Origin of the sequence: Anabaena sp. FACHB-83 (assembly GCF_014697485.1) — a bacterium.
Taxonomy (GTDB): domain Bacteria; phylum Cyanobacteriota; class Cyanobacteriia; order Cyanobacteriales; family Nostocaceae; genus Nostoc_B.
The window spans coordinates 1-114462 of record NZ_JACJRY010000005.1; the positions used below are offsets into that span (position 1 = coordinate 1).

The following is a 114462-nucleotide window of genomic DNA, read 5'->3' on the forward strand; positions in this document are numbered from 1 at the left end:
TTACTTGTATAACTCTTTTACAGCTTGGACTTTTGCCACCAATTACTGCTAATTCTATATAAATTATACTGGATTTATTTCTGCTATTCTAGCATAGCTACTCTGGGAGAGCCGATATTATTATCTTCTAGAACCAAGAGTTATTATTCTGAATCTGGATGATTGATAATTTCAATATTTATGATTTTTAGTTATAAGTAACAAAACAAAATCATTAATAAACTGAAGATTTGTGTAGGTTGCTTGGAGGAACATAACCAAACATTCACGCATACTTTGTTGGGTTACGCTATCGCTACACCCAACCTACTATTCTGAAATATTTATTCATCTTGCACATAACTTATATAATATAAGAATTTTAAAGATAAGCAGAGATGTTGTACACAACATCTCTCCAACGCACATATTGAATGTGATCAAAAAGATAAATTATCAAATTTTACTACTCAGTTATACCTCTATCTCCCTTGTCCTTCTTTTCTCTACTTATTCATCCCATCAAAGATGTATCAAACCCATATTTAGCTAATATTTCTTGTCCATCTGGAGAGAGTATATACATAGCTAAAATGACCGCAGCACTATATGAATTGTTGATAATAGTCATGCCATAATTGACGCGAACGGCTAAATTTGTAGGTAATTCTACTATTTGTAAACTCGGCGCAGCTAAATGTGCTAAACGAGCATCGGTGTAATAGCTTAAAAAAATGTCTACTTGTTGTGTTTCTTGGATGAAATAGGCAAATTTATTTTTTTTGTCGCTGATGATAGGATAATTGCTGCCTCCGACTAAATGTAAAGCTTTACTATTTAATTTTTCAAAGCTACCGACACGAAGTTTTTCCGCTTGGTGAAAGACTGCTTGGGCATAATCTTCAAAAAGGTCTGGTTTGGGTGCTGATATGCCTAAGTGAGTTTGAGGTGACAACATCAAATCTAGTAAACTATCTGAAGTGACTGTGAGATCAGATTTGACGATCGCACAAATTCTATTTCTAACAAAGTTCACCACAGGGCTGCTTTTACTAGCTTGCATTAATACACGCGGATTGTAAACATCATCTGCAATAAAGATATCCGCCGTTTCACCTTCTAAGATGCGTTCGCGCAGCACATCTGCATAGTCAAACTCCAGCTTTATCGGAATCTTGTATTTTCGGGTAAAGGCTTGAGCAACTTCCGAAAGAACGCCTTTTAAGCTATTGGCAGCGTATAATCTGACTAGGAGGCGATCGTTATCGTCAAACAAAACTATGTTGTTAGTTAATTGCATAGATGATTCCATAGGTTAGTACCGCATAAAGTAATCAGGCTTGATTTTTGAGATTATCTGTACAGGCGGGGAGTGGGGAGTAGATTTGCTTGTAATTCATTTAGGACTGCTATTTAGGTAAATAAGCTAAGAGAGATTAACTAGTGAGAACTATTAAGAGATTTGATTTTTTGCGTGGTAATTACTAAGGCAATAATTCCTAGTAATTCTAAAGGTATAATGGAAAACTTCAGGCTGATGCAAAAGCATAATAGTCCTAACAATATGATTGGTAGTTGCCAGATTGGGTTAAGGATTATTAACCCAATCATCCAAAAAAGTATAGCCAGCCCTAGAATAATGAAAGATAGTAAAAGCATAGCGATCGCCAATTATCTCCAGTTGCCAAAACCAGCCCAGTCGCAATTAAACTTGCCACAAGACTTAATGATTTAGATGTAGCTAAAAAACACAACGAATAAGTTGTGAGGATCGCAAATTCCCAAATATTAGAGAAAATAAAGGGCAGATGGAGTGTAAAATATAAACTCCATCTGCGTCATTTTACTTACCAACAAGCAGCGTAGTAGCCACAAATCAAATTTATTAGCCAGATTCTCTCAAACACTTGGTTTGATTGTGATCAAACCTCACGCAATCAAGGCGGAATATTACATTTGAGAGGTGACACAAATTAATTTCTAGTTATTATGTAGCAAAAACTTCCAGCTTTGTATTCGCCGCACTTCACACATCACAGGTTGCAGAAGTAATTGTATAAAAGTGCGGTTGATTCCAATTGAATTGATGAACTGCAAGCAGACCAAAGTTTTCCCCATACTTCAGATTATTACCGATCTAGTAACTCTACAATACCTCCAGAAACTTGCAGAGTTAGACCATCAGTTCATCAAAGAATTAGTTAACTTACAGGATTGAACTCTACTACATCAACCAGATACTACAATGCCGTACCTGTTATAGACTTGAGTTGTTTGCTTTACGCTTTTGATTCCTTATATGTCAAGAATAACATACATCTTGCAATTTTACTTGCGCTAGAAAAATTTTTTTAGCAGTTCAGTAATTTGAAATTTTAATAAGTATATTTATTTATTAAGACTTACGCACAAAGATTGTCTGTGAGGCGTGGGTGTAAGGGTTGTGAACACCTACAGTCTTATAACCCTTCAGCCTCACCTTAATAGAAGGTAGCTGAAACAACCCCATATTTACTAATAGGAATAGACAGACTATTCTATCTAAAATCAACAACATAAATTATTTGATTTCTGGCTTGAGTAGAAATGCCTTATATGAGGAATTGATGATATTTCAAAACTCAAAAAATCAAAGCATAGTGTAATTGTGAGCTTTGATTTTTTCTGAGTGTGAACTAGTTGTAATCACAAATACTGTTTGTCAAAAATTTGATTAGCGCAAGTAAATTGGCAAGATGTATGATATTCTTGATTTAGGGGAATCTCAACCGTCAAATTACAACTCCTCATGTGCTTGCCAATTGAATATCAGCCCAGCCTAGTCATTAATTAGTGACGGCTTAACGTTAATCGAAAAGGAGCAAAGCCGTCCAAGAATTCGGTTTTTCGTTTGGCGAAGCTGTTTCTAAATGTCAAGCTGGACTGATTTTTCTATACATAGCTTTTTTAGAATAAATTAGTCTTCATCTGACTGTGATGAAGCAAAAATTTTGCATCTACTTGCTGTAGTTGTGGAAGTTTTGGCATTTTTATTCACAAGATTACAGTTAATTTTTAATTCCACAATGCAAAATTTAACTTGGTACAACGGAGAGATAAAACCTCATGAAAATGGATGTGAATCTATGCAACAATCTCAAATCAATTAGAACTCGCTTGGGTATGAGTCAGCAAGATTTAGCTGATATGGCTGGCGTAAGTCGTCAGAGTATTAGTGGTGTGGAATCAGGCGAACACGCTCCTTCTGTGGGGATGTCTCTGCGTTTAGCCAAGGCGCTGGGTTGTAAAGTGGAGGATTTATTTTGGTTTGAGGAAGAGTTAGCAGATAATTTTGAGCAAACAATGACAGATTCATCGCTTGGCATGGAAGTTGGGAGCTTATCAGTCAACATTACAGTAAACGGAGTTGGCGATCGCACCGATAATGCTGCTTTATCTGAAATTCTGATGACATTGAAGCACATTTACGATATCCGAACGGGGATTGTACAAAATGCTTGTGGGAAATGTCTTAGTTATTTGCTCAAGCTGTCAACTGGTCAGTTACCCTGAGAAAAGTGAGGATATCTTTACTGGTTTGTTTTGCTAAGAGCGATCGCAATTGTTTTACCCCTACATCCCTACATGTTATGTTGTATACACACAAAATTTTTGATTTGCTAGACTTTTAGCATGTAATTGCTTACTCTTTTGGAAAAAAGAACACTGGCAAAATGGTTCTACCACTTGGGTGAGTATTGGTGCTTGTGAACAGTCAGGACAAAATTGCTTTAATTGTTAGTGGCTCTGTGTTTCCTTGACAAATCCAAGCTCCCCAGTAAAAAGGATGCTGTAAAGGTGTGTCTTTTTCTTGACAATCAATCTGAGTGTTTGGTGATAATTCATTGACTTGTAAAATTTCTTTGAGTGCCTCAACACCCAAGGCAGATTGCTGTAATTCTTTGACAGTAATTGTACGTATATAGTTCTGAGTTTGATGTAACGCTTCGGCACGACCAACACCAGACTGTAGATGATCAAAAAAACTTTCCATCAAGAAAGCCGTCACTCTATCAGGAACTGGCCATAGGCTCATAACTAGGGTTTGTGAACCTGCTACAGCAAAAGCCCGACGCAAACCAAACACCCCTTCACCGATTTTAATATCGCCTCTGGCAGTATCACAAGCACAAAGAACCGTCAGTTGATTATCCCACAAATCTAAACCGGCGATATCTTGGGCAAACACAAAACCTTTACCTGCGTCTGAAGGAAGAGTGCCACCGCATAGCCATGTGTTAGCACCTGCTAAAGCCAGTCCAGAACGCATCATCGGGTTTTCTGTTTTGGTGGTTCGCAGACGTTCTATACTCAAAAAAGTACGCTGGCGATCGCTTGGTTTTGTTTCAGAGCTACTCAAAAATAGGCCGTGAGTGGCAATCAGCATGATATTAGGACACTCACTATTGATGAGGCGGCTTTCTAGTGCTTCTGCACCTAAGTATAATTTTGCATCTAGAAGCTTTTTCGCCACACTTTCACCCAAAAATCTTGTCCCCACAGCGCGACGGAAGGTTGTTTCTGGGATGGGTGGTTTGATTTGCGTTTCGGACTTGGAAGCTATATGGGTAGCGGACTCTGCTGTTAAATCAAAATCAGGATCAGCAATAATTAGCGGTGCAGAGATGGAATGTTTTGGCTTTGGAACTTTGCTGTGAAGAATTTCTCTGCCGACACTGAGATAACTGATGGTGTATTCATCCATTAACAGTCTTGTACCAGTGCTATTGATAGGCAAAATTTGAAACGGTACTAAGTTTAAGTTGCCATCGGGTGCGATAATCAGATGTCGGCTATTTTTAATAAACTCACGGATAGGTGCAAAAAGCAGTTGACTTAGTTGAATAGCGGCTGTGGAATCGTAAGATTGAATATGCAGCTTTGGTTTTTTGAAGGTTTTTCTCAAAGCTAATGTTGGCTGGTGATAGTCAGAGGCTTGTAAGCGGAATGCCTGAATTACTTCATCAATGGTTGCGGCTATTCCTAAGTCAAGCATCTGCACTGCGTTTGGTTGTCCGGCTGGCAAAATAAATGCTAAATAGCGCGGCGGATACCATTGAGTTTCTTGGTTTGCGGCAACTGCCTGAAAATCAAATACATCAAAGCGGACAAATTCGATCAGAATAGAATCAGGCGGTAAAGCTGCGGCTATGGCTTGACGGTCAAAAGTTTGCTCAGATAAGCCAATTTCTGGAACTTGCAATGCTAGTTGTTTTTGCAAGTAATTATACTGGGCTTGCAGTTGAGTAATATTTTCTCGATAGGTTCTAAACTGGTGTGTGGTTTTTTCTGTGGTTGCGCTGATGTCGGGTTGGGGAATAGAGAAGGTTAAATGTACCAGTCGCGTATTTAAATCACTCAACTGGCGGAATTGTTCTTGGAGTTGGGGGTAGCGTCCACTGTAGAGGGCTTGGTTTTGAGCAGCCAGCGCCGATGCTGTTAGTCCTTTGCGTTTTAAAATAAAATCTAAGGCTGCGAGTTTGGCGTTATCTGAGTGTGATAGGTGTTTGTAGACTAAGGAAAGAAATAAATCAACATTATTTCTGATTTTGTCGAGGAAGGAGAGGCGATCGCTTTCGGAACTAAACGAAAATATGTTACTAATAATCTTGTCTTCTATTTTGCTGGCTGCTATGCGATAATCTAAAGCCTCATCTGGACGATTGATAGCAGCTAACACAGTCGCCAGATTATTCATACTAAATGCAACATCGGGATGTTCTTCTCCTAACCAGCGTTTTCGTATCGCCAAAGTTTCGATATATTTCTGTTCTGCTTCCGCAAAGCGCCCCAGAGAGAAATAGAGTTCAGCTAAATTATTAATGCTGATAGAAACTTTTGGGTGTTCTTTTCCTAATAATGACTGTCTCAGTTTTAATGCTGCTAAATGCAGTTGTTCTGCTTCTTGATAACGCCCTTGAAAATCATAAATCACAGCTAAGTTATTCATTGTGGTGGCTACTTGCGGGTGTTGATTCCCAAAAGCAGTTTTCACAATGTTTAAAGCTTGTAAAAATAATAATTCTGCTTTTCGATATTGAGTTAAGTCATCATATAATACTGCTAAGTTATTTAAAATCACAGCCACAAATGGATGTTGTTCTCCTAACAAGCTTTTTGCCATTGCCAAGGCTGTTAAATGTAGTTTTTCGGCTTCTGTATACCTGCCTTGGAGACGATAAATTACAGCTAGTTGGTTGAGCGTGTTAGTAATTTCTGGATGTGAGTTACCTAGAGTGTTTTTTTGGATTTCTAACGCGGCTAAATATTTCTGTTCCGCTTCTGCATAGCGTCCTTGTTCTTCATAAAGTGCTGCTATATTCAAGAAATATTGGGCAATAATTGGATGTTCTTTACCAAGAGATTTTTCTAGCATTGGTAAGACTTGCAAATATTTCTTTTCTGCTGCTAAATAGCGGCCTTGATATGTGTAAACAACAGCAATACTACTTAAAGTCTCAGCAATATCAGGATGTTCAGAAGCAAACAATTTTTCTCTGATGGTATGAGCTTCTAAATACAGTTTTTCAGCTTCTAAATAACGCCCTTGGCTAAGATAAACTTCTGCTAAGTTACTCAAACTCACAGCCACATCAGGATGCTGATTTCCTAGCAGGCATTTCCGCATTGCTAAAGCTGCGAGATATTTCTGTTCTGCTTCTAGATAGCGTCCTTGTTCTTGATAATTGCTGGCCAGATTATTTAAAGTAGAGGCGATGTATGGATGTTCATTTCCGAGAATTTTTGTCCATTTTTCTAAAATTTCGATAAATTTAATTTCAGCTTCTGAATAACGCCCTTGCGCGTCATACAATGCAGCTAAATTATTCAAAGTAACCGCAATTTCTAAATGTTCATCGCCAAATAAGCTTTTTTTCATGGTCAACGCTTCTAAGTGCATTTTTTCTGCATCAGCATAGCGTCCTTGTGTGGTGTAAATGGCTGCTAAATTATTTAAGGTTTGAGCAATATCAGGATGTTCCTCACCAAACAAGCGTTTCCGCATTGCTAAAACTTCTAAATGTACTTGTTCAGATTGAAAATATTTGCCTTGCTCTCGATATATCTCTGCTAGATTATTCAAATTAGTCGCAATTTGAAAATGTTCTTGACCAAATATGTTTTGCCATAATTCTAGGGCTGATAAAAATAGCTTTTCTGCTTCTACATAATTACCTTGGGAATAGTAAAAGGCGGCGAGATTATTTAAAGATTGGGCAACATCAGGATGTTCTGAACCTAGAAGATTTTTTCTGAGGGTTAAGGCTTGCAAGTATAACGGTTGGGCTAATAAGTAATGTCCTTGCATCCGATATAATTCGGCGAGGTTATTTAAGCTATCACAATATTCAGGATTTTCTGTTAGCTGTTGATGTTTGCCTAGATTTACAGCTTGCTGGGCAACTATTAGAGCTTGTTCTAGGTTTCCTTTTCCTGCTAATTCGACAACTTGTAAGTTAAGTTGATTGAGTTGTTTTATAAGTTTTTTCATCTGCTAGTTCCAGATGTTTATATGTTTTTTTCGCTTTTATTAATTACTTATTTTATCTAAAATTTCTCATCCCCGTGAGGGGTAATTAATTGAAAACACTAATAATATTTCAAAGAACAGGTGTAATTCTACGCAAGTTTCCATCCCCGTGAGGGGTAATTAATTGAAAACTGCTCGCACAGGTTTTGGAGGCGAAAGCGGAAGCATTGTTTCCATCCCCGTGAGGGGTAATTAATTGAAAACCAGCGCCAGCGCCAATCCCAACCCAGCCGCAATTGCGGTTTCCATCCCCGTGAGGGGTAATTAATTGAAAACTGTTGACTGGGATAAAGGAATTGACCAGTGGCTGCTTCCTGTTTCCATCCCCGTGAGGGGTAATTAATTGAAAACGAAAAAAAAAGCCGAAGAAAGGGCAGTTTATTGGGAATGTTTCCATCCCCGTGAGGGGTAATTAATTGAAAACAGCTGTCTGATATTGTGGTGCCAATCCACAGGAAATAGTTTCCATCCCCGTGAGGGGTAATTAATTGAAAACTTGCGGTATAGTCGGAAATTTTATGCAGGTTCCGTACTGTTTCCATCCCCGTGAGGGGTAATTAATTGAAAACTGGTACGATGTACATTTTCTCGTTTTTTGGAGATTAAGTTTCCATCCCCGTGAGGGGTAATTAATTGAAAACCCTACCCTTTTAGAAGCCTTAGCCAGAGAGGGTTAGAGATAGGCATTTCTGAGGGGGGTCTAATTTACCTGTCAATAAACACATATTATTGAGAATAGCAGACTATTAGACTATCCTCAAAAGCTTATACAGTAAGCTATCTGAGGGGGTCAACGAAAGAATCAGGGTTTCAGCCATTGCCTGACCCCCGCAGGTAAACTTATGTAAAGAAAGTCAAAATCAATACTTCAAGATTCAGTTGGAAACTTGATATTAAATTTTCAAGGTTCTGTGCTTTTAAAGGGCAGTATAACAAAATACTTTAAATTTTGAAAGCTTCAAACATTAACTTTTCTATCATGCAGTAATCAGATAATCTGTATGCCAAAGTTGATATTCTCCGTGTTTGGTCAGATATTCTAGTAACTCTGTCAAATGACGAGCCTCTAATTCTAAAACCTCATCATTATCTTGGGTTAACCAGTCTAATTGAGGTACTTCTTTGGTAATGATGGCGATAATTTCTTCCTTACCGGGAGTGCCTTCGACGGGAAAAGCATTTATTGGTGAACCTAGTTGCGGTAAGCTGGTTTTGCCTGTATCTAAATGTGGCTGTTGAGCAAAACATGAGGGACAAAAACACCACATTTGATTAGATGTATCTTTTTGGAGTAGTAACAAATAACCGGGAGTTGAGAAGTTTAGCTCTACTTGAATGTAACTACCAAGTTTTACCGATTTCTCATATCGGCTTGGGGTTTTCTTCCCCCAGCCTAGTGTTTCTTCTTTGACTAAAACTAACCCCATTTGCTCTGTTGGCGAACCTAATGATTGAAGTTGTTGCCATAATTTATCGAGGGGTGAGAGTTCTTCAGTTTCTACATCACCAAACACGGCGATGTCTTTCCAATCTAAACCCAGAAACACGCATATTTCTTGAAAGTTTGTACGATATATCGGTTTAGCGTTGAAGAAATTACTAACAGTTGAATAACCTAATCTTACTTCTTCAGCAAAATCTGTTTGAGTTAAGTTTTTAGCTTTTAGGGCTTTTCTTGCCAGTTTCACGCCTTCGGGTGATGCTACCAGAGTTCGAGACATAACAAGTAAAAAGTAAAAAGTGAAAAGGTAAAAGTTGACTGCTATTTCACGATAATTTGTGTTTGTAAAAATTGAGAAATTAGTCATAAAAATTTTGGAACTAGTGATTGACAGGTATAAATTTATACTTTAATATAAAAGACATGATAAAGGCGATCGCTTCTTTCCCTCAAGAACAAAGCAACCGCCCTTATCTAAACCCCACAAAAGGTAAAAGCGATCGTCTGATTCCGGCAAAGAAGAGAGCGATCGCTTTTATACCCCTCACAAAAGGAGCATACAGATAATGATGGCACAATTACTCAAATTCGCCCAATTCCAATTAGTCCAGTTTTTAAGACAAAATTTCCACTTCTCCACTCCCAAGCAAATTTCCCAACCAGTATTTCCCCACCGAGAACCAATTAAACATTTGCTCATCGGTTCTCCCAAAGCCGTCACCAGTACAATTCACTATTTGCAAGTTATTGGTTACGCCAGCGTAGGAGATTGGAGTCCATTGCAACCAACGGGGAATCCAGATGAGGTGATGAGTATTTTAAGCCGTCAAATTTCCATCCAGTAATCTCAATTGAGAGACGTTGCTATGCAACGTCTTTTGAACAAACTTAGTCATAATTTTTGAATTGGCATCAGTCATATACGAACTCATATAAAAGACTCAATAACCCAGACACGAACTCATATATAGCACTGCAACAATTAAATTCAAGGTACTAAAAGAAGTTTTACACCTTTTAAATACCTAGTTAGATCCCCGACTTCTTCAAGAAGTCGGGGATCTAACTCCGGCTTGAAAACATCTTGCTTTTGCCTTTTAACTTTTAACTTTTAACTTATTCATCATGTTCACCTTAGAACATCTGCGTTTCGCATGGTTGCAAGTTCGTGCGGGAAGTAAGACTGCGGGTGTTGATGGGATTTCTGTTGAATTATTCGAGTCAATGGCTACCGAACAATTGCAGAATATTGCCTATCAACTCAATCATGAAGCTTACAAAGCCAGTCCCGCCAAGGGATTTTATGTCCCTAAGAAAAATGGTGATAAACGATTGATTGGTATCTCGACTGTGCGGGATAGAATTGTCCAGCGATTACTACTTGATGAGTTGTATTTTCCTTTAGAAGATACCTTTTTAGATTGCAGCTATGCTTATCGTCCAGGACATAATATCCAACAAGCAGTACAGCATTTATATGGGTACTATCAATATCAACCGAAATGGATAATTAAGGCTGATATTGCGAATTTTTTTGACAATCTGTCTTGGGCATTGTTGTTAACTTTTTTGGAGCAGTTATCACTAGAACCAATTATCTTACAGTTACTAGAACAACAGTTGCAATCAGGAATTATCATTGCTGGGCAATATCGTAACTTTGGTAAGGGAGTGTTACAAGGAGGGATACTTTCTGGTGCTTTGGCTAATTTATATTTGACTGATTTTGATAGAAAATGTCTCAGTCAAGGTATTAATTTGGTACGGTATGGTGATGATTTTGTGATTGCTTGTAATAGTTGGCAAGAAGCAAACCGCATCCTCGACAAAATTACTGTTTGGTTGGGAGAGGTTTATTTAACTCTCCAACCAGAGAAGACACAGATTTTCACTCCTGATGATGAGTTTACCTTTTTGGGTTATCGCTTTGCTGGTGGTGAAGTTTATGCACCGCCACCACCAGAACCTATACTCAAAGGTGAATGGGTAATTAATGATTCGGGTACGCCTTATTTTCGCACTAAACCAAGACCAATAAAACCAGTTTCTCATCCGCCTAAAGCTTGCAGTATCGACAAGCCAATTAACTTTCCTAGAGCATCTTTATCTCATTATTGGCAGGATACTATGACTACTTTATATATAACCGACCAAGGCGCATATTTAAGTGTCAAAAATCAGCAGTTTCAGGTATTTTATCAAGGTCAATTACGCATTAAAGTCCCGGTAATGCGGGTGAGTAATGTAGTTTTGTTTGGTTGTTGTAATGTATCTCATGGTGCGGTGAGTATGGCCTTGCGGCGAAGGATTCCGATTATGTATTTATCGCAGAAGGGTAGATATTTTGGCAGGTTGCAAGTTTCTGGTGATGCTAAAGTTGAATATTTGATGTTGCAAGTAGAACGTTGTCAAAATCTTGAATTTACCAGAAAGCAAGCTGAGGCAATTGTCACAGCTAAGATTCATAATTCTCGAATATTATTAATGAGGTTAAATCGTCGTCAAAAATCTAAAAATGTTGATGAAACAATTATCAAAAAAGCATCTAGTGACTTGGATATTTTGATGAGCAAATTACCTTTTGCAGAAAATATGGATATGCTGCGAGGATACGAAGGAAAAGCAGCGACAATTTATTTTCAAGCATTAGGAAGTTTATTTTCTGGTGCATTTAAATTTGAAAAGCGCACTAAGCGTCCACCCACTGACCCTATTAATAGTATGCTCAGTTTGGGATACACTTTATTAAGCCAAAATGTCTATTCTTTTATTCAATCTGTAGGCTTACATACTCATTTTGGCAATTTACACGTTCCTCGTGATAATCATCCAGCTTTGGTTTCTGATTTGATGGAAGAATGGCGGGCTGGCTTGGTTGATTCTTTAGTGGTTTATTTAGTCAATTCAGAAGTTTTTACAATTGATGATTTCACTTTACCTGATGAACGAGAAGGAGTGTACTTTCACCCTCACGCACTCAAGAAGTTTTTAAAGCATTGGGAAGAAAAGTTGCAATCAGAAGTGACTCATCCTCACACTGGACAAAAAGTAGCATATCGTCGCGCTCTTGAGTTGCAAGTGCGAGAGTATATTTCATGCTTGAAAGGGGAGGTAGAAGTTTATCGCCCAATGATTTGGCAGAAATAAGCTGTTCCACATTTAACTTTAATAATCGGGGTGGTAGTAGAGAAAACTTATGTTAAGTTTGCGTTTGATGCTGTAAAAAGTGCGAGTACTTTGTGATACTATCCAAAATAACAAACAGAACCTTGAAAACTTAATCTAACGTTTCCAAGTGAATCTCAAAGTACTTGTTTTTACTTTGTGTACGTAAGTTTTTCGCGGGGGTCAGGTGATCCGTACAACCCTTATTCTTGCGTTGACCCCCGCGAAAAGCTGTCTGAATAAGCTTTTGAGACGGGTCTACTAGGACTAAATTCTCAATAAATGTAGCTTATTGACAAGTAAATTAGACCCCCCGCGAAAATGGGTATCTGTAACCCTTTCTGCATAAGGTTTCTAAATAGGTAGGGTTTTAATTCCTTTACCCCTCACGGGGATGGAAACGTTCTCCGCCCTTCTTAAGTAACAATGTGGCAGACAAAGAGTTTTAATTCCTTTACCCCTCACGGGGATGGAAACGACTTGAGTTGCATCTTTCCAGCCCGCTGAAAAGTTGTTTTAATTCCTTTACCCCTCACGGGGATGGAAACCCATTCCATGTTCGATGCGTAGACCAGATATATTCATGTTTTAATTCCTTTACCCCTCACGGGGATGGAAACCTCAACCCAACTCTTCTCTCCGTTCTCGCTGATGCTGATGTTTTAATTCCTTTACCCCTCACGGGGATGGAAACCTTGCTGGCAGCTTTGCCAACATTTCTTCTTTTATTTTGTTTTAATTCCTTTACCCCTCACGGGGATGGAAACCTTGGGTTTCAGGGGAGTTGAACCATTCCAGACAAAGTGTTTTAATTCCTTTACCCCTCACGGGGATGGAAACCTGGTAGGTAACGAGCGTTTGTTGTCCAAAAAAACGTTTTAATTCCTTTACCCCTCACGGGGATGGAAACCAGTACTGCACGGAACAAAAACCCGCTTACTGTCTTGTTTTAATTCCTTTACCCCTCACGGGGATGGAAACTTTTCTACTAATTTGCTCCAATTTTTGTCTTCAAAAGTTTTAATTCCTTTACCCCTCACGGGGATGGAAACATTTTTCGCTTCCTCGTACTTCCCATTGCTAATATATACGGTTTTAATTCCTTTACCCCTCACGGGGATGGAAACCAGTTGGATAGTCACGGTCAAAGTTCACACCAGAAAACTGTTTTAATTCCTTTACCCCTCACGGGGATGGAAACATCTCCATGAGAATTGATTGTATTTGTTCTTCTATGCTTTGTTTTAATTCCTTTACCCCTCACGGGGATGGAAACTATCCCAATCAACGCCAATTTTTGAGCTTTCATCTTTTTGTTTTAATTCCTTTACCCCTCACGGGGATGGAAACTATTTCCAGCCCAGGCATTGCTGTGGCTACAATCAGAGGTTTTAATTCCTTTACCCCTCACGGGGATGGAAACTTTACGCCGATGGTTCCTAAAATTTGCAAAAACTCATTGAGTTTTAATTCCTTTTTTCAAACACCCTCTAAGGGCAATAATCCTTCGTCCACGTCGGCAAAGTCTTCGTCCAATGGTTCAAGGGTAGAAAGTGTTTGCAGGAGTGATTTTTTCTGAATGGGGGATATGATGGCGAAGGGGACACCATTTTGGATGATAGTGAGGGGTTCGCCTGTTTTTTGAGCTTGGTTAATTAGGTTTTGGACAGTTTCGGGAAGTTCTGCAAGGGTAATTTGTTTCATGGTGGTTTGTGGGGTTTGGGGATGGAGGCTTGGCGTACATCTATTTTACCTGTGACTGTGCTTTTACCCCTGGATGGGGAGAAGAGTTGTTAAATTTCTCAGAAGTGGCTGAACTCGAAGCTTGGCTAAATCAACAAAAAGTATAAATAATCACTTTATTATTTTAGATATGCTTAAGTCTGGGATACTAAGTAGTTAAACATAATTAATTACACAAAGTCATTGCGAATGGAGCGAAGCGAAATGAAGCAATCGCAAGGGCTGGGATTGCTTCGCTTCGCTCGCAATGACTGTAATTAATTTTGCGTGGTTACTTATTTCCAGCTTTTTTTAATGCCTTGTTAGCAACTCATATAACTCATATACCAAGTCATATAAAAATTGCTTAAACGCAAATATGAACCCATATATCAACATGAAAAAATTGAAACATAGGTAAAGAAAGAAAAGTTTTTTACCTACAACTAAACCTAGTTGACTTCAATTTATGTCTACCATTTACATCACAGAACAAGACGTAACATTCCAAATTCAACACCAATATTTAAAGGTGTTGCATCAACAAAATCAACGCATCTGTATTCCAATTCGGAATATCAATCAGTTCATCATTTTTGGGAATATCAGTTTACCAAAAGAAGTAATTAAACTTGTTACTTCATATCAGATTCCCGTCTTATATCTAACCCAAACTGGTGAATATTTAGGCAGACTAGAAAACCCATCCCAAACACGAGCTAAATATTTCAGCTACCAGCGTAGACACGCAAGCAAGACTGAATTTAACCGCGCTATAGCAGAAAGTATTATCTGGGCAAAACTGCACAATCAGCATACTCTTTTGCAAAACTGGAATCGTCACTATGCTAATTACACAACCCAAAGAGCATTAAATTATCTAATGCTCTTGATGGATAATTTATCAGTAGCACCAGGAATCGAAGAACTACAGGAATACAGCGAAGAAGCTGATAATATTTATTACTGTGCTTTGACTTCTTTACTCAGCTTCTACAATAGTTCTCCATATATCAATAGAAAGCGTATTAGTGGACTCATCGATTTAGGCAACCAACTGCTACACCAATATATTTACACACTGCTAAATACAGTAGGACTCGACCCCAATTATGCAATTTTACACCACAAAGAGCATGATGAACTACCTTTAGCATGGGACTTTACCGCAGAATTTCGCGCACTGATGGTTGATGACTTGATGCTCAATTTTGTCCGAAATTTAGCTAATACTAATGGTAATGGTAATGGTAACGGGAAAAACCACTCTCACAAACTTCTGCAAAAGTTTCTCCAACATTGGGAAGGAAAACTACGCACTTTTGTGCTACATCCTTATGGTGGAGAAATAAGTTATCGCCAATGTCTTGATTTACAGGTGCGAGAATATCTTGCATCTCTACTGGGAGATGTAGAATTTTATCGTCCCTTGGCGTTGAAGTTTCATCCTGCAAATTCTGATTTCATCAACACTACTAAACCGCCAACTGTTCCTCTAAAGCTGGTGAAACAATAATGTTTTATTTAGTTTGTTACGACATTGTTAGTGATACACGTCGCAACAAAGTCGCAAAACTTTTAGAGTCTTATGGTTTGCGGGTGCAGAAGTCGGTTTTTGAGTGTGTGTTGGATGAAAATCAATATGAAACTTTATCCAAATACCTGTTTCGACTTGTGAATAAACGCGAAGACCAAGTGAGATTTTACCCTATGTCTGCACACAACCGTTGCAAAGTTGCAGTGTTGGGAACACAACCTGAGTTTGTAGTAGATGACGCGGCGTTTATAGTTTAGCTCACGCAACCGCAAACAAAGTATTAAGTAACCACGCAAAATTAATTACAGTCATTGCGAGCGAAGCGAAGCAATCCCAGCCCTTGCGATTGCTTCATTTCGCTTCGCTCCATTCGCAATGACTTTGTGTAATTAATTATGTTTAACTACTTACCCACATAAATTATCGCAAAATGAACGCTGAGAAAAAAGCACGCGCTCCACCTGTGCAAAAGTCTCTACGCTTCGGTCGAGTTTGCACATTTGGAAACTTTTGAATGCACATTCAAGCTGTTAAATTCCGTTTGATTTTCGCTGCAAAAGCCCAAAAACAACTTGATTCGTTATCTCTAAAAGACCGCAAACAATACGATAAAGCTTTTGAATGTTTCGCTAATAATGGCCCTGCATATCGCAGTTTAAGAACCCATCGCTATTACTGCAAAGATAGTGAAATTTGGAGTTCTTCTGCATCAATGGCGAAAAGATTTTACTGGCATTATACGGAGGAACAAAGCATCATTATCACACATTTAGATTCTCACTAATCATGTAATAAATTTGGAAGAACCCCTCTCCAAACCTCTCCCCGACGCGGGGAGAGGCTTAAGACCCTCATTTTTTGGTACTCAGTTATAGATTTTGAGCAGCTTTAGCTACAAGCAGGGTTGGGGTTAGGTTCTGTCCAAATCACGTTAAACAATCAGGACTTATGCAGGTGTCGTAATTGGTGGTTGGTGCGTGACGCTATAAGTCTCATGACTACGTTCAAATCTTCTTGCTGCGTCACACACCCTACAGGAAAAATTGCCAGTTGCATAAGTCTTAATAATGTTGGGGTTCACTTCGTTACACCCAACCTACCACTTTTTACGACTTCTAATCTTGGCTCTTTCTTTTGCCTTTTTACTTTTTACTTTTTACTTATTCACTATGTCTAATCTTCGTCGAATCACCGCACGCGAACAACGTCTGATTTTACTCTATAGCAATTGGGAATTGAGTATGACACCAGCACAATTTTATGCCAAATGGTCTGTAAGTTATGAACTAATTGCCTTAATATGTTCCCGTTCTGATTCAACAGTAAGAGGTTGGTTCAGAAGTAGCTCTAATCGACGCTATCCCACACATAATGATTTACTTCATTTGGCTTTGATGGATTTTTTTCTAGAACATTTTGAGGAGATTCCTGAACAGGTTTTGCATTGGTTATGCTTTAATCAGCATGACTCATAGTTTAAGTAATTTGTCAATAGCATCTTGCTCTGTCTTAACAAATACTCATTAGCTACTTTGATAATAGTCAATTTTAAAGCTGAATTTCTGGGTATTTTATAACATTTGCAAGGTGGTTATAATGACCTATCAAGAGCAACTGCATCCTTGGTGCATTATTCGGGTTTTATCTAATCAACAACTGTCAGATAATGCTGGCGATATTTCTAATGTTATTGCAAGATTTCGTCGCCGTGATGATGCAGTTGCTTATTTACAAGTGTTGCAACATTCAAGCAAAAATATCAAGTTTTTGATTATTTTTGATGTGCAAGGAGTGAGAAATTTACCCAAGAATAAAGCTTTAAGTTGATTGACTACCGAAACACCTGCGTTTTTATAGCGTGGCATAACAATATTATTATCCCTAGCGATCGCCTAAACCGTTTGCTAGGGATTTTTTATTATCCCCTTGTGGGGATGAAACAAGATAAAATACAAGGACTGTGATTCAAATAACACCGTGCCTCGACGTTCTCAAAAAAAGGCAGATACCTCTCCATATAAGCTGACATGGCCGCCAGACACAGAGTTAATCGGCTTAGAATTTGAGTTAGTCCCAGCAAAAGATTGTGACCTCTTCCCACAGTACACTATTGGACTCCACGCCTGGTTTTTGGAACAAGTACGTTCCCAAGACCCAGAACTTTCTGCTTACCTCCATGATGGTGAGTCAGAAAAACCTTTTACTATCTCAGCTTTAAATGGAGAGATGATTAGTAGTGGCAGACAAATACAATTATCTGCAAACACTTGCTATCGTTGGTATGTCACAGCTTTATCTCGTCGAGTGCAACAATGGATGGTGCAGTGGGTAAAAAATTTGCCAGAAGTACTTGAGTTAAGAAATGCACCTTTGCAAATTCATTCTGTTAGTATTGCTCATTCTCCCACAACTTATGCCCAACTTCTAGAATCTGAGCATAGTGACACTATTGCTTTAAAATTTCTCAGTCCGACAAGTTTTCGCCGCAAAGGTCATCATTTCCCCTTACCAGTACCAGTAAATGTATTTCATAGCTACCTGCGACGCTGGAATGATTTTTCGGGGATGTCTTTTGACCAGGATGCTTTTTTGGCTTGGGTAGAGGATTATGTATTGATTACCCGTTGTCAACTTACAACTGCAAAGGTACTTGCTGGAAAGAAAGGCGCAGTCACAGGATTTACTGGTGCGATAGAGTTAACTTTGGCAAAGGAAGCAGCCAAGCAGCCACAATTTGAGCAATTATTTTATGCTTTAGGCAAACTTGCACCTTACTGCGGTACTGGACACAAAACTACTTTTGGCTTGGGACAAACACGTTTTGGTTGGTCATCTCAAGTGGTTCAAGATATACCTGATGTGCAAACTGTCTTGGCGAAACGCATTGAAGATTTAACACAGATATTTAAAGCACGACGCAAACGAACAGGTGGAGAACGAGCAGATGAAATAGCCTCAAAATGGGCGACAATTTTAGCAAGGCGGGAAATGGGAGAGTCGTTGCAGGTAGTGGCAGAAGATTTAGAGATGCCTTATGAAACGGTGAAGACTTATGTCAAGTTGGCAAGACGCGCTTTAAAAACTGAGGAGTAGTTTGGTATACTCTTTGCCAAGAAAGCAGAACCTTGAAAACTTAATATTGCGTTTCCTGGTGAAAGTTAAAGTCTTGATTTTTACTTTTCACACGCAAATTTTTCGCGGGGGTAAGGCAATGCTTGAAACCCTGATTCTTTCGTTGACCCCCGCGAATCACTTACTCAGTAAGGCTTTGAGGTGTCTGTGATGGTGTCTAATTGTCAATAAAGTATGCTTATTGACAGTAAAATCAGACCCCCCGCGAAAATGGCACTTTCAAACCCAGTTGTAGCAAGTGTTCCAAAAGGGTAGTGTTTTCAATTAATTACCCCTCACGGGGATGGAAACCCATTACATTGAACAAATTAATTTGATCTGCAGAAAGTGTTTTCAATTAATTACCCCTCACGGGGATGGAAACTCTAAAGAATAGCAAGGATCTAAAGGCCTTTGGTATTGTTTTCAATTAATTACCCCTCACGGGGATGGAAACCATATTGTGCCGTATTTTCAAAGAATGCCCCAAGATGTTTTCAATTAATTACCCCTCACGGGGATGGAAACAGGGATATTCCCCCACCTATAAGTCTTCCGCTCTGAAAGTTTTCAATTAATTACCCCTCACGGGGATGGAAACTTTGTAAAACTTCCCTGCGAATATCTTCCAAAGGTGTTTTCAATTAATTACCCCTCACGGGGATGGAAACTTTGATCGGAAAGACAGTAACCAATTGATCGTCTACAATGGTTTTCAATTAATTACCCCTCACGGGGATGGAAACTCCGCCTTGGGTGACGTACAATTGTCTGATTATTAATTCAGTTTTCAATTAATTACCCCTCACGGGGATGGAAACTGATCGCGTGGTCACTCGCGTTTGCTGATAACAAAGGTTTTCAATTAATTACCCCTCACGGGGATGGAAACAGTGAATTAGGTGGGCGGTGGGTTTTAATATACCCTTTTGTTTTCAATTAATTACCCCTCACGGGGATGGAAACCCTATCAATCTTCCGCTTTGGAATGCTGAAAAGGCTTGGTGTTTTCAATTAATTACCCCTCACGGGGATGGAAACATCCACGATAATGCCGTAAGCACTGATCATAGCAACTGGTTTTCAATTAATTACCCCTGACGGGGATGAAAATATCATCAATTACTGGATTGGGTAATAATGCGAATCAAATTGCACTGGAAGAAAACGAACCAGAACGTCAGTTATATTTAGCAGTTCCAGTTGATGCTTATGAAACCTTTTTTCAGACTAAACTTGCTAAAATTGCCGTGCGGCGACATCAACTAAAACTAATAATATACGATCCAATTATGGAAGTGATTGTGAGATGGACAAACTAGAGCAATACCGCCAATCTATCCAAGAAATATTAGCAAAACACAGTAAGTATAAACCTCAACGTGAAGAGATTGAAAACGAATTAATATTTGATACAATGCACGACCACTATCAATTGATGCGTATAGGTTGGAATGGTTTAAGTCGTGTGTATCACACTGTTATTCATTTTGATATTAAAAATGATAAAATCTGGATTCAGCAGAATATGACAGATGTGGATTTAGCACAAGAACTATTAGAGATGGGAGTACAAAAAGAAGATATTGTTTTAGGTTTGCAGCCACCATATAAACGTCCGTACACAGGATACGGAGTAGTTGTTTAATGTAGTTCCAATGTTGTTAAGGGAGTGCGATCGCTTAAGTTAAAGTTGGAATACAATAATGTGTGCGATCGCGCATGATTAAATGAAGAAATAATCGCTATACACAAACTACCTATGGATTGGCTACCTACAATTGATTTATCCCACCTTTGGGATTTGGTTATTGCCCAAACTCCAACACCAACAGCCACACCTTCACCAGTATTAACCCCTGCGAAAAACCTCAATGATATTGAACTACTTAAAAGCCAGTTAGAATTTCTCAAGGCTACCAATGGTCAACTAGGTGAAAGCTTTAACAGATTTGTTGCAGCAATGCAATTTACCTTAGTCGTATTTGGCTTTTTAGGTACTTTTTTAGCCTTTGCTATAGGTAAAAATTTAGATGATGCGAAAAAATTAGCCAGTCAATTAATTAACAGAGAAGTAGAAAATAAAATTACAGATTTAGTCCAGGCTGAGGTTGAGAGTGTCAAGCGTTCTTTACAGCGCGAAAGAGTAATCGGTTCAACAGTTGTTGATTATTATTTACCCAGCGATGATACAACAGAACCCGATGATTGTAAGCTATTGCGAACTAGAGGTTTTGCTAAAGTTAGGTTTTGGAATCAAAAGCGGAAGCCCAAAAAACCACTAGGAGATATTTTAGTTTTAGATTTGATTAATTCTAAACTACTTGAAGGACAAGATTTTGTTGGATTATCAAAAGACGATGCGAAAAACAAACGAGAAGAAAAAGTAAGAAATCAGATTGACTTAGCATTAAACTGGTTAGACAAAACAACCGTTTTAGTAATTTATATCGATGGATTTTCTGAAGAGGTGAAAAATTTAGCAACACGAGTTGATTACTATTACGTTGCGGCAAATACTTCTGTAACTTTAATCGGAATCGTTGCTGATTCCGCTTATGTAGCAGATGGACAACATAATCTATAGGGTTTCACTATTTACTTAGGTTTAATATATTTAATTTTTTTGGGAACTCCATCTTCTATCTCAGTTATTTCAACTATGACTGTTTGCCCAATTTTTAATGATGTATAGTGTTTTGGTTCTTTGACAGTTTTAGAAAAAATATTTAATAACTGATAGGTCACTTTATTGCCGCTAATTTTTGTTATATTGGCTTCTATCTCGTCACCTATTTGCAGGTTTTGAGATTTAGCAACTGTTTGAATTTCCATTTGTCGATTTGATACTGATAGCTTCTCAAAATCTTCTAGAGGAGTAACTTTGTAGTAATTAAATAAGCGAAAAGTCCAGCCCAAAATTTCCAATATATCTTTAGGATTTACTTCTGTATTTTTAAGATAATCAGTGCAAGTCTTATGAATACTGCGACAATAATCAGGAGTTCTATCAGTTTGTTTAACACTTTTACTACTATCAGCCAGTGTTTTTAAATACTTAAAAAAATTTTCACTATTAGCTGATGGGTTCTGGCTAATATTTGCACGTAGGTAGGCAATTACTTTACCTAATTGCGAACGAATACCATCTTTACTTGCCTCAATGCGTTGTTGTTCTTGAACAAGCATTTTAGCAATATTATGGGCAGTACTCCACATCTGATCTTCTGATAAAGATTGTTTACTTTCCACTGTTATTTGTCCTTAAATTACTACTATGAGTTTTTTGTTAACCCTAGTAAGGCTTTAATTTCTTGTAACTGCTTTAGTTGTACTAATGGTTGATTAGCAGATTTAATTACAGGTTTATTAAGTTGATTTTTGGCTGGAGTTGTTTGAGGTTGAGGTTTAGCAGATTTAATAGCATCTAAAATGAATGCTTGTAATTTATTGCATTCTAAATCTGAGGAGTTTGAATCATAAGATAAGTAACGATTAATGTTTAATTGCTCGATTTTAACTACATCTATCTTCATAGTTCCCATTCCCACAGCTTTACCGCTACCAATTTTTAATCCTAGTCGGTTTTCTGGGTCTTGTCCTAAAGCAATTAATAATGTTCCTAGTTGTGATTTTGTTAAGTTGGCATAATTTACATAAGTTGTAAACTTTTTACCTGTTTCTGCTTGTTGAATGCGAATTGTTGGTTTTACTTCTTCTTGGTAAGAATGTGGATAAAATTTGCGCCCACGAATTTTATTATTTTTATCATAATAAATTTTTTCACCAGTTTCTAAATCAACAGCTTCAGGTTTCGGTGAAAACAAAGGAGTAATCAGTCCTGTTTGGAAGCCTGGTTTATCGTTATCAGGGTCATATTTCGCATCATGAAAATGTACTAGCCCTAGCCAACTCATTGCACCAAATGTTACGCAAGCTGGACAAAGTTGTGAGATGTCTTTACACTCGCTGTAGCCATCAGGAACTTTTGCATTAGTTTTACATAAACAACTTCTGGTGATGGCTTCATATATTGAGCGTACAACTCCTTTAAGAGAACTACCAGGAATTATAAGTCGGTGATTGTTTTGCACAGAAGATTGAATTAAACTAATTGTGGCAACATATTTAGCTGAGGTAGTATCTAGAGTTTGTTGTGCTAAATCGCTACCCATCACAGTGATACCTGAATTTACAGTTAAAGGTGAAACCACTGTTAAATCTAAAAATAACTTCCCACTAAAACGCTGAGTGTTGAGTTGATATTTATCATGTCCAAATTTATCCTTTCCATCTTTTGCTTGAATATTGACTCTATCAGGTTTTTGTTGTGGTAAAGATACAAAGTCATAGTTTCTTGGCATATATTTAAAAATTATAATTTTAGGTTTTGATAGTTAAAGCAACAAAATGTATGCTTGAGGTTTGAGCGTCTTGAAAGTATCGCTGACCTAAAGAAAATTTGTCAGGATAGATGAATTCTTGGGGGAATTTAGTCTCATCTCTATCATGGAAATAAGCATTGCGATCGCTAGTTATCCAATCTTTACCAATAGGATTAAATTTTGATTCTGTTTGAGGCTGATTTCGACTGAGCAATAACACTTGATAACCGTTATTACTCTGCTTCCAGCGTAGCTCTAATTCTGTGTTAAACATTTGTCCTTCTGGACTAGAAAAATCTGCTGGTAAATCAGCTAAAATACCACTAACTTTATATGCCCAACGCAGAAAATAATAACTAGGCTGCTGATAATAATCTTGCAGTAATTTTTGTAATCCTGCTGGAGATGAGACTTGTTTATATCCCACAAAACTCATGCACCAACTCCTTTTGGTAATATCTCACGCCATTGACGAACAGCACGCTCAAATAAATCTGGAACACCTCTGTCATCTTCTCCTGTCCAAGTTAATTGCACCCCAAAACCATAAGACATTTCTTCGGCAGTGATTATAGTATCTTGTTTATCATTAATAGGAAATTTATAAGGGTTTTCGTCTTTCCCTTGTAAAAATTCTCCTGCTCCTAATAAAAACTTTCAAGACGCGATCGCAATGCGCCTTTAAAGCTAGAACCGGGAATGAACGGTCGTTCTAACGCGTCTTTAATTACGGGTAAATCAGCCCCAATTGGCTCAGTAGAGCGACCAGCACTAATCCGTAATGCAGTAACACTAGAGAGTTTTCCTGTTATTTCTAAACGATTCTTAAAAGTATCAAACATAATAGCTAATTACCATTTTTATTACTTGCGTCTGCTGTGTCTCGATTTCCTTCTGCATTTCGAGGGTCAACAACAGATGAATTTGGATTTTTTTTCACTTCATTGAGATATTTTAAATAACGCGAACCGTAACCAATATAACGACGGATAAGTTGTATCCAGATATATTTCAAATCTGCACCTGGATTATCTGCAACAATTTGTTTAGCTCTTATTTGTAAAGAGATATCGATATCTTGAATTATTCTAGCTGCAAGCGAATTTCTACCTCTTCCCCATTTTTCATCCCTACCAACTTGATAACAAATAAAATTTTTAATTACCTCTGGACTATCAGTTGTATCCGCAACCCTCAGTAAATTATTAAATTGTGATTCTTCTAGTTTTTTATCGCCCGTTTTAATATATTCACAATTATCCAAAGCTGTTTCAATTGCAATCACTAAATCATCTTCAGCTTGATAAATTGCTTTTTGCACCTTCAACGCCACCTGTGGATCTGATATCTGAGTCATTTTGCATTCTCCCGAAAAACTTGATGAAACTCGTTGCAAACTTCTACTTGTCCAAAACCTTCACAGGTGCGATCGCCTATTCCTTGACTTTCCAAATCCTCTAACGCTGCATACCATTTTTCTGGTTCTGTTGTACTAAACAAATACACAGAACCTTTTGTAGTGACAAGTTCCACATCTTTCATCAACCCCCAAGCAGAGTTCCAGCCAGAACGATATTCATAGCTGCTGTAAGCAACGTGCATTTCTAGAGATGAATCAACTTTGGTAAAGTTCTTCAACATCTCGGTAGAAACTACCGTTGTGCGTTGCCAGTTTTCGGTAAGAATGGCATCAGATTGTAAATCAAGAGTAAAATAAACTCGACCTGTTAATAAATCGTCTTGAGGTTGACCAAAAATAGCCCAAAGATTCCATCTATTTTTTAAGGCTTCGTTAAACTCATCAATTCGAGATTTAATGCTTTTCGCTGGTGATTGTCCTTTGCTAACTTCAATTTTGACTTTGCCTAAACCTCTAGAAGCCGAACCACCAATGCGAAAGTTCAAGGGATTTCTTTCGATAAATCTTTGCAATTCTTCAGCTAAAGATTCATTGGAAACTACAACAAAACTCCGAAAAACAAATTTATCCCATTCATCTGTCTTAGTATTTTTCAAGAAAGACTCATTCAAAACTTGTACGCTGTAAAGGATTTCTTCTTCCGCAGTGGCGCGACGGCGATTAATTCCCACTCGTGTTAAAAAGCGGCTACTTGCATCGTGGCTGTAATATTTATTGTCTATTTTGCTATAAAAACTATTGTAAGTTTCAACCTGGGGGTTTGTGCCTTCTGCGATCGCTTTTGGGTCGCTGGGGTCGTAAGGTTGATTATAGGCTGTGGCACAAAAAGCATCGATGAGAGTATCAAAAACTCCATGTCCGCCACGACTGGAAGTAAAGCCAGGATTAGTTTTGGAACTAACAGCAGTTGCAGGTAAAACCTTGATAGACTGATTTACAACTATCGATTTATCGTCTATTTTCGCAACTGCGGGGTAAGCATTGCCAAAAATTGCGGGATTTTCCCCTAAAAATAGACTTTGAAAATTGCCGCCATCCTCTGCTAAATTTGCCGACTGCTGACCAGATAGTTGTAAAATTTGGTAGGCGATCGCACCCCGCAACACCGAACCAGAAATATAGTTTTCCACTTCGCTCACAGAACCACCGGGTTTTTGTCGTCCTGGTGCGAGGGGAGATAAAGCTGTGATAGTTAGTTCCAGTCGTGTCATGATTCCGCCTTTGGTAATAAACTTAACCAAACTGCATCATCGTTAGAAATCTGCGGTAACTCTTCCCAATGCAACCATCCTAACCCCGCAGATTTGCTACCACCCAAGGCATGAATATGATGTAAGGCTGCAAGTATCAAGGGTTTGGCATAATTTGGGTGATTTGGTAACAGATGAATTTCTCCTGCAAAACTTAATTGAGTATTGACTGGAGAAGTTTCTAACAAATACAATTTTTTCTCCTCTGCGGTGCGTCTTCTGCGGTTAATTGTCACGCCAGGACGCAAAACTTCTGGTAAATCTTTCGCCGCAAAAGAGCAAATTAAGTCATCAAAAATCACCCGTGAGGGTAAAATTGGATCGCCAAATATCTGAGAAATAAAACAGTGATATCCTCGATAGCCTTCAATTGTATAATCGTTTTTAAACCGAGTTTCTACCTCTTTTTCAGTCGGACAAAGTGATGTAGCTGAAGGTGCAGAAAATATTTGCCATCCTAAACTACGTGCCAGCTTTTCGCATTCATGACGCAATCTTCCTTTAAGCTGCGAACCGGGTATGATAAGTTGTCCTTGTGCATTACGAACTATAGGTTTATCAGCCAATGAACCAGAGGAACCACCTGCACCCACACATAATGCAGTATCAATTACAGCTTTAAGTTGGATAGTATCAGTTTCAACAGCAGAAAGGCAATCTAAATAAATCATTAACTTACCTCTAGTGTAGTTGCTTGTTCGGTAAGAGGTTCTGTTTCTTCAGCAATAAAGGGATACAAATCTACTAATTCCCGCCAAATAGTTTCGTATGTCATTTTCGCTTCTTTTGCATCTTGTGAATTACTTTCTTGTAAAGACATCCAAGGTGATAAATTTCCATGATTAGATGAATCTTTTGGTTGACACCAAGCTAATTCAAAGTTGTCTTTCAATTCTTGTTTAGCTACTTCATTAGTTAGTCGAATCCGAAAATAACGATAGTTAAGGATAGCTGTACGCTTACCTCGTTCCAGTAAACTGCGGATTTGGTATAGTTGAGAACGAGGAAATTCAGCTTTTTTAAATGCTTTAACCGTTTCTAATAACCCTCCCAATTCATATAAAGTATAGGGAGAGGCATATAGCTTTAATTTGGATTCTCCATCTTTATTTTTAATTAATCCTTCTTCTCGAAACTCCTTAATATTTGAGGAAATCATCGTTACAGCTTTCATAACTAAAAAATCTACTGTCCCACCATAATATTTATGTTTTTTCTTCAAATCTTTCGCATATTTTTTAGCCGATTTGAGTAATTGACTTACTAATTTGTCTGCATAATAAATTGGCGTATCCTGTGCTGTAATCAATACACCAGTTGACATACTCAACAAACATTTAGAAGGTGGTATACTACCTGTGTTATAGCGATGAGCTAATAAATTAGGTGCTGTTTGCTCTAATGAATATCGTCCAGTTCTCCCTAAATATTCTTCAAATTCATCACCGATAGTTTTAGCGATTTCTAAAGCTTTATCAGCAGGAACAACTAGTAATACATCATCACCACCAATAGTAATAATTTCAAAAGGATGAATCCAAACAGGTTCTTTATTAGTTCTACTAGATTTAGCATCAGGTGTATATTGATAAGGATGCAAATATTCCGCTAATGCTTTGTAAACAGATTTTTCTGTAGCCTTAAAAATATCTTCGCTAAAAAGCCGATAATCTTGTGGAGTTTTAATTTTCTGCCGGATATAACCACCCATATTATTACCATCAGCATATATATAAGCCACAAATCCTGATGGTTTACTGGCTGATGCAATTTCTCGAAGAGAACGTGCTTGTTCTACTTCTTCATGGACATTACCATAATATCGACTGGCTAATTGTTGGTTCTCATCTTTATCAAGAAAGTCCTCAAACTTCTTCACCCATTTTGAGATCCAAATATCAAAAGGTTGCCATTCCAAGTTGGCGTTATTATACCAACCGTGAGAACTGTCCACTTTAGCAATCTCTCCTACCAAGCGTTTTCGCGCTAGAGGTTCCGACAAAAAGCTACTATTTGGTAACTCTACTTTCATAATTGCAGAACGGCGATCGCTTTCATCTCTCTGCACATAAGGATGAGTTTCAAATATCGGTGGATAGCAGCGACTTGGACGTTCTTTGTCTGTTGGTTCTTTTTTGGGTAGTTTATTACCGTTGCGTCTTTGTGTGAACTGGTTTGCTAATTTTCCCACCAGTTCATTAAAATTCTTACGATTTTGGAACCTTTCAAAAGGATCGTTAACTTCTGCTTGATCAAAATAAGCCCGAATTATCAGATTGTCTTGATTCTTCTCGTACTTATCAAACCAGAAAGTATCTTCAATTTTTTCTTGCAACAAACCAAACCGAAATTCTAATAGCTTAAAAGTATCACCAACTGCACAGGAATTAGCTGTTAAAGTTTCATAAGTATAGCGTTTTTCAATAGCATTCGCTAAATCATTAACAAATTCTGCTGGACAAAATACCAGAATGCTACCACCTGTAGAATAAATAATTAGCTCAGGAATTAAAGCTTTTCTTAAATTAGGAAAATTAGTATCTAACCACTGTTCAATAGATAGCGATCGTTGTCCCTCACTAAAAAATGCAGGTAAATCAACCAAATTTATTCTGTCCAGAAGTGCTGAAGCACCACGAATATCAGGTAATTTCGCAGCTTCAAAAACATACTGTTTAATCTTAGTCGCACCACCATAAACCAAGCCGATGCGTCTCTTGTCTTCCCAAAGTTTTAAGTAATCCTCTTTTTCTTTTAACTCATTAAGTGTTTGAGGAGTAGAGTCTTCAAAAGTATTGTAAAGGCGCTGTGCCTGTTGAATAAAAGTTTTTGTACTTTCTGGCACATCTTGCCCCTTTTGCAATGCCTGTCGCATTTGATGCAGGCTACTGAGTTCATCCTGACTAAGATTGTTCTTTTTGTCCCAAGCGAGACACCAGGCTAGTGCAGTAATTATCCTTATGCGAGAATCGTCATTCATGTCGTTAAATCAGCCGTTCAGAGATTATTAACTATCTGTCGGGACTTTTTTGTGAGCCGACACATTTTTTTAGTGAGTAATATTTTTATCTTTTAAGTATCTACACTAACTTATACTGAGTTTCCAGTCAAAATAAAAATATTTTATGTTTTACCTCTAATAAGCGACTAATATTTTTATCTGATGAAATTCAATTAACTTACAGGCACAAATGTTAATTTATATATTTTATTGATATTTTTTATTGCTAGATAAAGCAGATATTATTAAATTTATACTGATAAAATCTTTATGCTTTAATTTACTAATTAGCTTGATGAGACTCAAGTACCAAATATACTTTTTAGTAGAATAAAGAGTATGAATGGGCAAACAATTTATCAAAACCTAAGTAATCTTGATTTGTTAATTGGTATTTTAACAATCTTTTCTTCAATAGCTGTTGGTGCATTTACCACTTACAAATTTCTCGATACTATTTTTAAACGAAAAAGAATATTATTTAAAATTTTGGAGAGAAAAATTAAAATATTCGATCCACCCAATAAATGTAATAGGGATATGAATGCTGAATTTGCATAAATTCAAAAGAATCCTTTATTCAAAAAAGTAGAATCTATATTAATTCCTAATACTAATGTTATGCAAATCAGTAATATAAATCATGGAAGTCTTATAATTTTAGGAGTTGGAAATGATTTTAATTACTTTGAAGCCGTATTTAATGAAGCGAAAAGACAGAGAAGTCCCATTATTATCTATACTTATGGTGATAGTCAGGTATTACAAAAAAATCACTGGGACTTACTAAACACATATCGGTGGTATTCTGTATCCACTAGTCCTCTTCGCATAATTTCTGACATTTTTGCTATTCTTTCTACTTTTATTTATGAAGATAAGTAACAATGATGCTCTGGCGAGGTATTGGCCGAATTAGTTCTCTGGAAAAGCAATGCTTGCTGAGTTTTGGTAAGGGCGATCGCAATTCTTTTACCCTTACACGTTATTTTGCATACACCCCAAAATTTTGATTTGCTAAACTTCTAGCATGTAATTGCTTACTCTTTTGGAAAAAAGAACACTGGCAAAATGGTTCTAGCACTTGGGTGAGTATTGGCGCTTGTGAACAAGCTGGGGAAAGTTGTTATACCAATTTGAAAAATGATTGCGACAAATGGGTTACTGAAAAGCTCACCAGTAAGCAATTTCCCAATCCAAAATCCAAAATCTAAAATCCAAAATGGTATTAATACTCAATTGCTGAAGCTTGTGTTTTGTGATTATACGAATAATAAAAAACCTCGGCGAAACTAACCGAGGTTCAAGGAGAAGGTCTGAATGTCGATGGGAGATACCGATACCGAAGTCTAAAACTCTTAGCTAACTGCAAAAGCAAATAATACTAAACCTGTTACAAACAAACTTGCAACGGCAGCTTGGATAACGTAACGACGCTGTTCCCAAATTGCTGGGTATTCAGCGTAGTAAATCTGGGGTTCGGTTGCATAGTTATTTAAAACGCCATCTTCATTAACGGTGGTATACATAATTTTTTTCCTTGCTTGTTAACTTATGTAAACAAATTTAACAAGTTTGTTACAAAACGTCAACTAGACTTGACAAAAAAAAATTTATTATTTTCATTACGCTAACTTATCAGCTGCTGGCGGAAGGGTAATACCATTTTGGATTTTTGATTGAGAAAGGGTTTACAGGTAAACTTTTGGACTGGACTTCCTCCATACACCCTCAATACGGTTCGGATAAGAAACTTACTTGTGTAGGCAAGCAAGGGTGCAGGGGTGAAAGGGGTGAAAGGGGGAAGGAAGGTACGCTCTCCCCTGCACCCGAAGCCCCTCCGCCCCCCTGCTCACCTCAACAGGTGAACTATGAACATTTAATTTTCATCACGTCCATGAACTTGGGCGGGTGGACTGGTGGCTTCTACGGCGGTGAATGATTCGAGGATTTTGTAAGTGTGGTGTGAACCTTTGGGAATAACCCAAGAACTACCAGGTTCTAGCAAAATCATTTGTCCTTCGATGTGCAGTTCTGCACGACCATGAATTACATAACCAACAGTTTCATATTCCCGTGCTGTTGGTGGTTTATCTTCTCCTGGTTGTTCATTTTCCCAAAGGCGCATCGAAACTGTTTTACCAGAAGCTAGATATTTTTGACCGAGTTTACCTTTGGGTGAATGGCTAGAATCTATTTTGTTAACGCTGGTGTCAGTCATATTTAATTAATCACTTTATGGTTTGAGAACAACTTTGATACAGTTATCTTTTTTCTCTTTAAAAATTTGGTAGCCGTGGGGTGCTTGGTCTAAAGGTAGAGTGTGAGTGATTACGAATGAAGGGTCGAGGTCGCCGTTTTCAATGTGATTGAGTAAGGGTTTTAAGTATCTGTGGACATGGGTTTGTCCCATTTTGAAAGTCAAACCTTTGTTCATTGCTGAACCCATTGGAATTTTGTCGAGGAAGCCACCGTAAACTCCGGCAATTGAGACATGACCGCCTTTTCCCGCAGATAGAATTACTTGACGTAATGCTGTTGGACGGTCTGTTTCTAGACGAACTGCTTGTTTTACTTTGTCGTAGAAAGCCATCGCATCTGTACCATGTGCTTCCATACCCACAGCATCAATACAAGCATCAGGGCCACGACCGCCTGTCAATTCTTTGAGTGCTTCCCCAATGTCTACCTCTTCATAGTTGAGGACTTCAGCTTTGCCTTGTTCTTTGGCCATTTGCAGGCGTTCGGGAATGCGGTCTATGGCAATAACGCGCTCTGCACCAAGGAGAAAAGCACTTTTAATGGCAAATTGTCCGACTGGGCCACAACCCCAAATAGCCACGACATCGCCGGGTTTAATGTTGCAGTTTTCTGCTGCCATGTAACCAGTCGGGAAAATGTCAGTTAAAAATAGAACTTGCTCATCTGTGAGGTGGTCGGGAATTTTGAATAAGCCAACATCTGCAAAGGGTACTCGGACATATTCTGCTTGTCCGCCAGCGTAACCGCCAAATAAGTGCGAATAACCAAATAAGCCTGCTGGTGAGTGACCCATTTGCAGTTCTACCAGCCAAGCATTTGGGTTGGAGTTATCACATAAAGACCATAAATCGCGCTGGCAAAAAAAACAGTTACCGCAGGAAATGGTAAAGGGAACAACGACGCGATCTCCAAGGAGAAGCCGCTTCGCGTCTACGCCTATTTTGACATTCTTTACTTCACTACCTAATTCTACAACTTCCCCCATGAACTCATGCCCCAGGATATCGCCTTTTTGCATGGTGGGAATATAGCCATCATAAATATGCAAATCTGAACCACAAATTGCTGTGGATGTAATTTTAATAATGGCATCACGCGGGTTAAGAATTTTGGGATCAGGAACCGTTTCTACCCGCACATCGTTTGCTCCGTGCCAGCAAACTGCTTTCATAATTTTTAGTCCTTTGTCATTTGGAATTAGTCATTCATATAAAATGGTGTGTTAGGCGCTTTGATTATCTTTTTCGTGACAGCTAATTCCGAAAAAATGCGCCGACCTAACACACCCTACATGGCTATCTTTTTACTGTTTGCTTTAGGTTCTATCTCTGAGTTGTTTGCTAGGAGGATTTTGGTAATAGCCTTCTCGGCTTGCTCTAGATTGATGACTATCTGCTCCACTTACTTTGTCTTTCGCATCTTTGAGAAACTCTTTTGTAGCTCTGGGAGTGTCCTCATCTAAGTTTAGTTTCTCGCGGATATTCTCAGCAGCATCTTTCAGTTTAGACTGAGCATTTCTAACTTGGTTGTCGTTTTGACCTTCGGGTACGCCTTTGTAATAAGTTCCTTCGGGAGTTGTCACATCAGCTTGTGCTACGTTGACAAAGCTAAAGGCTTGTCCCAGTAAGAACATAAATCCTACTAAGAAAACAACCATAATTTTGCGTAAGCTAGAAATCACTTGCTTCATAAATAACCTCATTTGCTTTATTTATTTGTGTGTACAACTGAACGGCTATCAGCCAATTCATGGTTTGAGGACAACTTTGACACAGTTATCTTTTTTCTGTTGAAAAATGTGATAACCGTGAGCCGCTTCTGCTAGTGGGAGTTGATGAGTTACCACAAAAGAAGGGTCGAGTTTACCGTCCAAGATTTGCTGGAGTAACAAGTGCATATATTTCTGTCCGTGCATTTGTCCCATTCTGAAGGTTAGACCTTTGTTAAAAGCTGCACCCAAGGGTATTTTGTCAACGAAACCACCATAAACACCCATAATTGCCAGAGTGCCGCCTTTACGACAGGCTACCATCATTTCTCGTAATACGTGGGGGCGATCGCTTTCTAATCTGAGTTTTTGTTTTGTCTGGTCGTAGAAGTCTTCTAAACCAACACCATGCGCTTCCAAACCGACTGCATCAATGCAAGCATCAGGGCCGCGTCCGCCAGTCATTTCTTTTAATGCTTCACCTGCATTAACTTCTTCGTAGTTAATTACTTCGGCTTTGGCATATTTTTTCGCCATTTCTAAGCGTTCGGGGAAGCGGTCTATAGCAATTACTTTTTCTGCACCCATCATATAGGCGCTAATCATGGCGAATAGTCCAACTGCACCACTTCCCCAAACGGCTACCGTATCCCCTGGCTGAATATCACAGAGTTCTGCACCCATGTAGCCAGTCGGGATAGCGTCGGAGATGAACAATAGTTTTTCATCAGGTATATCTGACGGAACTTTGACAACACCCACATCAGCAAAAGGTACGCGGATATATTCGGCTTGTGCGCCTGCATAGCCACCTAAGAGGTGAGAGTAACCATAAATTGCTGAAGTGACATTGCCAAATAATTTTTCTTCTAACCAACTGTTAGGGTTGGAATTATCGCACAGCGACCACATATCACGCTGGCAATAAGCACAGTTACCACAGCCAATGGTTGAGGGAACAACAACGCGATCGCCTATTTTTAAGTTATCAACTCCCGTACCAACTTCGACGACTTCCCCCATAAATTCGTGACCGATAATGTCACCTTTTTGGACTGTTGGGATATAGCCGCCATATATATGTAAATCCGAACCACAGATAGCTGTGGAAGTAATTTTAATAATCGCATCGCGGGGATTAAGAATCGTCGGGTCTGGTACCGATTCCACCCGAACTTCATTAGCACCTTGCCAACAGACTGCTTTCATAAAAGTATGAAGTGTGAAGTATGAAATGTGAATTAGAAAGTGTGAGTTTTATCCTTCATCTTTTGCCTGTTGGCTGTCCTTCGGTGGTGGCGATTTCTCCGGCTTCCATGAGCATTTTAAAGCGGCGTAGGTCATCACCGATTTGTTGTTCTGGTTCTTCACCGAAAAGTTTGGCAAGAGCCGCACTTATTCCACCGCCGGGGATGTTGTATTCTAAAACAATTTTGACTTCTGTACCGCGATCGCCTGGAGCTTTTTTAAATCTGACAAAGCCGGAGTTATCAATATCTGCGCCTTCGACAGAAGCCCAAGAGATAAACTCGTTTTCTCTATCTTCGAGAATCTCTGCATCCCATTCGACATTGTTAGCTAAAGGCGCTTTTGCAATCCAATGCGAACGTTTTGCGTCGTATACCTTCACCGATTGCAGATGCTTCATAAAGGTGGGTAACTGCTCAAAGTTGTGCCAATAACGGTAAAGTTCATCGGCTGGTTTATTAATAGTTACCGTCTTTTCAACTTTGATGGGTTTATTAATTCCCAGGGCTTCTTGTGCTTGCTGTATTGTGCTTTGCTTAGTTAACCCTTGGTAAACTAAACCACCACCAGCCAGTGCAGTTAATACACCTTTTAAAGAGCGTTGACTTAAACCTGTGAGTACCATAGCCCCACCGCCAATGAGAGAAGCCCAGCGTTCCATCTCATTAGCTTCTGGGGTAGTTTTAGTTGTGCGATCGCCTGTTGAAGTCACTTTAATATCTCCTTAAAATCATTGCAGAGGCGTAAATATCTTTCTCTGCGATATCTGCGCCTGGAGCGGTTCGTTTTACATAGAAACAGCTGCACCAGTTGTCGGCTTAGGAGATTGCACTCCCGCACTTAGTCGCGCCCGATATAGCTCTACCAAACATTGTTCGTCTTTTAACAAATCGCCGTAAATCTTTTTGAAAATATCAGTTGCTATGGGGTCAGTAAACATTGCAGATAAATTACCAATGTCCCCAATACCTGTTTGTAAATCACCCAAAGCACAACGGATTTGATAGATATCATCACTACCAGATAAAGCCGCTTTTACCTTGGCATATTGATTAGCGATATTGGCAGCTATCGAAGGCTTTTCACCTAATTTATTCAGGTAGGTTTCTAATATTTCAATGTGACGCTGTTTATGCGCCATTAACTCTTGAAACAGTGCCTTAGCTTGAGTATCAGACTCTTTTTCGTAATACTTTTCTAGAGCTTCTAGAGAATAACGTTCACCACTTAAAGCCGTATTTAAACCTTTAGCAATTTCGCCTTTAGTTGAACCACCCCAAGCATCAGCAATTTTCCACCATTCGGCGTTAATATCTGTTTCATCGGGAAGAGCCACATCTTTACCACCGTAACCAAGACGGCTGAGAATAGCTGTGGTAAAAATTGCCAAGTCTCCAGGTTCGCGGGAAGTAATTAAATTACCATCCACTACCAGGGATTCATCTTGATAGTTTGCACCCGCATTGAGCATATCGCGGCGGATAGCCACAAAACCAGTAGCGCGTTTTTCTCTGAGCAAATCGCCTTCAATTAATAATTGTGGCCCGTGACAAACTGCGGCGACGAGCTTTCCTTGTTGTATGGCTTCTTGGACAAAGCGCACTGTATTGGGGTTGCGGCGCATTTTATCAGGAGCCATCCCACCAGGAATTATTACTGCATCGAATTCTGAGGCGATCGCTTCTGTAGTTGTACCATCTGCTTGAACAGAAACTCTACCGCGTTTACCTTTATATTTTTCGTTCATCCGCGCACCGAGGACAACTACATCTATTCCTGCTTGTTTCAGCCCGTGACAAGGAACTATAAATTCTGCATCTTCGACATCATTTTCAATTAGAATTGCAACTTTTTTCTTCCCAGAATGATTGTTTTGATATGACATGGAATTACCTATTTTGCTTAATTGTTAATTGGGTGAAAGTTGATCAATTACCAGCCAATAGAGGCTAGAGTCTAGAGATTAGAGGAAAGTAATTTATTGAGATGAAAAATGTTATAAAAATCACGAATCATATAATCTCAGGAAAACTTTCATACTTCACTAGTAGATGGTGCAGGAAATAGTTCTTCGTAATCGTGACTAAAATGGGCGTGAAACCGAGAAAAAATTTCAGGCTTGATGGCATTTTGCAACACAGCGAAAACTGCTCGGACATGAATTGCAGTAGTAGTAGGTTCTATATGTTCTTTTTGGCTAACACGTTGAATAAACTCTTGGAGATGAAAACTTTGAATACTGGCTTGTGTTTGTGCTTGTAAATAATCACTTAGTTCCTGTGGAAGTTGTGCAGCTAAATCTTGAATGTCACTTTCTGCAATACGTTCTTTAATAGTTTCTAGAGTTGCACGAGTAGCAAGTTCCGCCTCCTCACGAGAATTAGATTGAGAGAGACTTTGGACATGGGTAATAAACTCGTGATATTCCACTTTTAACCTCCACTAAAATTACCTCAATACTTATTTGAGTATGAGAAATTTTTACCAAAAAAAAGTTATGAGTTTAGAAGAAATTAAGGGGCTTGTTGTGTGGGTTGAGTACTTCTAACTCATAACTAACAGATTCAACTACAAGTAGCTTAACCTTGAATTTACTCTTATAAGATTAGGCTGTAAAAATTACATTAACTTCGTTCTAAGGGGATAGATTTTTTTACTACTAAAGTCATACATCGAAAGTCAGACCAATTTTATTAATAAAAACGTTATGGTAAGGATGCAGAAAAGGCAGATATATATGACAGAAAAAAATCAGCATCCTGAAGTTAATTCAGAAGATTTACCACAAGAAATTACTGAATCTTACGGCACTGGAGTCAAAGAATTACCAGGTTACAATATTGGTGAGCGATCGCTTGATCAAACTACCCCAGAGTATCCCGATAGCCCCGAAGTCACCACTCAAGACGGTTATACTTACTGGCAAGATACCGTAGGCGATGAAGCTGTTGGTGGTACTGTCGCCGTTCCTGAACAAGATGTTACCGAAGAAATCGCAGCAGCCGTCGGTTTAGAAATGGATGATCGCGCCTTCCTCCGTACCAACGAAATTCTCGAACAACGCGATGATCGTCGCTGGGAACTAGACCCAAAATCCTCCGAAGATTATCAAGAACGATGAGTGTTAACCCGCATTTCTCACAAGCTTCAGGCGTTTGATGGGGCAGAGGGGCAGAGGTGCGGAGGGGCAGGGGAGAGAGTACCTTCATTCTCCCCTGCTCCCCTGCACAGGCTTTGAAAGGTGTGGTGAGAAATCCGGGTTAAGTGTTGTACACTGAGCGCAGCCGAAGTAGTCGAAGTGTAAGTTCTAAGTTCTCCCCCTTGTCCCCCTTGTCCCCCTTGTCCCCCTTGTCCCCCCTAACCTCTAGCCTCTAGCCTCTAACCTCCAGCCCCTAATCCCTAAAAATCCCTACCACAAATGTCCAGCATTTCGATAAACTCAGAAATGCTGCGATGTTGTTGATCATGTCAGATTCTCAAAGTGTAAGTGCTGCTGTTGCCAAACTCTACAATACCTATCCCTTTCCCCCAGAACCCCTGCTAGATGAACCACCTCCGGGTTATAACTGGCGTTGGAATTGGTTAGCAGCTTATAGCTTCTGTACAGGTCAAAAGCCGCAAAAGCAAGACATCCGCATTTTAGATGCTGGCTGCGGTACAGGTGTAGGTACAGAATACTTGGTTCATCTCAACCCCCAAGCTTCTGTAGTTGGGATTGACTTGAGTGCGGGTGCTTTGGCTGTGGCGCAAGAACGTTGTCAGCGTTCCGGTGCGAACCGTGTAGAATTTCATCACCTCAGCATCTATGATGTGGAACAGTTACCCGGTGAATTTGACTTAATTAATTGCGTCGGGGTTTTGCATCACCTACCAGACCCAATTCGCGGTATTCAAGCTTTAGCTAAGAAATTAGCCCCAGGCGGAATTATGCACATTTTTGTGTATGGCGAGTTGGGACGTTGGGAAATTCAACTTATGCAAAAAGCGATCGCTCTTCTCCAAGGCGACAAACGCGGCGACTACCGTGATGGTGTGCAAGTCGGACGCAAAATATTTTCCTCTCTACCAGAAAACAATCGAATTGTCAAATACGAAAAACAACGCTGGGCAATGGAAAACCAGCGCGATGAATGTTTTGCAGATATGTACGTTCATCCCCAAGAAGTTGATTACAATGTTGAGACGTTATTTGAATTAATTGATGCTTCTGAGTTAGAATTTATCGGCTTTTCCAATCCTGGTTTTTGGCAGTTAGATAGACTTTTAGGGAAAGCACCAGAGTTAATTGAACGGGCAGAAAATCTCAGCGAACGTCAGTTATATCGTTTAATAGAATTACTCGACCCAGAAGTTACCCATTACGAATTTTTCCTTGGTCGTCCTCCCCTAGCTAAAGCCGACTGGTCAAGTGATGACAAGTTGTTATCAGCTATCCCAGAATTAAACCCTTGTATTGATGGCTTTCCTAGTCAATGTATCTTTAATTACGACTACCAAATTGTCAACTTGTCCACAGCAGAGTTTGAGTTTATGCAAGCCTGTAATGGACAAGCAACGGTAGGGGAAATTTTAGCAAATGTGCAATTAACTTTGGATGGAGTGAGAACCTTGATTAAGCAGCAGTTGGTCATGTTGACATAACCACTGAATATCATAAAAAATAAGAAAAGTAGGTTGGGTGGAGCGATAGCGAAACCCAACAAAGTATCTAACAACGGATGTTGGGTTTCATTCCTCAACCCAACCTACGCCAGAATAGGTTTTTAGTCTTAACTGAACGGTATTGATTAATGACTAGAATGTCCATCTTTGGTAACTACAGATGATTCTGCTGTGACTACACCTTTGGCTTGGGTTTCCATTTCCAGCAATTCCGGGATGGTGACAAACTTATAGCCTTTCGCCTTTAAATCTGCAATAATTTGCGGTAGTGCCTTCACAGTGCGAGAACGATTACCGCCACCGTCGTGCATCAACACAATTCCACCGGGTTTGGCACTTTTGACAACATTTTTAATTAATGTTGGAGTTTGACCATGACGTTGAGAGTCTCCCGACTCATCAGACCACATAATGATTGCATACTTTTGACTTTTGGCATAATCCACTAAGCCATTGTGCAGAAAACCACCAGGAGGACGAAATAATGTGGTTTTCACTCCGGTAAGTTGATAAATCAAATCTGCTGTGCGATTAATTTCACTCGCGGCGGTGGCTACATCCATCCGACGATACCAATGATGCCATGTATGGTTGCCCAAGACATGACCTTCGGCGGCAATTTGTTTAACAATTTGGGGATGGTAACTAACCATTTGCCCGATTAAAAAAAATGTTGCTTTAATATGATTTTGTTTAAGAATTTCTAATATTTGTGTCGTATTTTTTGGCCCTGGGCCATCATCAAAAGTTAAGGCAATAACTTTATCTGTTGTGGGTAATTTAGCTTGATAAATAGTTTGTCCTTGAAATTCCTTTGATACAGTTTGTTTGGTCGTATTTAAACTGGCATTTTGTGTAGTGACTGCTGATTTCTTATCTACTGATTGAGTCAATAGTAAAGGAATGTTAAGGGGATTTTTGAGTAATAACCCTGTGAGACTCAAGCCACCACCAGCACCAACCAGTGTAATAGTTCCTGCGGTTAAAAATTGCCATAATTTTGGGCTAAACACATCGATACTCCTCAATTAATAATGTATTAAGCACATATTTATCCGTAATTATTTTAGTTGTAGCTTACGAATTTTGCGTAGTGATGACAGCAGTATAACTATAATGTGGAGAAATGCCAGTGTTTTTAAATTTCTACTGGATGTTGTCCATAATAAGGTAAAGCTTCTGACCACTGAGGGCGTTTTCCTTGTCGCCATTCTAGATAAGAAAGTTCCAAAATATTTGTGACAGTTGCAGCTAAACCAGAGGTCGCATGAATTAACTGATACTCAGTATTGCTATTAGTTAAAGTTTCTTGCCAAGCTTCTGGGGTTAGTACTGTATCAGGAAATAAAGCTGTAATTTCTGAAGTGTGAGAATTAACTTGATAAATCGCACCAAATACTTTACCTCGTTGTGCTGGCATTTCCACAGCGATCGCTTTTTGAGTATGATTTTTATATGACCAAGCTACCGCCGCTAATGTTGAAATGGCAAACACGGGAATATTTAATTGTTGCCCTAAAGTACGGGCGAGAACTACACCAATACGAGTTCCCGTAAAGCCACCTGGCCCTTTAGCAACAGCAATAAATTCTAAATCTGCCCAAGTTTGTGGTTGGATAAAATCAACTAAATATTGATGTATATAACTAGATAAATCACGCCCTAAATTCCAAACATTTGTGCGAGTTTCGCCAGCAAAATTACTAATGGCAAAACCTAATTCTGGTGTGGTTGTATGCAGGGATAAAGCGTATTGCTGGGGTGGTAGAGTGGTTAATTCTGTGGTCAAAGCGAGTAATTATATTAATTTTCCTAGAGTTGGCGTGATATTTATTCAACCATAAAAATAGACGACTACTACAAGAAATCGCAGTAGTCGTTGATAATTTACCTATCATCTTCATCACGTCGGTACTAGTTCACCGGGACGCAATTTCGCCCATTTACCCATTTCTTGCTTAAAGCTAAGACAACCAACAACATCCCATTCCATTTCAATCACATCTTCTTTAGTACGGATGTTAACGTTAATAGAGGGTTCATTAGGGTCAAAAGTCGGGTTCTCAGTTAAATGAGGCTGTTGGTGTTGGGTTTCTACAGCATGATAGGTTACACAACGGTCTACGTATTGGCAGTTCACGCAAATACACATAATATAACCAACTCCAGGAGCTTTATTGCTAATCTAGCGTAAGCAAAGCTATTCTTCACTAGTTGCCGGGTTGATTTTTATTACAATGCACAGTTCTGTTTCTGCAATTCTCGCGCCACAAAATTGGCCTTTTAGTTTGGAATGCTTGCCACAACCAGCTTACATGGTAGGTGGTGCGGTGCGTGATGCGATTTTAGGCAGAACCCGTGAATATTGGGATCTTGACTTTGTGATACCATCGGATGCGGTGCAGGTAGCTAGAGCGATCGCTAAACGTTATCAAGCTGGCTTTGTTTTACTCGACGCAGAACGCAAAATTGCCCGTGTAGTATTTCCCCAAGCCACGGCTGACTTTGCCCAACAAGAAGGCAATAGCTTAGAAACTGACTTGCATAGACGTGATTTTACAATTAATGCGATCGCCTATAATCCCCACACCCAAGAAATCATCGACCCATTGCAAGGTTGTGCTGATTTACAGCAAAGTCTGTTACGCATGGTATCACCAGCCAACCTCGCAGATGACCCTTTACGGTTAATGCGTGCATATCGCCAAGCCGCTCAACTGAATTTTACTATTGAACCAACTACACAAAACACAATTCGCGCCTTAGCATCACACCTCCACACAGTCGCCGCCGAACGAGTCCGCACCGAAATTGGCTATCTTTTAGCCAGTCCCCAAGGTACACCTTGGTTAACCAACGCCGGGAAAGATGGTTTACTGGTGCATTTCTTCAAAAATGCTACAGCCGAAAGCTTTGATAAACTCACCGCCGTTGACACAGCCGCAGCCATCCTTGCACCGCAATTTGGTGCAGAATTACAACAATATGTGCGTGATACTGTGAAAACCACTTGGTTAGGTATTGCCAAACTTGCTTGTCTTGTAGATAGTAACCCCGGAGTTGCCGAATTAGAACTCCAAGAACTCACCTATAGCCGTGCTGAAATTCGCGCTATTACAACGGCTTTGAAATTATTCCCACAGTTAAAATCTACCAACAAGTCTATCCGAGAACAATATTTTTTGTTCCAAGAAGCAGGTCATGTCTTTCCTGTTGTCGTATTATTGGCGGTAGCACAAGATACTTTGGTAGAGGCGATTTCAGGCGACAAATCACTGTTGGTTTACTCACCTTTGATCAGCCGCTACCTTAACCCTGATGATCTGGTCGCTCATCCCACTCAACTAGTGAGTGGTAAACAACTAATGTTAGCACTAAATATTCCAGCCTCGCCAGTCGTCGGGGAACTGCTAACCGAGATTGCGATCGCTCAAGCAGAAGGTAAAATTGCTACAGCTACAGATGCGATTGAGTTTGCACGGCAGATGTTAGAGAGTTAAGAGTATGTCAAAGTCTGTTGAGGCTGGGTGTAACGATGTAGGAAGGGTTTAGGGGTGTAAGGGTGTAGGGGTGTAAGAATTTAAGAGTTTCTGTTCACCTACACACAAACTTCCATCCCCCTTGTCCCCCTCATCTCCCTTGTCTCCCTTGTCCCCCCTGTCTCCCTCATCCCCCTTCTACACCATCTGAAAACTAGTAGTTTCTTCCAAAACCTCATAACCAGATGCTAATTTTTCCATAGCGCGGTCAATTAAATCTAAACCTTGCTGGACTGTTTCAATCACACTTAATTGTCCGCGTAGTTCAGCCGCGCCGACGAATCCTTTAGCGTACCAAGTCATGTGTTTACGAGCTTGACGAACACCGCGATCGCCTTTATATTCCCATAAAGCTTGTAAATGATCTCTGGCGCATTCTAAACGTTGAATTGGGGTTGGCGGTGGTAAAAGTTCGCCAGTTTTCAAGAAGTGGTCAACTTCGCCTACCAAAAAGGGATAACCCAAAGTTCCGCGCGAACACATCACACCATCAGCGCCAGTTTCCTCTAAGCATTTTACTGCGGCTTCCACCGAAAATATATCACCATTGCCAATTACAGGTATCGATAGCACTTCTTTCACACGGGCTATCCATTCCCAACGGGCGTTACCATTGTAACCTTGAGCGCGGGTGCGTCCATGCACAGTAATCATTTTCGCCCCTGCATCTTCCATCCGCTTGGCAAAATCGAGAATAGTGATTTCCTTGTCATTCCAACCAATTCGGGTTTTAACTGTTACTGGTACATCCACAGCTTTCACAACTTCCCGCACAATGGCTTCAGCAACTTCCGGCTGACGCAACAGCGAAGAACCACCGCCATTTTTGGTAATTTTATTTACCGGACATCCCATATTAATATCAACAGTATCAGCCCCTTCCGCCACAGCTTTCACGGCTGCTTCAGCTAAAAAATCAGGGCGACAGTCAAACAACTGGATACTAATTGGGCGTTCGTTAGGGTCAACTTCCATAATTTTAGGTAACTGCTTCACATAGTGCAGTCCCGTGGCATTGACCATTTCCGTATACATCATCGAATCTGGTGCATAGCGACGCACTAGCCGACGAAACACCAAATCTGTCACCCCAGATAAAGGCGATTGTAAAACCCGGCTTTTCACCTCAAACGAGCCGATTTTTAAAGGTTGAGAGAGTCTAGCTTGTAGACTGGGAGACAGAGTAAGCATATCAACAATTCACAATGCACACTTAATCATATCTCTTATCCAAGACGGTTGTTGATGATGGTTTGTGTGATTCAGGTCAACTTACAATAGTTATGAGACAGTTGGCGATCGCAGTTGTTGAGTCATAGCATTCCTCACAGTTTACACTTCTATGTGATATCACTCTTTTACTGGGTGTGATAGGTTTGAATTGCACCTATATATCGAATCTTCTTTTGTGGCTAAGGATCGTTTTCATCAAGTTGTTAAGATGGCTCTTACTAAAGATGGGTGGAATGTGACTCACGATCCATTTCAGATTAAAGTAGGTGGTGTAGATATGGAAATTGACTTGGGGGCAGAAAGATTACTAGCTGCGGAGCGAGGAGATGAGAAAATTGCAGTGGAAGTAAAAAGTTTTTTAGCCAGTGCATCGGCAATTTCTGAGTTTCATACAGCACTAGGTCAGTTTATTAACTATCGGGCTGCATTACGCCGTGGAGACCCTGATCGCATTCTCTATCTAGCTGTACCTAATCTAATCTATAACAGCTTCTTTCAACTGGATTTTCCCACCTCAATGCTGCAAGAAAATTCCGTAAAAATAATTGTTTACGATATTGAATTGGAGCAAATTTTACTATGGAAGGATTAACGGATAAATTAACGCACTACCAGCAAATTGTACAGCAATTGTTGATTGGTTACGCAGAAGTTAAGCCAGCTTACGGTGAGATTGAGGTTGAAACTATTTTTGATACGCAGCGCCATCACTATCAAATTGTGCATCTAGGTTGGTTACATAAACGCTGGGTGCATCATTGTTTAATACATCTTGATATTCGCAATGAGAAAATCTGGATTTTTTACAATTCAACAGAACATGATATTGCAGCAGATTTAGTTGATTTGGGCGTACCAAAACAAGATATTGTTCTAGGTTTTTATCCGCCTTTTATGAGGGAAATGAGTGATTATGCTGTGGGTTAAAAGCATAAACCCAGCACTGGGACAATATTTACCGGAGATGGTAGCAGCATAACGAGAGAGATGATTTTCAATGGACGATTGTTAAAGGCGATCGCACCCTGATTTTGGCAGTAGAGGCGTTATCTTAGTAATTGCTATACCCATACTTAAAGCACACTCTCTAATGACTAACTTTTACCATTAGAAAAGCCCAAAAATCGGCGATATTCTTCTAGTTGCTTTTGAAGTTGATCTAGTCGTTCTAAGAATTTTCCCAAATTACCATTATTGCCATTATTTGGGCTATCGCTTGGAGTCTCTTCATCGGTACTGTTGTAACTCTTAATACCGATATTGTCGTTATAGTAGTGGAACTGTAAGCTAGTTGCTGAGTTAATCGTGTTGTTTTGATGTGTAATTTTAGCAGGAGAGGTAATTTCAGAAACCGAGTTATGATCAACGCTGAAATTAGTAGTAGAGATTTGATAACTAGATAATGCTATTGCAGATTTTACTATTGAGCTAGTGTTAATTGAATCAGTCTGATAACTAGCAGTGGCAGCTTGGGTATTATTTCCGGCGGTTTCTGTAATAATTTGCCGCACTTGTGTAGGAGTTAAGCTACGGTTAGCACTCAACATTAATGCAACTACACCAGCGACGTGAGGAGTCGCCATAGATGTGCCACTGTAAGAAGCATACTGATTATTCGGCACTGTTGAATAAACATCCACACCAGGGGCTGTCACATAAGCCAATTCATTTGTCCCAGAACGATTAGAAAAATTAGCCAAGTTATTATTTCTATCTACTGCGCCCACCGCAATTCCTGTATTGTTGGCGTAACGGGCTGGGTAGTTTGGTTGAGAACCGCCATCATTACCAGCCGCCATCACCACAACTACGCCTTTACTATTGGCATACTCAACCGCATTTTGTAGAGTCCGGTTAGAAAAATTGCCCCCCAAACTCAGATTAATGACATTAGCACCATTATTCACTGCATAGTAAATGCCATTGGCTATAGCATTATACGAACCAGAACCAGATTCATTTAACACTTTCACCGGCATAATTTTGGCATTATAAGCAATGCCAGTTACACCATAGCTATTTTTCTCTCCCGCAATAGTGCCAGAAACATGAGTACCGTGACCGTTTTGGTCTAGGGTGTTGTTGTTGTTATTGACAAAATTCCAACCCCGGACATCATCAACATAACCATTACCATCATCATCTATGCCATTACCAGCAATTTCTTTTGTATTCGTCCAAATATTATTTTTTAGATCCTCGTGGTTGTAATCAACCCCAGTATCTATCACAGCAACAACAACACCTTTACCTGTGTACCCATTGTTCCAAGCTTCTGGAGCATTTACAAGGTCAGCACCCCAATTATTACCCCCCGAATTTGGAACATTTGCAAAGGTATTTCTACCCACAGCTTTAGCTACAGCCGCCGCCGCATTTACTAACCCATATCCTGTAGTGGAACTATAGTTTTTGCTAGTTGCTGTAGTTATTTTTGCATTACTAGTTTGGTAATAACTACTGCTACTAAGGTACGAATTATATTGATTTTTATTATCAAAACTATCTGCTGAGGAGAGCAGTTGAGAGTTTAGCCCGTTATGAGAAAGTAATGCTTTACTAGTATCATTAATGGGCATAAGTATTTTCTCCTCAAATAAAGTTAAGATTCCATATTTTTGGCAGCATTAACTGTTAAAACCTTGGCTCAATGGTTTTAAGCAATAAATTGACTATCCTTACCAATAATTACTATGGAATTAAATGGCAAAATGCTACTTTTCTTACAAAAACATATTCATCATAATTTAATGATTTAGGCTCATTTTTAGCAAAAACCAGCTTGAGTAAGGATTCGCTAAAATTAGCTTTGTAAAAATCCACAGATCAGCGCCGATAAAAAATGATAGTTTGCTGATATTAACCAATATTTAATTCAACTGTGGAATATTAGGATAAAAATACGCCAAGGGTAATGCTAATGCTGTAAAGTACAAATCGATACAATCCTACTAATAAATAAGCATTACGAAGAGTATACTTACTCTTACCTGTAGAATCATGAACATACCAAAATATCAGCGATGATGTCATTGCCAGCACGGAACCAAAAATAGCCGATACAATCAACCATTCTGATTTAATTTGGGCTTCTCGGAAAAGCCACATCCAAAATCTGCTAGTAATTCCTAGACAGAGGGCTTCCCAAACAGGATTAATTATTGGGTTAGCAGGATGAAATTTTTGTATGGTTTCTACAACAATCAAACCTACTATAAAAAATAATCCGATGGTGATGAGTATAAGCATGAAAATTAACCGCAGATAATTGCAGGCTTTGTAATTGAGACTATCACAGAATAGATAAGGGAGACAAGGTAGACAAGGGAGACAAGGAAGAGAAATGTTTGTCAATTATTTGGGGTTGAGATAGGAAATTTTAGAGTAATCCTAAAGCTTTGAAACTACGCCGAGTTAATTCAATTCTTTTAGGTGCATCAGCAGCATCTTTCATATCGATATTAGTGGCGAAGAAATAAACGTTCTTATTTTGTTCTAAATATCCGACAAACCAGCCAATGTTAGGTTTTATGCTCATTGCCCAACCTGTTTTGGCTCGTAGGATATAATTAGGTGTTTTCTCAAATATCATAATGTCTTGCACTAAATCAAATGTGCGTTGAGAAAAAGGTAATTCTCTACGATAAAGTCTTTGGAGAAATTCAATTTGTTGTTTGGGAGTAATTTGTAAAGGGCCGGATAGCCAAAATTTATCTATTTGTTCTGGTGTACCAATTTGACGGTTTCCGTAACCAAATTGATTGATAAATTGCTGCATTCTTTCATGTCCAACTCGCCGCGCCAAGACTTGATAAAACCACACGGTGGAATCTTTATAGGCTTGGCGCATATTAGTATCTCGGTTCCAAGTTGGAAATTCTCTTACAATTCCATCCCAAGTCAAAATAGCAATTTCATCTTTAATAACTCCGGTTTCTAATGAAATCAGAGAATTTACAATTTTGAAAGTCGAAGCCGGAAGAAAGGCTGTAGAATTACGCGAGGCGTTATGTTGGTAAAATTTCTTATTATTTTGGTCGTAAATTAAAATTGAGCCTTCAATTCCTAATTCTTTGAAATAACTGCCAAGATTCACATTTTGAGCCATCACTGATGAGGGTTGATTTGCTTGTGGTGTTGCAGAGATACCAGGAAAGCTTGTAAAGGTTAGCAGTGTGATGGTACTGATAATTGTAATCGAGATGATGAGTAGCGATCGCCCACTTCGTGCCATAACTTTTATCCTCACACAACTGGCTGACAAACCAGACATAATACAGCAACAAAGTAGGCAATTACCGAAATTTGTTTACTAAACTTAATTATGCTGATTCAAGCTCAAGCTGACAAATCAGCTTGTAACCAAGAATCGTAATATCTAGCAAGTTCTTTGATAAAATTGAGTTCTTCACCTGCCAAATTATTAAACAGTTGACGATACTGCCAACCCCTTTCATAGCGACTTAGCATTTGCTCAGGCGTAAACTGATAAACATCTGCTGTCTGCCAACAAATGGACTCTAAAAAAGGTAACTTTTGAGGTCTAGTCGATGGATTCATTTGTTGTCATACTTTTTGATTTTTTAGGTAACAAATCGCTAATTAGGTCAGGCAACCCACTACAGCAAGGATTTGAATGTTCATCTAATTCATTCGCTGCTATCTGTTTAGCGATTTTATTTGCACGCTCAATTGCTTGTTCAGTCAACGATTTTAACGGCTCTGGATAAAGACACATTGATTTATCGTAATTACTGATGTGCTTGCCCAATAACTTAACTAGTTTATCACGAGTAACTTGAGATAAGTTGTCTTGAAAATGAAGTAAATACCACAGTTCAAAACATGGGTTTGTAATTGCTAAATTAATCTTTTGGCTTTTAGCTCTAGAAATTGCACTTTGCCACTTATCTCGACTTTTTTCAATATGTTCATCGCCGTCAAAAACTGCCCAAGCATGATCATCTTTAGTCCACTCTTGATTATCTTTCATCTGCTGACGCTCTTCAATCAGCCTTTCAATAATGCTACGCGGGTCAGTTTTACCTTGATGGCGCAATACAATAATTTTTAAGGTCGGTAATCTTAAATCATTACGAATGCTCTCAAAATATATTGGTTCTGTTTTACTTCCTTCACAAGCAATCAGTATTTTTTGTGCAACTTTTTTGGTAGGTGGACGACGATTTAACTGTCTTGGCACTGCTCATCACCCTGCAAAATCATTTCTTCATTAGATGGTAGAAAGGGAACTGCCCCAAAACGTCCATCTAAATAAGCTTTATCAATTGCCAAATCATTTCTAACATGAAAATCAGTCAAAGGATATAACTCAGTGCTTTGATCTGGGCGTTTTTGTGTAAACCAAATTTGGTCACGCCGTAATAAGTTATTTCTTTGTAAAGTATTATCATGACTTGTGAAAATAAGTTGAGCATTTTTAGGATTAGTTTTTGGATTTTGAAATATTTTAATAATATTATGTATAATGTTGGGATGAAGATTAGTTCCTAATTCGTCTATAATCATTAATCCACCTATTTCTAGGTAAAATACTATTCGAGATGCAAAACTAAACAATCTTTGTGTTCCTAAAGATTCTTCTGTAAATGACCAAACAACTGTTTTGCCATCAGCATTATCATGTATAGCATATATATTAATACTAAAATCTTCATCAGATTTTTTTTCAATTTTAATATCAGATAATCCTGTATCAAATTTTTTAATAATTTCTAATGTGTCTTTAATAACTTTTTTATATGGTTTATCATTAGCATTGTGTAACGCTGCAAGAAATCTCAAATCAATTTGTTCATCTCCTAAATGAATACCACCAGGCCATTGCTTCTCTAGCCATTGTATTAAAGATGCAATTTTATCTACTTTCAAGTTAATTAAGGTACTTATAAATAACTCATTTTCTCGAATATTTTTCTGAAGTTGATTGTGAGATCCAGAAAAATTATCACCAGTTTTCCAGATAAATTCTTTACTTGCTTCATCCCAATGGCGAGAGAATAAACGACGAGTTCGTTTAGTTCTTGATATAGCATATTCCAGTTTTTCTAAAACTACGTGTTTTTGATTTAAAACTAGAGAATAAGTATAAATATTATTGTTAAATATAGTTTTTAACTCAAATTTTGTTGGTTTATTTTCTGAAATATTATCTAATTTAAAAGGATCTAATTTTGCATATTTGAGGATTTTCTGCATTATTGCTGTTTTCTGTATACCCCCCTTCATCATGAGCAATAAATAATCCAGAGCTTGAATAACATTACTCTTTCCTGATGCGTTAGCGCCAAAAATTGCTAAGACAGGTAATATATCAATATCCCAGCCTTCAAGATGATAACCAGGTGTGATTTCATGGTCTAACTTCACTCGCGTGCGTTTGCTGTTTTGACTTTTCTGACGGGTGCTTTGTTTTTGAGCAACTGCACTTAGCGTTACAGGCTCTTTAATTGAACGATAATTTTCCACAGTAAAGTCTACGAGCATAGTTGAATGCGTCTCAGGCGTTTTTTTGTGACTTATTCACGTAAATCCTATCCTAAAGGTGGATAAATCTCCACTGTGGTGATAACTGTTCATAATTAACAGCAACCATAGTGCGTTATCCTTAGTTGAATTTCACACTTTGAGATACTCAATAATATAGAGCTTGTAAAAACAGTCTTAGAGCGAAAATAGCATTATAGGAACTGTAATCAAGGCAGGTACAGGGGAAATGGTGCGCTTAAAACCGTGGCAGTGGGTCATCTTAGCAACACCGATCGCAGCTATTATTATTTTCTTACTAGTCGCCGCAGGTTTAAAAATCAATGCCTGGGGAATTAACTGGATTTGGGCGGTGTTTACGGTTGTGTTTGTTGGTTGGCGGTGGTTGTTGGTGAGGTGGACTCAACCGCAAATTGCCCAAGTTGAGGCGGCTTTGGCGGGATTCCAAGAAGAACTAGAGGCGGCTGTTGATACCACCACCACAACGGCGGGAAGTGAAGCAACACAGCAAGCGGAAGCCGCATTACAAAAAATTCTGGAAGCATCCATTAACGATCGCCCAATTTGGGAAGATTGGCAAACTTTTTGGCAACGCTGTCAAGATGTAGTAGTGGCTGTGGCGAATATCTACCATCCCCAAGTACAGTATCCCCTTCTCAATATCTATGTCCCCCAAGCTTATGGACTGATTCGGGGAACAGTAGATGATTTAGACCAATGGATGCAGAGATTATCACCTGCTTTAAATCAAGCTACTGTCGGGCAAGCTTATCAAGCTTATGAAGTATATCGCAAGCTAGAACCCTCAGCCCGTAAACTTTTGCGAGCTTGGGGCTGGGCGCAATGGTTATTAAATCCGGTAGCGGCGGTGGCGAATCGGGCGACGAAGGGTTATACAAACCGCGCCAATCAGCAATTATTGGTGAATTTAGGTCAACTGTTGCGCGAAGCAGCTTTGAGAAATTTATGCAGACAAGCGATCGCACTTTACGGAGGTATGACGCTACCAACAACAGCCGTGAGTTCTTCACCAACTCTCCCCCAAACCAAAACCCAAACTCTGCGCGAAATTCTCACCCAAGCTGAACCAGTCACGGAAGTTGAGCAAAAACCCATCAGTATTTTACTCATAGGACGGACAGGTGCAGGTAAAAGCAGTCTAATTAACACTTTATTCCAAGCTGACTTGGCGGCGGTGGATGTGTTGCCCAGTACTGACGAAATTAAAAATTATCATTGGGAAACTTCTAGTGGCGAAACTCTCACCCTTTGGGATACTCCTGGTTACGAACAAGTCAAACGCGGTGAACTCCGCCAATTAGTAATAGACTATGCAACTAACGCAGATTTGTTACTGTTGGTGACACCCGCCCTTGACCCGGCTTTGCAAATGGACGTGGATTTTTTAGCAGATATGAAAGCCGCAGTTGATGATTTACCTGCGATCGCAGTTGTCACCCAAGTAGATAAATTGCGTCCTATCCGGGAGTGGCAACCGCCATACAATTGGGAATGGGGAGACAGGCCAAAGGAAATTTCTATCCGCGAAGCAACTCAATATCGGGCTGAAAAACTAGAGGCATTTTCTAACTTAATTGTCCCCGTAGTTACAAGCGATCGCAAAACTAACCGTCCAGCTTGGAATATAGATACTTTATCATTGGGCTTGATTGAAGCGATCGCACCAGCCAAACAACTGCGACTCGCCCGGTTTTTACGTGACTTAGATTCTCGTACCGTCGCCGCAGCCAAAATTATTGATCACTATACCTTCCAGATGGCGACTACCCAAGGACTCACCACCTTATTAAAAAGTCCTGTACTGCAATTTATTGCCACCATGTCTACAGGTTCTCCCACCTTGGCTTATTTATTAGCAGAGCAAATCCCTGTAGAACAGTTACCGATTGTCATTGGTAAACTTCAAATTGCTTATGAGTTATTTTCACTATTCAAAACAGACAATTCCAACAAAATTAACTTTGATTTAATCTCACTGTGGCCATTATTGTTAGAAAATTCAGCTACACCTGATCGGAATGCTTGGGCATTTGGTCACGCCCTTGTCGAATACTGGACTCAGAATTTAGCTGTGGAACAACTACGAGAGCGGTTTGAGTATTATTTGCAACAAGTTTGACATCTGTAATGTTTGGGCGATCGCACCTTGGTATTTAAATTTGAGCGATGAATAATGAAATTCAAATTCAACCGAAGACACAAAATATTTATTGAAGAGAAACTCAGTAGCGGTAGGTATCACACTATTGAGGAAATAATTATCGAAGCTTTAGAGCTTTTGGAAGAACATGATAAAAAGTATGAACAATGGTTAGAAGCTGTCCGTAAAAGTGCAGATGTTTCTATTGCTGAATTAGAAAGAGTTGACAACAAATTTTTAATAGCCCAGTTAGAAAGGAAATTACGTCAAGCACTAGAGTCTTAGGGAGTCGGTGCAGAGTGGAAGGGAAGAATTTTTGGCGTTGCTGATTGAGAATATGAATTTGTCTCACGCAAAGGCAAGGCAGCGCGTTGGGCGGGTTTCCCGACTTGTAGCGACTGCCGCGCAAAGGCGCAAAGGTATAAAGAAAAACAAAGGTAGTTTTTGCATTTCATACTCTGATTCACCAACGCCAAATTTTTACTCAGCACTCAGCACTCAGCACTTATCTTTGCGTTGACACAGTTAATACCTGCGGTGGGGTAGCATCTGGTGGATAGAGAAAGTCTACTTCGACTAATCGGCGATCGCTCGGTTTCATATTTAATACTACTAGTGGTTGTCCTGGTTGACCCCGTTTTTGGACTAAATGCACAAATTTGGTTTGTGGCATACCTTTATCATCTTTGTAACGTATCCGCACACTGCCGCGAAAGAAGGTTTGGCGGGCTGGGGTAGCAAAAAAGCGCAGTCCTGGTTTAACTAACTGGTCTTCTTTAATGGGAGTTTGCATCGCCACCGCAACAGTTTTTGGCGTAGCAGTGTTGTTATATAACGGTAACTTCAAGTTGTATTGAATTGCATAGTTACCATGTGCGCGATATGCAGTGTCGGGATAACGGACTAACATTGGCGCACTTTGAATTTGATTCGTCCCCAAAGTTCCGCCGTGTAAGGTACTCAGCGCGTAAGAAACAGCTTGTCCCGGCTGGGGAATTGTCAAAAATCGCGCTTTGGGACTATCTACGATAAATGCACGCCAAAAGGAACCGCCAGCTACCCCGGCGACTCTTCCGTAAATTCTGGGTTTCCCAGTTTCTTCTAAAGGAGTTGGTGTTTTATCTCGTGGTGTGGATAATTCACCGTTATCTAACAAATTTTCCCACTCTGCCAACGTCGGCGCACGTTCACTACCATCAGGATTATCTTTGGCAAACATCGCTAAACTAGCGGCGTAGACTGTACCGTTACTCCGCAAGCGCATTAAAGTCGAACGACCATTTAAAGGCGGTGTTAACCCCTGCACCGGAATTGGAAGATTGAGCAACATTTGACTTTGCTTGGGTGCCAGGACTATTTGTGCCGGGAAAATTGCTTGTCGTCTGCCTCTGATAATATCAGACATGACGCGAGAACCAGGCCCCGCAAATACTTTACCCGCCGCATCTTCGACATAAGGCGGTAGTTCAATAAATGGTGCATCTGGCTGACTTAAATAACTCGCCGCCTGCAAGATATTGACGGTGACTGGTTGGTCAGTCGGGTTATGCAAAATTATACCGAGATAAAGCGATCGCAAATTTTCTGGCGGATCAGCTTTAGCAACATGATGAGCGAAAATATCAAATCTTCCCCGGAAGGGAAAATTTAAATGTGCTGTTGGAACTTTTTTCCCATCCCCAGGAAAAGTAGATAATAAAATCCCTTCCTTCAACACCAATTCTGGACTATTGCTATTAAAAGTTGGCACTGAATCTAACTTTCCTGGTAAGGGTAGAACCTGTTGCGGTTGGACAACTTCTTCTGGTGGCGGTGTGGGAGGTGTGGTTTGTGAAATCAGTAAACTGAGTAAAAATGACAACATATACTTAGGTAATGATTTTTCCTTAAAGACGCACACCATTTTATATGAGTGCCAAATTGTGAATAATTAATAAGAAGTCAGCTAGAACAACCAGCAAATTTTCTTGATTTAACACCGGAACGTGAACAAATATACAACGAGTTGAGAGTTTAGATTGCTGGAGATAGTCAAGAACTGCATAATAAAGACCTTCGCAAACAAATTTACCGCAGTCACTACTAATATCAGTTGCTACTGTTCCCAAAACTAATTTTTCCAAATTAACTGCCGTCGGCAAAAAAATCGCACCTTGATTAGCACCCTCCTCTACACTTAATCTTTGCCGACTAGCAGCCATCCCACAACAGATAATATAATCCGGTTGCAACTCCTCAACTTTTTGAATTACCCAGGAACTAGCCAGCATCACATCTACAGGTAACAGCCGCAGAAATTTTAAATCATGGGGGAGCGATGCAACTTGACTCACTTCTTGTAATAAATCATCCGATGAATTTGAATCTTGATCTCTTAACCAAGTGTCAAAAGAAGTTAATAAAAATCTTTTCTTCATTAGAATTATTATTTAGAATAGAAAAACCCTCCATAATAAATTTACAAGGAGCAGGTCAATGCCAGTTATTGCAGTCGTAGATTACGACATGGGAAATTTGCACTCAGTCTGTAAAGGCATAGAAAAAGCTGGGGCAACTCCCAAGATTACAGATTCTGCTAAAGAGATATCATTGGCGGATGCTGTAGTATTGCCAGGAGTTGGTGCATTTGATCCCGCAGTGCAACATTTAAGAGAACGGAATTTAGAACAACCCATAAAAGATGCGATATCATCTGGCAAACCCTTCTTAGGAATTTGTTTAGGATTGCAAATTTTATTTGAATCAAGTGCGGAAGGAACTCAACCAGGGCTAGGAATTATCAAAGGAAAAGTCCGCCGCTTTCAGCATGAACCAGGAATTACTATTCCTCACATGGGTTGGAACCAACTTGAATTAACCCAAGCAAAAAGCATTTTATGGGAACATTTGCCCGCTAACCCTTGGGTTTATTTTGTGCATTCTTATTATGTTGACCCAACAGATCCGCAAGTCCGGGCTGCAACTGTTACTCACGGTACTCAAACTATCACAGCCGCCATTGCCAAAGAAAATCTCATGGCAGTGCAGTTTCACCCCGAAAAATCCTCTAATATAGGATTGCAAATCCTATCTAATTTTGTTTCTCAAGTGCGTGAACAAATTGCAGCATAGGGTTTGTGATTTGTCATTTGTGATTTGTCATTTGTCCTTGGCAAATGTTGAATGACCAGTGACCAATGACCAATGACCAATAATCATGAGTTTGAGAATTTACGGCAAACGTCCAATTAAAACTTTACCAGGGAAAGAAACCAGACCCACAAGCGCACGGGTAAGAGAAGCTGTTTTTAATATTTGGCAAGGCGAAATTGTTGGTTGTCGCTGGCTAGATTTGTGCGCGGGTAGTGGTTCAATGGGAGCAGAGGCTTTGTGTAGAGGAGCCAGCTTGGTAGTAGGAATTGAACAATCAAGCCGAGCCTGTGCAATTATTCAAGAAAATTGGCAGCAATTAGCCAGCAATGAACAACAATGGCAACTATTACGTGGTGATGTAATTCAGCAGTTAAAAATGTTGTCAGGAAAACAGTTTGACAGAATTTATTTCGATCCACCTTATGCTAGTGGATTATATCAACCTGTGCTAGAAGCGATCGCTAACTATAATTTATTAGATGCCAAGGGTGAAATCGCCGCAGAACACAACCCCCAAGGCTGGACACCGCCAGTAATACCCAATTGGGAAATATCTCGCCAAAAAGTTTACGGTAACACCGCCTTAACTTTCTACAGAGTTATCGACTCTGATGTGATTAACGAACCGTGAACTGACACCCCCAAAGCAAAGAAACTTTTTGCATAACTCAAGTAACACAGTTCATAATAGTTATGAACTGTGTGGCGATAAATGCAGAAGGTGGTTGCTCATGTTCAAACTTAATATTTCGCTTCCTGAGCAATTGCAAGAATTTCTAGAGCAACAGGTTGTGACTGGTGGCTACGCTAATACCAATGAATATATTAATCATCTCATCCGTCAAGAACAAGAGCGAATTGCCCAGAAACATTTAGAATCAATGCTAATCGAAGGTATTGAAAGTGGAGAAGTTGTGGAAATAACAGACGAGTGGTGGGAACAAAAACGCGCCAGATTAGTTGAACAACTACATCAAAAACAGTAATGACAAGACGTATTGTTGTTACACCTAAAGCAAGCTTAGATATTGATGAACACTTTGCTTACATTGCGCTAGAAAACTCAGAAGCTGCATTACAATTTTTTGACTCTGCACGTCAGACCTTTGCTCAGTTGTCACGTATGCCTGGAATTGGTAGCTTATGTTTATTGGATAATCCAAGTTTGCAAGGGTTACGTAAATGGCCAGTGAAGGGTTTTAAGAGATACCTAATTTTTTATTTTGAGCGGGAGGATAGCATCGAAATTGTGCGACTTCTCTATGCTGGGCGCAATATTGAAAGGATTTTGGAACAATAGTAAATTTTGTAAGCTATTAAGCACTTAGTTTGCAGTTTAGACCGCAGGGGAGCAGAGGGGCAGAGGGGCAGAGGGGCAGAGGAGAGAGTTTAAGTCATTTATGTACAATTTCAATAGTGCAGCTTAAATGCTGATTAGCTTAGTAAGTTAAATTTCCTCAAAATGGGCGGTTAGAAACCGCAGCTACACCGACAAAAACCGCATATATAGGTTTATAGTCTTTGATTTTCTTGTTCTTCCGTATAAACGGACTTAGTTTGTGTAGCTGCGAATTCTATTCGCCTTGATAGCTTAGGACAGCAACAGATGAGAAAACATAGACCCCGCAAGGTTTATAACCCTGTTACCTGTCCCCTGCTATATCAACCACCCAACTCGTTGGGACGCTTGTATTGTTTGTATGCAGCGTAGAATAAACCAGCGAGAGTTACAACAATTAGACCAAGCACAATACCAGAAAGCAGGGGTTCAACCACTTTAAATCTCCTGTTTGCAATTATTAACGATTTATATCCCGTTTTTGATTTTACCAAATTACGGCGAATCCCGCTTGCAGCAGTGTTTTTGAGCTATACCCGCTTGTAAGAAAATAGTCACCTGTGCTTGCGGTACAAATCAAGAACTTTTAAGCTATGTGTAGGAAATGAAAAATTTTATAACCTTACACTTTCACAGCAAACCTTTTGGATAACCAGATTACCAAACCTGAACTTCTGATGCAGCGTATCGTCTTATTAGCTCTAGCGATACTGCTATCAATCCCTTTGGGCATCTTTGGTGTTCAAATGGTACAAGCCTCAGACCCCTACGTTAAAACCGTTCTTTCCTTGGCTGGAGACACAGTTCAGGGAAATGCAATCTTTCAAATTAACTGTGCTGGTTGTCATGGTTGGCAAGCAGATGGGCGAGTCGGCCCCAGTTTACAAGCTGTTTCTAAACGTAAATCTCCTTATAAGTTGATTCACCAAGTGATTAGCGGTGAAACGCCGCCTATGCCAAAATTTCAGCCTAGTCCTCAAGAAATGGCAGACCTTTTGAGCTTTTTGGAAACCTTATAATAGTTTACATATCTTAAAAAATAAAGACTTATATGAAAGATGGATAATTGAACTACTGGAAAAAGCGATCGCTCAACTGAAAGTTATACCTGACCAAGTAACTAAATACTGCGATCGCACCTCAGAGTAAATAGAAATAACACCTACTCACCCCTCTAGGCTAGGATCTTAGTACTGCCAGTGCTTCAATACCATGAATGGATCAAACCGATTAAAGTCAGAATCCTTGCCTATCTCTCAGTCAACCGAAAACTTCCACTCCCACGATATAGATCATCATGAGCATGGAGAGTCCCATCATTCTCATGTTCATAGTGAAGAGTCTTTACGCAAAATTGTGAATCGGTTGTCACGCATAGAAGGACATATTCGCGGTATTAAAACAATGGTGCAACAAAGCAGTCCTTGTCCTGATGTATTATTGCAGATTGCCGCAGTTAGAGGCGCATTAGATCGAGTCGCCCGCATTGTCTTAGATGAACACTTGACTGAATGTATTGCCAGAGCAGCGCAAGATGGCAATATAGATGTTGAAATTGAGCAGTTAAAAGCGGCTTTAGATCGATTTATGCCTTAATCTTTCTTTTGCCGTTACTCAGGTGGTGAAAAAACTGAAATTTCAAGCTTGTTACAAATCTCAATATATTTTGACTGCCAGGAATTTTCCGTCAGCGAAAATTAATAACTCAATAAAAATTCATCTTTTTGGGTTCAAGTCTCTATCTTATTTCTGATGCAGTAAGACGAAAAATCAAGGGTTTTGGCGAGGGTGTCGGGGTACAGGGGTTTGGGGGTGTATGTATCTAAAACCCTTACGCCAGACACCCTTACACCCTTACACCCAATCTTTATAGACAATCTTGGTGCGTAAGTCCTGTACTGATTCAAAACCCTTACACCGTTCGGCTGACGCTCACGGCGAAGCCCCACACCCTTAAACCCAATCATTAGTGCGCGAATTACAGCCATAAATCTTGCCACAGTGCTGTAATTAACAAACTCAACTGTAGTTATTTTTTAAGAAATAATTAATATATGAGGCTGTGCAAGTTTTCGTGGTGTACGTTAGCGCATATATTTTGCAACAGTTTATACTTCAATTCTTACCGAAACACTTTTCGGGTATTTTAGCTATGAACCTACATCAGCATTTTTAAATTAGACTTGCTGGTGATTGATTACATAACTAAATTTACAGTATGAACTATGACCGTCTGCTGAATTATGCTTGAAGGCCGTTGCAGTGAAGCTTTAGAACTTCTTTAAGGCAGATAAAACAACCTTTACAAGAGGTCAATTTCACTACAATGGGATTTTTTGTATTAACTATATGGAAGATAAATGTCAGAAAACGTTGACTTTTGCAACATTTCTTTAGATAATTTGAGGGGATGTAGCGTCAAAATGAAATAAGTTCCGTATAGCAAAATACAAAACCCTAGCTACAAGTCTAATCTCTGTCATGTTTGTTTCCCATGATAAGTGGGAATACTATCTACGTATAAATGTGTGAGAACAAATCATGAGTGTGAATACGGTGCCCTCTATCAATTACTACTCTCTAGATGTAATCCAAGACGAAGCACGCCGACTGGTGCAGAAGGGGATGGTTAGCCGACAACAGCCAATATATACACTCTGCCAATACATCCCAGCAAGAGAGTGGGTGTGCGTTGAATGTGAGTTGGAAAAATGCGATTTTCTATTGCGCGATCGCATTGGCGACCTCATTGGTCGTGAACAATGGGACAATGACTAATCCGTCTATGATTTCGGATTTTGGATTGGGAGTATATTTTTTGGATGTTTAACTTAGACACAGAAAAATCTACCGCCCACCTCACTGAAGCTATAGCTATAGTCTCTAGTTTTTTACTACAAATATTCCCTGATCCAGAGTCTTCTATTATTTTTCTTGGCAAATAAACATTGCAGAACCATTAAAGTTTGATTTAAACAACTTTTCTCAGCAGCATTGACGAAATCATAGCCTACAGTGAATTTATCAAGAAAAGTTGTTGCGTAAATCCACTTCCAAGACTGTGAATATTTTATTTAAATTAACTTACCGGAGCGGTGTTTTATATCTAACTGCTCCGGTAATTTTTTTGGAGAGACGGAGTTTAACTCAGAGACAAGGAAGACAAGGAGGAGAGGGGAGATAAGGGAGAGAGATGTTTGTGAATCATTGAGAATTGCTCTGTTACCTGTCACCTGTCATCTGTCACCTGTCACGAGTAGGAAGTAGAGAAAAATATTCTACGGTTTTTACACAGATGTGTCGATATATAAAAAATCGCCAGAACAAGATATTACGCACAAAAATCATCAAAGCAGCTCACAAATAACCGTAAAGTTTTTGTTACATACTTATAAACTTTACCACCAAGCTAGATTTTTACCTCAATATAATTACTGATTTTTTTAGCTTGACTGACTTTGGTAGTACTACCCCGTTTGACTAAAAATGGCGATAGAAGAATATTGTCTACAGCTTTTTCTTCAAATAAGTCAAGCAACATAGTCATAGCCAATTCGCCCATTTCTACCATACGCTGACTGACTGTTGTGAGTGGTGGTGTGATGTAACTGGCAAGCGCAATATTATCAAATCCCACAAGGCTCAAATCTTGTGGGACGGAAATACCTAATTCTTTACAAGCCAAAAGAGCGCCAACGGCAACCATATCGTTGTAGCAAAAAATGCCAGTTACGCCAGCCGCTACTAATTGGGGTAGGAGTTGTTTACCGATATCAAAATCACTGATTGTTTGACTGTCTCGCTGGGGAATTGCTACCCAATCTTGATTTGCTGGTAACTCTGCTTGAGATAGCGCCAGTTGATATCCTTCTAGGCGTTGTTGGTCGGCTTTGCTACCATCACCTACTCCTAAATAGCCGATTCGAGTGTGTCCTAAATCTAGGAGATGTTCTACGGCTACACAGCCACCTAAGCGATCGTCGATGGCGACGGAGTTAAAGGTTTCGTGTTGATCTTCCGTATCGATGTTAATTAGAACTGTTGGCACAGTAAATTGCGTTAACTGCTGGTTATAGTGTTTGCCAACGCGGGAATCAGCAACTAAAATTCCATCTACTCGGCGGTAGTGGAAATTCTCAATAGCGGCTATTTCTTGGTCAAAATTTCCATGTGACGCATTTAATAACACATTCAAGCCGGCTTTTCTGGCTACTTGTTCAATTCCTTCGACTAGTTCACCAAAAAAGGGATCGGCGATGGATGTAACAATTACCCCAACAGTATAAGTGCGCTGATTTTGTAAACTTTGGGCGATCGCATTCGGCACATAATTCATTTCCTGCGCTAGTTTTTTGATTTCTTCCCGTACTTTGGCACTAATTAACGGACTGTCTCGTAAAGCGCGTGAAACTGTGGAATGAGAAACGCCTGCTTTGCGAGCAATATCTTCAATGGAAATCTTTCGTTTACTCATATTGACCACTGCTGTAGATGAGAAGGACAAACTCGAATTTCTCACGTATGGGTAGCGGGTGTGGAAAGTGTGGGGAGAGAGGGAAGAGAGGGGAGTGTGGGGGGAAAGATTTCTTCTCCATCCTCCCAAACCTCCCACCCCTCCCACACCTCCCACACCCCTAGATTTCTCTCTTGTGAGAAATCCAGGACTGGCGGCTGGATTTTGCATTTTGGTTCAGTAACTTAAATAAAATTAACACATTTTTTATGCACAGGTGTGCAAAAATAAAAATCATCAGTTATGCACACCTGTGCATAAAACCAATTTACAACTTAAGAACATCAGATTTCACAACAGTTTCTTGATTGAGAAAATGTTGCGGAAATTTGAATTATGGGTGGAAGTCTTCAGATTCTTACCCTTTGCGCCCTGCACCCTGCTCTCTCCCCTGAAGCCTCTTCTGGGAAAGGGGAAGCGAATATCTATCGTTAGGAGAACGCAGGAAACAGGAGGTAGGCGGCAAAATTAAAAGATGATCTCAGTTAGATTAACATTTATACACATATTTCGAGTTTTACAAACTGTTTTATTAGGATGTAGGTGAATGTGAACAAGAAAACAATCGCAGCGACTTTATTAAGTATTGTCAGTGGTACTTTAGTCAGCTGCACCAATGTTTCTCCCAACACTGAAGCAAAAAATGTATCTGATATAAGTACACACAACACTAAATTACGATCTGTTGGTGTCACCCTGGGCGATTTAAGTAATCCTTTCTTTGTTGTCATGGCCCAGGGTGCAGAGAAAGAAGCCAAGAAAATTGGCGGTAATGATGTCAGAGTTACTGTTGTTTCTAGTGGCTATGACTTGAATCAGCAATTTAATCAAATTGAAAATTTTGTGGCGGCGAATACTGACATGATTATTCTCAACGCGGCTGATAGTAAAGCTATTAGACCAGCAGTTGACCAAGCCAGAAAAGCAGGCAAGATTGTAATTGCGGTAGACACAGGCGTAGACGCAGAGGTAGATGCTACCGTCACTACCAATAATGTGCAAGCCGGAGAAATCAGCTGTCAATATATTGCCGATCGCCTCAAAGGTAAAGGTAATGTTGTCATAGTCAACGGGCCGCCAGTAGCTTCTGTAATTCAGCGAGTGGATGGTTGCTTGAAAGTATTAGCCAAATATCCCGATATCAAAATCCTTTCTAAAGACCAGAACGCCGAAGGTAGCCGGGATGGGGGACTGAGAGTGATGAGCGATATTCTGGTAACTTTCCCCAAAATTGATGCTGTTTTTGCCATCAACGATCCTAGTGGCGTGGGAGTAGATTTAGCCGCCAACCAAGCCAAACGCAAAGAATTTTTCATTGTCGGAGTGGATGGTGCGCCAGAAGCAATCGAAGCGATCGCTGCTAACGATAGCCTATATGCTGCTACCGCCACTCAAAATCCTAGAGGGATGACAGCAACCGCAGTGCAAGTTGGCAACGATATTTTAAACGGCAAAAAACCCGCATCACCCGATATATTGATTCCCGCCAAGTTGATTACGAAAGAGAACGTTAGTACTTCTACTGGTTGGTAGGGAATTGGGGGATAAGGCGGACAAGGGAGACAAGGGGGAGAAATATTAACTCAACACGTACACTGAGCGTTCGCGCAGCGTCTCCGTCAGGAGAAGTCGAAGTGTACAACACTCAGCACTCACAACTCAGCACTTAATAATCATGACTACAAATATTCAAACTGATTTTCTGCCGGCTTCTACAGCCATTCCTGTATTAGAAATGCAGGGGATTGCCAAACGATTTCATGGTGTTCCGGCTTTGCAAGGTGTAAATCTGACCATTTATCCCGGCGAAGTTCACGCCCTGATGGGTGAAAATGGCGCAGGTAAAAGCACATTAATGAAAATTCTCGCTGGGGCTTACATTGCGGATGAAGGGGAGATTCGCATTAATGGTCAACCGGTGAAAATTACCGACCCAGGGACAGCCAGACAAGCTGGTATTAATCTGATTTATCAAGAATTGAATGTCGCACCCAACTTAAGCGTTACCGAAAACATATTTATGGGGAGCGAGTTGCAGAGGGGTCAATTTTTAGACCGCAAAACAATGGAACTCGAAGCCCAGCAGGTGCTAGACAGCTTGGGAGCGACTTTTACACCACAAACTATTGTTGGCACATTAGCGATCGCTGAACAACAGCAAGTCGAAATTGCCAGGGCGCTGAAAGATAACAGCCGGATTTTGGTGATGGATGAGCCGACCGCCGCCTTATCTGACCGCGAGACGGAACGCTTGTTTGAAGTGATTCGCAAACTCCGCAACGATGGCATTGCCATTATCTATATTAGTCATCGGATGGAAGAAATTTATGCGTTGGCTGACCGGATTAGTGTGTTGCGTGATGGTCAATATATTGGCAGTTTGACTCGTGATGAAATTTCGCCCCAGCGATTAGTACAAATGATGGTCGGTCGTTCCATGCAGGACTTCTACGAACATCAACGACAAAAGAATCCTGGTGCAGTAGTGCTGGAAGTTAGAAATATTACTGACGGACGCAAAATTCAGCCGACGAGTTTTCAACTGCGGGCTGGGGAAATTTTGGGATTATCTGGGTTGGTGGGTGCGGGACGGACAGAAGTATCGCGGTTAATTTTTGGTGCTGACCGCAAAGTTAGTGGTGAAATATTTTTAAATGGCAAAAAATTAGAGATTCATTCCCCCACTGATGCGATCGCCGCAGGTATTGGTTACGTCCCAGAAGACCGCAAAGACCAAGGTTTATTTCTAGAAATGAGTTCCCGAAAAAATATTGGTCTGAATAGACTCAAGCAAGATGCCAACCTGGGCATTGTGAACTGGGGTTCAGTTAATAAGATTGCCACAGAAGCCGTCGAAAACTTCCATATCCGACTAGCTAACTTAGAAATTCGCGCCGTGGATTTATCTGGAGGGAATCAACAAAAACTCCTGCTGGCGCGGTGGTTAGCTATTAACCCCAGAGTCTTGATGCTAGATGAACCAACACGCGGCGTAGATATTGGGGCGAAAAGCGAAATTTACCGAATTATCAGTGACTTAGCCGCCCAAGGAGTCGCAATTCTCATGGTTTCTAGCGAACTGCCCGAAATTGTCGGGATGAGCGATCGCGTTTTAGTCATGCGCGAAGGAAAGTTAGTCGGCGAACTCGACGACACCCCAGGCAAAGAAATCACCCAAGAAAACATTATGCACTGTGCAACTGGAGCATCGGAGGTAACAGCATCATGAGTCAAGCCTTAAGACCTGTCAACAACAGACCTAACCAAAATGCCGCAGCCAGTCGGCGTAAAGCCATCAATAACTTTTTGCAAGTTGCTGGTATTTTACCGATTCTCGTCATTATCTGTATTTTATTTTCCCTGCTGAGTCCCAACTTTTTCACCGCAGGTAACGCCGTCAATATCTTACGTCAGGCATCTATTAATATAGTGCTGGCAACAGGCATGACATTTGTGATTCTTACTGGCGGGATTGACCTTTCCGTAGGTTCTATCTTGGCTGTATCTGCTGTAGTTGCAGTGTTAGTCTCTCTCATCCCTGTCTTGGGTTGGTTAGCTGTTCCGGCTGCTTTATTGACAGGATTATGTCTGGGTTTACTCAACGGTGCATTAATCACCTATTTGGATGTTCCACCGTTTATTGTCACCTTGGGTTCATTAACAGCCTTACGGGGTGCTGCTTATTTAGTAGCTAATGGCACAACCGTTATTAACCGCAACATCAACTTTGCTTGGATAGGTAATAGCTACGTCGGCCCCTTGCCTTGCTTAGTTATCCTCGCTTTATTAACAGTGGCTGTGAGTTGGTTTGTACTGAGACAGACAGTTTTGGGTGTCCAGATATACGCTGTTGGTGGTAACGAACGAGCCGCCAGATTAACAGGTATAAAGGTCAATCGGGTGTTGTTGTTTGTGTATGGCGTAAGTGGATTGCTGGCAGGTTTAGCCGGAGTGATGAGTGCTAGTCGCCTGTACAGTGCTACAGGGATGTTAGGACAAGGTTATGAACTAGATGCGATCGCTGCCGTTATCCTTGGCGGAACCAGCTTTACAGGTGGTATTGGCACAATCGGCGGCACACTCTTGGGTGCATTAATCATTGCTGTCCTCAACAACGGTTTGACCCTACTAAATATGTCTTACTTCTGGCAACTCGTTGTGAAAGGCTTAGTCATCATTGCCGCAGTCATGATTGATAGACTCCGCAGACGTTCCCGACGGTAAAAGAAAGCAGGAGGCAGAAAGGCAAATGTTTCAACTCTTTGTCTCTCCTCTCTGCGCCTCCGCTTACTGAGTGCAGCGCCGCCTGAGCCTGTCGTTCGCGTAGCGTCTCCGGCAGGAGAAGGGTCGAAGTATGCGTCGCTGCGTGAATAACTCATAATCTTATTCCCCAACACCAAATACAACCATGACATCCACCACAACTCGTCGTAAATCTAACAACTTTTATGTAATTTTAATTGCTGGTGCTGCTGCCCTGGGTGGCTTTCTGTTCGGGTTTGATACCGCCGTGATTAACGGTGCAGTTGCAGCCCTGACAACAGCTTTCAACGCCAACAGTCTCCAAACTGGTTTAGCAGTATCCTTAGCATTATTAGGTTCGGCCGTAGGAGCCTTTTATGCGGGAAAGATTGCCGATCGCTATGGTCGAGTCAAAGCAATGGTAGTAGCCTCCGTATTATTTACCATTAGTGCTATCGGTTCAGGGCTACCCTTTACCATTTGGGATTTTACCTTTTGGCGGGTGTTGGGTGGGTTAGCGGTTGGTGCAGCCAGTGTCATTGCCCCAGCTTACATTGCGGAATGTTCCCCTAGTCAATTACGGGGTAGATTGGGATCTCTGCAACAACTAGCAATTGTTGTAGGAATTTTCATCGCCCTGCTATGCGACTACTTTATAGCAGTATCAGCAGGTTCCGCCGAGTCACCGTTTTTGTTTGGTATAGATGCTTGGCGGTGGATGTTTTGGACAGAAATTCCGCCGGCGGTGTTGTATGGTATGGCTGCTTTAATGATTCCTGAATCACCCCGCTATTTAGTAGCCCAAGGACGAGAACCAGAAGCCGCCAATGTGTTGAATAAAATTATCGGGGGTAACGTCCTCGCCAAAATCGAAGAAATTCGCCAAACAGTGATGCGGGAACGGGAACCGCAATTTTCTGACCTTTTACGCCGGAGTGGCGGACTTCTCCCGATAGTTTGGGTTGGTATCGGTATATCTTTACTTCAACAATTCGTCGGTATTAACGTCATTTTTTACTACAGCAGTGTTTTATGGCAGGCTGTTGGTTTTTCTGAAAAAGATTCCCTTAGCATCACAGTAATTACAGGTGCGGTAAATATTATTACTACATTAGTAGCGATCGCCTTTGTAGATAAATTTGGTCGCAAACCCCTATTGATTCTCGGCTCAATTGGTATGACCTTGACCTTGGGAACAATGGCATCGATTTTCGGTACTGCGCCATTAGATGCGACTGGAAATCCCAGCCTGACCGGAAGTGCAGGTCTTGTCGCTCTTGTTGCAGCGAACCTCTATGTATTTTGCTTCGGTTTCTCCTGGGGGCCAGTCACCTGGGTACTTTTAGGCGAAATGTTTAACAATAAAATTCGCGCCGCAGCACTTTCTGTTGCAGCCGCGATGCAGTGGGTAGCTAATTTCGCTGTTTCCACATCATTTCCTCCGATTTTGCAATATTTCGGCTTGGGTGCAGCCTACGGACTTTATACCACTGCGGCCGCTATCTCATTATTTTTCGTCCTCTTTTTTATCAAGGAAACCAAAGGTATGGAATTAGAAGATATGTAATTACGCCAGGGAATAGGGAACAGTTTTCAGATTCTCTATTCCCTCCATAGCGGTTCTCACTTCAGTCAGAATCATTAACCGCAGATAAAAGCTTTCACATCAATAACCTGTGCTGTTATTGCAGACATATAAATCAGTGAGAAATTAATAGAAAGTTGAGTTTTTAAGTCCAGAGAATCTATCGATTTACACAAAAACTCTGTGAAACTCTCTTTCCTCTGCGTTCTCTGCGCCTCTGTGGTTCGTTCAATTTGCCTCCTGCCATATCAGTCGAAATCTCTCAAGCTCAGATACAGCCAGAGGTTTCTAATTTACCATGCAGATTTTTACTACACCATACACCATGTTGAAACATCTTTTGTACAGTTTTTCCCTTCTACTCTTAGCCTCTCCAGCAGTCTTGGCAGAGACTATAGATAATACTCACACACTAAAAGAACAAGTCACATCGGTGTCGCAATTTGCTGATGTACAGCCAACAGATTGGGCATTTACAGCCTTGCAATCATTAGTAGAACGTTACGGTTGTATCGCAGGTTATCCGAATTATACTTATCGCGGTAATCGTGCCTTAACGCGGTACGAATTTGCTGCCGGTTTAAATGCTTGCTTAGACCATATCAACGAGTTAATTGCCACATCTACTAGTGAACTAGTTAACAAAGAAGACTTAGCAGTATTGCAAAAGTTACAGACAGACTTTGCCACCGAATTAAACACCATACGAGGTCGGATAGATAATTTAGAAGCGCGGACAAACACTTTAGAACAACAGCAATTTTCTACGACCACCAGGTTAAATGCTCAAATTATTACGGCTGTGAGTGATACCTTTGGTAACAAAGTAGGTGGTACAAAAGATGAAACTAACCCATTCTTGGCAACTCGCGGTCGTTTGAATTTAGAAAGTAGTTTTACAGGCAAAGATTTACTGCGAGTCCGGCTGGAATTTGGTAACTTTACGAATACCAATGGTTCTAGTCAAGTGGCGGCGGCCACAGGCACAGGGATGACACGCTTGAACTTCGATTTTGATAGTAACAATACCCTGTTTGTACCCCATGTTCGTTATTACTTCCCGGTGAGTGATTCCCTCTCCTTTGTAGTTGGCCCTACCGGCATTGGTTATACAGATATTTCCAGCACAGTCACACCTGCGAGTATTGCTGATGATGGTAATGGAGTACTTTCACTGTTTGGTTCGTATAGCCCTATATTCCGTAGAGGTGGCGGTGGTGTGGGCGCTAACTGGAATATTACTCAAGACTTGGTGCTGACTTTGGGCTATTTAGCCAGCAGTCCGAATAACCCAACCGAGAAAAACGGCCTATTTGATGGTGGTTATAACGCCCTGGCACATTTGGTTTATCATGGTCAAAAAGGCGCTGTGGGTATAGCTTACTCTCATGGTTATAGCCCTGGTGGCGTAGTTGATCTCACGGGTGGGACGGGAAGCGTTTTAGCAACCTCTCCGTTTGGGAATAGTATTGCCACTGCTAACAGTATTGTGGGGATGCAAGGATACTATCGCTTTTCCCCAAATTTCCAGGTTCATGCTTGGGGTGGATATATTTGGGCGACTGCCAAAAACTCTGGTTTCAGCGATATTTCTAATGGGCGGGGTAGTACAGATTCTTTGTTTGTCAATAGTGGCGACAATGCTAATGCGTGGTTTGGGGCAATTGGAATGTCATTTCCTGATGTGGGGGGTAAGGGTAATCTCCCAGGAATTATTTTTGGTTTACCACCGCGAGTTGCTCACAGTGATGTCCGTCAAGAAGGAGATAACTCTTACCACATCGAAGCATTTTATCGCTGGCGACTGAACAATAATATATCGGTGACTCCTGGTTTTTGGGTAATTCTCAACCCAGAAAACAACCGCAATAACGATACTCAATATGTTGGAGTTGTTCGTACAACCTTTGATTTTTGAACTCAATGATGAACAAACATCTCTTCTTTTTGGAAGTGCTGAGTAAACATACTAGTCGCTCTTTCATACTTGGCAAAGCAATAAGTTTCATCAAACTGCTTTATCTCCCTTGTCTTCCTTGTCTTCCTTGTCCCCCTTGTCTCCCACTTAGTTATTGTTAATAGCATTATCTGTAATCGGTAGGGAAATTACAAACTCTGTTCCCTGTCCTAAAACAGAATTGACTGCAATTTTACCCCCATGTTTTTCTTCAACAATTTGTCGAGCGATCGCTAGTCCGAGTCCTGTACCTTTCCCAACTCCTTTTGTCGTAAATAAATGGTCAAAAATATGCAATTTGACCTCTTCACTCATGCCTTTACCATTATCAGCAATTGATATTTTGAGGCTGTGATTTTCAATGGCAGTTTTCACAATTATTTGATGAGGATTTAATTTAAGTTCCTCATAACTCCTTCCCATGCCTGATTCATCTAACGCATCAATAGCATTAGCAAGAATATTCATAAAGACCTGATTTAATTGTCCAGGAAAACAAGCAATGGGTGAACAATTAGCGTATTCTGTAACTACGTTAATTGCTGGACGTTGTTCATTAGCTTTGAGGCGATGTTTGAGAATTAAAATTGTACTATCAATGCCTTCATTGATATTAAATGTAACTTTGTAATCTTTATCGGCACGGGAGAAAGTTCTTAAACTGGTACTAATATTTTGTAGTCGATCGCAAGCTAACACCATTGCATCAAGAACTTTTGGCAAGTCTTCTAAACTATAATCAATGTCAATTTTTTCTGCATGGTCGAGGATTTCGTCTGGGGTATTGGGTAAAGCTTGTTGATATAGTGCTAGGTGTTCGATAATATCTGTTAAGGTGGGTTTAGCTTGTTGGAGACTAGCCGAAATAAATCCCAGAGGATTATTCATTTCATGGGCGACACCAGCAACTAAGTTACCTAATGCAGACATTTTTTCATTCTGCACCATTTGTAGTTGTGCTTGTTGTAGTTCTTGCAGAGCTTTTTCTAATTCCTGAGATTTTTGCTGAATTGCAACTTCAGTTTGTTTGCGATCGCTAATATCTTCATAACTACCTAAAATTCCATAGACTTCTCCGGCTTCATCGCACAGAGGAATTTTACTGGTATCTATCCAGATAGTTTTACCATCTGTTTGCTGTTGCGTTTCAATAATATGTAATTGTGGCTGTTTAGACTCCATAATCCGGCGATCATATTCACGATAGGAGTCAGATTCAGCTTTGCTCCAAGGTAAATCATAGTCGTTTTTACCAACGATCGCTTCTGGCGATGGCAATCCTGCCATGATGGCAAATTTTTGATTACATCCCAAATAATTTGAGTTGCGGTCTTTCCAAAAAACGACCTGGGGAATGTTGTCGATAATACTTCTTAGCAGTTGTTGAGACTGTTGTAGTTCTTGCAAAGCAATCTGAGAATCTTGATAAAGTCGGGCATTTTCTAGAGAAATCGCTGCTTGAGTACAAAGAAAATTGAGAATGAGAATGCGATCGCTAGTAAACACCCCACTTGCAGAGCGATTCTTTAAATACAAAATGCCAATTAAATGCCCTTGATTGAGAATCGGCAAGCATAAAAGACTTTTCGGCTGTTTTTCCTGTAAATACTCATCAATTACAGGTAAATCTGTTTGAATGTCATCAATTACTAGAACTTCTTGGGTGTGTTTCACATACTGAATCAGCTTGACTGGTAAATTGAGATTGCCTTCTAAGGGTTGCGAGCAAAGTTCGGTGTGTTCAGGTGTAGCGATGGCTCTTACCTGCCATTCTCCTTGTGTATCAGGCAAAATTAAGACGCAGTGATCGCCACCAGAATTTTGCAAAATAATCTGAGTGAGTTGGTGTAGTAGCTCATCTAGTTGAATTACTCCAGACAAGCTTTGAGAAACTTTGATAATGGTGGCAAAGTCTAGAGCCGTGTTGAGGGTACTGGCGGAACGGATGGTTTTGCTGGAAGAATGAATAGAAACTTTGGGACTAGCAATCGAGGCTAGGGTTTCTAAAGGAATTAGACTTTGGGCAGTTGGCTGTAAAATTGGCTGTAACAAATTGGGGTAAGTATTTTCTAACTCTTCAGTTTTCGCTTTCGCACCCCAACGCGCATAGCAATAGTAAGCGTCTTGCAGATAAATTGCCGCCAATTTCTCTTGACCCCAATTAAGGTAAAATTTAGCAGCTAGTTCATGAATCAGAGCTTCTTCTTGGAGATATCCATTAGTTTTTGCTCCGGCGATCGCCTGATTATATTGTTCAATGGCTTCAGCTTTCTGCCCCAAAACTCGATATTTTTCGGCTGCTATCAAATCAACTTTATGTTGATGATTCATTGGTGCATATTGCGCCCAATTATTTAAAGCTGTTTGATTCTCTTCTATCCTTTGCCATTGAGTTTCTGTCACCTCACTTCCTTGAGGCAATGTAGCCAGCATTATCAAAGCATCATAAAAGTAAAAAACAGGTTCGATAATTGTACCAACGCACCCTGCTAAATACTGTCTGGTTTGGGCAGCATCTTGTTGAGCTTGGCCATATTCTCCTAACCAAAAATTCAAGATAAATCGATGCAGATAAAATATACACAAGCGAAAGACATCTTGAGAAACTTGCACCTCGGCAATTAATGTGGCTTCATAAGATGCTTGACGTAAAGTTACTTCATCTTCTGATTTACCCAGCAGAATCAGAGCAGTTTCCCAGTAAATTAAATAATGCTTGGCGGTAGTTACTTGCTTGAGTTCTTGCAACTGCTGGTGATAAGAGCGAATTTGGTATTCTACCTCACTCAAATCTTGCCCTGACCAAAAGGCATTCAAGGTCAGTGCTTGCACTGTATAAAGCACAAATTCTAAACTACCTGTTTCGACCCCTGCTTGATAGCCTAACTGTAAAATTGGTATTGTCTCTCTTAAAGGGGCAGTACAGTGGTAAATATATCCGGCGAACACAACAAAGGTTGCGGCTCGACTGTATTTAAACTCTGGTTCTAACCCTAACTGATATGCCAAATATCCAAACTGTTCCGCTTCTCGGATATCGCCCCAGATTAACTTAATTTGAAAGGCATAATTGGCATAACTCCAAGGAGAAAATAAACTGTTTCCATATTGAATAGAATGTTGAACCTGAAGCGCCACCACTAAGGGGTAGAGGGGTGAAGCTGTAACATAGCAGGCAGGTATGATACTGGCAGCAATTTGCATAATTGCTAGTTGTTCTGGTGCTACGAGTTTTGGTAAATGAATCAAATCTGCAATCGCGCGATCGCCAATTAAGTCTTGAATTTGCTGTCTAGCTTGTTGGACATCTTCACTAGTTGGCTGATCTGGCAAACTCACACCCAAGGTTTGCAGTACAGATTTACCTGTGGCGATCGCGGCAATAAAATCATTACGGGAGTTTAACGCTTGAATTTTGATTTGATAAGATTGCACCTGATCTAAGGGCGTTTTGGTATGCTGGATGACGGCATTAATCCAATACTCCATCTGCTCAAAATCACCACTCAATGCGGCAGTTTCGGCAGCTAGTTCATGGAGTGCTAAGGTCATTTCATATTGATGTTGCCAAGTGTCTGTGGCTAGTAGTCCTAATCCCACAGTGGCGTATTCGTAAGCAGCTTGATAAGCCGTGGCGACTCTGGCTTTTCGTCCAGCACAGAGATTCATTTGGGCGAGTTCATTACGCTGAGATTGGGCTGTAATTAGGGAAGTGCCGTAGTTTAACTGATTCACCAAAGCAAAAATTTGTTCTTCTCTGGCTGACAGAGAAATTTGCTTCAGGAGTAGTTGTCCAATATTGTAATGAACTGCTTGTTTTTGGTCATCGGGAATTAAAGAATAAGCCGCTTGTTGGACGCGATCGTGTAGAAATCGATAACTAGGATTGGCATTTTGAGCTATTTCTGATTGTTCGAGATTTTCTAACTGAAAAAATTTATAAATCTGGCTAATCGGCAAGATTAAACCTTCTTGCAACGCTTTCCATAAATCACTTGCTGTTGCTGCTTCCGATTGTTCCGAGACAATTGTCAGTGTACTTAAATCAAATTGATTACCAACACAAGCTGCTAGTTTTAAAACATTTTGGGTTGCTAAAGGCAGTTTCTTTAATTGCTGCGCCATTAATTCCACCACATCGTCTGTTAAGGCGGTGGATTTTAACTGGGAAATATCGCACTGCCAATGCCCAGTTTGTAAATCAAAATTAATTAGTTTTTCTTGATGTAATGCTTTGAGGAATTGCGTCGCAAAAAAGGGATTACCTTGAGTTTTTTGATATACTAATTCGGTTAAAGGTTGTGCCAAATTACCCGCACAATGTAATGTATCAGCGATTAACTGATTTAAACTGCTGGTTGATAATGGCTTTAAGGTAATAGTATTTACCGTTGCTTTTGCTTTAGCGATCGCATCTAAAGTTAGCATCAATGGATGTGCTGCAAACACTTCATTATCACGGTAAGCACCAATTAACAACAAATAACCAGTTGATGACTCACTGATCAGCAATTCTATCAACTTGAGTGATGCCGCATCTGCCCACTGCAAATCATCCAAAAATATCACTAAAGGATGTTCTTTTGTGGTGAAAACTTGAATAAATTTTTCAAATAGTAAATTAAACCGATTTTGAGCAGCTAAACCTGATAATTCTGGTGCTGTTGGTTGTGTGCCAATGATGAGTTCAAGTTCGGGAATTACCTTAGTAATTACTTGGGCATTATCTCCCAATGCTGCCAAAACTTGCTGTTTCCAGATGCGGAGTTGGCTATCAGATTCGGCTAGTAATTGCCCCATCAAATCACGGAAAACTTGGACGAAAGCAGAGAAGGGAATATTCCGATTAAATTGGTCAAATTTACCTTTGATAAAATAACCTTGTTGACGAGTAATTGGTTTGTGGACTTCATTCACTACAGCAGTTTTACCAATCCCCGAAAATCCCGCTACTAGCATCATTTCTGATGTCCCACTAGCCACACGTTCAAAGGCTTGTAATAAAGTGCTGACTTCCGCTTCTCTACCATACAATTTTTCCGGGATGAGGAAGCGATCGCACACATCCCGTTGAGCAATTTTAAAATGTCTAATTTCGCCTGTATCTTTAAGTTGTGTCAAACAAAGTTCTAAATCATGCTTTAATCCCAAAGCACTTTGATATCTATCCTCGGCATTTTTCGCCATCAATTTCAACACAATCTCTGCTACTACTTGCGGAATCGGTTTACTGCTTTCTATGACCTGCGGCATTTTTGCTAAATGACAATGCACCAACTCCATTGGGTCATCACTATTAAATGGTAATTCTCCTGTTAATAGTTCATACAATGTTACACCAAGAGAGTAATAATCACTGCGGTAGTCTATACCTCGATTCATTCTCCCTGTTTGTTCTGGGGAAATATAAGCTAGAGTTCCTTCTAAAACATTGGGATTTTTAATTTCTGAAGTTTCTTTTGGCAGTAATGAAGCAATACTAAAATCAATTAATTGAACTTGTTTTGTGTGGGGATGAATTAGAATATTTGCTGGTTTAATGTCTTTATGGATGACACGATTTTGATGTATCGCATCGAGAATACTTGTTAATTGAATAGCAATACTTAAAAATTCTACTAGGGAGATGTGAGTAGAGTTGACATATTCTTGTAGAGAAATCTTCCCTGTATCTGGCATCACCAGAATATAACTATTGTGATGAGTTAAGAGTGACAATGGCTGTACAATCCCCGGAATTTGCAGATTTTTGCTAATTGTATATTGGTTACGAAATTCTAGTAATTCATGAAAACTGGGATATTCTGACGCTAACAGTTTGATGACTACTGGCAGATGATCTGATTGGCGGATAGCTTGATAGACGTGGGTTTTAGCACCGACATAAAGTTGAGCGCAAATTTGGTATCCGGGAATAATAGGTGTACAGGTTACAGTAGCCATATATACATGCCTCGCAGCACAAGTTAGTATTCGCGTCTAGAATTTAGTATTCCCATAAAATCGAAGTTTACTAACGATGTCGATAGTAATACCATTTCACTTTAAAAATGATCCAAAGGGACAAACAGAGGAAGCATAGGTAGTGATTTATCTTCGTAATTTTGTGAAATATAGCAATCCTAAATGAGTCGTGAAAAACATAGATATGGAAACGAACCGCCCTCCGGGTGACGCTCCTGCGTCGCTAACGCTGCGCTAACAGCAGTTCCTCATAGGGGAAACCCCCAAGACTGGACTGCTTCACCAAGAACGCCTTCGCGTAGCATCTCGTAGAGAAGGACGCAAATGTAAGAAAGAAGAAAAAGATATAGAAATTTTACAAATGATTTAGGACTGCTATAGTATTAGAATATCTCTGCCTTATCTACCTTGTCCCTCACTTAATGATTGTTATCTGTAATGGGGAGAGAAATTACAAACTCTGTTCCCTCTCCTAAAACAGAATTAACTTCAATTTTGCCGCCATGTTTTTCTTCAACAATTTGTCTGGCGATCGCTAGTCCTAATCCTGTGCCTTTACCTACTGCTTTGGTTGTAAATAAATGGTCAAAGATGCGCGATTTGACATCTTCACTGATGCCTTTACCATTATCAGCAATGGAGATTTTAACATGCTGATTTTCGATTGCTGTTTTGACAATAATCTTGTAAGGATTGAGTTTAATTTCCTCAAAACTGCGTCCTATACTTGACTCATCTAAAGCATCAATCGCATTGGCAATGATATTCATAAATACCTGATTTAACTGTCCAGGAAAACATGCTATTGGTTGTAAATTATCGTAATCCGTCACCACAATAATTTCTGGGCGTTGTTCATTACCTTTCAGGCGATGTTTGAGAATTAAAATTGTACTATCAATGCCTTCATTAATATTAAATAGCACTTTATAATCTTGATCAGCACGGGAGAAAGTTCTTAAACTGGTGCTGATATTTTTCAATCTTTCAGCAGCTATAACCATTGCATCGAGGATTTTTGGTAGGTCTTCTAAGCTATACTCTAAATCAATTTCTTCGGCATGATCGAGAATTTCTGCATCAGGATTGGGGAGAGCTTGTTGATAGAGTTGGAGGTGTGTGGTGATATCAGTAAATATGGGTTGAGCTTGTTGCAGACTAGCCGAAATAAAACTGAGAGGATTATTCATTTCATGAGCTACACCTGCAACTAAGTTACCTAATGCAGACATTTTTTCTTGTTGCACCATTTGTAGCTGAGTTTGTTTGAGTTCGTTGAGAGCTTGTTCGAGTTCCTGCGATTTTTGCCCAATTGCAGCTTCCGCTTGTTTACGTTCACTAATATCTCGAATAATAGTAGATAAATATTCAACTTCATCGGCAGCATTTTTATGAGCAATCACAACCTGAGAAACTGGAATTTCCTTACCATGTAAGTCTAAGATGGCTGACTCACCACTCCAAGTTCCCTGACGGATAGCGGTAGGGATAATGACATTTTGCAAATACTGTATTAGTCGAGGTGGCACCAGACTAGAAATATGAAATTCTGCCTTACTATCTTTCAAATGCCACACTTTCTGTCCAGCAGGATTAGTGTAAATATTATTGCCATTAGCATCGGCAATACCGACAATATCGGGTGTAGCATTGACAATTGCTAGTAGTTGTTGCTGCTCTTGTTCGGCACGTTCGCGTTCACGAAGTGCAGCTTGCTGTTCGCTAATATCAATTACAATCCCATCCCACACCATTTCCCCATCTTCGCTAATTTCTGGTCTCGAAACAGCTTTTACCCATTTAACATTTCCATTGGGTGTAATAATCCGCCATTCATGTCGAAAGGTAGTGAGATTTTGCGCTGACTCCATAGTGGCGCGAAACAATTCAGCTTGATCATCGGGATGTTCAAAATCGCGCAGACTATATTTTCCTGACATTAAATCTTCAGCCGCTACTTCGTAAAGGCTTTGACATCCATAGCTCACATAAGATATTGAAGATAAACCATTGGGTTGAATCCGAATTTGATAAATCAATCCGGGAATATTATCTGCAAGTTTCTGAAAGCGGTTTTCACTCAGGCGTAACTTTTCCAGCGATTCTTCTAACTGATGGGCATAAATTTGAGAATCTTGATAAAGTCGGGCATTTTCGAGAGAAATCGCCGCTTGGGTACAAAGAAAGTTGAGAATCAAGATGCGATCGCTAGTAAACACATTACTGGTTGAGCGATTCTTTAAATACAAAATTCCAATTAAATTACCTTGATTGAGAATCGGTAAGCACAACAGACTTTTTGGTTGTCGTTGCAGTAAATATTCATCAATGACAGGTAGATCAGTTTGCAGTTCATTAACTACCACAATTTCTTGGGTATTTTTCACATATTGAATAAATTTGATCGGTAAATTTGGGTTTCCCTCTAAAGGTTCGTCAAGAAGTTCAGTGTTATCTGGTGTCGCAATTGCTCTGACAAAAAATTCGCCTTGATGATTAGATAAAATTAAGGCGCAGCGATCGCCACCAGAATTGTGCAAAATAATCTGAGTCAGTTGTTGCAGCAGTTCATCCAGGTGAATTGTGCCAGAAATAGCTTGAGAAGCTTTGATAATCGCCGCAAAATCCAGAGATGTATTGATGTTGGTACTAGAAGAACGAGTCGGTTGTTGGGAACTATGAACGGAAACCAGAGGATTAACTTGTGCTGATAATGTTTCCAGCACATTCATCGATGCTATTTTCTGCTGGAGAATAGGTTGCAGTAAATGAGGGTAGCGATTTTCTAAATCTTGAGTTTTGGCTTGGCTACCCCAACGAGCATAACAGTAGTATGCCTCCTGCATATAACCGGAGGCCACTTTCTCTTTGCCCCAATGCAGGTAAAATTTAGCAGCCAGTTCATTACTGAGTGCTTCATCTTGTAAATAACCGTGGGTTTTTGCACCAGCAATAGCTGAATCATAATGTGCCATTGCATCATAATTTTGACCCAAAACCCGCAATGTTTCTGCGGCTACAAGTTGACAGTAATGTTGATGATTAGAGGGAGCTAAATTTGCCCAATTTTGGAGTTTTTCTTGATGACTATTGACCCGCTCAATAATCTTTGATTGTTGTTTAGTATCCGCCGTTTCGTATTGGGACAAATGAATTAAGGCATCATAAAAAACCAAAACAACCATCATAAAACTGCCAGCACTAGCATGAATATATTGTTGTGCTATAGCTGCTTGTTCCCCAGCTTGTTCATATTTGCCAAACCAATAACAGAGAACGGCTTGAGATAAATAAAGATGAAATAATCCCCCTCGATCATTGGTAGCCTGTAAATGAGGCAAAATTTGGGTTGTATTGAAGACTTCACCTGCCAAAAAATAGGGGATTTCAGATATTACCAATAAATTTAAAATTGTTTGTTGGTAACACTCATAATATTTTAAAATTGATTCTTGCTTAACCTGGCTGATAATTTGTCGATAAGCTTCCATTTCCTGAGCCAAAGCACTTAATTCTCGACCACTCCAGTAGCTGTACTGAAAGTATGTTAGTATATTTAGTGCTACACATTCCCAATCTCCGGTTTCCAGCCCACTCTGGTAGCCCTCTAGCAGAAATTGGATAGACTGACTCAAGGGTTCTTTCCAATGACGAATAAAGCAGTTGACAACAAAGTAAGCTCGGCTTTTAAAGGCATTAATCTGGAATTTTTCTAGTAACTTTAATGATAATTGTCCAAATTCATACCCAGCATCAATATCTCCCATAAAACCACAGAGCATTAATCCGTAGTCTGCATAAGAAAAAACGGCAATAGAGGAATTTCCAAACTGAATAGACATCTCAACTTGCTTAAAGATGAGTAATGGTAAAAGTTCAGGCGCAGCAATTAAAACAGATGCCACTAGTTTAGTCATGATTTGCATTGCTGCCAGTTGATAGGGATCGTTCATTGTAGGCAAATCTGCCAAACTTGAGGGTTTACTACCTATCCATAGTTGCTGTGTATATTGCGCTGCTGTACCAATATCTGCCTGAGTCGGTTGTTCGGGAAATTCCACACCCAGTAATTTCAACACCTGCAACCCAGTTTCTACCACTTCGGCAAATTTACCTTGAGAACGGAAAGCCATCATTCGGGTTTCATAGACTTTGATGGTGTCGAGCAATGAAGTTGCAGATCGCAATATAATGTCACCCCAGGCTGCTAACTTGTCAAAGTCTGTGTTTAGACAAGCTGCTTCTAAACGCTCGTGATGCAGATTTAGAGTTAATTCGTAGTTTGTTGTCCAAGGATCAGCCGGGAGTAAGTCAATTCCTTGGGTAAAGTAATTGATGGCTGCATTATAGGCGATCGCACTTTTAGCTTTGCATCCCGCGATTAAATTCAGTTGAGCTAATTTTAGTTGTTCATCAGGCTGAGTAATTAAATCAATCCCTTGATTCAGGTGATTGACAATTTCAAATATATGTCTATCTAGTTGAGTTTCTGGTGTATTAGCATAGAGTAGTTGACCGATCGCCAGATGAGTAACTTGTTTTTGGTCTTCTGGAATTAAAGAGTAAGCCGCTTGTTGAATGCGATCGTGCAGAAAGCGGTAAGTCAAATTTACAGAATCATGATCAATATTGTTCTGAGAATTAGTTTGTGCTTCAGTCTCTATCTGAAAGAATTTATAAGTTTGGCTAGTGGGTAAAATCAAACCCTCTTGTAAAGCTTTCCATAATGCTGTCGCCGCATCGGTGACAGATTGCTGAGAAACAATTGCTAAGGTTTTTAAATCAAAAGAGTTACCAACACAAGCAGCTAACTGCAAAACATTTTGGGTTGTTTGAGGTAATTTCTGTAATTGTTGGGCGACAAACTCCACAACATCATCAGTTAGGGATAGCAATTGAATTTGGGTAATATCACATTCCCAATAACCCTGCTGATGATTGAAGGTAATTTCCCCATCTTCATATAGTTTCTTGAGAAACTGAGTGATAAAAAAGGGGTTTCCTCTGGTTTTGCGCTCAATTAATTCGGTGAGGGGGAGAGATCGCTCTGTTGGACAACGTAAAGTATCAGCTATTAACTGATTTACATTTTGAGCAGCTAGAGGAGTAAGGGTAATAGTATTAACTGTCTTACCAGATTTCTTTATTTCCTCCACCGTCAACATTAATGGGTGTGCAGCAGAAACTTCATTATCTCGATAAGCACCCAACAACAGCAGACAATTTTCATCCTCCATCAACAGTTTAATTAACTGCAAAGAAGCTAAATCTGCCCACTGTAAATCATCCAAAAACATTACTAAAGGATGCTCTGCTGTGGTGAAGATAGCAATAAACTTTTGAAACAGTAACTGAAATCGGTTTTGTGCCTCCGTTCCCGATAATTCTGGTGCAGGATATTGTTTACCAATTACACGCTCTAATTCGGGAATGACCTCAATTAAAACTTGCCCATTTTCCCCCACAACTTCTAAAATCTGACTCCGCCACTGTGCCAATTTTGCATCCGACTCTGATAACAATTGCCCCATCAAATCACGCAAAGCTTGGACAAAAGCACTGAAAGGAATATTCCGGTTAAATTGGTCAAATTTACCTTTGATAAAGTAACCTTGTTGACGAGTTATGGGTTTGTGGACTTCATTCACTACAGCAGTTTTGCCAATCCCAGAAAATCCCGCCACTAGCATCATCTCTGATGTGCCACTGGCAACACGTTCAAATGCTTGTAATAAGGTGCTGACTTCCGCTTCTCTACCATATAATTTTTCCGGGATGAGGAAGCGATCGCACACATCCCGTTGAGCAATTTCAAAATTTCTAATTGCGCCTGTCTCTTGGAGTTGGGTTAAACAAAGTTCTAAATCATGCTTTAATCCCAAAGCACTTTGATATCTATCCTCGGCATTTTTCGCCATCAGTTTCAACACAATCTCTGCCAGTACTGGCGGAATTTCTTCCCTGTTCCCTATTACAGTTGGCATTTTCACCAAATGACAATGCACCAACTCCATCGGATCATCACTATTAAATGGCAATTCTCCGGTTAATAATTCATAAAATGTCACTCCCAGAGAGTAATAATCACTGCGGTAGTCTATACCTCGGTTCATTCTCCCTGTTTGTTCTGGAGAAATATAAGCTAAAGTTCCTTCTAAAATATTAAGACTTTTAATTTCTTGAGTTTCTTTTGGCAGTAATGAAGCAATACTAAAATCAATTAATTGAACTTGTTTTGTTTGGGGATGAATTAAAATATTTGCTGGTTTAATATCTTTATGAATCACGCGATTTTGATGTAATTCATGAAGACTAGTACTTAATTGAATAGCAATCCTCAAAAATTCTGCTAGGGATAAAGTGTTGCTTTGAATATATTCTCGTAATGATCTTCCCCCAGTATCCGCCATCACGAAAATATAACCGTTATTATATGTTTCTAAAGATAATGGCTGAATAATCCCAGAAATATTGAGATTTTTGCTAATAGTGTATTGATTGCGGAGTTTGAGTAATTCTTGAAAAGTAGGATATTCTGAGGTTAATAGCTTGATGACAACTGGGAGTTGATCTGATTCGCGGATAGCTCGATATACAATCGTTCTGGAGCCAGCATATAGTTGTGAGCTAATGTTATATCCGGGAATGATGGGGGCTTTAAATGTCGCCATCTAAACGTACCTCATAGCACAAGTTGGTTTTTGCTGTCCATCAACAAGCAGTGCAGAGCTTGTCTGGACTTTGTTAGTATTCCCACCAACTAGATATTGATTAACGGTACGTACAGAGATGATTTACCCACAAAAGATAGTTTCAAAGGGCTAAGGAGTGTGGGGGGTGTGGGGAGTGTGGGGGGTGTGGGGAGTGTGGGGAGAAAGATTTCTTCACCATCCTCCCACCTACCACCCCCCTGAATTAAACCCTTACACCCCTAAACCCTTAAACCCTCACACCCTGATTAAAATTGAAAACATCAACCAGGCGGCCAAGCCATTGGTCTGCCGCCTAAAATATGCAAATGTAAATGGAAGACAGTTTGACCAGCATCAGCATCGGTATTGATGACAACGCGATAACCATTGGTTAAACCAGCTTCGGCGGCTACATGCTTGGCGGTTAATAACAGATGTCCTAACAAAGCTGCATCTTCCGTTTCGGCCTCAGCTAATTTCGCTAGGGGTTTTTTGGGAATTACGAGGATATGAACTGGTGCTTGGGGGTTAACATCTGTAAATGCTAAAGCTAAATCATCCTCGTAAACGATATTGGCCGGAATTTCGCGCCGAATAATCTTACTAAAAATTGTGTCTTGATTGGTCATTGGTGATTGTGTTATTTGTCATTTGCCAATTGTTAATGATAAGACGGACGCAGGACTAATGACTAAGGACTAAAATAATGCTTGCTAGAGTCTGGAGTGCATCAATTGTTGGCATCGATGCTGTAAAAGTGGGAGTGGAAGTTGATGTCTCAGGCGGATTGCCAAGCATTATTGTTTTAGGCTTGCCAGATAGTGCAGTTATACTTTCTTAACGTGCGATTCTTGTTTGTGTCATAAAATGACACCTGCTACTTATTCAGTTTTTCGATTTTATCTGCCAGTGCATTTGAGAAGATTTCAAGCCTAGATTCCTCAAAAATCCACTTACCAAGGTTAAGTGAAGTATTTTTTACGGGAACCTGAAAATATCCCGATTCTTTCTCTATATATGTTTTTTTCTTGCATTTTTTACAAGAATAAACCCACTTTGAATTAGATTTATCCTCCCCGCTTTCCTCCGTGGCGTTACCGCAATGGCTACAAGGAATAAACTCAGAATTTGGGCGATCGCCTACTTCTTTGATATCTTCTGCCTGAGTCTCTACGCTCAGGCTGCTTGCTTTGGGCTAGATTCTTGATCCATCGCGTCTTGAATTAGCGATCGCACAAATTCACTCCCACCACGATTTTTGACCCATTCTTTCATCTCGGCGGTCATCTTGATTGGGAATGGAGTTTTATCAAAACTGTTTTTTTCTGGAATGAATTTACCTGTCTCTCTGTCTCTTGCCATTGTATTACCTTGGTAATCTTTACCCGATATTACCACGGGGGAAATTGAAATACCAGGGTATTACTATGGATAAGTTTTTAAAATCTAAATTGAACAATTAAACTCAAAACCTTTGCAAATACTAATCATTCCCCTATTGCATCCATAGTAATACCGTGGTATTATATATCTATAAGCGGTGAGGAAACAGCACAAAGCACCGCACAGAAATTAACCAGAACCTTGATAACCGAATAGGAGATTTTAAGATGCTAGAAGCAATCAAGTCTGCGATCGCATCCGCTACCACTCTTGAGGAAATCGAAGCACTTCAAGGGGAGCTACAAGAGTTAGCCGATGCAATCAGTGAATTACAAGAAGAATGCGAAGAACGCTACGAAGAGATTGAGGCAGAGATTAGCGCCGAAGAAGAAGCAGAGTTTGAATCCGAGGAACTGGAACGCACAGGTGAAAAGCTAAAGGATTGCGGTACAACCACAGAACACGGTGATGCAATAATCACCAAATTTGCTAAAACCTGGGAAATAACCCTGCTACACCCCTTCTACGGACAAGCTCAACACTTCAGTCTCCCAGCAAACACTCCAGAGAACGAGGTTTTAGAAAAAGCGAAATTCTACCTCGCCGGATGGCCGTTTGAGATACAACCCTACTGCGGATGGTACAGAAACCAGAAGGTAGAGGTAAGCGCAGAAGAGATTTTAGAAAAAGGCATAGAGGCAGCGAAACAAGAAAAATTGGATCTCCTGTTCAAAAACTAAATATCTTATCCCCCTCCCCCTGGAGGGGTAATACTAAGAAGTGCCATAGTATTACCGTGGTATAAGTAAATATTCATTTTATCGTCTAACCCCTTTGTAAATACTAATAATTCCCTTATTTACTCCATAGTAATACCACGGTAATATTAATATATTAGAGAACAACAAAAGGGGATAAAACAAATGACCCGCTACAAAAAACTACTGCAACGGATTGAAGAACAGCGCCAAAAAGAACAAGAGTTTAACAAAAAAGTAGAGACAGTGATCGCCAGCGTAAATACAACTTTAAAACGCATAGATACCCTAGACGCTGAGATTGCGGCAGATGCCCAAATACTTCACCAGTGGTCACACGCTGATCAATAACAAAAGAGCGATCGCATGGCCTGAGAAACTCTGCGATCGCCCCTCCATAAATCCATACCGTTAGAGGCATGAACTGATGTTTACAGTAGCACAAATCCATCAAGCGAAAGATGTTCTAGAATATGCTCGTAGCCGTCGCCAGCTTCAATTTTTTTGTCGTACCCTGGCTAGTTGGGGCTATCCAAGTCTAGGCGTAAAGGCGACAGAACGCGAACTGAGAGAGCATATCCAACAATTCATAAGTGAGGCAGCAGTAGCCCTCAACAATAGCGAGAAAGTAGCAGCAGCGTAAAATAAAAACCCTCCATCTGGAGGGTATCAACCAATCACAGTATTACAGAAAAAATATGTTGACCTATTCCGAAATCAAGACCAAGTATCCTTTGCTTGTTGACCGTCTTATCTGTTGGGCGGCTAATAGAATCGCTGGAACTTCTGAGCATATCGAGCGCGAAACTAGAGGTAAGATATCTCGCCTACTCTATCAACGCAATCAATTAAGCTTATCATTACCGTGTTTTCGTGCTGGAATCAGTGTTAAAGATTTCAAAAATCAGGCGTTAAGTAATGAAGAATATCGACATCTAGAATCTGAAATTTTAGCAGCAGAATTTACTCTTAAATCCATTAAGCACAATGATGTAAAGCCTTCTCCAGCACAATGGATGCAGGCAGAGAATGAGGTTAGAGACTATGTAGAAGCTTTGCAATATCCTAATGATGAAATATTCAGGGTATGGGGCGATCGCTTGTCTGGGAGAGAAAAACATCACATCAGAAAGATAAGTGATTTTCTTCAAAAAGAAACTGCATATCCTAATAAGATTTGGGAATGGATTGATAACGCTGATAGCTGGTACGATTTACACGAATATCAAATACTTTCTGAGCCAGTTATTAACTCATTTTTTGATAGCGATCGCCAGTTGTACGCCTACATCTCAATCAATGCCTATAACGTCTACTGTTTAAACAGTTTAAACGTTATGTTCGTGGATATTGATATTGACCCTACTATTGATGACCCTGGCATAAGTTCGCTTTGCTATCCTTGGGAGAAATTCAAGGTAGAGGAAAGCGAAATACTGACAGCGATCGCCAGCACTGCAAAAGCCTATGATCTGAAATTCCACTGTTACCGCACCCATAGCGGATTGAGGTTATTGGAAATGACCAGACCTTGGGAAGCTACACACCCAGACACTATCTCAGTCATGGAAGCTATGGGATGCGATCGCCTATATCAACGTCTCTGCCAAACTCAAAATACTTTTAGGGCAAGACTTGAGCCTAAACCTTGGCGCGGTGATGATGGTGATGCTGTTTGTCACTACTTGCGGAGTTTTGGACAAGGGATTGACCATCCTTTAGCAGTCAGAATTAAAGCAATTCATGATGATTGGTGCGTGAAATCAAATGCACCATTAGCCTAGCGATCGCCTTCTCTCGTGTCATGATCAAAGCTTTTCGATTACGCCAATCTCGCCAAATTACGAAATCTCGTCAGAGGGATGAGTGAGATTTGCTGTCTGTGACTGTTGCTTAGGCTATATTTTGGCGAGTTTTCTACAGCAGGTTTTATTATGGGTTGATTGAGTTCTGCCTGAAATGCTTCAAGTTAAGTAGCGTCAAAGTTTGCAGTAGGTCTAGTTTTACTTTGTTTTTAGCAAACACTAATTCTACCTTGCTGGACATAACGCTCTAATTCCTCGAACGCTAACATCTAGAAAATCATCCGCCTCTTGCTTGTTCATAGTAATATCGCCTAATGTCGCCAACTTTATGATACGATTCTGGCGACATTAGGCGATACTTTTCTACACCCATGACTAAATAGAAATTATTTACCTTTTCTGAGTCTTAAGTATCTTCTATTTTCTAAAAGCTTTCTATTTTGTTTCTGTCTAATTACTCCAAAAGTCATAAATCCTCTCCTAGAATCGGATTTTTTTATAGTATATAAAGTGATATTTTTGGTGTTTATGGGTGGTATATCTGAGTAATCTATATCATCATCAGACATTTCTAAAAGGAGTTTATACCTTTCTTCGTCTGGCATATCGTGAGCGAATCTTTTTAGTTGTTCCATACCATTCCCGTTCCTCTGTATTAGCCTTTCTTGCCGAAATTATTCTAAATACGTCATCCCTAACTGTATAAACAACAACAATAATGATAGATTGCCCGCTAGAAAGTAGAGTTATTTGACCACAATTTAAAAAGCGAGATTCACCATAATCTTTTCTTTCGTCAAGAATTGTAACTGTATATGGATCATCAAAAGCTTGTGAGGCTTCATTAAAGTTTAAACCATGTTTTTCTATGTTACTTAAGTTTTTATTTTCATCCCAATCAAATATTCTACTTCCCATTTAGTTATGGCAAATGTGAACCTTAGTACTGTATTACATTCAGTAGAATAAGTATTTTACCAAAACTCTACAACTTAATTCTAACTAAAGCAAGCAACGTACTTGGCCGCCGCACAGACGGCTTTTGTTTTGGGCTAGAGGTGGGTGGGTTAAGGGTGTAGATTGTAGTTTTATTGTTCTGGGAATTATTGCGCTTTCTGGGGTAGGAGTTGTAAGCAGCAGATCCAAATAAAGAAGGGTGTCAATGTCCGTAGCGATCGCCCCTTCATTTCCAGCAATCATTCCCATATAACACCTGCTGCTTGCCGTCTGGGTGAAAGCGAATACACCATTCTTCACGCTTACGCCATAGGACGTAAACCGTATTTAATGCCAATACAGCAAGCACACCTATAACTGCCACAAGTATGACGCGCTTCCATCTAAATGTCTTAGTGTTTTGCATTTTGGGTTTTTCGCTATTATGCCCATCACAAACTGGTAAGCGATCGCACCATAGAGAATTTCGATAATTATCAAAAATTATTTACAAAATTATCGATACTTCCGCAATCATAGACAATTTTGCAAATAATCAGAATTTAGTAACTAAATTGTCTATGGATTACTAAATATAGATAAATTCCGTAAAAAAACTGTAAAAAGCGTATTTTTATCTATGGTTTTAAGCAATTAGCCTCGACCGCGCAAGGTTGTTGCTCAGTCGCACCTACTCAAAACCCTTACTACAAGCGATCGCCAGCACTCAAGGAAATTTATTTCTTACTTTTTTCTTACTTGCTTTTAGAAATATGGTTTTTATAGGTTTATCTGAATAATCATTCATATATTAGCGATCGCCTAATTTATGAATGTATGAATAAATTTTCAGGTTTTATCAGGTTTTACCTTCCGTAGCGATCGCCCCACTGGTTACGTCATGTCCATGCTTCTCACAGTTTAGAAAGGGGTGCGCCTATTCATTTGGTGCAGCAAACGTTGGCTCATGAGTCAGTGGACACAACTAGCAGATACTTACACGCTCGACCAGGAGATAGTAGCAGTTTGTATTTTGGGTCATAAAATTAGTAGATTAGTAGAACGGTTCTTGCGAACGGAAGAATTTACAAATACTTATTGTGCGCCACCAGTACATTGACTAATGAATTCAGCATAATACTCTTCAATCAGATCACGGGTTAGTGCTTTGCCAGCATCTCTCTCGGAAAAATATTTTTCTACTCTATTGAAACATTTATTAGTCGTTTTTGTAACCGATTCTGCTTTTATATTTCCGTTTAAGCAATCATCTAGCATCTCTCGTATTACAGATCGTGGCGCAACTGTTTGTGGATATTGTTGATCTATTTCCCGCCCTACTTGTTCATAGCATCTGTCGAAGGATGACGGATTTGGCGGATTTGACAGAGTTTTATTTATAGTAGATTCTGTTGGTGTGTTCTGATGTATGGGTGATGGATCAGATCGAGTCTGTGTCAAATATTCTTTATTATTGACAATTGAAGTAATACCGTAACCAACAATATTTACCGTGGCTACAAGAAAAACTAAGGATACTATTTTTTGCATAGTTTATAAATAATTTCCCCTAGCTTACGATATCGAGCGCCCATATCAAAAAGAATTTTCTATTCCTCCCAAATTCTTAGTTTTTCTTAGGTTCACTAGTAATTATGTAACTAGCGATCGCTATGCGTGAGATGATGATTTAAGTCCCCAGATGGTTCTATGGACAGTAATCAAGTAGCGATCGGCATTCTTAAAGCTGTAGCGGTCTTACTTTTTTTATGGGTTGGTGCAGCATTTCTAGCTCAAATAATCATACCTAAGCCGCTCACGACACATGAACAAAATTTAAAAAATGTTCAGGACAGTTTGAAAAAATTAGACGAAGCAATCTGTCAAGCAGATCCAAAAAGAGAATCATGTCAACGCCCATAGCGATCGCCCCTTTTGATAGCTCCCCCTTGCCTCAACTGTTCCTGCACCACTTCATAAGCGGTATTCTGCATGGCAGGCTTGAGGCGTTGCGCTAAAATCTGAGGGTCAATACCCATTTCATCGGTTGCAGATACAGAGAAGTTTAGAGGATTCTAAATGAATTTCCACGTTGATCCAATTCTTTCTTTTATTGTTGAAACCGTAGAGGAATCAAAAAATATCGAATTTCCGTTGACAATTTTTACAAAGGGGATAATCGTAACTGGTTTGGTTATCCCTATGGAAAAGTTTTTTGATAATACAATTCAAAAATTCGTAATGGGGACGGGTGATTTATCAGCAAGGGAATTACTTATTGATGTTTTTAAACAAACTTCAATCACAATATTAGACATATCAGAAGAAGAAAGGAAAGAGCGAGGCTTTTTAACTCATACTTATATACACCTTAAAAATGTAAAAATCATATCAAATGGGACTACGTATTCCATAAGCAATGAAAATTGCTGGAGGGTTAAATTAGATGAAGTAGATGGTTTTACCATAGGGATTTTTGGAGATTAATTACCTTCCGTATCTATCTCCTCTCTTGATTGCACCGCCTTGACGCAATTCATTTTGAATCATTTCATAAGTGATATTCTTCAAAACAGGATGTAATTTTTGAGCGAAACGCTGTGTATCAAACCCAGGATTATCGCCAGCGTTAATAGTAATCGGGATAGTGACACTTGGTGGAGTTGTAGAGGATGAAGCGGAAACCGCCTGCATCCCAACGACACCACCATCAGCAAAATTTAGTCGCCCTGATTGCTGTAACCTCTCCCAAATCTCAGTTTCTCGGTGGTTGAGTATTCTTTCGCCAGCACTGGCTACTACTACATAAGGTTGTCGCCCCGTCATCTGACGTTCTTTTAATGCAGCCGCACCTATAGATTGGATATTGCCGATTATTCCGCCTTCTGCGTAATTAGGAATTTTCATCCCGTTGTAAGCTAAAGGCGCAGCACCGCCCCCTGCCCCACCGTCAGGAGAACCATTGCTACCCCCTACGCCAATACCAATCCATCCGAGAATCGCCTTAAATATTTGCTGGGTTAGAAGTTCAGCAGCAAGCTTGGCAAGACTAGCGATGATGTTTTGCACCATCGATCTGAAGGCATCGCCAATATTATTGGTGTCAATAATTGCGGATTGAAGGAAACCCGTTAAAGCTTGCTGACTATCTCTGATAATCCCTGTTAATGGATCAAATTGTGCCTTTATGGCATCAAGTCTCACTTGGTTAACTTGCTCCAGATTAGCCTTGAGTTGAGCAAATGTTTCTACTGTAATATCCCCAATATCTTTGAGGTTCTGTAAATCCCTTAGTTGGTTACTAAAATCTAGTTCTTGACTGGAAATAGCCGCTTGTTTCCGCAGGTTATTACTGCTTAGACCAAAACTATCAAGATAGTCAGCACGATTATTAATTAAATCAATACCGCTTTGATTAACCCTATTTGAATTATTAAATATCAAGTCTGCGGCGTTTCGCCGCGCCTGACTGTTAATTACTTGATTGCGTTCATTAAATCTAAGAACCATTTGCAATCTTTCTGCTTTAATTTGGTCAATCGGCAACTCTTCAAGCAACGCTCTTTCTTGCAATTGTTGACGTTGTTGCAAATAACTGCTTCTATTTTCAATTAAATCAGCATCTCGCTGTAGAATGATGCGATCGCCTGTTCCAATGCCTACGTTTCTTAAATCTATATTAGTTCTAAGACGCTCAACCATTGCTGAATTACGCCTTAGTGTTTCGTCAAGTTTTAACTGTCCTTGCCGCAAAAACTCATTAGTTCGAGCTAATTTATGGCGAATATCAATTGTTTTTAGTTCTTCAGTATTCAGATTTTTGATAGCATTCAATCTATTTAAATATTCTTGCTGATCAATTTCGTTTCTATCGCGCTGGTTTTCAAGATTCAGTAAGTCTTGATTAATTTTAATTTGCTGCTGATTTAACTGTAATTCTTTTTCTAAATGTGGTAGTGCTTCTAATTCTTTAGCATAAGGATTCAGTTTTGATAGCTCCCTTAACTGCTCAATTCTTTCTACCAGGATTTCGTTGCTTGACTGAAACACTCGCAAGTCAGATTGTTGTTGTCTGAACTGGCGATCGCGTTCGTTGAATTTAGCGTATTCTTCAGAAGTCTTTTGTCGTGAATCCCGCAATGATTTTAATGATTCATCCAACTTTTGAATCAATGTGGTATCTAAACTGATTTGATTGTTTAAATCAGAAGTGACTTCTGGCGTTAAACTACCACTACTAATCTGAGTTTGGTTAATCTTGATTCTTGATTGTGCGTCTTCTTTTTGGCGCTGTAATTGGGTGATTTGATCGTCAATCTGCTGCAAGCGTTGTTGAGCTTGGCGAGTGTTCCGTTCATCAGCACTGGGGAATAGGGAAGAACCTTGAGATACTTCCCTTGCCGCACGTAACGCGGACTGTATTTGATCTTGGGTTTGTCTTAGGGCATTTCTGCGTTCTACCCTTGCTTTCTCTTCCGCACCTTGCAGGATAGCTCTAATTTCTGGCGGTTGTTGCTGTGGGGCGGATGCACTAGGTTGGGGTTGAGATTGCTTACCGCCTGACGATTGCGTGATTATTCTATATTCAACGTTGGGACGATTTGGATTTGAATTGAGAACCCCCAACTTACCCGCCAACCCTTGGGATAAGTCAAACTCTCGTCCTTTAACAAACGGGCCGCGATCGTTGACTGTACCAATGGCGCTTACTCCAGTATCAGGGTTACGAAGTTCTACTTTAGTGCCGAAAGGTAAAGTCTTGTGAGCTAGTGTCATCGCATCGGCGTTAAATATCTCACCAGATGCGGTAGGTCTACCGTGGAAACCATCGGGTCTGCCGTACCAACTAGCAGCAGCTTTCTGCCAAGGTTGTTGATTTTGTATTTGAGTTTGTGGAGTGGGCGAGGATGCGGGGACAGAGATATTCATCCTCAAGAAGTCTCTGGGGTTAACCTGCTGTCCATTAACTTTGATTCGCCAATCCAGATGCGGCCCCGTGGATCTTCTGCCAGATTTGCCAGATTCGGCAATTACTTGTCCTTGGGAGATGCGATCGCCTTCTTTTACTAAAGCTCTACTCAGATGCAAGAATGACTGCTCAACTTTCTGTCCCGCTTCAGTCATTGATTGTAGAGTTACTGTCAAACCTCCGCCGTTGTCGTTGAATATTCTGGAGATAATGCCAGATGTAGGGGCTTTTACGTCCGTCCCTACTGGAGTGCCGTAATCTATTCCTTTGTGAAATTGCCTTTTCCCAAAGATATAGCGCCATCCATATTCTGAGGTAACAGGGTAACGACTATCGACAGGTGAAATAACTCTACTACTAGGCGTATTGGGCGCATTTGATGTACTGGATGTAGTGGTTGAATTTGGTAATCCCAGTCCAGACAAAAGACCTCCCACCAAACCTTGTTGTGCTTGCCCTTGATTGCCTTGAAAAAAGAATGATAACGGGCCATATCTCAATAAATTTTCAAATTGTTTCTGTTGTTCGGAGGTTCCCCCAAATGCTTTACTAATTCGGTCGTAAAAACTATCAATTGTTTTTCCTATATTGTCAAAAACATCTAATAAATCTCTGGCAAGTTTTACCGCATCTCCTATACCCTTACCAAAGTTACCAAATGCAGTTACAGCGTCTTTAACCGCGTTCGGATTTTGTTTGAGGTAGTCAAGCAATGACCTTGCGCCATCAGAGGCTAGTTTGATTCCGTCTTTTGCAAGACCAGAGATAGCCTGCGCTGTCTGCTTGGCTAGTTCCGGATTTTGGGCTAAATAATCACGAAATTCTGCTGCACCTTTATTTAGATCATTGAATAAGCCTTGCTTTAATAATTCACTTAAAGTTTTTTGAGCAAAATCTAGACCAGCAACTACACCGGGTTCAACCGCTTTACCTAAACTTTCTTGCAAATCCAAAACTTGATTTTGCAGCCTATTCAAAGATGTTGTGGAGTTTTTACTCGCTTGTTCTACGCCCTGTCCTAATTCTTTCTCTAACTGTGTCGCAAATTGGCTTAAGAATTTAGCTGATAATTGCCCAGTTTCTAATAATTTATCTAATTGCTGGGTGGTAATTCCTAACGCACGCGCTGTAATATTTACCGCGCCATAAAGTCTTTCACCGAGTTGTCCTCTTAATTCTTCTGCTGTTATTTTATTCTTTGAAATAATCTGCTGAATTGCAGTAAGCGCCCCTAAGTAATTCTCGTTTGAAAGGTTAAAAACTCGTGCTGCACTACTAACAGCAGAGAAAATTCGTTTAACTTCAGATTCTAGTTCTGTACCTTTTGCGGAAGCCGCTAAACCTATATAAGCTTTACGTGCAGCATCAAGCGAAAGTGACAAGCGATCACTCTCTTCCCGAATAAATTTCAGACTATTAGTACTACCTTCAATCAACCTTAACTGAGATTCAATAGAACTCAGTTCACTAAATTTATTGATTGATGTACCGGTAAAAGCTAAACCAGTATTAACCAAGTTTCTGGCAGTATTTATTGCACCTCCAACTAGTCCAGAGATAGCACCAGTGACAGACAGTCCGCCACCTATACCAATACCTTCAGCAAGTCCTTTTACAATATCCTGTCCAATTTCAGCGAATACTCTTGAAGGGGATTTAATTCTTAATCTACGCTTAGTCTCGTCAATCGTTAATCCAGCAAGTTCGTTAGCTGCTCTTTGTGCTTCTTTCGTGTTATTTTTGATGCCTTGTGCAAGACCTTTGGCAACTTCCTGACCTAATTTCTTTATCTCGGCGTTGTTAATTGTTAGTGCTGGAGTGACATCAATTTTCTGTGCTTTAATTGCTTCCTGTGCTGTTCTTGTGATGTCCTTGACTAAGTTCTGAACATCATTAGAGTTATAAGTGAATTGAACTTTGTAATTTAAATTTAGTGAATCTCTAAACTGCTTTTCTATTTCCTGAGCATTAGCGATCGCTCTTCTCTTAGCTTCCGTGATATCCCGATCTAGCTGGGTGAAATCCCCTTTAAAATTTAGAATTAATTCGCCTAAATTCATATAATATATTAGTAAATATGGCGAATATTAGCTCATAAAAATTCACAGTAGTGTGTACAAAAAAATAAAAACCCACCTAATAAAGATGGGTTAATTACTTTGTTTTATTTTTGAAGTATTAAGCGATCGCTCTGGCTTTCTGAATACAAGCTTTGTGTACAATGTTGGTGGCTAAATTCACCGCACATCCGATTGATTCGCTAGGAAAACCAAATAACTGAGTTTGTCCACTGTTTCTCAATTGAAGAACGTCATTTACGATAAAAAAATCAAAACTAATTCCATCGACTTTAAAATTAACCGATGGCGCTTGAGCGATGCCAGGGGTATCTTTAAATTGAGCAGATTTTATTTTATTTGCTTCTATACCTAGCTCTCGTAACATTAGATAAAGCCTCAATACTTGACGGTAAAAAGCTTGTTTTTTAGCGTCGCAGTCACCGTCAATATTTCCTAAATTTTGTTCGTGAAAGGCGATCGCATCAGCTAAATTAATCATTTTTTCAATTCCTTAGATAATTTTTAATCTTGGTATAGAAATACTCAGGAATACTTGCTTTTTGAAGCATTGTAGACCCTAGTTGCCAAATAAAATCCTCATCATCAAAACGCTGAAAAGCATCTGCAATTACATGACTGATTTCATGGCACACTGCAACATTTATTACATAATTTATTGGTGTTTTCGTTTGCTCAGAAATCTCAATTAATTGAGATTGATCCAATAAAATGTAATAGCCGTTTGGTTGTTTTAGTACAGAACACCCCAACTCTTTTAAATACTTAGGGAGTATTTCAACATAAAACAATTGTATTGCATTACTTGAAATAAAGTCTCGAAAATTGGAATGAATTTTAGTTTTTAGCAATGGTCGGTCTAAATTGTAAAATACATCCAAATTTCTTTTGAATAGTTGAACGTCATTCATAATTTAGGCAACATTTTTAGACTTTCGTGTGAGTTTAAATTACTCACGCGAAAATTAAATAAATCCGACACATTTATTGAGATACACCCCATTTTTAAAGTTGGCTTTGGTGCGGGCTTACCAATATCAAAACCTAGTCCTACTTTTAATTTTAAGAGTAAAGCCAGGATTGCAGCTAAATCACCGGACTTTGAAAGTGTCTTTAAGCTAAAAGCCATCCTTTCCAAAAACTCACGGTTTTTAGAATTATTTTCGTAGTTTTGAGAATTAATAATGTTCACAATTTCAACAATATATTTTTTGTGCAATTCCATCAGATTAACTCCAATAATTTTTCGATTCCTAAGCTTAGTGACAAGAAGCGATCGCCCAACAGCAAAAACGATTCAGCTATTAGTGAGAGTGTAGTAATATCGGCATCGTTAGGGTTGAGATGGTCTAGGCGATCGCTCAAAATCTGTAACGAATCTCTACCAGAAGTGATCAAATCATGCCCTAATGATTCAATCTCCTGGCGGTAATCGGTTAATTTTTGCGCGTGTTCATCGATATTCATGAAAGTTCGTTGGTGAATTTAAGTTTTCAAATAGAATTGAAGAGGTTTAAAAAGGCTTTTCTATGTCGCCTAAATTTAGATAAAGTCTGCTCCATTTCGCGCACTACTCCGCCTCTTCTACCGTGCTTTCTGCTATTTTGAGAGCTTCTGCGCTTTCCTTGTTCGGTTTTTGGGCCTGTTGATTTTAGCCACGGCTTGACAGTCATCGCTATCTGCCTCTGTCGTTCTCTGCGTTCGGGTGTCCACTCTCCAGCCATTTAATTGTGTTTCCTCTAACAGATTTTGTGGTTGGTCAACAATGAGCGCGTTTTGCTGTGTCTTGATAAAGGTTGCTCTCTTGGGATTGCGAATCTCATTTAAAAGCTGCAAATACTTACGCGACTCTGACGCACATCGTAAGGCGATCGCTGCAAGCTCGCTGGGCAATTCTGGCATTGTTCGCAACACTTCAGGACTACCGAAACCAACTAATGATTTATTCCAAAAGTGTCCAGATAGATTCATTAAGTTGACAGACTCTTTCAAGACTAAATCCGCAAGATCAATCTCTGACGAAAGAGCATCATCAATACTCTCTAAATTCTCGCTAGTAGGCTCAAGATTGAGCATTGCAGCTTGTGTTCTGGCGATTCCCTCCAACGGGTCAAGAATCTCACCTGGGGCTTTCTTTGTGACCTTCTGAGCGGCTTTTTTGTGACTTAATACTGATAAATATTCATCAATCATGGTTGACAACCTTTAACCTATTCATTTTATAGCTTGCGATAGTTTGAAGGGATTTGATCGCTACTCTCAGCAATTTGATTGCATAGCGGTGATTAGCAATTTTATCCACTAATTGATGGCACTGGTGAGACAGGCGATCGCGTTCTTCAACGGATTGGTTAATTTGATGTTGATTCATATTTTATTACTTCATTCATTTGTTTTTAACTGATTCAAATGCAATACCCATTGTTTAATCAAAGATTTTTTCTCCGAGCTTAAAACAACAGCAGCTTTTTTGAGTAGTTCAGGTGAAAATATCTCTCTCAACTCCTGCAACATTGAGCTATCTTTGCAGTGTTCAAGGCATTCGCGCACATAATTAATATCATCTAAGGTGTTCCACTGATTCGGATTCATCGGATCACCTCCAATTTTGAAGCATTTATGCAAGTTGATCGACCGTCTTCATGATCAACAACCGCCTTTAGCGATTTTTCATCAAAGCTAAAAACTGTGCATTCCTCACCATTCAAAAGAACCTTCTCTCCAACTTTTGGTAAAGGTGCGATCGCTGTACTTACTGTTTTACTGTTTTTATTGCCACCCAACACTTTCTCTGTATTCTCGATGATGGTGATGATCTGTGGTGAGATATCATCATCACGCTGAGATGCTTGCTCTATAGGAGTTTCCAAAAGTGATGATGGTTGATGATGCGTTGCGGATATAAAAGTATTTTCATCATCATCCATTAGATGTTTATCTAAATTGGTTAATTCTTGAAAATTGATGATTTTTTGATCATCACCATCATCATTTTTATATATCCCTTTATTTCCAATGGTCTTAGGGTGATGATGGTTGATCATCATTTCATCATCACTATCATCATCTCCACTTAATAATGGGTAGTATGTTTTTGCTACCTGCTTTATCAACCGCATACCGACTAGTTCAAGACATCCTTGGTTTATTTCATCTGGCGATGTTTTTCGGAAGGAATATATACCACTGCGAATCTTCCGAACCGTCACACCCTCTGGGTGCTTTTCTATGTACTCTTTAATTTTGAGAAGGTTGCCCGCGATCGCTTGTTGGTCACTGTTTTGGGCATACATCAGCCTTGCTTGTGCCAAGTAAAAGTCAACGCAGTGTACAGCCGCTTGCATCGCTCTAGCATCGATGATTTGATGCGGTGTAGACTCTCCAGACAAAACTGCATTTACTAGGTGTAGCCATAGAGCAAACCTGCCTAAATAGGTTTGCAGTTTGGGGTAAGTGGCAGCCAGTCCAGAATGTTCTTCCACCGCTAACCATTTCATTAATTGATGCTGGTATGCTTGATAAATCCGCTTTGCTTCAGGTGATAGGAAGTAATCACGTTCTGGCAGTCTTCCCAAATATTGGTAAAGGAAGCTTAAATCATCGTTTAATAGCTTGCCTATGCCGTCATCATCTGCGAAGAGGTCTATAAAAGCTATGGGACTCTCTTTACAGCAGTAGAGCCAACGGGCAAACTCGCCAGCGTAATCTGCAAAGTTACCTTCTGACTGAAATTTTTTGAGTATTTCCGGCTGGGTGTTCCCGGTGCGACTAATAGCAGAGTGTTCCAGATAAATACATTTTTCACCGTCTACAACGTCTTTGTAGAGCGCATCACCGTTAAATTCGCTTAGGTCTAGTTGTGCATCATCACCCTTACCACCCCGATATTTATTTCTTCCGGTAATAAACGATGCCCACTCATCGCGGTAGTAGAGCAGACCTCTAGGATTCTCACCGTGTATTTTCATCCGCGCTTCTGTTGTGCAACCTTGCACAATAAACCGTTTACGCGGTGCTGGTTCATCTGGTAATTCGTCACCCTTACCGCATCGTTTCAAATCTTTTTTGTAGTCTTCAGAAGCGGTTTTCCAGTTGTGGTATTCTTGCGCCTCTAGCTTGTCTAACGGATTAACAACTACTTTTTGTGCTGGGCTTTTTAAAGTGCCAGTCTTCGAGACTACACACGACCAAAATATCGGCGTAACCGTGTAATTTGTTCGGGCGTTTACTATTAAGCGGGATGATGTACCAATTCTTGACCCTGCAACTGGAAACAATGTAGTTAATAAAGCTTCCACTGCCACGGGCATACTCTCGGCAGTGGTTTTTAGTAAATATGCAAGTTTACCACCGTCGCCCCACAGCAGATGATCCGGCGACAAACTAGCCCTTTGTGCCTCCAGAAGCGTGGGTAACTGTTTTGTGGCTACTTCCCGGTCAAGAATTTCGGTTTCTTCCTCATCTCTTGTTTTATAGAGCCGCCATATTTCATTACTGGTACGGACTGATCTGGTTGCTAGGTCTAGTATTTTTGCTTCAAGTTGCGATCGCCCAATATTAGAATCAATCAGGTTATCAATCTCATCAAGTAATTCATCACCAGAGAGTAGTTTTGCAGCAGTTGGATGCTGAACTACATTGTTTGGTTTGGATGCGATCGCCTGTTTCTCAGTTCTCCCGTGCATCTTCTCCCACTCCTCTTTTGAAAGCAAGCGATCGCTTGACTTGTATTCTCTTTTTGGAAAAGCAAATCCGTGTTGCTTGGCAATATAAAACAGTGTTCCGATTGCAATGCCATCGCGCCTAAAAGACCTAATTTTCTTTGCAATATTCCATTCTTTATCACCTTCTCTTGGTTGAGAAGGACTCCAAGCCTCAGCGATCGCCTCTGCCTTAGATGCCCCGTAGTGAGCCGTTAACGCCATCAAAACTTGCAAGCATTCCTGATAATTATTTGAGCCGTAACAACGTGGCGGAATGAATCTTAATGCTTGGTCAATCAATAAATCCTCATCCCATCCTTGCACTTGAAATTGTTCTCGCTCAAGCTTGTAGCGTTCCTCGTTTTCCCGGCGGCGGCGTTCTTTTTCTGCTTTCTCCTGTTCTAGAAGTTGTTTCGCTTTCTTTATCCAGTCTTTTGGTAGTGTCGCGTAAGGGTTGAGGATAAATAAATCTGCGTTGGTGTTGCCGTAAAAAACGCGACTGGCATCTTTACAAGCCGGATCGTGTGGCAGGTGTTGCATTAAAAGCCTTGTGCAGGCTTCGACTACTTCCACATCAAAGATACACTCTGGTAGCGGAAATACTAGCCTGAATTTAGGCCAAGTTTCTTTGTGGCTTGCAGTGGTATAAGCTAAGGCGCAATGCTGCCTGATGAAATCGTTTTTTAAAGCATCTTCAATGGTTAATTGTTCCTCTAAAACATTGATAGCTCTGCCATCGCCATCGGTTATCTTCTGCCCCTTTTCATCAGTGTCTACTTTTGAATTGTCGATATCAAGCAGCAAACACTGAGATCCGATCACATTTTGTTTGGATCGGCGCTTTCCACCGAGTAATCCGGCGCAAATAGCGTGGCCTCTTTGAATGTGCTGGGCAATGTCCAGGATCGTGCCTTCAGCGTCCTCAAACCCCTCCGTGAGTTTTGCCATATCCCAGTTTTTATTGCATCCTTGGGAGTTGAAAGCGAATCGAAGTTTGGGAAGGACTTTTTCTATTTGAGCTATCATTCCGCACCCCCAAGTTGTTTGATTAATGCTTCGCAAATATAAGCATCAAAGAGCCTAATGAATGCCGATCGCGGAATGCCAAAGTAGGGTGCAAGCTTCAACAAGTAAAAACGTTGTTTAAATCGCGGGTAAGGTGCGATCGCCTGAAAACTTCTCTCTAGCTGTGAAAACTCTTGCTCAAATACGCTGCCTTCAGCTATAATACCCTTATGAATATTCTTCGCTGAAAGCACCGAGCCGCTAAACTTAGGTGCTTTTGCCATTTTAATTACTCCAGTGTTTTAAACTACTGGGGCAATTTCGCTGGTTTTTTTGACAAAAATATTGCTACGCTAAAGCTTGAGTTTTTAATTTTTTGTGGTGTTTTCCCCACTGTGCAGACGATCAGATGCGATAGCAATTCTTGATCAAAAAAACGGTGAGCGAAATCACCCTTTTTTCTTTTTGTTTTTTTGCAGAAACTCACGGGTGAGTTTCTTCACGGCAGCGCGACGATCGCGCCTAGGAGCAGAGCAAGAACGAATCAAAATGCTCGTGAATAAAAATTCCTCAATATTCATCAGCAGATCCTTTGTTTCTTTTTTTTGATTATAAAAACCAGTATTCCACAGGTTTTTATAATCTAAACAAAAACACTTTAATTCTTGAAACGCTTACTAAGCAAAGCTTTCAAGAGTCTCATTTTTTGAGCATGAGTTTCTGTTTACTGCGCTTAGTACCGGGTCGAGTTATGTAAACTCCATCGTCCTCTATCCATAAAGAAAGAATTTTATCTGTTCGCATTTGTTTGATGAGATCCATACGGGATTTAATCAACGGGCGTGCAACCTCAGACATAAATCTTGGTGATCGTCCACTTTGTTCTATTAGGCAATTGGTAAAAAAGTATGTGTGCGGTGTAATGCTTTGACTGAAGGGATTTTGCTCAGGGTCGAGACTGGAAAATTTTCTGTTTTGCGACTGCATAGTTGATATATCCAGTTTCTTGCCTTTGCTCAGTCCTAGTCCCTCTAAAGCTCTCTCCGTAAATAAATAAGCAAACCATTCAGCCGAGTTTGCATGGTATGGATAAATGTTTTGCAGGCGATCACAGGCAATAAGAACCCGTCGCCAAAACTCGGCTAAAACACAGTAGGAAGCCTTTGATCCATGTGGTATATGCAGCTTTAATTTGTTATCCCATTCGAGCTTGACCATCATCTCTAAAGTGTATACACGGTGCAGCCAAAGAAGTGTGACGTACGCTCTATCTATACCTTGCACATCATCACCAGCAAGGTGATCGGGTGTCGTTAAAACTTCAATTATCCTCTGCCAATTTGACGGTATTTTTTTTGTTTGAAAAATTAATTTGTTCATTTTAAGACATTTGAAGACAGGCGATCGCTCGTGTCACAAAATGACAGGAGACAGGCGATCGCTCTTTCGTGTCACAAAATGACAGTTGGATAGGCGATCGCAGATAAGCATTAAAGTTTTTTACCTCTCTCTATCTCTTTTTCAGTTTCTTGAATCCATCTCTCAACTAACTCCAGCAATACTTGATTCATGTTTGTATTTTTGAGAGCGCATAAACTTTTGAATTTAGCCTTTGTACTTTCAGGCCAAATGATTCTATAAGAACTTTGCTTTTCTTCTGCCACACTACTATACCTGCTCAATAACACAATTATGTCACTGAGTAGTAATGTCTTTATAGTGCTTCATGTTATGTTTGTGCTGTTTGTGCTGTTTGTGTTATTATAACAGCAAGCCAATAAACGTCACCAAACAGAGGCGAAAGAAGCCAGAAAGTGATGTTTAGGCTTACCAAAACCTGGATGCGTGAATTTATGGCGATTATGCTGATGAATTCTCCAAAGCCCAGATAAATAAGACTTTTACCAATTTCCAGAACCATGACAATTACATACAGTCTTGCCGAAAATTGGCTTGTTCAATCCGAATCTTTAGCCATTTCTGGGATAACTACTCTCTGTGGAGGTAAAGACGGCGGCGCAGGATACGGAAAAGGTATTTATGGTGATTTTTCGATCATGATGCCCTCTGCATACTCGCTTGTTCGCAACCGAAACATTAAACACCATGAGACTATTTCAAGACATGGTGCATGGGTACGGTACCTGGACGGACACCGCGCAGACTTGCGAGATGTTCAATTTTTTTGGGGAGCTGCTGCAACTGCACAACCTGACCACACCCTACTACATGAGGACAAGTCAAAGAAGGCGGAATTATCACTAGAAAGCATTCTGTCTGATCTGTCTGTTTTGAATGCTCCAGACAATCTCACTCTGTCTCTAGCACTGTCAAGCCATAACCCAGAACGTTGGGGAGACGAAATCAAGCGCAGGGTTCAAGGCGTTCATACATTTCAGCACAAACACCTGATCACGCGGGAGATTGTCACCAAATCAGTTGAAATCAAGGTTACTGGCATTTATCCAGAAGGGTACGGAAGTATTGCTTACTGTCTATTTGGTGACTCTTGCCTGTCTTTAGATAGCCACGAAATAGCTATTTCGCTTGATATCGGTTCATCAACTTGGCTCATTACCGTGTTCGATGGCAATGGCTCAGTGATAGACAGACATTTAATAGAAGGTGGCGCAGGTGATTTGCACACAGCGATCGCTGAGTCATTGGACAAGCGAAACGACAAAGTAAGTTTGCTATCCAAGGATGTAAAACACGCTCCAAGCCTTGTTAATAAAGGCATCTTGGACGGAACTTTTACCTATGGAGGCAATGCACTCACAGTTAAAAAGTTTGATCAAGAGTATGCCCAATGTCTTGACGAGTGGTGGGTTAGCAGAATTGAGAAATTTGCAAACTTCGTAACCTCTGGCAACTACCTAGATAGGGCGAAATACCTTGTTTCGTGGGGCGGCGGCGTATCTCTCCCAGTTGTTGATCAGAATCTCTCTAATTTGGGTTTTGTAGTTCTACCCAACCCCCAATTCATAAATGCTCAAGGGCTTAAATTACTTGCAGAATCAGGAGCATAAATCATGAATAATTACGAATCTCGGCGCTTGACCATTTCTTTTTTAGCTGTTCGAGAGTTACGCCAAATGTTTGGCATACCTGAAGATGCACCCACACAGGCACTATCAGCAGCAGTGGAAAAGCTGATTTTTCAAGGTGGAGCTACTGCACAATCACAGACGGTTGTGCAGGTGTCACCACTGCAACCCAATAAATCAATGTTGGCGAATATGGCAAAGCAAGCGGCATGACAATTAATTTAGTCGCACAAGACAGTCGCGGTTTTCTTATGACCTGCCACTTAATAGGCTCTAATCCACCAAAAGTAGGGCAATTACTCGAAATCCCAATGTGTGGATGCACACTGCTGCTAAGAGCGAATAAAGTTCAAACTAACGGCAATCAATTCGACGTAAAAGCAACATTTTTGAGATTAGCGAGATTATGAACAGAAAGGAAATAGTAGCAGCAAGCCTAGGCTTGGCTAGTTTCATCCTTATCGGATGGTATGGAGCATCAAAGTTTGGCGCAAATTTAATGATCTGCATTGGCTCAACCATGTTTGCAGGCGGTGGAGGTATTGCGATCGCTCAAACACTAGCGAATCAATCTCCTGTGCCTCCCCAAGCAAAGACAACAAGTAGACGTAAAAAAAGGGCATGAGTAATTCTTGCAACCCCCACCCACCTGAAATAAAGCTAAAAATCTTTACCACTAAAAAAAATGGCCTTTGACTTTGAAGAGGATCTAAAGTCTGAATTGGAAATTTCTCGTTTAGACGCACTTAAACCAATCGTTCAAAGAATTGTTGAAATTGTCGAGTCTGAAGGCTTCACGATCGCTGATTTCCTCTATGGCATTGATGCGATATTAGACGATCGCCGATTCCGGGAAAAACAGAAAATCAAACAGTTGAAAGAACTTCATGAAAACATTGCAAGAATTAATTGTGAATGCTCACCTAGCGATAGCAGAGATCAAGAACCACCCGGAATACCAAGCGATCGCTAAAATTTACGCACCCGATTTAACCCTCAGCGATGCTGTAACGGCGCTTTCGTATCTCGAAATCGAACTAGAGAATAGCCGGAACATTGACATTAGTAAGCTAGAGGTATTCACCGAGTAGTAGGAGAGCGATCGCCCTCTGGTTGTCAAACAACACACAAAAATTTTACCAAATGAACAACGAGAATCTGTTTACCGCCGCATTAAACGCACTCACGAACAATGGATGCCCTATTAAGTTGGCACAAGAAGCAGCGCAAATTGTGGCTAATGATGATCCTTTTCAAGCCGATTTAGGCAGAACATCAGAGCAACAACAAATCATTCGAGAAGCACTGCCATACTTACAAACTGGAATCTATGACCAGTTTCAAACCATTGATGAAACGCCAAACCCTTTTACTCATGGGCAATTCTTGGGTAATTTTGGATCTGAATTACCAGATGAAATGATTTGGAAACTTGCGGAAGGCGATTCAACAGCACTAAACGATATTGCTGATGACGCAACTAGAAACAAAGCTGGCAACATCTTCACAAGACTAGAAGAACTAGGAGCATGGGAGTGATGAACCGAAGCGTAAAACTCAAACTGGAAGCACCGATCACTTATACTGCGTTGCATTCTCTTTCGGGAATCAGTCAAGAAACAATATTTCAAGCCCTTGACGGAAATCAGACAGCCGCAGCACAGGTGGCAGATTTCCGAATCCAACAAACTCAACGCGCCCAAAATGCCAAAGCTGTTTTTGAAAACTTATCGCAAGGATTACAGGCAACTGAAATTGTGATGTCAGAAGAAAGCCAGTTTTTAGCTACCGCAGGTAATAGCGTCAATAAAATGGCTGATAGCTGGTCAAAGGTTCGGGTAAGTGATGCGCGTTTAGGTTACAGGTTACAACAAAAAGTTGTTTCGTCTGACAACCAACTAGGTCAGGAGCAATTTCAGCACTCCAGAACGCTAAATTTACTAAGCGAGTCGCACCGCGCAGCACTGAGGGGTATTGAAATTGACTCTGCTAAAGCACAATCTCAGATGTGGCAACAGGTTAAAGATAAGCACCAGGGACTTTTACCCGCAGATAGAGCGAAAGAAACACTAAAAGACATTCACAGACACGGTTCCAACGCTGTTAATCGTGCCAAAGGTTTCTTCAGACGTTTGATTGACTAAACGCACAAGCCCAGGTGTAAAACCTGGGCTAATCTCTTCCGAAAAGTGTTCCTATGCTGACCAACAATCAAAAACAAACACCAATTTACTTTGATGCAGAGATTGTAGACGAGACTATACATCCTGTAGACGGTGCTGAGTACGACTCAAATCAAGTACAGCAAGTAATATCTGAAATTGATAACAACATCACCCTAATTCAAGGCATTGCCCAAGGTGCTTTTCTGGCAGGATTTCAGATCACTTCAACTCAATATCTCTACCTTGCTGGCAGCGTCGGATTTTTCCCCGCCGTAATTGCTGGCTTACCAGTTGGTGCATCATTCGCGGCTACCCTCTGCTTTTTACGTTTTCACAACAGCATCATTCCCCAAATCAGCGATCGCCAAAGATTCGGAGTCGGTGTAACTCGCAGTTTAATGCTGTCAGCAAGCTCTTGGAAGTTGACCGCAGATGCTAAAAGTATGGATAGTATAGCCCGTCAGAGCTTCTATACTGTGTCTGAACAGGTTAAAACCTATGAAGGCATCCAAGAACCAAAACAAGGTAATTACGGGGTATTTCTAGCGGTTGCGATCGCTGTTTCTGTTGTTATATTTTTCTACCTTCGTAAAAAATGAAAGACGTAAAGTTGTCAGAATTGAATCAGCGCGTTTATTCCCTTTCACCGCGTCTCAACCTGATGCTTACGGTATCGGTTTTAGGTGCGGTTTTTTGTACTTTAGCTGGGCATGTTGGGGATGGCATAGCTAAGAAAGAATTATGTTTCTATCCAAAGTCAGCCAGAATCCACGATGCGCCTATACAGGCAGGGGAGGGCGATCCAGAAAAAATATTGCTGGGTAAAAAGTATTGTAGGTACGAACAGCGATCGCAAATTCCAGAACCATATTTAAAAGCTAACCAGTACCGCACTAGCAACCCAAACTATAACCCTTGGGCATTCCTCCAGCATGAAAACTTGTATGTCTTTCGGGAACTGCCATCTGATAACCCATTTAAGAATCACTTTGGCTTAGGCGCGATGGTTCTGGGCGGAATTGGTTTGTTATTCACTCGCAAGGCTAGAGACTACCTCAGCGATATTCGACCCCACTACCGCGCTACCAAAGAGTTTGAGAGTGTGAAAGCTAATTACTCTCTCAAATTTGGTGAGCAGTTGCTTGAAATGTCTGGAAATGAGTTAGTTAAATACTTGCGTGGCATCAAAATTGCTGAGGCCAGACAGCAATTTATTGCCAGCATTACCCCGCAACAACAAACAGCCTTACTTATGGCGATGTCTGCTGATGATTACTACGAATTTGGTCACTTACTTGATGGCGGTGCAAGTTTTGAGAAGTTTGAGCCAGTGCAAGCACAGTTACCGCATGGCGATCCAGGGACAGTTCAAGAACAGATAGAACAACCAGCGATCGCACCCACAAACGACGAAACAATTACAGAAGTATTGCGGCGTGTTGCCCGTGAAGATGGCAGCACCGCGCTGTGTGGCGACCCAGGCACAGGCAAAAGCACAATCACCCGCGAGTATATCCGCCAAGTTGAAGCGAACTGTCCAAATGCTGACATGAGAGTATTAGCGGTTAAAAATGACTCATTCAATGGACTACGTGAGCGCGGCAAAGTAACCCGTTTTGTGGGTGAGAACGCCATAGATAACGCCAGAACTTTCTTTTTAGGCGTTCAGACTGAATACAACAAACGCTTAGAACTAACTGAGGATGGGAGAGAAAGCTTACCGCCCTTTGTTATTATTCTTGATGACTGGCTAACCATCGCCGCCAAACTGAACAAGGTAAAACCAGAGGATTTAGGTTTTGACTTTGGACAAATCCTCTTTGATGTGCTGATAGTAGGGCGTGAGTATAACATGAAGTTTTTTGTTAACTTGCACTCGCTCAACCTTAAAGCGATCGGCATTCAAGAATTAGACCAAAATACCCGTAAGGTTTTACGTCTGTTGTTGTTGGGCAACCGCTACCGCAAGGACGGACGCGAAATTGACGCTTACGGCGTGATTGAACAAGCAATTATGGGTAATCAAGTTATCACCCATGCCAAGGATAAAGAAGCAGTTAGAACGCAGTACAGCGAATTAAAGGCGCAGTCTAGAAGCCAATATCAGCCTGTGATGTTTGCTTTTGTTGGTGGGTATTACTTGGGCTTAGTGCCAAAGTTTCAACAAGCGGAAGTCAATGATCGCCCAGTGACAGCAGAGGATAAGTCCAGGCTTGAGGCGCTTTACCACCAGATGGAGTTTGATATAAAACCCCAACCTCAAAACCCTACTCCCAAACTCTCACCCCAGGCGCAGGCCCTACACGGTTATCTACAACGCACTAACAGAACTAAGGCAGTAATCCAGGAAATACAACCTAACTTTAAAGTGAAGGGCGATCGCTTCTCTTCGGATGAGTTAAAACGTCTGTTCAATGAGTTGGTCGAGAATAGTCTGGCCGCGTGGATAGATGCCCAAAGTATTCAAATTCGTACAGATTTAGACAGACGGACAGAGTAGATATAAGTAGACAGAATGCTTGTGCAGCAAGAGACAGAGCAGACAGTATTACATTTTTTAGCAGGATAAAGAACAAGATATGAATTTTAACGCCCTCATGATTTCATCAGCAGCTAGATACACAGTTGCGAAGAAGATTCTAGGCGATCGCATCACAGTAGAATCAGCAGCGCAGATTAACTCATGGCTACTGGATAAAGAGTCTCAACTGCCTGCCTATACGGACGCGGAATATATTGATCAGGCGATCGCCTTATATCTGAAATCACATCAATCAGCAGCGTAGTTTTACTTCTTTGATGGTGGCAACGAGATTAGTAAAACTCTTGCCATTTCTATACATTCCAGAAACTTCTTTTTGCTCTACAGAGACGTGATCAATAAGCTGTAGATAGATAGCTCTTCTTGTATCCTCGTCTTGCATTTGAAAAGCGATCGCATCACTAAAAGCGGATACCAGTAATTCTCTGACGTGGTTTTTACTGCTATCTTCAAGATGCGATCGCTGTTCTATTTTCTCGATTTGCTTGCGAATCCTTTCTTTTAAAGCCGTAATTTCTGGCTCATCTTCTCCTAAATGCTCAAGCTTTTGCAATTTTTGGCGTAACTGGATTAATTCGGGTGACTGCGGTTGTTGCTGTGGCTCAATTTCCACTGCATTAGCGATCGCCTGCGAAGATTTGATCAAAGTGTCAAGTATTGCTTGTTCAAGTCGTACCTCGGTGATCATCCCCCTAGCGAAGCATGATCTAGTTTGGCAATAATTCCTGCACTGGTAACGTCTTTCAACCCCTTCTTTAGCTTGTTTGACTGCCTGAGCTTTAAAAGGATAATTGCAGTGGGCGCATCGAATCAAACCGGTGAGTAAATGAGTTTTGTGTTTGTTGTACCCACTGATGGCGTAATTCATCTCCAGGATTCGTTTTACTTGCTCCTGTTCGGAAAGAGTGAGAATTTTGTCCTCATGGGTGTCATACCTTATTTGCCATTGTTCACGCGGCAAGACTGTACCCTTTTGATTACAGATTAAAAAATGAGTATTTCCAGACCACACTGGGGATAGTAATAGTTTTTTAATTCCAGAAGCGCACGGGCGAAATACACCAGCGCGTACACCCTTGGTTTTCTTGAGGTGGTTTACGACTTGCGAGATATCCTCGCCATCCAAAACAAATGTCATCCGCTTGGGTGTCGGCACTCCAGAGGGATGCCCGATTTTTTGAATACCATACCTCTCGTTAATTGCTCTAGCAGTTCCCCCCAAACTTTTACATTTGAAGAATATTTCTTTGATTTCAATCGCTAAATCTGCTCTGGTTCTTCCTTTGAATTCTGAACCGCCAGAAGGGCGATCGCTCAAAAGACAAACAAATGGTCTTTGATCGAAAACATATTTACCATCACGACGCACATACCCAAGTGGACATGGACTACTTGATATTCCCTGCGATCGCCTGTATTCATTTCCCTTCTTGATTCGTTGGCGAGTTGTCTTAACTTCGCGCCCAGCAAACACCACACTGAGCATCGCTGAGAACTCACCGTCAATAGTGGTCAAGTCAATGTTTTCGTCCAGAGAAATCAATCTGGTATTATTTTGGTTAAAAGTAGTAGATAGGGTTTCTAGTAGTCCTGGTGATGCCGTCACCCTGTCCATCCTAGTGATCAGGACTTTTTCTATCTCACCCTTGCGGACATCGTTTAGTAGTTTGTCAATATCTTCTCTATCTACACTGTCGCGGGAACCAACAAAGATATAAATTCTTTCCGCCCCAGCATCTTTTAACCTGCCGTGCTGTTGCACTAGACCAGATTCCACCTGTTCCTCAGTGGATACTCGGATTAATCCTGCTATTATTCTTCGCATCATCACAACACAATAAGGTGCGATCGCTGACTATAACAGTAGAATCGCATACCAATATTATATAGTCCAGGAGTCAAAAGAAAGGGTGAAGGCTACTTTAAAAAATGCTGGTTTTGCCTTTCCGATGCGGAAAATTGTGATTAATTTGACTCCCGCAGATTTACGCAAGGAAGGCCCTTGTTTTGATTTGCCGATTAGTGTGGGTATTTTAGCGGCTTCTGAGCAAATTAATGCTGATTTATTGGGAGATTATTTATTTTTGGGTGAGGTTTCCCTGGATGGGAGTCTGCGTCCTGTGGCTGGGGTTCTACCCATTGCTGCGACTGCCAAAAAAATGGGAATTGCGGGTTTAGTTGTACCTGCTGATAATGCCCAAGAGGCGGCTGTAGTAGAAGGATTAGCTGTTTATGGTTGTAAAAGTATATCGGAAGTAGTTGATTTATTAAATAATCCTGGACGTTATCAACCTGTGCAGATCAATAATGTCGCAGATATGGTACAAGTATCTTATGCGATCGCTGATCTGCACGATGTCAAAGGACAAGCTCACGGACGACGTGCTTTAGAAATTGCGGCGGCTGGCGGGCATAACCTTATATTTGTCGGCCCCCCCGGAAGTGGTAAAACAATGTTAGCCAGACGTTTAGCCGGGATTTTGCCACCGTTGGAATTTTCGGAAGCCTTGGAAGTTACCCGGATTCACTCTGTCGCCGGCTTATTGAAAAATCGTGGTTCTTTAGTGCGCGATCGCCCTTTTCGCAGTCCCCACCATTCCGCTTCCGGCCCTTCTTTGGTGGGTGGTGGAAGTTTTCCCCGTCCTGGGGAAATATCATTATCTCACAGAGGGATTCTTTTTTTGGATGAACTCACCGAGTTTAAACGGGATGTTTTAGAATTTTTGCGTCAGCCTTTAGAAGATGGTTTTGTGACAATTTCCCGCACAAGACAATCTGTTGTGTTTCCGGCACAATTTACTTTAGTGGCGAGTACCAATCCCTGTCCTTGCGGTTACTACGGCGATACTATTCAACAGTGTACCTGTTCGCCCAGACAACGAGAACAATATTGGGCGAAACTTTCTGGGCCGTTGATGGATAGAATTGATTTGCAAGTGGCGGTGAATCGCCTCAAACCAGAGGAAATTACCCAACAACCCACAGGAGAATCATCAAAATCTGTTAGGGAAAGAGTACAACAAGCACGCGATCGCAGTATTCACCGTTTTCAAACCGAAACAAATCTGCGTTGCAATGCTCAAATGCAAAGCCGACATCTGCAACAATGGTGTAAGTTAGATGATGCTAGTCGTTCTTTATTAGAAGCTGCCATCAATAAATTAGGTTTATCAGCTAGGGCAAGCGATCGCATTCTCAAAGTTGCCCGCACCATCGCAGATTTAGCCGGAGATGATGATTTACAAGCTCATCATGTCGCCGAAGCCATTCAATATCGCACCATCGATAGAATGTTGTAATATCATGTCCGGTAAAAGACTTATCATAAAAACCGCAGGGGGGCAGGTGGAGAAAGAGTTGTGTTTTTCTACACAGATGCGTTTAATCATAACTGATTTGCCGGACATGATATAAAAAGTTTCCGTGTCAATAAATTCTATCTTCAGGAAACTGCACAAACCTCTTGAGGCAGATGTCACAATTTCGCAAATCAGTATCAAATATATCAAGGGAGAAAGTGATATCCTCCAACAAGGAGACTAGGTAAATGAATTTTTCAGCAATTGTGCGGCTGTTTCAAGAAACTTTTCAGGAATGGAGTGAAGATAAAGCTTCGCGGTTAGCCGCAGCATTAGCTTATTACACGATTTTTTCCATCGCACCGTTGCTGATTATTGTAATTGCGATCGCTGGTGCAGTGTTTGGTGAAGAGGCGGCAAGGGGTGAAATTGTCCGGCAAATTCAAGGTTTAGTCGGGCCAGATGGAGCCGAGTTTATTGAAATAGCCATCAGAAATGCCAATCAACCAAAAACAGGTGCGATCGCATCGGTAATTAGTATTTTACTTTTACTTTTAGGTGCTACAGGTTTATTTACAGAATTACAAGATGCCCTGAATACAATTTGGGAAGTTCAACCGAAACCGGGACATGGCGTGAAAAATGTTGTGCGTCAGCGTGCTTTATCTTTCGCCATGATTTTAGGTATTGGTTTTCTGCTCCTTGTCACTCTGATAATTAGTACAGCTTTAACAGCGATCGTCGGTTATTTTAGTAATTTACTTCCTGGTATAGATTTCATTTGGCAATTCTTTAACTTTATACTGTCTTTTGTCATCACGACACTATTATTTGGACTCATTTTCAAGGTTTTGCCTGATGTCAAAATTACTTGGAATGATGTTTTAATAGGTGCTGTGATTACATCTTTATTATTTTCTTTAGGTAGATATTTATTAGGACAATATCTTGGTAATAGCAGTTTTGGTTCTACTTATGGTGCGGCTGGTTCTTTAGTAGTTATTCTCGCCTGGGTTTATTATGCTGCCCAAATCCTCTTTTTTGGCGCAGAATTTACCCAAGTTTATGCTAGAAGATACGGCAGTGGGATTCGCCCCACACGTCATGCCGTCCCTATGAATCATAATGGTCAGTCTAAGCGAACGAACAGCGATCGCAAATAAATTAATGTAGAGAAACGTAAATATTCGTATTTGTAAAAAGGCAGGAGGGACGAGGGTTTTATGGTAATTAACCCTTCTTAATATAGTTTTTTCACTAACTTATTTAGCTTAACAAAAGCAAAGACATAAACATGGATAAATGGTTATATATTGATTGGCAAGAAATCTTTGTCCCTAGCATTAGTATTGTAGAATTATTCATTCGTGGTTCTCTGGTTTACTTAGCTTTATTTGCTGTTTTACGCTTTCTCCCTAGTCGGCAAATAGGAACTCTAGGGATCACCGATTTATTAGTAGTTGTATTATTTGCCGAAGCAGCCCAAAATGCAATGGCAAGTCACTACACATCAATTACCGAAGGTGGTATTTTAGTAGGCACAGTAATTTTTTGGAGTTACTTCCTTAACTGGTTGGGTTATAAATTGCCGAAATTCCAGAGATTTCTAAATCCTCCGCCTCTGCTGTTGGTGAAAAATGGACAAATGATTTCCCGACATTTAGACAAAGCCCTGATTACAGAAGATGAGTTGATGAGTAAATTACGTCAACAAGGTGTAGAATTTTTAACTGAGGTGAAGTTAGCTTATATGGAGTCTGATGGTGGTATTAGTATTATCACATCAGCCACTAACGATTAACAGCAAAGGAGATAATTACAGCAATGCAAATTCAGCAATTATTTAGTAACCGAGTGGGTATAATTGCAACAATGCACCACAAAGAAAAAGTAATTGCTCCCTTATTAGAACAAGAACTAAATCTTAAAACTATTGTGCCATCTAATTTCAATACTGATGATTTTGGCACATTTACGAGAGAAATCAAACGCCCTGGAACTCAAATTGCGGCGGCTAAGTTAAAAGCCGAAACAGCTTTAAAATTAACAGGTGAAACTATAGCGATCTCCAGCGAAGGTAGCTTTGTTCCTCATCCAATGGTACCTTATATTTATTCTAACCGCGAAGTCGTGCTTTTGTTAGATAAAGAAAATGAACTAGAAATAATTGGTGAAGAATTTTCTATAGAAACTAACTTTAATCATCAAATAGTTGCAAGTCTCCAAGAAGCAGAACATTTTGCTAAAAAAATCGGTTTTCCTGAACATGGTCTGGTCGTCTCTTGGGAAGATAAGGCGAATAATTGCCGCGAAATAGTTAAAGGGATTATTACAGCAGCAAAACTCCAAGAAACTATTACAATCGCCCTGAATAATTCTGTTAATTCTCAGGTGAATTTAGAAACAGATATGCGGGCGCTGTATAATCCAACCCGGATGAATAATATTGAAAAAGCTACATTAAATTTATTAACCAAAATTAAAAGCCTGTGTCCCCAATGTTCTGCACCCGGTTTTGCAATAACCGAAAAAATCGCCGGATTACCATGTGAAATGTGTTCTATGCCCACTAGTTTGACACTTTCTGTAATTTATCAGTGTCAAAAATGTGGGTTTAAACAAGAAAAATTATTTCCTCATGGTCAAGAATTTGCTGACCCAGCCCAATGTATGTACTGTAATCCTTAATAATCTAGGGAGTGGGGAGTAGGGAGTAGGGGCTAGGGACTAGAAAGAAGGGACTAGTTAAGAGGAATAGTAGGTTGGGTGTAGCGATAGCGTAACCCAACAGGGTCTTGAGAATGTTGGGTTCCGTTCCTCCACCCAACCTACACCGAACCTGTAACCTATCACCTCCTATAAAAAAAATCTCTCGTTACCAAAAAGCAACGAGAAGATTCAAAGTTGTAGTTCGTCAGGTGATCGGAATAGTATCTTATTTAGTACTTATTTTCGGTATATTTATTCCTCCATTAGATAGAGAAATAATCTAGCTGATTGCGGATGTAAGTATATACTGACACTGCTAAGAATTGCATACTTTTTTTATTAAATAAGCCCCAGTGCTATAAAACAGCAAAAGGGCAGACGGTATGGTGTGAGGAGCAAACTGTTTGTTTACTTAAGTATTAAATTAGCAATGAGATGTGACAGTGTTATCACATTGATGTGAAAATTATGCGATCGCCTAAATTCTAGCTACGACTAAAAAACACCGCCGCCAAGACAATTAATCCCAAAAACGCCAAGGGAACCCAAAGATTAGGCACATCAGCCAAACTCATAAAACAGCCTCTAGTGGGTAAACAATGACTCATACTATAGGACTCATGTTTGATTTGGGAAAAAAATCAGTACACCCAGATCAGGCTGCTTTACTACTCCCTACTCCCCATTCCCTACACCCTGCTTACACCACTAGATGCAGGAATCAAACCGTATTCCCATATATTCACATCCAAGCGGCTGAAGTCACAGCTATACGGATGCTGGATTATCATCACTATCTGTCCACCTTCTTCCTTGCATCCAACACCCTTGGCGTATTGACTTCAATCCAGTCTGCTAAGGCGGCGACGCGCTCGGCGACTTCTTCTCCCATCGGAGTCAAGCTGTACTCAACAAAAGGCGGAACTACATGGTGAGATACACGCAACACAAAACCATCTTCCGTCAGTGATTGTAGACTTTGAGCCAGCATTTTTTCACTAACTCCGCCCATTTTACGTCTCAACTCGCTAAATCTGTGAGTCCCTTGGCGTAGCGCAATCAGAATCAGTACGCCCCATTTGCTGCAAACGTGTTTCAGAATGTCTCGTGAGGGACATGGCGCGGCGAAAATATTCCCCATTTCCCAGCGTTGTGTCAGAGTCTTGGAATCATCATTGCGATCGCTCATATACTTACTTTTTTGTTGGTACTTACCAAAAGTTAGTAATGAAATTATATTAGGTTTATCGACATCAAAAAATTAACCAACTAAAAAATATGATTGTCATCACTGCTGCATCGGGTCAGTTAGGCAGATTAGTATTGCAAGAACTATTAAAATCCGTTCCTGCCAATCAACTAGTCGCTGCGGTTCGCAATCCAGAAAAAGTATCAGATTTTGCCAGTTTAGGCGTGCAGGTGCGGCAAATTGATTACACCCAACCCCATACATTAGATATCGCCTTCGCTGGTGCAGAAAAAGTATTGCTCATCTCCTCCAGTGAAATTGGCAGTCGCGTACTTCAGCACACAAACGTCATCAACGCCTGTAAGCAAGCTGGAATCAAATTACTGGCTTATACCAGTCTCTTACACGCAGATAGCAGTCCTCTGCCTCTAGCAGCAGAACATCACAAAACTGAAACTGTCTTGCAAGAATCTGGTGTGCCTTATGTGATATTACGTAATAGTTGGTATACCGAAAATTACACAGCAGGTATCCCGATAGCCTTGGAAT

The 114462-nt window shown here is 40.2% G+C and carries 115 protein-coding genes, 4 pseudogenes and 3 CRISPR repeat arrays (1 of these 122 only partly in view); of the genes and pseudogenes, 59 read left to right on the forward strand and 60 right to left on the reverse strand.

Features of this window, described 5'->3' with window-relative positions; translation table 11 throughout:
* Positions 1–493: 493 nt before the first annotated feature.
* The gene (locus H6G79_RS07855) at positions 494–1291 is read right to left on the reverse strand and encodes a molybdate ABC transporter substrate-binding protein (protein ID WP_190588584.1); all 798 of its coding nucleotides are present in this window, start codon (positions 1289–1291) and stop codon (positions 494–496) included.
* A 225-nt stretch (positions 1292–1516) separates the two neighbouring features.
* Here H6G79_RS07855 and H6G79_RS07860 point away from each other — a divergent pair, with 225 nt between their 5' ends.
* From H6G79_RS07860 to H6G79_RS36630, 3 genes and pseudogenes are all read left to right on the forward strand, one after another.
* A complete protein-coding gene (locus tag H6G79_RS07860) occupies positions 1517–1714 on the forward strand; it encodes a hypothetical protein (protein ID WP_190588583.1) in 198 nt (65 codons plus the stop codon).
* Positions 1715–3084: 1370 nt separating this feature from the next.
* Positions 3085–3306, forward strand: a pseudogene (locus H6G79_RS36625) (helix-turn-helix transcriptional regulator); the annotation flags it as partial.
* Between the two features lie 364 nt (positions 3307–3670).
* Positions 3671–3760 (forward strand): annotated as a pseudogene (locus H6G79_RS36630) (molybdenum cofactor biosynthesis protein MoaE); the annotation flags it as partial.
* Here the strand turns inward: H6G79_RS36630 and H6G79_RS07870 are convergent.
* Both H6G79_RS07870 and H6G79_RS07875 read right to left on the reverse strand, forming a co-directional pair.
* The gene (locus H6G79_RS07870) at positions 3734–7510 is read right to left on the reverse strand and encodes a tetratricopeptide repeat protein (RefSeq protein WP_190588581.1); all 3777 of its coding nucleotides are present in this window, start codon (positions 7508–7510) and stop codon (positions 3734–3736) included. The pseudogene H6G79_RS36630 and the gene H6G79_RS07870 overlap by 27 nt on opposite strands.
* A 62-nt stretch (positions 7511–7572) precedes the next feature.
* Positions 7573–8190: direct repeats of the CRISPR family, unit length 35 nt; unit sequence GTTTCCATCCCCGTGAGGGGTAATTAATTGAAAAC.
* Positions 8191–8526: 336 nt separating this feature from the next.
* The gene (locus H6G79_RS07875) at positions 8527–9270 is read right to left on the reverse strand and encodes a DUF4384 domain-containing protein (RefSeq protein WP_190588580.1); all 744 of its coding nucleotides are present in this window, start codon (positions 9268–9270) and stop codon (positions 8527–8529) included.
* 143 nt (positions 9271–9413) lie between these two features.
* On the opposite strand from H6G79_RS07875, the gene H6G79_RS07880 reads away from it, so the two are divergent.
* From H6G79_RS07880 to H6G79_RS07935, 13 genes are all read left to right on the forward strand, one after another.
* Entirely contained in the window at positions 9414–9557 is a 144-nt protein-coding gene (locus tag H6G79_RS07880) for a hypothetical protein (protein ID WP_190588579.1), read from the forward strand.
* Entirely contained in the window at positions 9557–9835 is a 279-nt protein-coding gene (locus H6G79_RS07885; protein ID WP_190588578.1) for a hypothetical protein, read from the forward strand. Before H6G79_RS07880 ends, H6G79_RS07885 begins: the two co-directional genes overlap by 1 nt.
* Positions 9836–10115: 280 nt before the next feature.
* Positions 10116–12137, forward strand: a complete 2022-nt coding sequence (gene cas1, locus H6G79_RS07890; protein ID WP_190588577.1) for a CRISPR-associated endonuclease Cas1 — start codon at positions 10116–10118, stop codon at positions 12135–12137.
* A 385-nt stretch (positions 12138–12522) separates the two neighbouring features.
* Positions 12523–13653: a CRISPR direct-repeat array (repeat unit 35 nt; unit sequence GTTTTAATTCCTTTACCCCTCACGGGGATGGAAAC).
* 235 nt (positions 13654–13888) lie between these two features.
* Positions 13889–14005 carry a DUF4351 domain-containing protein gene (locus tag H6G79_RS36635; RefSeq protein ID WP_242048245.1) on the forward strand — a complete coding sequence of 39 codons (117 nt, stop codon included), beginning with the start codon at positions 13889–13891 and terminating at the stop codon, positions 14003–14005.
* A gap of 341 nt (positions 14006–14346) precedes the next feature.
* Positions 14347–15393: a CRISPR-associated endonuclease Cas1 gene (gene cas1 / locus H6G79_RS07895; RefSeq protein ID WP_190588576.1), complete on the forward strand. Its 1047-nt coding sequence runs from the start codon at positions 14347–14349 to the stop codon at positions 15391–15393.
* Positions 15393–15671, forward strand: coding sequence for a CRISPR-associated endonuclease Cas2 (gene cas2, locus H6G79_RS07900; RefSeq protein ID WP_190588575.1), 279 nt, complete (start codon positions 15393–15395; stop codon positions 15669–15671). The genes cas1 (H6G79_RS07895) and cas2 overlap by 1 nt, the downstream gene beginning before the upstream one ends.
* Before the next feature lie 257 nt (positions 15672–15928).
* Entirely contained in the window at positions 15929–16198 is a 270-nt protein-coding gene (locus H6G79_RS07905; RefSeq protein ID WP_190588574.1) for a hypothetical protein, read from the forward strand.
* Positions 16199–16583: 385 nt separating this feature from the next.
* Positions 16584–16889 (forward strand): hypothetical protein, encoded by a 306-nt coding sequence (locus H6G79_RS07910; protein WP_190588573.1) that lies wholly within the window; start codon positions 16584–16586, stop codon positions 16887–16889.
* A gap of 121 nt (positions 16890–17010) precedes the next feature.
* Positions 17011–17241 carry a hypothetical protein gene (locus H6G79_RS07915; RefSeq protein WP_190588572.1) on the forward strand — a complete coding sequence of 77 codons (231 nt, stop codon included), beginning with the start codon at positions 17011–17013 and terminating at the stop codon, positions 17239–17241.
* Between the two features lie 150 nt (positions 17242–17391).
* Positions 17392–18507 (forward strand): CRISPR-associated endoribonuclease Cas6, encoded by a 1116-nt coding sequence (cas6, locus tag H6G79_RS07920; protein WP_190588571.1) that lies wholly within the window; start codon positions 17392–17394, stop codon positions 18505–18507.
* Between the two features lie 295 nt (positions 18508–18802).
* Positions 18803–19639: a CRISPR direct-repeat array (repeat unit 35 nt; unit sequence GTTTTCAATTAATTACCCCTCACGGGGATGGAAAC).
* A gap of 16 nt (positions 19640–19655) precedes the next feature.
* Positions 19656–19847, forward strand: coding sequence for an element excision factor XisH family protein (locus H6G79_RS07925; protein WP_242048246.1), 192 nt, complete (start codon positions 19656–19658; stop codon positions 19845–19847).
* On the forward strand, positions 19835–20173 hold the full coding sequence (locus H6G79_RS07930) for a XisI protein (RefSeq protein ID WP_015113645.1): 339 nt from the start codon (positions 19835–19837) through the stop codon (positions 20171–20173). Before H6G79_RS07925 ends, H6G79_RS07930 begins: the two co-directional genes overlap by 13 nt.
* A 114-nt stretch (positions 20174–20287) precedes the next feature.
* Positions 20288–21112 carry a hypothetical protein gene (locus tag H6G79_RS07935; RefSeq protein WP_190588570.1) on the forward strand — a complete coding sequence of 275 codons (825 nt, stop codon included), beginning with the start codon at positions 20288–20290 and terminating at the stop codon, positions 21110–21112.
* Between the two features lie 11 nt (positions 21113–21123).
* Here H6G79_RS07935 and H6G79_RS07940 read toward each other — a convergent pair whose 3' ends face one another.
* From H6G79_RS07940 to cas10, 9 genes and pseudogenes are all read right to left on the reverse strand, one after another.
* Positions 21124–21777, reverse strand: a complete 654-nt coding sequence (locus H6G79_RS07940; protein WP_190588569.1) for a hypothetical protein — start codon at positions 21775–21777, stop codon at positions 21124–21126.
* 23 nt (positions 21778–21800) lie between these two features.
* On the reverse strand, positions 21801–22889 hold the full coding sequence (locus H6G79_RS07945; protein WP_190588568.1) for an RAMP superfamily CRISPR-associated protein: 1089 nt from the start codon (positions 22887–22889) through the stop codon (positions 21801–21803).
* Positions 22890–22908: 19 nt separating this feature from the next.
* Positions 22909–23346: a hypothetical protein gene (locus H6G79_RS07950; protein ID WP_190588567.1), complete on the reverse strand. Its 438-nt coding sequence runs from the start codon at positions 23344–23346 to the stop codon at positions 22909–22911.
* A complete protein-coding gene (locus H6G79_RS37270) occupies positions 23343–23465 on the reverse strand; it encodes a hypothetical protein (protein ID WP_277877220.1) in 123 nt (40 codons plus the stop codon). Before H6G79_RS37270 ends, H6G79_RS07950 begins: the two co-directional genes overlap by 4 nt.
* A 95-nt stretch (positions 23466–23560) precedes the next feature.
* Positions 23561–23752, reverse strand: a pseudogene (locus H6G79_RS07960) (RAMP superfamily CRISPR-associated protein); the annotation flags it as partial.
* A 5-nt stretch (positions 23753–23757) separates the two neighbouring features.
* Positions 23758–24231: a hypothetical protein gene (locus tag H6G79_RS07965; protein ID WP_313933895.1), complete on the reverse strand. Its 474-nt coding sequence runs from the start codon at positions 24229–24231 to the stop codon at positions 23758–23760.
* 32 nt (positions 24232–24263) lie between these two features.
* Complete coding sequence (csx10, locus tag H6G79_RS07970; protein WP_190588565.1) at positions 24264–25541, reverse strand: CRISPR-associated RAMP protein Csx10; 1278 nt, start codon at positions 25539–25541, stop codon at positions 24264–24266.
* Positions 25538–26251 carry an RAMP superfamily CRISPR-associated protein gene (locus H6G79_RS07975; protein WP_190588564.1) on the reverse strand — a complete coding sequence of 238 codons (714 nt, stop codon included), beginning with the start codon at positions 26249–26251 and terminating at the stop codon, positions 25538–25540. The genes csx10 and H6G79_RS07975 overlap by 4 nt, the downstream gene beginning before the upstream one ends.
* A complete protein-coding gene (gene cas10, locus H6G79_RS07980) occupies positions 26251–28560 on the reverse strand; it encodes a type III-B CRISPR-associated protein Cas10/Cmr2 (protein WP_190588563.1) in 2310 nt (769 codons plus the stop codon). Before cas10 ends, H6G79_RS07975 begins: the two co-directional genes overlap by 1 nt.
* Positions 28561–28920: 360 nt before the next feature.
* On the opposite strand from cas10, the gene H6G79_RS07985 reads away from it, so the two are divergent.
* Both H6G79_RS07985 and H6G79_RS37275 read left to right on the forward strand, forming a co-directional pair.
* Entirely contained in the window at positions 28921–29142 is a 222-nt protein-coding gene (locus tag H6G79_RS07985) for a hypothetical protein (RefSeq protein WP_190588562.1), read from the forward strand.
* A 326-nt stretch (positions 29143–29468) separates the two neighbouring features.
* Complete coding sequence (locus H6G79_RS37275) at positions 29469–29594, forward strand: hypothetical protein (protein ID WP_277877221.1); 126 nt, start codon at positions 29469–29471, stop codon at positions 29592–29594.
* Positions 29595–29939: 345 nt separating this feature from the next.
* On the opposite strand, the gene psb34 is transcribed toward H6G79_RS37275, so the two are convergent.
* The 8 genes from psb34 to H6G79_RS08025 form a co-directional block, all read right to left on the reverse strand.
* Positions 29940–30110 carry a photosystem II assembly protein Psb34 gene (gene psb34, locus H6G79_RS07990; protein WP_190588561.1) on the reverse strand — a complete coding sequence of 57 codons (171 nt, stop codon included), beginning with the start codon at positions 30108–30110 and terminating at the stop codon, positions 29940–29942.
* A 350-nt stretch (positions 30111–30460) separates the two neighbouring features.
* Positions 30461–30802, reverse strand: coding sequence for a cupin domain-containing protein (locus H6G79_RS07995; protein WP_190588560.1), 342 nt, complete (start codon positions 30800–30802; stop codon positions 30461–30463).
* A gap of 15 nt (positions 30803–30817) precedes the next feature.
* Positions 30818–32014, reverse strand: coding sequence for a zinc-dependent alcohol dehydrogenase (locus H6G79_RS08000; protein WP_190588559.1), 1197 nt, complete (start codon positions 32012–32014; stop codon positions 30818–30820).
* A gap of 144 nt (positions 32015–32158) precedes the next feature.
* A complete protein-coding gene (locus tag H6G79_RS08005; protein WP_190588558.1) occupies positions 32159–32533 on the reverse strand; it encodes a hypothetical protein in 375 nt (124 codons plus the stop codon).
* Positions 32534–32590: 57 nt separating this feature from the next.
* Positions 32591–33760, reverse strand: coding sequence for a zinc-dependent alcohol dehydrogenase (locus tag H6G79_RS08010; protein ID WP_190588557.1), 1170 nt, complete (start codon positions 33758–33760; stop codon positions 32591–32593).
* Positions 33761–33815: 55 nt separating this feature from the next.
* Positions 33816–34511 (reverse strand): SRPBCC family protein, encoded by a 696-nt coding sequence (locus H6G79_RS08015; protein WP_190588556.1) that lies wholly within the window; start codon positions 34509–34511, stop codon positions 33816–33818.
* Positions 34512–34586: 75 nt separating this feature from the next.
* Positions 34587–35684: a DJ-1/PfpI/YhbO family deglycase/protease gene (locus H6G79_RS08020; RefSeq protein WP_190588555.1), complete on the reverse strand. Its 1098-nt coding sequence runs from the start codon at positions 35682–35684 to the stop codon at positions 34587–34589.
* A gap of 149 nt (positions 35685–35833) precedes the next feature.
* The gene (locus tag H6G79_RS08025) at positions 35834–36229 is read right to left on the reverse strand and encodes a DUF2267 domain-containing protein (protein WP_190588554.1); all 396 of its coding nucleotides are present in this window, start codon (positions 36227–36229) and stop codon (positions 35834–35836) included.
* Positions 36230–36536: 307 nt separating this feature from the next.
* On the opposite strand from H6G79_RS08025, the gene H6G79_RS08030 reads away from it, so the two are divergent.
* Together H6G79_RS08030 and H6G79_RS08035 are read left to right on the forward strand one after the other, a co-directional pair.
* Positions 36537–36920, forward strand: coding sequence for a DUF6335 family protein (locus tag H6G79_RS08030; protein WP_190588553.1), 384 nt, complete (start codon positions 36537–36539; stop codon positions 36918–36920).
* Between the two features lie 344 nt (positions 36921–37264).
* On the forward strand, positions 37265–38440 hold the full coding sequence (locus H6G79_RS08035) for a bifunctional 2-polyprenyl-6-hydroxyphenol methylase/3-demethylubiquinol 3-O-methyltransferase UbiG (protein ID WP_190588552.1): 1176 nt from the start codon (positions 37265–37267) through the stop codon (positions 38438–38440).
* Between the two features lie 146 nt (positions 38441–38586).
* On the opposite strand, the gene H6G79_RS08040 is transcribed toward H6G79_RS08035, so the two are convergent.
* From H6G79_RS08040 to H6G79_RS08050, 3 genes are all read right to left on the reverse strand, one after another.
* A complete protein-coding gene (locus tag H6G79_RS08040) occupies positions 38587–39474 on the reverse strand; it encodes a polysaccharide deacetylase family protein (protein ID WP_313933896.1) in 888 nt (295 codons plus the stop codon).
* A 125-nt stretch (positions 39475–39599) separates the two neighbouring features.
* Positions 39600–40250: a tRNA (adenosine(37)-N6)-threonylcarbamoyltransferase complex dimerization subunit type 1 TsaB gene (gene tsaB / locus H6G79_RS08045; protein WP_190588551.1), complete on the reverse strand. Its 651-nt coding sequence runs from the start codon at positions 40248–40250 to the stop codon at positions 39600–39602.
* 114 nt (positions 40251–40364) lie between these two features.
* On the reverse strand, positions 40365–40613 hold the full coding sequence (locus tag H6G79_RS08050) for a Ycf34 family protein (protein ID WP_190588550.1): 249 nt from the start codon (positions 40611–40613) through the stop codon (positions 40365–40367).
* A gap of 85 nt (positions 40614–40698) precedes the next feature.
* On the opposite strand from H6G79_RS08050, the gene H6G79_RS08055 reads away from it, so the two are divergent.
* Positions 40699–41961, forward strand: coding sequence for a CCA tRNA nucleotidyltransferase (locus H6G79_RS08055; protein WP_190588549.1), 1263 nt, complete (start codon positions 40699–40701; stop codon positions 41959–41961).
* Between the two features lie 177 nt (positions 41962–42138).
* Here H6G79_RS08055 and dusB read toward each other — a convergent pair whose 3' ends face one another.
* Positions 42139–43191, reverse strand: coding sequence for a tRNA dihydrouridine synthase DusB (dusB, locus tag H6G79_RS08060; protein WP_190588548.1), 1053 nt, complete (start codon positions 43189–43191; stop codon positions 42139–42141).
* 217 nt (positions 43192–43408) lie between these two features.
* Here dusB and H6G79_RS08065 point away from each other — a divergent pair, with 217 nt between their 5' ends.
* Together H6G79_RS08065 and H6G79_RS08070 are read left to right on the forward strand one after the other, a co-directional pair.
* Positions 43409–43825: a XisH family protein gene (locus H6G79_RS08065; protein ID WP_190588547.1), complete on the forward strand. Its 417-nt coding sequence runs from the start codon at positions 43409–43411 to the stop codon at positions 43823–43825.
* The gene (locus tag H6G79_RS08070; RefSeq protein ID WP_190588546.1) at positions 43813–44160 is read left to right on the forward strand and encodes a XisI protein; all 348 of its coding nucleotides are present in this window, start codon (positions 43813–43815) and stop codon (positions 44158–44160) included. The genes H6G79_RS08065 and H6G79_RS08070 overlap by 13 nt, the downstream gene beginning before the upstream one ends.
* Before the next feature lie 167 nt (positions 44161–44327).
* Here the strand turns inward: H6G79_RS08070 and H6G79_RS08075 are convergent, their stop codons facing one another.
* The 6 genes from H6G79_RS08075 to H6G79_RS08100 form a co-directional block, all read right to left on the reverse strand.
* On the reverse strand, positions 44328–45812 hold the full coding sequence (locus H6G79_RS08075; protein ID WP_190588545.1) for a S8 family peptidase: 1485 nt from the start codon (positions 45810–45812) through the stop codon (positions 44328–44330).
* A gap of 310 nt (positions 45813–46122) precedes the next feature.
* Positions 46123–46482 carry a hypothetical protein gene (locus H6G79_RS08080; protein ID WP_190588544.1) on the reverse strand — a complete coding sequence of 120 codons (360 nt, stop codon included), beginning with the start codon at positions 46480–46482 and terminating at the stop codon, positions 46123–46125.
* A gap of 130 nt (positions 46483–46612) precedes the next feature.
* Complete coding sequence (gene blaOXA / locus H6G79_RS08085; RefSeq protein WP_190588543.1) at positions 46613–47467, reverse strand: class D beta-lactamase; 855 nt, start codon at positions 47465–47467, stop codon at positions 46613–46615.
* 104 nt (positions 47468–47571) lie between these two features.
* The gene (locus H6G79_RS08090) at positions 47572–47793 is read right to left on the reverse strand and encodes a hypothetical protein (RefSeq protein ID WP_190588542.1); all 222 of its coding nucleotides are present in this window, start codon (positions 47791–47793) and stop codon (positions 47572–47574) included.
* Entirely contained in the window at positions 47777–48436 is a 660-nt protein-coding gene (locus H6G79_RS08095) for an RloB domain-containing protein (RefSeq protein ID WP_190588541.1), read from the reverse strand. Before H6G79_RS08095 ends, H6G79_RS08090 begins: the two co-directional genes overlap by 17 nt.
* Positions 48421–49722: an ATP-binding protein gene (locus H6G79_RS08100; protein WP_313933897.1), complete on the reverse strand. Its 1302-nt coding sequence runs from the start codon at positions 49720–49722 to the stop codon at positions 48421–48423. The genes H6G79_RS08095 and H6G79_RS08100 overlap by 16 nt, the downstream gene beginning before the upstream one ends.
* Before the next feature lie 247 nt (positions 49723–49969).
* Between H6G79_RS08100 and H6G79_RS08105 the strand changes: the two genes are divergently transcribed.
* Together H6G79_RS08105 and H6G79_RS08110 are read left to right on the forward strand one after the other, a co-directional pair.
* Positions 49970–51880, forward strand: coding sequence for a GTPase family protein (locus H6G79_RS08105; protein WP_190588539.1), 1911 nt, complete (start codon positions 49970–49972; stop codon positions 51878–51880).
* Between the two features lie 54 nt (positions 51881–51934).
* On the forward strand, positions 51935–52186 hold the full coding sequence (locus H6G79_RS08110; protein ID WP_190588538.1) for a type II toxin-antitoxin system ParD family antitoxin: 252 nt from the start codon (positions 51935–51937) through the stop codon (positions 52184–52186).
* Positions 52187–52406: 220 nt separating this feature from the next.
* On the opposite strand, the gene H6G79_RS08115 is transcribed toward H6G79_RS08110, so the two are convergent.
* Both H6G79_RS08115 and H6G79_RS08120 read right to left on the reverse strand, forming a co-directional pair.
* Positions 52407–53765, reverse strand: a complete 1359-nt coding sequence (locus H6G79_RS08115) for a DUF3370 domain-containing protein (RefSeq protein ID WP_190588537.1) — start codon at positions 53763–53765, stop codon at positions 52407–52409.
* 40 nt (positions 53766–53805) lie between these two features.
* Positions 53806–54318 carry a peptidase C15 gene (locus tag H6G79_RS08120; protein ID WP_190588536.1) on the reverse strand — a complete coding sequence of 171 codons (513 nt, stop codon included), beginning with the start codon at positions 54316–54318 and terminating at the stop codon, positions 53806–53808.
* A gap of 58 nt (positions 54319–54376) precedes the next feature.
* On the opposite strand from H6G79_RS08120, the gene hisH reads away from it, so the two are divergent.
* The 4 genes from hisH to H6G79_RS08140 all read left to right on the forward strand — a co-directional run bounded on the left by hisH (position 54377) and on the right by H6G79_RS08140 (position 56333).
* Positions 54377–55012 (forward strand): imidazole glycerol phosphate synthase subunit HisH, encoded by a 636-nt coding sequence (gene hisH, locus H6G79_RS08125; RefSeq protein WP_190588535.1) that lies wholly within the window; start codon positions 54377–54379, stop codon positions 55010–55012.
* 85 nt (positions 55013–55097) lie between these two features.
* Positions 55098–55664 (forward strand): 16S rRNA (guanine(966)-N(2))-methyltransferase RsmD, encoded by a 567-nt coding sequence (gene rsmD / locus H6G79_RS08130; RefSeq protein WP_190588534.1) that lies wholly within the window; start codon positions 55098–55100, stop codon positions 55662–55664.
* A 100-nt stretch (positions 55665–55764) separates the two neighbouring features.
* Positions 55765–56019 (forward strand): type II toxin-antitoxin system ParD family antitoxin, encoded by a 255-nt coding sequence (locus H6G79_RS08135; RefSeq protein WP_190588533.1) that lies wholly within the window; start codon positions 55765–55767, stop codon positions 56017–56019.
* Entirely contained in the window at positions 56019–56333 is a 315-nt protein-coding gene (locus H6G79_RS08140; RefSeq protein WP_190588532.1) for a type II toxin-antitoxin system RelE/ParE family toxin, read from the forward strand. The genes H6G79_RS08135 and H6G79_RS08140 overlap by 1 nt, the downstream gene beginning before the upstream one ends.
* 362 nt (positions 56334–56695) lie before the next feature.
* On the opposite strand, the gene petG is transcribed toward H6G79_RS08140, so the two are convergent.
* Entirely contained in the window at positions 56696–56809 is a 114-nt protein-coding gene (gene petG, locus H6G79_RS36640; protein WP_010995538.1) for a cytochrome b6-f complex subunit V, read from the reverse strand.
* A gap of 207 nt (positions 56810–57016) precedes the next feature.
* Here petG and H6G79_RS08150 point away from each other — a divergent pair, with 207 nt between their 5' ends.
* The 3 genes from H6G79_RS08150 (at position 57017) to H6G79_RS08160 (ending at position 59150) form a co-directional block, all read left to right on the forward strand.
* A complete protein-coding gene (locus tag H6G79_RS08150; RefSeq protein ID WP_190588531.1) occupies positions 57017–57391 on the forward strand; it encodes a cytochrome c in 375 nt (124 codons plus the stop codon).
* Positions 57392–57584: 193 nt separating this feature from the next.
* Positions 57585–57968, forward strand: a complete 384-nt coding sequence (locus H6G79_RS08155) for a metal-sensitive transcriptional regulator (protein ID WP_190588530.1) — start codon at positions 57585–57587, stop codon at positions 57966–57968.
* A 945-nt stretch (positions 57969–58913) separates the two neighbouring features.
* A complete protein-coding gene (locus tag H6G79_RS08160) occupies positions 58914–59150 on the forward strand; it encodes a DUF4327 family protein (RefSeq protein WP_062297131.1) in 237 nt (78 codons plus the stop codon).
* Between the two features lie 631 nt (positions 59151–59781).
* On the opposite strand, the gene H6G79_RS08165 is transcribed toward H6G79_RS08160, so the two are convergent.
* The gene (locus tag H6G79_RS08165) at positions 59782–60846 is read right to left on the reverse strand and encodes a LacI family DNA-binding transcriptional regulator (RefSeq protein WP_190588529.1); all 1065 of its coding nucleotides are present in this window, start codon (positions 60844–60846) and stop codon (positions 59782–59784) included.
* A gap of 582 nt (positions 60847–61428) precedes the next feature.
* On the opposite strand from H6G79_RS08165, the gene H6G79_RS08170 reads away from it, so the two are divergent.
* The 5 genes from H6G79_RS08170 to H6G79_RS08190 all read left to right on the forward strand — a co-directional run bounded on the left by H6G79_RS08170 (position 61429) and on the right by H6G79_RS08190 (position 68630).
* On the forward strand, positions 61429–62418 hold the full coding sequence (locus tag H6G79_RS08170) for an ABC transporter substrate-binding protein (protein WP_313933898.1): 990 nt from the start codon (positions 61429–61431) through the stop codon (positions 62416–62418).
* Positions 62419–62560: 142 nt separating this feature from the next.
* Positions 62561–64114, forward strand: coding sequence for a sugar ABC transporter ATP-binding protein (locus H6G79_RS08175; RefSeq protein ID WP_190588527.1), 1554 nt, complete (start codon positions 62561–62563; stop codon positions 64112–64114).
* A complete protein-coding gene (locus H6G79_RS08180; protein WP_190588526.1) occupies positions 64111–65109 on the forward strand; it encodes an ABC transporter permease subunit in 999 nt (332 codons plus the stop codon). Before H6G79_RS08175 ends, H6G79_RS08180 begins: the two co-directional genes overlap by 4 nt.
* Before the next feature lie 184 nt (positions 65110–65293).
* The gene (locus tag H6G79_RS08185) at positions 65294–66694 is read left to right on the forward strand and encodes a sugar porter family MFS transporter (protein ID WP_190588525.1); all 1401 of its coding nucleotides are present in this window, start codon (positions 65294–65296) and stop codon (positions 66692–66694) included.
* Positions 66695–67010: 316 nt separating this feature from the next.
* Positions 67011–68630: an iron uptake porin gene (locus H6G79_RS08190; protein ID WP_242048248.1), complete on the forward strand. Its 1620-nt coding sequence runs from the start codon at positions 67011–67013 to the stop codon at positions 68628–68630.
* Positions 68631–68777: 147 nt separating this feature from the next.
* On the opposite strand, the gene H6G79_RS08195 is transcribed toward H6G79_RS08190, so the two are convergent.
* The 3 genes from H6G79_RS08195 to H6G79_RS08205 all read right to left on the reverse strand — a co-directional run bounded on the left by H6G79_RS08195 (position 68778) and on the right by H6G79_RS08205 (position 81954).
* On the reverse strand, positions 68778–74612 hold the full coding sequence (locus H6G79_RS08195; protein ID WP_190588524.1) for an AAA family ATPase: 5835 nt from the start codon (positions 74610–74612) through the stop codon (positions 68778–68780).
* Between the two features lie 440 nt (positions 74613–75052).
* Complete coding sequence (locus tag H6G79_RS08200; RefSeq protein ID WP_190588523.1) at positions 75053–81304, reverse strand: trifunctional serine/threonine-protein kinase/ATP-binding protein/sensor histidine kinase; 6252 nt, start codon at positions 81302–81304, stop codon at positions 75053–75055.
* A 302-nt stretch (positions 81305–81606) separates the two neighbouring features.
* Positions 81607–81954, reverse strand: a complete 348-nt coding sequence (locus tag H6G79_RS08205; RefSeq protein ID WP_190588522.1) for a histidine triad nucleotide-binding protein — start codon at positions 81952–81954, stop codon at positions 81607–81609.
* A gap of 77 nt (positions 81955–82031) precedes the next feature.
* Here H6G79_RS08205 and H6G79_RS37280 point away from each other — a divergent pair, with 77 nt between their 5' ends.
* Positions 82032–82166, forward strand: a complete 135-nt coding sequence (locus tag H6G79_RS37280; RefSeq protein WP_277877224.1) for a hypothetical protein — start codon at positions 82032–82034, stop codon at positions 82164–82166.
* A 335-nt stretch (positions 82167–82501) separates the two neighbouring features.
* Here H6G79_RS37280 and H6G79_RS08210 read toward each other — a convergent pair whose 3' ends face one another.
* A complete protein-coding gene (locus H6G79_RS08210) occupies positions 82502–82687 on the reverse strand; it encodes a hypothetical protein (protein ID WP_190588521.1) in 186 nt (61 codons plus the stop codon).
* Positions 82688–82935: 248 nt separating this feature from the next.
* Here H6G79_RS08210 and H6G79_RS08215 point away from each other — a divergent pair, with 248 nt between their 5' ends.
* From H6G79_RS08215 to H6G79_RS08230, 4 genes are all read left to right on the forward strand, one after another.
* The gene (locus H6G79_RS08215) at positions 82936–83448 is read left to right on the forward strand and encodes a hypothetical protein (protein ID WP_190588520.1); all 513 of its coding nucleotides are present in this window, start codon (positions 82936–82938) and stop codon (positions 83446–83448) included.
* Positions 83449–83631: 183 nt separating this feature from the next.
* Entirely contained in the window at positions 83632–83817 is a 186-nt protein-coding gene (locus tag H6G79_RS08220; RefSeq protein ID WP_190588519.1) for a hypothetical protein, read from the forward strand.
* A 76-nt stretch (positions 83818–83893) separates the two neighbouring features.
* Entirely contained in the window at positions 83894–84109 is a 216-nt protein-coding gene (locus H6G79_RS08225; protein ID WP_190588518.1) for a hypothetical protein, read from the forward strand.
* A 55-nt stretch (positions 84110–84164) separates the two neighbouring features.
* Positions 84165–85250, forward strand: coding sequence for a hypothetical protein (locus tag H6G79_RS08230; protein ID WP_190588517.1), 1086 nt, complete (start codon positions 84165–84167; stop codon positions 85248–85250).
* A gap of 407 nt (positions 85251–85657) precedes the next feature.
* On the opposite strand, the gene H6G79_RS08235 is transcribed toward H6G79_RS08230, so the two are convergent.
* The 4 genes from H6G79_RS08235 to H6G79_RS08250 all read right to left on the reverse strand — a co-directional run bounded on the left by H6G79_RS08235 (position 85658) and on the right by H6G79_RS08250 (position 86634).
* On the reverse strand, positions 85658–85876 hold the full coding sequence (locus H6G79_RS08235; protein WP_190588516.1) for a hypothetical protein: 219 nt from the start codon (positions 85874–85876) through the stop codon (positions 85658–85660).
* Entirely contained in the window at positions 85854–86189 is a 336-nt protein-coding gene (locus H6G79_RS08240) for a BrnT family toxin (protein WP_190588515.1), read from the reverse strand. The genes H6G79_RS08235 and H6G79_RS08240 overlap by 23 nt, the downstream gene beginning before the upstream one ends.
* 84 nt (positions 86190–86273) lie before the next feature.
* The gene (locus H6G79_RS08245; RefSeq protein ID WP_190588514.1) at positions 86274–86477 is read right to left on the reverse strand and encodes a hypothetical protein; all 204 of its coding nucleotides are present in this window, start codon (positions 86475–86477) and stop codon (positions 86274–86276) included.
* A complete protein-coding gene (locus tag H6G79_RS08250) occupies positions 86455–86634 on the reverse strand; it encodes a hypothetical protein (protein WP_190588513.1) in 180 nt (59 codons plus the stop codon). Before H6G79_RS08250 ends, H6G79_RS08245 begins: the two co-directional genes overlap by 23 nt.
* 540 nt (positions 86635–87174) lie before the next feature.
* Here H6G79_RS08250 and H6G79_RS36650 point away from each other — a divergent pair.
* Entirely contained in the window at positions 87175–87327 is a 153-nt protein-coding gene (locus H6G79_RS36650; RefSeq protein ID WP_242048249.1) for a hypothetical protein, read from the forward strand.
* On the opposite strand, the gene H6G79_RS08260 is transcribed toward H6G79_RS36650, so the two are convergent.
* Positions 87303–87758: a hypothetical protein gene (locus H6G79_RS08260; RefSeq protein ID WP_190588512.1), complete on the reverse strand. Its 456-nt coding sequence runs from the start codon at positions 87756–87758 to the stop codon at positions 87303–87305. The genes H6G79_RS36650 and H6G79_RS08260 overlap by 25 nt on opposite strands.
* A gap of 159 nt (positions 87759–87917) precedes the next feature.
* On the opposite strand from H6G79_RS08260, the gene H6G79_RS08265 reads away from it, so the two are divergent.
* On the forward strand, positions 87918–88130 hold the full coding sequence (locus H6G79_RS08265) for a hypothetical protein (RefSeq protein WP_190588511.1): 213 nt from the start codon (positions 87918–87920) through the stop codon (positions 88128–88130).
* On the opposite strand, the gene H6G79_RS37285 is transcribed toward H6G79_RS08265, so the two are convergent.
* Positions 88118–88246 carry a hypothetical protein gene (locus H6G79_RS37285; protein ID WP_277877225.1) on the reverse strand — a complete coding sequence of 43 codons (129 nt, stop codon included), beginning with the start codon at positions 88244–88246 and terminating at the stop codon, positions 88118–88120. The two genes, H6G79_RS08265 and H6G79_RS37285, sit on opposite strands and share 13 nt — an antisense overlap.
* Positions 88247–88286: 40 nt before the next feature.
* On the opposite strand from H6G79_RS37285, the gene H6G79_RS08270 reads away from it, so the two are divergent.
* Positions 88287–88694 carry a hypothetical protein gene (locus tag H6G79_RS08270; protein WP_190588510.1) on the forward strand — a complete coding sequence of 136 codons (408 nt, stop codon included), beginning with the start codon at positions 88287–88289 and terminating at the stop codon, positions 88692–88694.
* Here the strand turns inward: H6G79_RS08270 and H6G79_RS08275 are convergent, their stop codons facing one another.
* The 13 genes from H6G79_RS08275 to H6G79_RS08335 all read right to left on the reverse strand — a co-directional run bounded on the left by H6G79_RS08275 (position 88695) and on the right by H6G79_RS08335 (position 100883).
* Positions 88695–93236 (reverse strand): septal ring lytic transglycosylase RlpA family protein, encoded by a 4542-nt coding sequence (locus H6G79_RS08275; RefSeq protein ID WP_190588509.1) that lies wholly within the window; start codon positions 93234–93236, stop codon positions 88695–88697.
* A gap of 118 nt (positions 93237–93354) precedes the next feature.
* A complete protein-coding gene (locus tag H6G79_RS08280; RefSeq protein WP_190588508.1) occupies positions 93355–93735 on the reverse strand; it encodes a hypothetical protein in 381 nt (126 codons plus the stop codon).
* 4 nt (positions 93736–93739) lie between these two features.
* On the reverse strand, positions 93740–94165 hold the full coding sequence (locus H6G79_RS08285) for a hypothetical protein (protein ID WP_190588507.1): 426 nt from the start codon (positions 94163–94165) through the stop codon (positions 93740–93742).
* Entirely contained in the window at positions 94162–94479 is a 318-nt protein-coding gene (locus H6G79_RS08290) for a hypothetical protein (protein WP_190588506.1), read from the reverse strand. The genes H6G79_RS08285 and H6G79_RS08290 overlap by 4 nt, the downstream gene beginning before the upstream one ends.
* Positions 94479–94721 carry a hypothetical protein gene (locus tag H6G79_RS08295; RefSeq protein ID WP_190588505.1) on the reverse strand — a complete coding sequence of 81 codons (243 nt, stop codon included), beginning with the start codon at positions 94719–94721 and terminating at the stop codon, positions 94479–94481. Before H6G79_RS08295 ends, H6G79_RS08290 begins: the two co-directional genes overlap by 1 nt.
* Before the next feature lie 132 nt (positions 94722–94853).
* Positions 94854–95447, reverse strand: coding sequence for a hypothetical protein (locus H6G79_RS08300; protein WP_190588504.1), 594 nt, complete (start codon positions 95445–95447; stop codon positions 94854–94856).
* Positions 95440–95625 (reverse strand): hypothetical protein, encoded by a 186-nt coding sequence (locus tag H6G79_RS08305; protein WP_190588503.1) that lies wholly within the window; start codon positions 95623–95625, stop codon positions 95440–95442. Before H6G79_RS08305 ends, H6G79_RS08300 begins: the two co-directional genes overlap by 8 nt.
* A gap of 11 nt (positions 95626–95636) precedes the next feature.
* Positions 95637–95846 (reverse strand): hypothetical protein, encoded by a 210-nt coding sequence (locus tag H6G79_RS08310; RefSeq protein WP_190588502.1) that lies wholly within the window; start codon positions 95844–95846, stop codon positions 95637–95639.
* Entirely contained in the window at positions 95843–98761 is a 2919-nt protein-coding gene (locus tag H6G79_RS08315) for a DUF3987 domain-containing protein (RefSeq protein ID WP_191049347.1), read from the reverse strand. The genes H6G79_RS08310 and H6G79_RS08315 overlap by 4 nt, the downstream gene beginning before the upstream one ends.
* A 218-nt stretch (positions 98762–98979) precedes the next feature.
* Positions 98980–99246 (reverse strand): hypothetical protein, encoded by a 267-nt coding sequence (locus H6G79_RS08320; protein WP_190588500.1) that lies wholly within the window; start codon positions 99244–99246, stop codon positions 98980–98982.
* A 415-nt stretch (positions 99247–99661) separates the two neighbouring features.
* On the reverse strand, positions 99662–100342 hold the full coding sequence (locus H6G79_RS08325; protein ID WP_190588499.1) for a hypothetical protein: 681 nt from the start codon (positions 100340–100342) through the stop codon (positions 99662–99664).
* A 110-nt stretch (positions 100343–100452) separates the two neighbouring features.
* Positions 100453–100626, reverse strand: a complete 174-nt coding sequence (locus H6G79_RS08330) for a hypothetical protein (protein WP_199333918.1) — start codon at positions 100624–100626, stop codon at positions 100453–100455.
* A gap of 65 nt (positions 100627–100691) precedes the next feature.
* Positions 100692–100883, reverse strand: coding sequence for a hypothetical protein (locus tag H6G79_RS08335; protein WP_190588498.1), 192 nt, complete (start codon positions 100881–100883; stop codon positions 100692–100694).
* Here H6G79_RS08335 and H6G79_RS08340 point away from each other — a divergent pair.
* The 9 genes from H6G79_RS08340 (at position 100882) to H6G79_RS08380 (ending at position 106960) form a co-directional block, all read left to right on the forward strand.
* Positions 100882–101991: a ParM/StbA family protein gene (locus H6G79_RS08340; protein WP_190588497.1), complete on the forward strand. Its 1110-nt coding sequence runs from the start codon at positions 100882–100884 to the stop codon at positions 101989–101991. The two genes, H6G79_RS08335 and H6G79_RS08340, sit on opposite strands and share 2 nt — an antisense overlap.
* 3 nt (positions 101992–101994) lie before the next feature.
* A complete protein-coding gene (locus tag H6G79_RS08345) occupies positions 101995–102222 on the forward strand; it encodes a hypothetical protein (RefSeq protein ID WP_190588603.1) in 228 nt (75 codons plus the stop codon).
* A gap of 193 nt (positions 102223–102415) precedes the next feature.
* A complete protein-coding gene (locus H6G79_RS08350; protein ID WP_190588496.1) occupies positions 102416–102634 on the forward strand; it encodes a hypothetical protein in 219 nt (72 codons plus the stop codon).
* A gap of 60 nt (positions 102635–102694) precedes the next feature.
* On the forward strand, positions 102695–102982 hold the full coding sequence (locus H6G79_RS08355; RefSeq protein ID WP_190588495.1) for a hypothetical protein: 288 nt from the start codon (positions 102695–102697) through the stop codon (positions 102980–102982).
* A gap of 170 nt (positions 102983–103152) precedes the next feature.
* The gene (locus H6G79_RS08360; protein ID WP_190588494.1) at positions 103153–103548 is read left to right on the forward strand and encodes a hypothetical protein; all 396 of its coding nucleotides are present in this window, start codon (positions 103153–103155) and stop codon (positions 103546–103548) included.
* Positions 103548–104153 carry a hypothetical protein gene (locus tag H6G79_RS08365; protein WP_190588493.1) on the forward strand — a complete coding sequence of 202 codons (606 nt, stop codon included), beginning with the start codon at positions 103548–103550 and terminating at the stop codon, positions 104151–104153. Before H6G79_RS08360 ends, H6G79_RS08365 begins: the two co-directional genes overlap by 1 nt.
* Positions 104154–104206: 53 nt before the next feature.
* Positions 104207–104773 (forward strand): hypothetical protein, encoded by a 567-nt coding sequence (locus tag H6G79_RS08370; RefSeq protein WP_190588492.1) that lies wholly within the window; start codon positions 104207–104209, stop codon positions 104771–104773.
* Positions 104770–106674 (forward strand): ATP-binding protein, encoded by a 1905-nt coding sequence (locus tag H6G79_RS08375; protein ID WP_190588491.1) that lies wholly within the window; start codon positions 104770–104772, stop codon positions 106672–106674. Before H6G79_RS08370 ends, H6G79_RS08375 begins: the two co-directional genes overlap by 4 nt.
* A 79-nt stretch (positions 106675–106753) precedes the next feature.
* A complete protein-coding gene (locus tag H6G79_RS08380) occupies positions 106754–106960 on the forward strand; it encodes a hypothetical protein (RefSeq protein ID WP_190588490.1) in 207 nt (68 codons plus the stop codon).
* Here H6G79_RS08380 and H6G79_RS08385 read toward each other — a convergent pair.
* Positions 106949–108544, reverse strand: a complete 1596-nt coding sequence (locus H6G79_RS08385) for a recombinase family protein (protein WP_313933899.1) — start codon at positions 108542–108544, stop codon at positions 106949–106951. The two genes, H6G79_RS08380 and H6G79_RS08385, sit on opposite strands and share 12 nt — an antisense overlap.
* A 61-nt stretch (positions 108545–108605) precedes the next feature.
* Here H6G79_RS08385 and H6G79_RS08390 point away from each other — a divergent pair.
* The 4 genes and pseudogenes from H6G79_RS08390 to H6G79_RS08405 all read left to right on the forward strand — a co-directional run.
* Positions 108606–110015 (forward strand): annotated as a pseudogene (locus H6G79_RS08390) (YifB family Mg chelatase-like AAA ATPase); the annotation flags it as partial.
* Positions 110016–110263: 248 nt separating this feature from the next.
* Entirely contained in the window at positions 110264–111178 is a 915-nt protein-coding gene (locus H6G79_RS08395; protein ID WP_190588488.1) for a YihY/virulence factor BrkB family protein, read from the forward strand.
* A gap of 131 nt (positions 111179–111309) precedes the next feature.
* A complete protein-coding gene (locus H6G79_RS08400; protein WP_190588487.1) occupies positions 111310–111816 on the forward strand; it encodes a DUF421 domain-containing protein in 507 nt (168 codons plus the stop codon).
* Positions 111817–111839: 23 nt separating this feature from the next.
* Positions 111840–112703 carry a DUF6671 family protein gene (locus H6G79_RS08405; RefSeq protein ID WP_190588486.1) on the forward strand — a complete coding sequence of 288 codons (864 nt, stop codon included), beginning with the start codon at positions 111840–111842 and terminating at the stop codon, positions 112701–112703.
* 506 nt (positions 112704–113209) lie between these two features.
* Here H6G79_RS08405 and H6G79_RS37290 read toward each other — a convergent pair.
* Positions 113210–113332 carry a hypothetical protein gene (locus H6G79_RS37290; RefSeq protein WP_277877226.1) on the reverse strand — a complete coding sequence of 41 codons (123 nt, stop codon included), beginning with the start codon at positions 113330–113332 and terminating at the stop codon, positions 113210–113212.
* Between the two features lie 185 nt (positions 113333–113517).
* Complete coding sequence (locus H6G79_RS08410; RefSeq protein WP_190588485.1) at positions 113518–113913, reverse strand: helix-turn-helix domain-containing protein; 396 nt, start codon at positions 113911–113913, stop codon at positions 113518–113520.
* A gap of 89 nt (positions 113914–114002) precedes the next feature.
* Between H6G79_RS08410 and H6G79_RS08415 the strand changes: the two genes are divergently transcribed.
* Positions 114003–114462: the 5' portion of an SDR family oxidoreductase gene (locus H6G79_RS08415; protein WP_190588484.1), read on the forward strand. It continues 392 nt past the right edge of the window; the window shows 460 of its 852 coding nt (coding positions 1–460); it begins with the start codon at positions 114003–114005; the stop codon falls past the right edge of the window.

What these genes read in the sequence shown, in the direction of transcription:
- H6G79_RS07855 (WP_190588584.1), bottom strand. Translation starts at nt 1,291, where the DNA reads ATGGAATCATCTATGCAATTAACTAACAACATAGTTTTGTTTGACGAT.
- H6G79_RS07860 (WP_190588583.1), top strand. Translation starts at nt 1,517, where the DNA reads ATGCAAAAGCATAATAGTCCTAACAATATGATTGGTAGTTGCCAGATT.
- H6G79_RS07870 (WP_190588581.1), bottom strand. Translation starts at nt 7,510, where the DNA reads ATGAAAAAACTTATAAAACAACTCAATCAACTTAACTTACAAGTTGTC.
- H6G79_RS07875 (WP_190588580.1), bottom strand. Translation starts at nt 9,270, where the DNA reads ATGTCTCGAACTCTGGTAGCATCACCCGAAGGCGTGAAACTGGCAAGA.
- H6G79_RS07880 (WP_190588579.1), top strand. Translation starts at nt 9,414, where the DNA reads ATGATAAAGGCGATCGCTTCTTTCCCTCAAGAACAAAGCAACCGCCCT.
- H6G79_RS07885 (WP_190588578.1), top strand. Translation starts at nt 9,557, where the DNA reads ATGATGGCACAATTACTCAAATTCGCCCAATTCCAATTAGTCCAGTTT.
- cas1 (WP_190588577.1), top strand. Translation starts at nt 10,116, where the DNA reads ATGTTCACCTTAGAACATCTGCGTTTCGCATGGTTGCAAGTTCGTGCG.
- cas1 (WP_190588576.1), top strand. Translation starts at nt 14,347, where the DNA reads ATGTCTACCATTTACATCACAGAACAAGACGTAACATTCCAAATTCAA.
- cas2 (WP_190588575.1), top strand. Translation starts at nt 15,393, where the DNA reads ATGTTTTATTTAGTTTGTTACGACATTGTTAGTGATACACGTCGCAAC.
- H6G79_RS07905 (WP_190588574.1), top strand. Translation starts at nt 15,929, where the DNA reads ATGCACATTCAAGCTGTTAAATTCCGTTTGATTTTCGCTGCAAAAGCC.
- H6G79_RS07910 (WP_190588573.1), top strand. Translation starts at nt 16,584, where the DNA reads ATGTCTAATCTTCGTCGAATCACCGCACGCGAACAACGTCTGATTTTA.
- H6G79_RS07915 (WP_190588572.1), top strand. Translation starts at nt 17,011, where the DNA reads ATGACCTATCAAGAGCAACTGCATCCTTGGTGCATTATTCGGGTTTTA.
- H6G79_RS07930 (WP_015113645.1), top strand. Translation starts at nt 19,835, where the DNA reads ATGGACAAACTAGAGCAATACCGCCAATCTATCCAAGAAATATTAGCA.
- H6G79_RS07935 (WP_190588570.1), top strand. Translation starts at nt 20,288, where the DNA reads ATGGATTGGCTACCTACAATTGATTTATCCCACCTTTGGGATTTGGTT.
- H6G79_RS07945 (WP_190588568.1), bottom strand. Translation starts at nt 22,889, where the DNA reads ATGCCAAGAAACTATGACTTTGTATCTTTACCACAACAAAAACCTGAT.
- H6G79_RS07950 (WP_190588567.1), bottom strand. Translation starts at nt 23,346, where the DNA reads ATGAGTTTTGTGGGATATAAACAAGTCTCATCTCCAGCAGGATTACAA.
- H6G79_RS37270 (WP_277877220.1), bottom strand. Translation starts at nt 23,465, where the DNA reads ATGTCTTATGGTTTTGGGGTGCAATTAACTTGGACAGGAGAAGATGAC.
- csx10 (WP_190588565.1), bottom strand. Translation starts at nt 25,541, where the DNA reads ATGACACGACTGGAACTAACTATCACAGCTTTATCTCCCCTCGCACCA.
- H6G79_RS07975 (WP_190588564.1), bottom strand. Translation starts at nt 26,251, where the DNA reads ATGATTTATTTAGATTGCCTTTCTGCTGTTGAAACTGATACTATCCAA.
- cas10 (WP_190588563.1), bottom strand. Translation starts at nt 28,560, where the DNA reads ATGAATGACGATTCTCGCATAAGGATAATTACTGCACTAGCCTGGTGT.
- H6G79_RS07985 (WP_190588562.1), top strand. Translation starts at nt 28,921, where the DNA reads ATGAATGGGCAAACAATTTATCAAAACCTAAGTAATCTTGATTTGTTA.
- H6G79_RS37275 (WP_277877221.1), top strand. Translation starts at nt 29,469, where the DNA reads ATGATGCTCTGGCGAGGTATTGGCCGAATTAGTTCTCTGGAAAAGCAA.
- psb34 (WP_190588561.1), bottom strand. Translation starts at nt 30,110, where the DNA reads ATGTATACCACCGTTAATGAAGATGGCGTTTTAAATAACTATGCAACC.
- H6G79_RS07995 (WP_190588560.1), bottom strand. Translation starts at nt 30,802, where the DNA reads ATGACTGACACCAGCGTTAACAAAATAGATTCTAGCCATTCACCCAAA.
- H6G79_RS08000 (WP_190588559.1), bottom strand. Translation starts at nt 32,014, where the DNA reads ATGAAAGCAGTTTGCTGGCACGGAGCAAACGATGTGCGGGTAGAAACG.
- H6G79_RS08005 (WP_190588558.1), bottom strand. Translation starts at nt 32,533, where the DNA reads ATGAAGCAAGTGATTTCTAGCTTACGCAAAATTATGGTTGTTTTCTTA.
- H6G79_RS08010 (WP_190588557.1), bottom strand. Translation starts at nt 33,760, where the DNA reads ATGAAAGCAGTCTGTTGGCAAGGTGCTAATGAAGTTCGGGTGGAATCG.
- H6G79_RS08020 (WP_190588555.1), bottom strand. Translation starts at nt 35,684, where the DNA reads ATGTCATATCAAAACAATCATTCTGGGAAGAAAAAAGTTGCAATTCTA.
- H6G79_RS08030 (WP_190588553.1), top strand. Translation starts at nt 36,537, where the DNA reads ATGACAGAAAAAAATCAGCATCCTGAAGTTAATTCAGAAGATTTACCA.
- H6G79_RS08035 (WP_190588552.1), top strand. Translation starts at nt 37,265, where the DNA reads ATGTCAGATTCTCAAAGTGTAAGTGCTGCTGTTGCCAAACTCTACAAT.
- H6G79_RS08050 (WP_190588550.1), bottom strand. Translation starts at nt 40,613, where the DNA reads ATGTGTATTTGCGTGAACTGCCAATACGTAGACCGTTGTGTAACCTAT.
- H6G79_RS08055 (WP_190588549.1), top strand. Translation starts at nt 40,699, where the DNA reads ATGCACAGTTCTGTTTCTGCAATTCTCGCGCCACAAAATTGGCCTTTT.
- dusB (WP_190588548.1), bottom strand. Translation starts at nt 43,191, where the DNA reads ATGCTTACTCTGTCTCCCAGTCTACAAGCTAGACTCTCTCAACCTTTA.
- H6G79_RS08070 (WP_190588546.1), top strand. Translation starts at nt 43,813, where the DNA reads ATGGAAGGATTAACGGATAAATTAACGCACTACCAGCAAATTGTACAG.
- H6G79_RS08075 (WP_190588545.1), bottom strand. Translation starts at nt 45,812, where the DNA reads ATGCCCATTAATGATACTAGTAAAGCATTACTTTCTCATAACGGGCTA.
- H6G79_RS08080 (WP_190588544.1), bottom strand. Translation starts at nt 46,482, where the DNA reads ATGCTTATACTCATCACCATCGGATTATTTTTTATAGTAGGTTTGATT.
- blaOXA (WP_190588543.1), bottom strand. Translation starts at nt 47,467, where the DNA reads ATGGCACGAAGTGGGCGATCGCTACTCATCATCTCGATTACAATTATC.
- H6G79_RS08090 (WP_190588542.1), bottom strand. Translation starts at nt 47,793, where the DNA reads ATGAATCCATCGACTAGACCTCAAAAGTTACCTTTTTTAGAGTCCATT.
- H6G79_RS08105 (WP_190588539.1), top strand. Translation starts at nt 49,970, where the DNA reads ATGGTGCGCTTAAAACCGTGGCAGTGGGTCATCTTAGCAACACCGATC.
- H6G79_RS08110 (WP_190588538.1), top strand. Translation starts at nt 51,935, where the DNA reads ATGAAATTCAAATTCAACCGAAGACACAAAATATTTATTGAAGAGAAA.
- H6G79_RS08115 (WP_190588537.1), bottom strand. Translation starts at nt 53,765, where the DNA reads ATGTTGTCATTTTTACTCAGTTTACTGATTTCACAAACCACACCTCCC.
- H6G79_RS08120 (WP_190588536.1), bottom strand. Translation starts at nt 54,318, where the DNA reads ATGAAGAAAAGATTTTTATTAACTTCTTTTGACACTTGGTTAAGAGAT.
- hisH (WP_190588535.1), top strand. Translation starts at nt 54,377, where the DNA reads ATGCCAGTTATTGCAGTCGTAGATTACGACATGGGAAATTTGCACTCA.
- rsmD (WP_190588534.1), top strand. Translation starts at nt 55,098, where the DNA reads ATGAGTTTGAGAATTTACGGCAAACGTCCAATTAAAACTTTACCAGGG.
- H6G79_RS08135 (WP_190588533.1), top strand. Translation starts at nt 55,765, where the DNA reads ATGTTCAAACTTAATATTTCGCTTCCTGAGCAATTGCAAGAATTTCTA.
- H6G79_RS08140 (WP_190588532.1), top strand. Translation starts at nt 56,019, where the DNA reads ATGACAAGACGTATTGTTGTTACACCTAAAGCAAGCTTAGATATTGAT.
- H6G79_RS08155 (WP_190588530.1), top strand. Translation starts at nt 57,585, where the DNA reads ATGAATGGATCAAACCGATTAAAGTCAGAATCCTTGCCTATCTCTCAG.
- H6G79_RS08160 (WP_062297131.1), top strand. Translation starts at nt 58,914, where the DNA reads ATGAGTGTGAATACGGTGCCCTCTATCAATTACTACTCTCTAGATGTA.
- H6G79_RS08165 (WP_190588529.1), bottom strand. Translation starts at nt 60,846, where the DNA reads ATGAGTAAACGAAAGATTTCCATTGAAGATATTGCTCGCAAAGCAGGC.
- H6G79_RS08175 (WP_190588527.1), top strand. Translation starts at nt 62,561, where the DNA reads ATGACTACAAATATTCAAACTGATTTTCTGCCGGCTTCTACAGCCATT.
- H6G79_RS08180 (WP_190588526.1), top strand. Translation starts at nt 64,111, where the DNA reads ATGAGTCAAGCCTTAAGACCTGTCAACAACAGACCTAACCAAAATGCC.
- H6G79_RS08185 (WP_190588525.1), top strand. Translation starts at nt 65,294, where the DNA reads ATGACATCCACCACAACTCGTCGTAAATCTAACAACTTTTATGTAATT.
- H6G79_RS08190 (WP_242048248.1), top strand. Translation starts at nt 67,011, where the DNA reads ATGCAGATTTTTACTACACCATACACCATGTTGAAACATCTTTTGTAC.
- H6G79_RS08195 (WP_190588524.1), bottom strand. Translation starts at nt 74,612, where the DNA reads ATGGCTACTGTAACCTGTACACCTATTATTCCCGGATACCAAATTTGC.
- H6G79_RS08200 (WP_190588523.1), bottom strand. Translation starts at nt 81,304, where the DNA reads ATGGCGACATTTAAAGCCCCCATCATTCCCGGATATAACATTAGCTCA.
- H6G79_RS08205 (WP_190588522.1), bottom strand. Translation starts at nt 81,954, where the DNA reads ATGACCAATCAAGACACAATTTTTAGTAAGATTATTCGGCGCGAAATT.
- H6G79_RS37280 (WP_277877224.1), top strand. Translation starts at nt 82,032, where the DNA reads ATGCTTGCTAGAGTCTGGAGTGCATCAATTGTTGGCATCGATGCTGTA.
- H6G79_RS08210 (WP_190588521.1), bottom strand. Translation starts at nt 82,687, where the DNA reads ATGGCAAGAGACAGAGAGACAGGTAAATTCATTCCAGAAAAAAACAGT.
- H6G79_RS08215 (WP_190588520.1), top strand. Translation starts at nt 82,936, where the DNA reads ATGCTAGAAGCAATCAAGTCTGCGATCGCATCCGCTACCACTCTTGAG.
- H6G79_RS08220 (WP_190588519.1), top strand. Translation starts at nt 83,632, where the DNA reads ATGACCCGCTACAAAAAACTACTGCAACGGATTGAAGAACAGCGCCAA.
- H6G79_RS08225 (WP_190588518.1), top strand. Translation starts at nt 83,894, where the DNA reads ATGTTTACAGTAGCACAAATCCATCAAGCGAAAGATGTTCTAGAATAT.
- H6G79_RS08230 (WP_190588517.1), top strand. Translation starts at nt 84,165, where the DNA reads ATGTTGACCTATTCCGAAATCAAGACCAAGTATCCTTTGCTTGTTGAC.
- H6G79_RS08235 (WP_190588516.1), bottom strand. Translation starts at nt 85,876, where the DNA reads ATGCCAGACGAAGAAAGGTATAAACTCCTTTTAGAAATGTCTGATGAT.
- H6G79_RS08240 (WP_190588515.1), bottom strand. Translation starts at nt 86,189, where the DNA reads ATGGGAAGTAGAATATTTGATTGGGATGAAAATAAAAACTTAAGTAAC.
- H6G79_RS08245 (WP_190588514.1), bottom strand. Translation starts at nt 86,477, where the DNA reads ATGGGAATGATTGCTGGAAATGAAGGGGCGATCGCTACGGACATTGAC.
- H6G79_RS08250 (WP_190588513.1), bottom strand. Translation starts at nt 86,634, where the DNA reads ATGCAAAACACTAAGACATTTAGATGGAAGCGCGTCATACTTGTGGCA.
- H6G79_RS36650 (WP_242048249.1), top strand. Translation starts at nt 87,175, where the DNA reads ATGAGTCAGTGGACACAACTAGCAGATACTTACACGCTCGACCAGGAG.
- H6G79_RS08260 (WP_190588512.1), bottom strand. Translation starts at nt 87,758, where the DNA reads ATGCAAAAAATAGTATCCTTAGTTTTTCTTGTAGCCACGGTAAATATT.
- H6G79_RS08265 (WP_190588511.1), top strand. Translation starts at nt 87,918, where the DNA reads ATGGACAGTAATCAAGTAGCGATCGGCATTCTTAAAGCTGTAGCGGTC.
- H6G79_RS37285 (WP_277877225.1), bottom strand. Translation starts at nt 88,246, where the DNA reads ATGGGTATTGACCCTCAGATTTTAGCGCAACGCCTCAAGCCTGCCATG.
- H6G79_RS08270 (WP_190588510.1), top strand. Translation starts at nt 88,287, where the DNA reads ATGAATTTCCACGTTGATCCAATTCTTTCTTTTATTGTTGAAACCGTA.
- H6G79_RS08275 (WP_190588509.1), bottom strand. Translation starts at nt 93,236, where the DNA reads ATGAATTTAGGCGAATTAATTCTAAATTTTAAAGGGGATTTCACCCAG.
- H6G79_RS08280 (WP_190588508.1), bottom strand. Translation starts at nt 93,735, where the DNA reads ATGATTAATTTAGCTGATGCGATCGCCTTTCACGAACAAAATTTAGGA.
- H6G79_RS08285 (WP_190588507.1), bottom strand. Translation starts at nt 94,165, where the DNA reads ATGAATGACGTTCAACTATTCAAAAGAAATTTGGATGTATTTTACAAT.
- H6G79_RS08290 (WP_190588506.1), bottom strand. Translation starts at nt 94,479, where the DNA reads ATGGAATTGCACAAAAAATATATTGTTGAAATTGTGAACATTATTAAT.
- H6G79_RS08295 (WP_190588505.1), bottom strand. Translation starts at nt 94,721, where the DNA reads ATGAATATCGATGAACACGCGCAAAAATTAACCGATTACCGCCAGGAG.
- H6G79_RS08300 (WP_190588504.1), bottom strand. Translation starts at nt 95,447, where the DNA reads ATGATTGATGAATATTTATCAGTATTAAGTCACAAAAAAGCCGCTCAG.
- H6G79_RS08305 (WP_190588503.1), bottom strand. Translation starts at nt 95,625, where the DNA reads ATGAATCAACATCAAATTAACCAATCCGTTGAAGAACGCGATCGCCTG.
- H6G79_RS08310 (WP_190588502.1), bottom strand. Translation starts at nt 95,846, where the DNA reads ATGAATCCGAATCAGTGGAACACCTTAGATGATATTAATTATGTGCGC.
- H6G79_RS08320 (WP_190588500.1), bottom strand. Translation starts at nt 99,246, where the DNA reads ATGGCAAAAGCACCTAAGTTTAGCGGCTCGGTGCTTTCAGCGAAGAAT.
- H6G79_RS08325 (WP_190588499.1), bottom strand. Translation starts at nt 100,342, where the DNA reads ATGAACAAATTAATTTTTCAAACAAAAAAAATACCGTCAAATTGGCAG.
- H6G79_RS08340 (WP_190588497.1), top strand. Translation starts at nt 100,882, where the DNA reads ATGACAATTACATACAGTCTTGCCGAAAATTGGCTTGTTCAATCCGAA.
- H6G79_RS08335 (WP_190588498.1), bottom strand. Translation starts at nt 100,883, where the DNA reads ATGGTTCTGGAAATTGGTAAAAGTCTTATTTATCTGGGCTTTGGAGAA.
- H6G79_RS08345 (WP_190588603.1), top strand. Translation starts at nt 101,995, where the DNA reads ATGAATAATTACGAATCTCGGCGCTTGACCATTTCTTTTTTAGCTGTT.
- H6G79_RS08350 (WP_190588496.1), top strand. Translation starts at nt 102,416, where the DNA reads ATGAACAGAAAGGAAATAGTAGCAGCAAGCCTAGGCTTGGCTAGTTTC.
- H6G79_RS08355 (WP_190588495.1), top strand. Translation starts at nt 102,695, where the DNA reads ATGGCCTTTGACTTTGAAGAGGATCTAAAGTCTGAATTGGAAATTTCT.
- H6G79_RS08360 (WP_190588494.1), top strand. Translation starts at nt 103,153, where the DNA reads ATGAACAACGAGAATCTGTTTACCGCCGCATTAAACGCACTCACGAAC.
- H6G79_RS08365 (WP_190588493.1), top strand. Translation starts at nt 103,548, where the DNA reads ATGAACCGAAGCGTAAAACTCAAACTGGAAGCACCGATCACTTATACT.
- H6G79_RS08370 (WP_190588492.1), top strand. Translation starts at nt 104,207, where the DNA reads ATGCTGACCAACAATCAAAAACAAACACCAATTTACTTTGATGCAGAG.
- H6G79_RS08375 (WP_190588491.1), top strand. Translation starts at nt 104,770, where the DNA reads ATGAAAGACGTAAAGTTGTCAGAATTGAATCAGCGCGTTTATTCCCTT.
- H6G79_RS08380 (WP_190588490.1), top strand. Translation starts at nt 106,754, where the DNA reads ATGAATTTTAACGCCCTCATGATTTCATCAGCAGCTAGATACACAGTT.
- H6G79_RS08385 (WP_313933899.1), bottom strand. Translation starts at nt 108,544, where the DNA reads ATGATGCGAAGAATAATAGCAGGATTAATCCGAGTATCCACTGAGGAA.
- H6G79_RS08395 (WP_190588488.1), top strand. Translation starts at nt 110,264, where the DNA reads ATGAATTTTTCAGCAATTGTGCGGCTGTTTCAAGAAACTTTTCAGGAA.
- H6G79_RS08400 (WP_190588487.1), top strand. Translation starts at nt 111,310, where the DNA reads ATGGATAAATGGTTATATATTGATTGGCAAGAAATCTTTGTCCCTAGC.
- H6G79_RS08405 (WP_190588486.1), top strand. Translation starts at nt 111,840, where the DNA reads ATGCAAATTCAGCAATTATTTAGTAACCGAGTGGGTATAATTGCAACA.
- H6G79_RS37290 (WP_277877226.1), bottom strand. Translation starts at nt 113,332, where the DNA reads ATGAGTCATTGTTTACCCACTAGAGGCTGTTTTATGAGTTTGGCTGAT.
- H6G79_RS08410 (WP_190588485.1), bottom strand. Translation starts at nt 113,913, where the DNA reads ATGAGCGATCGCAATGATGATTCCAAGACTCTGACACAACGCTGGGAA.